The 109,938-nt window shown below is 60.7% G+C and carries 104 protein-coding genes and 6 pseudogenes; 55 read left to right on the forward strand and 55 right to left on the reverse strand.

The genetic code is table 11. The annotated features are described in order from the left end of the window. Together P0D73_RS29485 and P0D73_RS29490 are read right to left on the reverse strand one after the other, a co-directional pair. A pseudogene (locus P0D73_RS29485) lies at nucleotides 1-201 on the reverse strand (gluconate 2-dehydrogenase subunit 3 family protein); the annotation flags it as partial. Nucleotides 202-627: 426 nt separating this feature from the next. Next, nucleotides 628-1,890 (reverse strand): threonine/serine exporter family protein, encoded by a 1,263-nt coding sequence (locus P0D73_RS29490; RefSeq protein ID WP_408182012.1) that lies wholly within the window; start codon nucleotides 1,888-1,890, stop codon nucleotides 628-630. A gap of 519 nt (nucleotides 1,891-2,409) precedes the next feature. Here P0D73_RS29490 and P0D73_RS29495 point away from each other — a divergent pair. Beyond that, the gene (locus tag P0D73_RS29495) at nucleotides 2,410-2,598 is read left to right on the forward strand and encodes a hypothetical protein (protein WP_132381510.1); all 189 of its coding nucleotides are present in this window, start codon (nucleotides 2,410-2,412) and stop codon (nucleotides 2,596-2,598) included. On the opposite strand, the gene P0D73_RS29500 is transcribed toward P0D73_RS29495, so the two are convergent. Further along, nucleotides 2,580-2,834 (reverse strand): H-NS family nucleoid-associated regulatory protein, encoded by a 255-nt coding sequence (locus tag P0D73_RS29500; protein WP_408182014.1) that lies wholly within the window; start codon nucleotides 2,832-2,834, stop codon nucleotides 2,580-2,582. The genes P0D73_RS29495 and P0D73_RS29500 overlap by 19 nt on opposite strands. Nucleotides 2,835-3,162: 328 nt before the next feature. On the opposite strand from P0D73_RS29500, the gene P0D73_RS29505 reads away from it, so the two are divergent. From P0D73_RS29505 to P0D73_RS29535, 7 genes and pseudogenes are all read left to right on the forward strand, one after another. Beyond that, nucleotides 3,163-3,546, forward strand: a complete 384-nt coding sequence (locus tag P0D73_RS29505; protein WP_408182016.1) for a response regulator transcription factor — start codon at nucleotides 3,163-3,165, stop codon at nucleotides 3,544-3,546. A 221-nt stretch (nucleotides 3,547-3,767) separates the two neighbouring features. After that, nucleotides 3,768-5,969 carry a PAS domain-containing sensor histidine kinase gene (locus P0D73_RS29510; RefSeq protein ID WP_408182018.1) on the forward strand — a complete coding sequence of 734 codons (2,202 nt, stop codon included), beginning with the start codon at nucleotides 3,768-3,770 and terminating at the stop codon, nucleotides 5,967-5,969. Next, entirely contained in the window at nucleotides 5,959-6,633 is a 675-nt protein-coding gene (locus P0D73_RS29515; protein WP_408182019.1) for a response regulator transcription factor, read from the forward strand. The genes P0D73_RS29510 and P0D73_RS29515 overlap by 11 nt, the downstream gene beginning before the upstream one ends. A 289-nt stretch (nucleotides 6,634-6,922) precedes the next feature. Further along, nucleotides 6,923-7,882, forward strand: coding sequence for a helix-turn-helix domain-containing protein (locus P0D73_RS29520; RefSeq protein ID WP_408182021.1), 960 nt, complete (start codon nucleotides 6,923-6,925; stop codon nucleotides 7,880-7,882). Beyond that, entirely contained in the window at nucleotides 7,869-8,036 is a 168-nt protein-coding gene (locus P0D73_RS29525; protein WP_408182023.1) for a hypothetical protein, read from the forward strand. The genes P0D73_RS29520 and P0D73_RS29525 overlap by 14 nt, the downstream gene beginning before the upstream one ends. Nucleotides 8,037-8,087: 51 nt before the next feature. Continuing rightward, nucleotides 8,088-8,483, forward strand: a complete 396-nt coding sequence (locus P0D73_RS29530) for a DUF3331 domain-containing protein (RefSeq protein WP_408182024.1) — start codon at nucleotides 8,088-8,090, stop codon at nucleotides 8,481-8,483. Nucleotides 8,484-8,575: 92 nt separating this feature from the next. Beyond that, a pseudogene (locus tag P0D73_RS29535) lies at nucleotides 8,576-8,781 on the forward strand (alpha/beta fold hydrolase); the annotation flags it as partial. Between the two features lie 125 nt (nucleotides 8,782-8,906). Here the strand turns inward: P0D73_RS29535 and P0D73_RS29540 are convergent. After that, nucleotides 8,907-9,200 carry a hypothetical protein gene (locus P0D73_RS29540; RefSeq protein ID WP_408182025.1) on the reverse strand — a complete coding sequence of 98 codons (294 nt, stop codon included), beginning with the start codon at nucleotides 9,198-9,200 and terminating at the stop codon, nucleotides 8,907-8,909. Between the two features lie 676 nt (nucleotides 9,201-9,876). After that, a complete protein-coding gene (locus tag P0D73_RS29545) occupies nucleotides 9,877-10,110 on the reverse strand; it encodes a flagellar transcriptional regulator FlhD (protein WP_132381526.1) in 234 nt (77 codons plus the stop codon). A gap of 433 nt (nucleotides 10,111-10,543) precedes the next feature. On the opposite strand from P0D73_RS29545, the gene galU reads away from it, so the two are divergent. Beyond that, nucleotides 10,544-11,425, forward strand: a complete 882-nt coding sequence (galU, locus tag P0D73_RS29550) for a UTP--glucose-1-phosphate uridylyltransferase GalU (protein ID WP_408182026.1) — start codon at nucleotides 10,544-10,546, stop codon at nucleotides 11,423-11,425. Nucleotides 11,426-11,513: 88 nt separating this feature from the next. Here galU and P0D73_RS29555 read toward each other — a convergent pair whose 3' ends face one another. The 11 genes from P0D73_RS29555 to P0D73_RS29605 form a co-directional block, all read right to left on the reverse strand. Next, nucleotides 11,514-12,701, reverse strand: coding sequence for a polysaccharide pyruvyl transferase family protein (locus P0D73_RS29555; RefSeq protein ID WP_408182028.1), 1,188 nt, complete (start codon nucleotides 12,699-12,701; stop codon nucleotides 11,514-11,516). Further along, complete coding sequence (locus tag P0D73_RS29560) at nucleotides 12,698-13,861, reverse strand: glycosyltransferase (RefSeq protein WP_408182029.1); 1,164 nt, start codon at nucleotides 13,859-13,861, stop codon at nucleotides 12,698-12,700. The genes P0D73_RS29555 and P0D73_RS29560 overlap by 4 nt, the downstream gene beginning before the upstream one ends. 6 nt (nucleotides 13,862-13,867) lie before the next feature. After that, entirely contained in the window at nucleotides 13,868-14,908 is a 1,041-nt protein-coding gene (locus P0D73_RS29565) for an EpsG family protein (RefSeq protein ID WP_132381533.1), read from the reverse strand. A 49-nt stretch (nucleotides 14,909-14,957) separates the two neighbouring features. Continuing rightward, nucleotides 14,958-17,111, reverse strand: a complete 2,154-nt coding sequence (locus tag P0D73_RS29570) for a glycosyltransferase (RefSeq protein ID WP_408182031.1) — start codon at nucleotides 17,109-17,111, stop codon at nucleotides 14,958-14,960. Continuing rightward, on the reverse strand, nucleotides 17,108-19,372 hold the full coding sequence (locus P0D73_RS29575; protein ID WP_408292220.1) for a polysaccharide biosynthesis tyrosine autokinase: 2,265 nt from the start codon (nucleotides 19,370-19,372) through the stop codon (nucleotides 17,108-17,110). The genes P0D73_RS29570 and P0D73_RS29575 overlap by 4 nt, the downstream gene beginning before the upstream one ends. Further along, nucleotides 19,369-19,941: an arsenate reductase/protein-tyrosine-phosphatase family protein gene (locus P0D73_RS29580; protein WP_408182033.1), complete on the reverse strand. Its 573-nt coding sequence runs from the start codon at nucleotides 19,939-19,941 to the stop codon at nucleotides 19,369-19,371. Before P0D73_RS29580 ends, P0D73_RS29575 begins: the two co-directional genes overlap by 4 nt. After that, entirely contained in the window at nucleotides 19,926-21,584 is a 1,659-nt protein-coding gene (locus P0D73_RS29585) for a glycoside hydrolase family protein (protein WP_408434071.1), read from the reverse strand. Before P0D73_RS29585 ends, P0D73_RS29580 begins: the two co-directional genes overlap by 16 nt. A 46-nt stretch (nucleotides 21,585-21,630) precedes the next feature. Next, nucleotides 21,631-22,755 (reverse strand): polysaccharide biosynthesis/export family protein, encoded by a 1,125-nt coding sequence (locus P0D73_RS29590; RefSeq protein ID WP_408182060.1) that lies wholly within the window; start codon nucleotides 22,753-22,755, stop codon nucleotides 21,631-21,633. Between the two features lie 113 nt (nucleotides 22,756-22,868). Then, nucleotides 22,869-24,251, reverse strand: coding sequence for an undecaprenyl-phosphate glucose phosphotransferase (locus P0D73_RS29595; RefSeq protein ID WP_408182036.1), 1,383 nt, complete (start codon nucleotides 24,249-24,251; stop codon nucleotides 22,869-22,871). A 49-nt stretch (nucleotides 24,252-24,300) separates the two neighbouring features. Next, nucleotides 24,301-25,266: a GlxA family transcriptional regulator gene (locus P0D73_RS29600; RefSeq protein ID WP_408434152.1), complete on the reverse strand. Its 966-nt coding sequence runs from the start codon at nucleotides 25,264-25,266 to the stop codon at nucleotides 24,301-24,303. An 890-nt stretch (nucleotides 25,267-26,156) separates the two neighbouring features. Beyond that, on the reverse strand, nucleotides 26,157-27,152 hold the full coding sequence (locus P0D73_RS29605; RefSeq protein WP_132381543.1) for a GlxA family transcriptional regulator: 996 nt from the start codon (nucleotides 27,150-27,152) through the stop codon (nucleotides 26,157-26,159). Nucleotides 27,153-28,080: 928 nt separating this feature from the next. Here P0D73_RS29605 and P0D73_RS29610 point away from each other — a divergent pair. Beyond that, nucleotides 28,081-28,266, forward strand: coding sequence for a hypothetical protein (locus P0D73_RS29610; protein WP_132381545.1), 186 nt, complete (start codon nucleotides 28,081-28,083; stop codon nucleotides 28,264-28,266). Nucleotides 28,267-28,498: 232 nt separating this feature from the next. Here the strand turns inward: P0D73_RS29610 and P0D73_RS29615 are convergent, their stop codons facing one another. Both P0D73_RS29615 and P0D73_RS29620 read right to left on the reverse strand, forming a co-directional pair. After that, the gene (locus P0D73_RS29615) at nucleotides 28,499-28,744 is read right to left on the reverse strand and encodes a hypothetical protein (protein WP_243658501.1); all 246 of its coding nucleotides are present in this window, start codon (nucleotides 28,742-28,744) and stop codon (nucleotides 28,499-28,501) included. A 62-nt stretch (nucleotides 28,745-28,806) separates the two neighbouring features. Next, nucleotides 28,807-29,061 (reverse strand): hypothetical protein, encoded by a 255-nt coding sequence (locus P0D73_RS29620; RefSeq protein ID WP_132381546.1) that lies wholly within the window; start codon nucleotides 29,059-29,061, stop codon nucleotides 28,807-28,809. 1,239 nt (nucleotides 29,062-30,300) lie between these two features. Here P0D73_RS29620 and P0D73_RS29625 point away from each other — a divergent pair. The 4 genes and pseudogenes from P0D73_RS29625 to P0D73_RS29640 all read left to right on the forward strand — a co-directional run. Next, complete coding sequence (locus tag P0D73_RS29625) at nucleotides 30,301-32,400, forward strand: putative bifunctional diguanylate cyclase/phosphodiesterase (protein WP_408182041.1); 2,100 nt, start codon at nucleotides 30,301-30,303, stop codon at nucleotides 32,398-32,400. 220 nt (nucleotides 32,401-32,620) lie between these two features. Then, nucleotides 32,621-33,763 carry a 3-oxoacyl-[acyl-carrier-protein] synthase III C-terminal domain-containing protein gene (locus P0D73_RS29630; RefSeq protein WP_243658503.1) on the forward strand — a complete coding sequence of 381 codons (1,143 nt, stop codon included), beginning with the start codon at nucleotides 32,621-32,623 and terminating at the stop codon, nucleotides 33,761-33,763. Nucleotides 33,764-33,791: 28 nt separating this feature from the next. Further along, a complete protein-coding gene (locus P0D73_RS29635) occupies nucleotides 33,792-36,365 on the forward strand; it encodes an ATP-binding response regulator (RefSeq protein ID WP_408434075.1) in 2,574 nt (857 codons plus the stop codon). A gap of 145 nt (nucleotides 36,366-36,510) precedes the next feature. Then, nucleotides 36,511-36,951: pseudogene (locus tag P0D73_RS29640) on the forward strand (SDR family oxidoreductase); the annotation flags it as partial. A gap of 26 nt (nucleotides 36,952-36,977) precedes the next feature. Here the strand turns inward: P0D73_RS29640 and P0D73_RS29645 are convergent. The 6 genes from P0D73_RS29645 to P0D73_RS29670 form a co-directional block, all read right to left on the reverse strand. Beyond that, the gene (locus P0D73_RS29645; protein ID WP_408182045.1) at nucleotides 36,978-38,054 is read right to left on the reverse strand and encodes a LacI family DNA-binding transcriptional regulator; all 1,077 of its coding nucleotides are present in this window, start codon (nucleotides 38,052-38,054) and stop codon (nucleotides 36,978-36,980) included. A gap of 130 nt (nucleotides 38,055-38,184) precedes the next feature. Then, the gene (locus tag P0D73_RS29650; protein ID WP_408182047.1) at nucleotides 38,185-39,153 is read right to left on the reverse strand and encodes a dihydrodipicolinate synthase family protein; all 969 of its coding nucleotides are present in this window, start codon (nucleotides 39,151-39,153) and stop codon (nucleotides 38,185-38,187) included. Nucleotides 39,154-39,202: 49 nt separating this feature from the next. Beyond that, nucleotides 39,203-40,522, reverse strand: coding sequence for an MFS transporter (locus tag P0D73_RS29655; RefSeq protein ID WP_132381549.1), 1,320 nt, complete (start codon nucleotides 40,520-40,522; stop codon nucleotides 39,203-39,205). A 198-nt stretch (nucleotides 40,523-40,720) separates the two neighbouring features. Then, nucleotides 40,721-40,936, reverse strand: a complete 216-nt coding sequence (locus P0D73_RS29660; RefSeq protein WP_408182049.1) for a hypothetical protein — start codon at nucleotides 40,934-40,936, stop codon at nucleotides 40,721-40,723. Nucleotides 40,937-40,981: 45 nt separating this feature from the next. Beyond that, nucleotides 40,982-41,479 carry a hypothetical protein gene (locus P0D73_RS29665; protein ID WP_408182051.1) on the reverse strand — a complete coding sequence of 166 codons (498 nt, stop codon included), beginning with the start codon at nucleotides 41,477-41,479 and terminating at the stop codon, nucleotides 40,982-40,984. A gap of 239 nt (nucleotides 41,480-41,718) precedes the next feature. Continuing rightward, on the reverse strand, nucleotides 41,719-42,432 hold the full coding sequence (locus P0D73_RS29670) for a transporter substrate-binding domain-containing protein (protein ID WP_408182053.1): 714 nt from the start codon (nucleotides 42,430-42,432) through the stop codon (nucleotides 41,719-41,721). 473 nt (nucleotides 42,433-42,905) lie between these two features. Here P0D73_RS29670 and P0D73_RS29675 point away from each other — a divergent pair, with 473 nt between their 5' ends. The 6 genes from P0D73_RS29675 (at nucleotide 42,906) to P0D73_RS29700 (ending at nucleotide 48,486) form a co-directional block, all read left to right on the forward strand. Further along, the gene (locus tag P0D73_RS29675) at nucleotides 42,906-43,247 is read left to right on the forward strand and encodes a hypothetical protein (RefSeq protein ID WP_132381553.1); all 342 of its coding nucleotides are present in this window, start codon (nucleotides 42,906-42,908) and stop codon (nucleotides 43,245-43,247) included. Between the two features lie 198 nt (nucleotides 43,248-43,445). Then, complete coding sequence (locus P0D73_RS29680) at nucleotides 43,446-45,611, forward strand: ATP-binding protein (protein ID WP_408182054.1); 2,166 nt, start codon at nucleotides 43,446-43,448, stop codon at nucleotides 45,609-45,611. Next, nucleotides 45,608-47,257, forward strand: coding sequence for a response regulator (locus P0D73_RS29685; RefSeq protein ID WP_408182056.1), 1,650 nt, complete (start codon nucleotides 45,608-45,610; stop codon nucleotides 47,255-47,257). Before P0D73_RS29680 ends, P0D73_RS29685 begins: the two co-directional genes overlap by 4 nt. Further along, nucleotides 47,235-47,867 carry a response regulator gene (locus P0D73_RS29690; protein WP_132381558.1) on the forward strand — a complete coding sequence of 211 codons (633 nt, stop codon included), beginning with the start codon at nucleotides 47,235-47,237 and terminating at the stop codon, nucleotides 47,865-47,867. Before P0D73_RS29685 ends, P0D73_RS29690 begins: the two co-directional genes overlap by 23 nt. Nucleotides 47,868-47,996: 129 nt before the next feature. Further along, a complete protein-coding gene (locus tag P0D73_RS29695) occupies nucleotides 47,997-48,245 on the forward strand; it encodes a hypothetical protein (RefSeq protein ID WP_132381559.1) in 249 nt (82 codons plus the stop codon). Between the two features lie 31 nt (nucleotides 48,246-48,276). Then, entirely contained in the window at nucleotides 48,277-48,486 is a 210-nt protein-coding gene (locus P0D73_RS29700) for a hypothetical protein (protein ID WP_132381561.1), read from the forward strand. A gap of 42 nt (nucleotides 48,487-48,528) precedes the next feature. Here the strand turns inward: P0D73_RS29700 and P0D73_RS29705 are convergent, their stop codons facing one another. The 4 genes and pseudogenes from P0D73_RS29705 to P0D73_RS29720 all read right to left on the reverse strand — a co-directional run bounded on the left by P0D73_RS29705 (nucleotide 48,529) and on the right by P0D73_RS29720 (nucleotide 50,317). Then, entirely contained in the window at nucleotides 48,529-49,137 is a 609-nt protein-coding gene (locus tag P0D73_RS29705; protein ID WP_408182062.1) for a DUF6566 family protein, read from the reverse strand. 9 nt (nucleotides 49,138-49,146) lie between these two features. Beyond that, nucleotides 49,147-49,434: pseudogene (locus P0D73_RS29710) on the reverse strand (transposase); the annotation flags it as partial. Nucleotides 49,435-49,444: 10 nt separating this feature from the next. Then, nucleotides 49,445-49,741: a hypothetical protein gene (locus P0D73_RS29715; RefSeq protein ID WP_132377403.1), complete on the reverse strand. Its 297-nt coding sequence runs from the start codon at nucleotides 49,739-49,741 to the stop codon at nucleotides 49,445-49,447. A gap of 282 nt (nucleotides 49,742-50,023) precedes the next feature. After that, nucleotides 50,024-50,317, reverse strand: coding sequence for a hypothetical protein (locus P0D73_RS29720; protein ID WP_408179994.1), 294 nt, complete (start codon nucleotides 50,315-50,317; stop codon nucleotides 50,024-50,026). Between the two features lie 367 nt (nucleotides 50,318-50,684). Here P0D73_RS29720 and P0D73_RS29725 point away from each other — a divergent pair, with 367 nt between their 5' ends. From P0D73_RS29725 to P0D73_RS29745, 5 genes are all read left to right on the forward strand, one after another. Further along, entirely contained in the window at nucleotides 50,685-51,212 is a 528-nt protein-coding gene (locus P0D73_RS29725; protein ID WP_408179993.1) for a PRC-barrel domain-containing protein, read from the forward strand. 150 nt (nucleotides 51,213-51,362) lie between these two features. Beyond that, on the forward strand, nucleotides 51,363-51,749 hold the full coding sequence (locus P0D73_RS29730; protein WP_132377406.1) for a DUF3175 domain-containing protein: 387 nt from the start codon (nucleotides 51,363-51,365) through the stop codon (nucleotides 51,747-51,749). Between the two features lie 91 nt (nucleotides 51,750-51,840). Further along, entirely contained in the window at nucleotides 51,841-53,160 is a 1,320-nt protein-coding gene (locus P0D73_RS29735) for a cation:proton antiporter (RefSeq protein ID WP_408179992.1), read from the forward strand. Nucleotides 53,161-53,182: 22 nt separating this feature from the next. After that, nucleotides 53,183-53,383 (forward strand): hypothetical protein, encoded by a 201-nt coding sequence (locus tag P0D73_RS29740; protein WP_408434082.1) that lies wholly within the window; start codon nucleotides 53,183-53,185, stop codon nucleotides 53,381-53,383. Between the two features lie 15 nt (nucleotides 53,384-53,398). Further along, entirely contained in the window at nucleotides 53,399-53,977 is a 579-nt protein-coding gene (locus P0D73_RS29745) for an FUSC family protein (protein WP_408434084.1), read from the forward strand. Here P0D73_RS29745 and P0D73_RS29750 read toward each other — a convergent pair whose 3' ends face one another. After that, nucleotides 53,978-54,937 (reverse strand): cupin domain-containing protein, encoded by a 960-nt coding sequence (locus tag P0D73_RS29750; RefSeq protein ID WP_408434087.1) that lies wholly within the window; start codon nucleotides 54,935-54,937, stop codon nucleotides 53,978-53,980. Between the two features lie 116 nt (nucleotides 54,938-55,053). Between P0D73_RS29750 and P0D73_RS29755 the strand changes: the two genes are divergently transcribed. Continuing rightward, the gene (locus P0D73_RS29755; protein ID WP_408434090.1) at nucleotides 55,054-55,425 is read left to right on the forward strand and encodes a carboxymuconolactone decarboxylase family protein; all 372 of its coding nucleotides are present in this window, start codon (nucleotides 55,054-55,056) and stop codon (nucleotides 55,423-55,425) included. Nucleotides 55,426-55,621: 196 nt separating this feature from the next. Here the strand turns inward: P0D73_RS29755 and P0D73_RS29760 are convergent, their stop codons facing one another. Next, a complete protein-coding gene (locus P0D73_RS29760) occupies nucleotides 55,622-56,674 on the reverse strand; it encodes an aldo/keto reductase (RefSeq protein ID WP_408434093.1) in 1,053 nt (350 codons plus the stop codon). 226 nt (nucleotides 56,675-56,900) lie between these two features. Here P0D73_RS29760 and P0D73_RS29765 point away from each other — a divergent pair, with 226 nt between their 5' ends. Both P0D73_RS29765 and pdeR read left to right on the forward strand, forming a co-directional pair. Further along, nucleotides 56,901-61,403, forward strand: a complete 4,503-nt coding sequence (locus tag P0D73_RS29765; RefSeq protein ID WP_408434096.1) for a DEAD/DEAH box helicase — start codon at nucleotides 56,901-56,903, stop codon at nucleotides 61,401-61,403. A 239-nt stretch (nucleotides 61,404-61,642) separates the two neighbouring features. Further along, nucleotides 61,643-63,646: a cyclic di-GMP phosphodiesterase gene (pdeR, locus tag P0D73_RS29770; protein WP_408179986.1), complete on the forward strand. Its 2,004-nt coding sequence runs from the start codon at nucleotides 61,643-61,645 to the stop codon at nucleotides 63,644-63,646. 50 nt (nucleotides 63,647-63,696) lie between these two features. Here pdeR and P0D73_RS29775 read toward each other — a convergent pair whose 3' ends face one another. The 3 genes from P0D73_RS29775 to P0D73_RS29785 all read right to left on the reverse strand — a co-directional run bounded on the left by P0D73_RS29775 (nucleotide 63,697) and on the right by P0D73_RS29785 (nucleotide 67,627). Continuing rightward, a complete protein-coding gene (locus P0D73_RS29775) occupies nucleotides 63,697-64,581 on the reverse strand; it encodes a crotonase/enoyl-CoA hydratase family protein (protein WP_132377413.1) in 885 nt (294 codons plus the stop codon). A gap of 426 nt (nucleotides 64,582-65,007) precedes the next feature. Next, complete coding sequence (locus P0D73_RS29780) at nucleotides 65,008-66,111, reverse strand: malate/lactate/ureidoglycolate dehydrogenase (protein ID WP_408434099.1); 1,104 nt, start codon at nucleotides 66,109-66,111, stop codon at nucleotides 65,008-65,010. A 55-nt stretch (nucleotides 66,112-66,166) separates the two neighbouring features. Then, on the reverse strand, nucleotides 66,167-67,627 hold the full coding sequence (locus P0D73_RS29785) for a M20 family metallopeptidase (RefSeq protein ID WP_132377416.1): 1,461 nt from the start codon (nucleotides 67,625-67,627) through the stop codon (nucleotides 66,167-66,169). A gap of 216 nt (nucleotides 67,628-67,843) precedes the next feature. Here P0D73_RS29785 and P0D73_RS29790 point away from each other — a divergent pair, with 216 nt between their 5' ends. After that, complete coding sequence (locus P0D73_RS29790; RefSeq protein WP_408179982.1) at nucleotides 67,844-68,155, forward strand: superinfection immunity protein; 312 nt, start codon at nucleotides 67,844-67,846, stop codon at nucleotides 68,153-68,155. Between the two features lie 70 nt (nucleotides 68,156-68,225). On the opposite strand, the gene P0D73_RS29795 is transcribed toward P0D73_RS29790, so the two are convergent. The 3 genes from P0D73_RS29795 to P0D73_RS29805 all read right to left on the reverse strand — a co-directional run bounded on the left by P0D73_RS29795 (nucleotide 68,226) and on the right by P0D73_RS29805 (nucleotide 71,223). After that, nucleotides 68,226-68,498, reverse strand: coding sequence for a YodC family protein (locus P0D73_RS29795; RefSeq protein WP_132377418.1), 273 nt, complete (start codon nucleotides 68,496-68,498; stop codon nucleotides 68,226-68,228). Nucleotides 68,499-68,984: 486 nt separating this feature from the next. Continuing rightward, nucleotides 68,985-70,553, reverse strand: a complete 1,569-nt coding sequence (locus tag P0D73_RS29800; RefSeq protein WP_408434102.1) for an MFS transporter — start codon at nucleotides 70,551-70,553, stop codon at nucleotides 68,985-68,987. A 31-nt stretch (nucleotides 70,554-70,584) separates the two neighbouring features. Next, a complete protein-coding gene (locus P0D73_RS29805; RefSeq protein ID WP_408434105.1) occupies nucleotides 70,585-71,223 on the reverse strand; it encodes a TetR/AcrR family transcriptional regulator in 639 nt (212 codons plus the stop codon). A gap of 198 nt (nucleotides 71,224-71,421) precedes the next feature. Here P0D73_RS29805 and P0D73_RS29810 point away from each other — a divergent pair, with 198 nt between their 5' ends. After that, the gene (locus P0D73_RS29810; RefSeq protein ID WP_408434108.1) at nucleotides 71,422-72,537 is read left to right on the forward strand and encodes a patatin-like phospholipase family protein; all 1,116 of its coding nucleotides are present in this window, start codon (nucleotides 71,422-71,424) and stop codon (nucleotides 72,535-72,537) included. Between the two features lie 186 nt (nucleotides 72,538-72,723). Here the strand turns inward: P0D73_RS29810 and P0D73_RS29815 are convergent, their stop codons facing one another. Next, on the reverse strand, nucleotides 72,724-73,149 hold the full coding sequence (locus P0D73_RS29815; RefSeq protein ID WP_011492126.1) for an OsmC family protein: 426 nt from the start codon (nucleotides 73,147-73,149) through the stop codon (nucleotides 72,724-72,726). 349 nt (nucleotides 73,150-73,498) lie between these two features. Here P0D73_RS29815 and P0D73_RS29820 point away from each other — a divergent pair, with 349 nt between their 5' ends. Continuing rightward, nucleotides 73,499-73,807: a DUF4148 domain-containing protein gene (locus P0D73_RS29820; RefSeq protein WP_132377423.1), complete on the forward strand. Its 309-nt coding sequence runs from the start codon at nucleotides 73,499-73,501 to the stop codon at nucleotides 73,805-73,807. A 302-nt stretch (nucleotides 73,808-74,109) separates the two neighbouring features. On the opposite strand, the gene P0D73_RS29825 is transcribed toward P0D73_RS29820, so the two are convergent. The 11 genes and pseudogenes from P0D73_RS29825 to P0D73_RS29875 form a co-directional block, all read right to left on the reverse strand. Beyond that, nucleotides 74,110-74,664: a carboxymuconolactone decarboxylase family protein gene (locus P0D73_RS29825; RefSeq protein ID WP_408179977.1), complete on the reverse strand. Its 555-nt coding sequence runs from the start codon at nucleotides 74,662-74,664 to the stop codon at nucleotides 74,110-74,112. A 34-nt stretch (nucleotides 74,665-74,698) separates the two neighbouring features. After that, the gene (locus tag P0D73_RS29830; protein ID WP_408179976.1) at nucleotides 74,699-76,030 is read right to left on the reverse strand and encodes an aspartate aminotransferase family protein; all 1,332 of its coding nucleotides are present in this window, start codon (nucleotides 76,028-76,030) and stop codon (nucleotides 74,699-74,701) included. 31 nt (nucleotides 76,031-76,061) lie between these two features. Beyond that, nucleotides 76,062-77,123: a C45 family autoproteolytic acyltransferase/hydrolase gene (locus P0D73_RS29835; RefSeq protein WP_408434112.1), complete on the reverse strand. Its 1,062-nt coding sequence runs from the start codon at nucleotides 77,121-77,123 to the stop codon at nucleotides 76,062-76,064. A gap of 129 nt (nucleotides 77,124-77,252) precedes the next feature. Continuing rightward, nucleotides 77,253-78,107 carry a MurR/RpiR family transcriptional regulator gene (locus P0D73_RS29840; protein ID WP_408179974.1) on the reverse strand — a complete coding sequence of 285 codons (855 nt, stop codon included), beginning with the start codon at nucleotides 78,105-78,107 and terminating at the stop codon, nucleotides 77,253-77,255. 424 nt (nucleotides 78,108-78,531) lie between these two features. Continuing rightward, complete coding sequence (locus tag P0D73_RS29845; protein ID WP_408179973.1) at nucleotides 78,532-79,038, reverse strand: gamma-glutamylcyclotransferase family protein; 507 nt, start codon at nucleotides 79,036-79,038, stop codon at nucleotides 78,532-78,534. Between the two features lie 368 nt (nucleotides 79,039-79,406). Next, nucleotides 79,407-79,640 carry a hypothetical protein gene (locus tag P0D73_RS29850; protein ID WP_408179972.1) on the reverse strand — a complete coding sequence of 78 codons (234 nt, stop codon included), beginning with the start codon at nucleotides 79,638-79,640 and terminating at the stop codon, nucleotides 79,407-79,409. Beyond that, nucleotides 79,633-80,211 (reverse strand): hypothetical protein, encoded by a 579-nt coding sequence (locus P0D73_RS29855; protein WP_408434115.1) that lies wholly within the window; start codon nucleotides 80,209-80,211, stop codon nucleotides 79,633-79,635. Before P0D73_RS29855 ends, P0D73_RS29850 begins: the two co-directional genes overlap by 8 nt. Before the next feature lie 48 nt (nucleotides 80,212-80,259). After that, nucleotides 80,260-81,477, reverse strand: a complete 1,218-nt coding sequence (locus P0D73_RS29860; protein ID WP_408179970.1) for a pyridoxal phosphate-dependent aminotransferase — start codon at nucleotides 81,475-81,477, stop codon at nucleotides 80,260-80,262. Then, nucleotides 81,477-81,968 (reverse strand): annotated as a pseudogene (locus tag P0D73_RS29865) (RraA family protein); the annotation flags it as partial. The pseudogene P0D73_RS29865 and the gene P0D73_RS29860, both read right to left, overlap by 1 nt. A 149-nt stretch (nucleotides 81,969-82,117) precedes the next feature. Then, nucleotides 82,118-82,801 (reverse strand): RraA family protein, encoded by a 684-nt coding sequence (locus tag P0D73_RS29870; RefSeq protein ID WP_408319508.1) that lies wholly within the window; start codon nucleotides 82,799-82,801, stop codon nucleotides 82,118-82,120. A 20-nt stretch (nucleotides 82,802-82,821) separates the two neighbouring features. Further along, nucleotides 82,822-83,481, reverse strand: a complete 660-nt coding sequence (locus P0D73_RS29875; protein ID WP_408179967.1) for an RraA family protein — start codon at nucleotides 83,479-83,481, stop codon at nucleotides 82,822-82,824. Nucleotides 83,482-83,655: 174 nt separating this feature from the next. Between P0D73_RS29875 and P0D73_RS29880 the strand changes: the two genes are divergently transcribed. After that, entirely contained in the window at nucleotides 83,656-84,576 is a 921-nt protein-coding gene (locus tag P0D73_RS29880) for a LysR substrate-binding domain-containing protein (RefSeq protein ID WP_408179966.1), read from the forward strand. Between the two features lie 65 nt (nucleotides 84,577-84,641). On the opposite strand, the gene P0D73_RS29885 is transcribed toward P0D73_RS29880, so the two are convergent. Next, a complete protein-coding gene (locus P0D73_RS29885) occupies nucleotides 84,642-85,451 on the reverse strand; it encodes an alpha/beta fold hydrolase (RefSeq protein WP_408319510.1) in 810 nt (269 codons plus the stop codon). Between the two features lie 427 nt (nucleotides 85,452-85,878). Between P0D73_RS29885 and P0D73_RS29890 the strand changes: the two genes are divergently transcribed. The 6 genes from P0D73_RS29890 (at nucleotide 85,879) to P0D73_RS29915 (ending at nucleotide 92,248) form a co-directional block, all read left to right on the forward strand. Further along, nucleotides 85,879-86,784, forward strand: a complete 906-nt coding sequence (locus P0D73_RS29890; protein WP_408179964.1) for a LysR substrate-binding domain-containing protein — start codon at nucleotides 85,879-85,881, stop codon at nucleotides 86,782-86,784. Between the two features lie 111 nt (nucleotides 86,785-86,895). Beyond that, a complete protein-coding gene (locus P0D73_RS29895; protein WP_408434119.1) occupies nucleotides 86,896-88,086 on the forward strand; it encodes a CaiB/BaiF CoA transferase family protein in 1,191 nt (396 codons plus the stop codon). 13 nt (nucleotides 88,087-88,099) lie between these two features. Continuing rightward, nucleotides 88,100-89,065: a hydroxymethylglutaryl-CoA lyase gene (locus tag P0D73_RS29900; RefSeq protein WP_408434156.1), complete on the forward strand. Its 966-nt coding sequence runs from the start codon at nucleotides 88,100-88,102 to the stop codon at nucleotides 89,063-89,065. Between the two features lies 1 nt (nucleotide 89,066). After that, nucleotides 89,067-89,453 carry a VOC family protein gene (locus tag P0D73_RS29905; protein WP_408179961.1) on the forward strand — a complete coding sequence of 129 codons (387 nt, stop codon included), beginning with the start codon at nucleotides 89,067-89,069 and terminating at the stop codon, nucleotides 89,451-89,453. A gap of 201 nt (nucleotides 89,454-89,654) precedes the next feature. Further along, complete coding sequence (locus P0D73_RS29910; protein ID WP_408179960.1) at nucleotides 89,655-90,968, forward strand: dicarboxylate/amino acid:cation symporter; 1,314 nt, start codon at nucleotides 89,655-89,657, stop codon at nucleotides 90,966-90,968. Between the two features lie 290 nt (nucleotides 90,969-91,258). Beyond that, nucleotides 91,259-92,248 (forward strand): D-2-hydroxyacid dehydrogenase, encoded by a 990-nt coding sequence (locus P0D73_RS29915; RefSeq protein ID WP_408179959.1) that lies wholly within the window; start codon nucleotides 91,259-91,261, stop codon nucleotides 92,246-92,248. 158 nt (nucleotides 92,249-92,406) lie between these two features. Here the strand turns inward: P0D73_RS29915 and P0D73_RS29920 are convergent, their stop codons facing one another. Next, nucleotides 92,407-92,679: a hypothetical protein gene (locus P0D73_RS29920; protein ID WP_408179958.1), complete on the reverse strand. Its 273-nt coding sequence runs from the start codon at nucleotides 92,677-92,679 to the stop codon at nucleotides 92,407-92,409. Between the two features lie 547 nt (nucleotides 92,680-93,226). Then, the gene (locus P0D73_RS29925) at nucleotides 93,227-93,754 is read right to left on the reverse strand and encodes a recombinase RecA (protein ID WP_408434123.1); all 528 of its coding nucleotides are present in this window, start codon (nucleotides 93,752-93,754) and stop codon (nucleotides 93,227-93,229) included. Nucleotides 93,755-93,900: 146 nt separating this feature from the next. On the opposite strand from P0D73_RS29925, the gene P0D73_RS29930 reads away from it, so the two are divergent. The 5 genes from P0D73_RS29930 to P0D73_RS29950 all read left to right on the forward strand — a co-directional run bounded on the left by P0D73_RS29930 (nucleotide 93,901) and on the right by P0D73_RS29950 (nucleotide 95,939). After that, a complete protein-coding gene (locus P0D73_RS29930; RefSeq protein ID WP_408291670.1) occupies nucleotides 93,901-94,110 on the forward strand; it encodes a hypothetical protein in 210 nt (69 codons plus the stop codon). A 73-nt stretch (nucleotides 94,111-94,183) separates the two neighbouring features. Beyond that, nucleotides 94,184-94,402 carry a hypothetical protein gene (locus P0D73_RS29935; RefSeq protein WP_408179955.1) on the forward strand — a complete coding sequence of 73 codons (219 nt, stop codon included), beginning with the start codon at nucleotides 94,184-94,186 and terminating at the stop codon, nucleotides 94,400-94,402. A 190-nt stretch (nucleotides 94,403-94,592) separates the two neighbouring features. Continuing rightward, a complete protein-coding gene (locus P0D73_RS29940) occupies nucleotides 94,593-94,865 on the forward strand; it encodes a hypothetical protein (RefSeq protein WP_408179954.1) in 273 nt (90 codons plus the stop codon). Between the two features lie 128 nt (nucleotides 94,866-94,993). Then, complete coding sequence (locus P0D73_RS29945; RefSeq protein WP_408434126.1) at nucleotides 94,994-95,488, forward strand: hypothetical protein; 495 nt, start codon at nucleotides 94,994-94,996, stop codon at nucleotides 95,486-95,488. Between the two features lie 241 nt (nucleotides 95,489-95,729). Then, on the forward strand, nucleotides 95,730-95,939 hold the full coding sequence (locus P0D73_RS29950) for a hypothetical protein (RefSeq protein ID WP_408179952.1): 210 nt from the start codon (nucleotides 95,730-95,732) through the stop codon (nucleotides 95,937-95,939). Nucleotides 95,940-96,046: 107 nt separating this feature from the next. On the opposite strand, the gene P0D73_RS29955 is transcribed toward P0D73_RS29950, so the two are convergent. Further along, nucleotides 96,047-96,331: an asparaginase domain-containing protein gene (locus P0D73_RS29955; protein WP_408179951.1), complete on the reverse strand. Its 285-nt coding sequence runs from the start codon at nucleotides 96,329-96,331 to the stop codon at nucleotides 96,047-96,049. Between the two features lie 301 nt (nucleotides 96,332-96,632). Between P0D73_RS29955 and P0D73_RS29960 the strand changes: the two genes are divergently transcribed. The 10 genes and pseudogenes from P0D73_RS29960 (at nucleotide 96,633) to P0D73_RS30005 (ending at nucleotide 105,862) form a co-directional block, all read left to right on the forward strand. Beyond that, nucleotides 96,633-98,534 (forward strand): sensor domain-containing diguanylate cyclase, encoded by a 1,902-nt coding sequence (locus P0D73_RS29960; protein WP_408434129.1) that lies wholly within the window; start codon nucleotides 96,633-96,635, stop codon nucleotides 98,532-98,534. Beyond that, a pseudogene (locus P0D73_RS29965) lies at nucleotides 98,494-98,640 on the forward strand (EamA family transporter); the annotation flags it as partial. The gene P0D73_RS29960 and the pseudogene P0D73_RS29965, both read left to right, overlap by 41 nt. A 213-nt stretch (nucleotides 98,641-98,853) precedes the next feature. Further along, on the forward strand, nucleotides 98,854-99,831 hold the full coding sequence (locus P0D73_RS29970; protein WP_408434132.1) for a chromate resistance protein ChrB domain-containing protein: 978 nt from the start codon (nucleotides 98,854-98,856) through the stop codon (nucleotides 99,829-99,831). Further along, the gene (locus P0D73_RS29975; protein WP_408179948.1) at nucleotides 99,828-101,012 is read left to right on the forward strand and encodes a chromate transporter; all 1,185 of its coding nucleotides are present in this window, start codon (nucleotides 99,828-99,830) and stop codon (nucleotides 101,010-101,012) included. The genes P0D73_RS29970 and P0D73_RS29975 overlap by 4 nt, the downstream gene beginning before the upstream one ends. Nucleotides 101,013-101,049: 37 nt before the next feature. Beyond that, nucleotides 101,050-101,784: a superoxide dismutase gene (locus tag P0D73_RS29980; RefSeq protein WP_408291678.1), complete on the forward strand. Its 735-nt coding sequence runs from the start codon at nucleotides 101,050-101,052 to the stop codon at nucleotides 101,782-101,784. Beyond that, nucleotides 101,781-102,233 carry a chromate resistance protein ChrB domain-containing protein gene (locus P0D73_RS29985; RefSeq protein WP_408434135.1) on the forward strand — a complete coding sequence of 151 codons (453 nt, stop codon included), beginning with the start codon at nucleotides 101,781-101,783 and terminating at the stop codon, nucleotides 102,231-102,233. Before P0D73_RS29980 ends, P0D73_RS29985 begins: the two co-directional genes overlap by 4 nt. Before the next feature lie 25 nt (nucleotides 102,234-102,258). Next, on the forward strand, nucleotides 102,259-103,311 hold the full coding sequence (locus P0D73_RS29990) for a hypothetical protein (protein WP_408434159.1): 1,053 nt from the start codon (nucleotides 102,259-102,261) through the stop codon (nucleotides 103,309-103,311). Nucleotides 103,312-103,763: 452 nt separating this feature from the next. After that, nucleotides 103,764-105,053, forward strand: coding sequence for a hybrid sensor histidine kinase/response regulator (locus P0D73_RS29995; protein ID WP_408434138.1), 1,290 nt, complete (start codon nucleotides 103,764-103,766; stop codon nucleotides 105,051-105,053). A 33-nt stretch (nucleotides 105,054-105,086) separates the two neighbouring features. Further along, a complete protein-coding gene (locus P0D73_RS30000; RefSeq protein WP_408434141.1) occupies nucleotides 105,087-105,260 on the forward strand; it encodes a response regulator in 174 nt (57 codons plus the stop codon). Nucleotides 105,261-105,436: 176 nt separating this feature from the next. Further along, nucleotides 105,437-105,862 (forward strand): VOC family protein, encoded by a 426-nt coding sequence (locus P0D73_RS30005; protein ID WP_408434144.1) that lies wholly within the window; start codon nucleotides 105,437-105,439, stop codon nucleotides 105,860-105,862. A 240-nt stretch (nucleotides 105,863-106,102) separates the two neighbouring features. Here P0D73_RS30005 and P0D73_RS30010 read toward each other — a convergent pair whose 3' ends face one another. Then, nucleotides 106,103-106,660 (reverse strand): Uma2 family endonuclease, encoded by a 558-nt coding sequence (locus P0D73_RS30010; RefSeq protein ID WP_408295481.1) that lies wholly within the window; start codon nucleotides 106,658-106,660, stop codon nucleotides 106,103-106,105. 545 nt (nucleotides 106,661-107,205) lie between these two features. Here P0D73_RS30010 and P0D73_RS30015 point away from each other — a divergent pair. After that, nucleotides 107,206-107,415, forward strand: coding sequence for a hypothetical protein (locus tag P0D73_RS30015; protein WP_408183478.1), 210 nt, complete (start codon nucleotides 107,206-107,208; stop codon nucleotides 107,413-107,415). Nucleotides 107,416-107,606: 191 nt separating this feature from the next. On the opposite strand, the gene P0D73_RS30020 is transcribed toward P0D73_RS30015, so the two are convergent. After that, on the reverse strand, nucleotides 107,607-107,966 hold the full coding sequence (locus tag P0D73_RS30020) for a DUF2442 domain-containing protein (protein ID WP_408183477.1): 360 nt from the start codon (nucleotides 107,964-107,966) through the stop codon (nucleotides 107,607-107,609). 288 nt (nucleotides 107,967-108,254) lie between these two features. Here P0D73_RS30020 and P0D73_RS30025 point away from each other — a divergent pair, with 288 nt between their 5' ends. Further along, nucleotides 108,255-108,599 (forward strand): hypothetical protein, encoded by a 345-nt coding sequence (locus P0D73_RS30025; RefSeq protein WP_408183476.1) that lies wholly within the window; start codon nucleotides 108,255-108,257, stop codon nucleotides 108,597-108,599. 85 nt (nucleotides 108,600-108,684) lie between these two features. On the opposite strand, the gene xylB is transcribed toward P0D73_RS30025, so the two are convergent. Beyond that, on the reverse strand, nucleotides 108,685-109,938 hold a 1,254-nt coding region (gene xylB / locus P0D73_RS30030; protein WP_408434148.1), incomplete at its 5' end, for a xylulokinase.

Here is a 109,938-nt window from a genome sequence, read left to right on the forward strand (position 1 = left end):
GATGAATGCCCATTCCTTCGCGTCGAAGAAATGCGACTTGTAGTCCGCGCCGGACGCTTGCGGTCCGGATGCTGCCGCGTTCGAATCTGGCGCGGACGTGCCGGACGACTTCAGATCGCACGCGGCGAGCGTTCCTGCCGGAACCAGCGCGACGGCCGAGCGAAAGAAACCTCGGCGCGACGTAAGGGGAAATGGAGGCATGTTGTTCGAGTCCGCAGGTCGGGCCGCAAATGCGCTCCCGGACAGTCATTGGATTGCGTTAGCAATGATGTTGGCACCGGCTCCAGAAGTACCTACTATCGCGCGCGGTACGAATCAGTCCCGCCGTGTGGGGAGGCACGCAATGCCCGGGCAATGACATACCACCGGCTGGAGCATTGAACGCTCACCGAGCTGGGGTTCACTTCGGGACCCTACTTTGTCTTCATGATAGTGAGCAGGATGAAGAACCGCTATTACATAAAGCTGGAGTTCGCGCCGTTCGCCGGTGGGGCGGGTGGCCCGCGCGTCTCGCGCGAGCGGGAAGACGTGGATGACGTCGAAGCCCCGGAGGGCGGCTCGGGGATTGGGGTGCGGCGGTTGGTCAGCGTTGTGGCAGGCGAACGGCGACCCCTGTCTGAAGATCAGTCAAGAGGCCGGGCGTGCTGTCGCGAACCGCTCAAACAGCATACGGGGCAGGACCAGTCCAACGGTCATGGCCAGGATGATCAGGAACGCCGTGGCGCCGTTCGCAACGAAGGCCGAGACAAGGTCGGCCGACGCGCGCGGTCCGATGGCGACCAATTCGACCAGCGTGCTCGCGGCATGGAAAAGGAAGAAGCCCGGCATCATCGAAACGACCGCGGAGAAGCCGACGGCTGCGAAGGGGAGGCGTAGGCGATCGACGATCGGCGCGACGATCAGGCCGGCCAGGAGACAGGCGAAGAACGCCGCTGTCGCGACGTTGGCGCTCAAGATCGAGACGAGCGCCCAGCGCGCCGCGTGCGCCAGCATGCCGACGGCGATTGGCAGCGGCAGCAGGCGCCACGGCATTGAAAAGAAAGTCCCGAAGCTCGCGACAGCGCATCCTGCGGCGATGACATCGGCGGCGAAGGGCGCGGCCGCGGACGGTGCGGCCTGAAGCGCGCCGCCGGCAGCGGCCGTCCCGATCAGCAGGCCCGTGCAGATCATCAGCACGATCAGAGCGGCATAGGTCAGGCGTGCGACGCCCAGCGTGATCCGTGTGCGCGCAAGGTCGCCCGCACCGTTGAGGATATGCGGGCCGGGAACCAGCACCATGCAGGGGCAGAACGCGACGAGCGATGGCGCGTCTGAAAGGTGGAGGCGACTTGCGATGGCGCCGATCACGCCGGCGAGCGTGGCCGCGGACAGCGGTTCGAGGAAAGGATTGCCGCCGAGCTTCACCTGCCAGCGGCGGACAAAGGCCCCGGCGGCGGCGCTTATGGCGATCAGCGCGAGGCTCGCCACATCGTACACGCCGTAGATCACGCCGAGAGACGCCGCACCGATGGCCGCGAAGGCAGCGAGGCGAAGTATCGCAATGGGTGGCATGCGCTCTGCCGCTATGAGCGCCGGGCGCGCGGCTGCGGTCGACATGGCGCCGTCGCACACTTGATGCATGATGGTCTCGACGGCCAGGACCTTGCCCATGTCTACGCCTAGCGGCGCGGCCGGGACAATCTCCGAGAAGGAGGTGTGGTCAAGCTCGACCACGAGTTCGCCCCAGTGCGGCAACACCCTGACCGGTACGCCGAGAGTGCGTCCTAGTTGCTGCGCCGCGACCACAGTCTTTTCCGTGGTCTGTCCGTGCGTGTACAGGAGCGAGGCTGCCAAGGCGACGGTGTCCACTTCGTCGATGTGGTCGCGGCGAGCGATGGCGTCTTTGTTCATGCCGCCTCAAAGGATGATGTCGGTCCGGATACCCAGGATTACGGCGCTGGATGTGCGCGTGCAGCCGCCTGGATCAACGATGTATTGCATGTTTGGTCTCTGGAAGAGGCCGGGCAGAGCCCTTGTTCATCTCCGGCGGCTCTTCGGTCGGCCGACTCGACCTCGGCGCGACGCCCGCTCCGAACCACTTGCCGACCGGCGTTCGCAAGCACTTCTCGCCGGAACCCATCCCGCTCTCCTCTGACCGTGGCGTCGCCACCAGCGTTACTCATGGTAGTGAGCGCGACACGGGGTGGCTATTACATAAAGCTGGAACCTTGGGGCGACGGCGCTGCGCATCGCATGTCTTCGATCGACCTATACAGATGGATGAGTGACCCATGCGAATGCACCATCCAGATGGCCGTTCGTAGAATGGTTTTGGAAGCGCGTCGCGCGTACCTTTAAATCGTGACAAACGATTCATCCGGGGCGCGAGGATATCGTCATGAACAGGACAGCGAAGATCGGGAGACTGCAATGGACATCGTCAAGCTCGCAACAGACTCAGGCCTGCTGGTCGTGCTGGACGGCATGATCGGCAAAACGGAATACCGCAGCGTGCAAGGCTCGCTCGCTGCGCTCGAGCGCTTCGCCGATGCAGTCGGCAAGCAGATGGCGACACACACGCATTGCGCAAAGCGGGACGCTCAGCCGCAGCGGAAGTGATCGATGCTCTGGCCCGCCGCCACTGCGCGGCGCAGCCACTCGGGCATCTCGCCGAGACCCGTCCACACGTTGCCGTACGCATCGCGATAGCGAATCATCCGCTCATCCTCGACATCGCGATTGAGCGCGTGTTCCAGCGCTTCGATCGTGATCTCGCTTTCCATCATGCGACGCCTGAGCCAACAGATCAGCCGCTCGCGCGCTTCTCCTTCAAGACGTTCAATGAGTGTCGACATAGGTCGCTCCCGGGCGTGAATTCTATTGTGCGGACCGAGAAGAGTGGGCCGCGAATGCATTATCGATTTCGCCAATGTAGCGGCTTTGCCCCAAGCATCGTTTAGTGAAGGCACGCCCGACTTCGAATACGCACGACGGGTAACGGCCGGCACTAAACGCATGCGCCGCGCGACGCCGACATGCGGCCTTGATTCCAACTTTCCCGGCCTTCCCTATACACACATATGATTTTCGCGGCGGGGTTTTGTCCATAAGATAGAAACACCTGAACGGCGGACAAGACAACAACGTGCCGTCGTAACCGCATGTATGGCAGAGGATAGTCGCTTGCATACCCATCGGATTGTTTCCATCATCGACGACGACGAATCCGTCCGCATCGCCACATCGAGCCTGGTTCGTTCACTGGGTTGGGACGTCCGGCTCTATGCGTCGGCCGAAGATTTCCTCGCCGCCGGCCAGATCGGAGATGTCGCCTGCGTCATCTCCGACGTGCAGATGCCGGGCATGACCGGGCTCGAGATGCAGCGGCGTCTGCTCGACGGCGGGATTGCGCTGCCGATTATCTTTATCTCCGCCTTCGCATCGGAAACAGTGCGCCGCCAGGCCCTGGAAGACGGAGCGATGTGCGTGCTGAGCAAGCCTGTCGATGGCGCTGCCGTGTCGCGTTGCCTCGAAACGCTCCAGGCCGAAGGCGGCGAGTTTCATTGAAGCCCGCTCGCAGCGGGCCTCAATAGTTGAATTTTAAAAAATTCGGATAAAATAAGTATCGGACTATGAGTCGGCGTCCTGCATGTCTGACTTTGATGTGCCGTTCTTGCGGCACAAGACAGGGTTCCGGTGCTCGTCAACGAACGTTTGCCTGGAATGCCTATGCCAACATCGCGCCGTTTCGTTCCCCGCCTTCCCGCGCGGCGCGTTCAATCGTCGTCATGATATTCCGCTCGCGTGCTGGCGAACCGCTGCGGCATGATGCGCGCGTGCTGTCCGTTCTCGCGGCCGTCATCGCGCTGGTCGTCTTCCTGATCGACGCGTTCACGCCACTCGATATCGCGATTGCCGTGCTGTATGTGGTCGTGGTGCTGCTCGTCGCATCAACAGGGTCGCGGCCTGCGGCGATCCTCACCGCGTGGAGCTGCGCGGCGCTCACGGTGATTGCGTTTGCGATGTCGCATGACGAGCACTACTCGGGCGGCGCGCTGGCGCGCTGTGCCGTCAGCCTGCTCGCCATCGCCACGACGTCGGTGCTGGCGTTGCGCAATCAGAAGAACACCGCAACGCTGCAAGAGCAACTGCAGTTGCTCGATCTGACGCATGACGCAATCGTCGTGTACGACATGAACGATCTGATCACGTTCTGGAATCACGGCGCGGAAGCGCTCTACGGATGGACCGCGCAACAGGCAATCGGCCAGCCGATTCATGAGTTGACGCAAACCCATTCCTCAGTTTCACTCGACGAGATTCGCAGTGAGATGTTGCGTTCGGGCCGCTGGCAAGGTGAATTGCAGCGCGTGCGCAATGACGGCACCACCGTTATCATTTCCAGCCGTTGGGCCCTGTGGCGCGATGCGAAGGGCAAGCCGCGCGCCGTGCTCGCCACCAACAACGACGTCACTGTCCGCAAGCAGATGGAAGGCGAGTTGCAGCGCCAGAAGGACGAATTGCGCGCGACGATCGATGCGATTCCTGGCATGGTCTGGAGTTCGTCGAGCGACGGGCGGCTAAGTTTCATCAACCGGCGCTGGAACGAACTGGGCGTGACGCTTGCCGACAATGATGGCGATATCTGGCGCTCGATCGTTCATCCCGACGACTACTCCGCGGCGCAGCACGCCTGGAACCAGGCCATTGCCACGGGCATGCCGTTCGAAAACGTCTCGCGCATCAGGCGCAGCGATGGAGTGTACCGATGGATGCATATCGGCGCGGAACCGCTGCGCGATCACGCCGGCAACATCTTGCGCTGGTACGGCGTGAACACCGATATCGAAGAACGCAAGCAGGCAGAGCAGGCGCTCGAGCGCAGCGAAGCGTTCCTCTCCGACGCCCAGCGCCTGAGCCGCACCGGAAGCATCGCGACGAAACTGCCCGACGGCGAAATGTGGTGGTCCGACGAAACGTATCAGATCTTCGACTATGCGAAGCACGTTACGCCCACTTTCCGGCTGATCCTCGAGCGCTCGCATCCCGAAGACATCGCGCTCGTCAGGCAAGCTTATCAGCAGAGCCTCGCGGGCGCGCCGTTCGTCGACATCGAACATCGCCTCGCGATGCCCGATGGAAGCGTCAAGTATGTCCACTACGTCGCGCATCTCGCAGCATCGCAGTCGGCGCATCCCGAGTACGTCGGCGCACTGATGGACGTGACGGAAGGGCGGGTGGCGCAGGAAGCGCTCGACCGTTCGACGGCCGAACTCGCGCACGTGACGCGCGTGACGATGCTCGGCGAACTGGCCGCGTCGATCGCGCACGAAGTCACGCAGCCGCTCGCGGCGATCGTCACGTGCGGCGACGCCGCTCTGCGCTGGATGAATCGTCCGCAGATCGATCTGAAGGAAGTCGGACAGTCCATTAACCAGATGATTCGCGACGCCAGGCGCGCGAGCGACGTGATCCGCCAGATCCGGGCGATGGCGCAAAAGCGCGACCCGAGTCAGGCGATACTCGATCTGAACGCTATAGTGAGAGAATCCATCGAACTGGTGCGACGCGAACTGGATGGGCACCGTGTCGAAGTGGATGCCGATTACGCATGTCCGCCGCCGCAGGTGTGCGCCGACCGTGTGCAATTGCAGCAGGTCATCATCAACCTCGTGATGAACGGTGTGCAGGCAATGTCGGGCATCACGGGACGGCCGCGGGAATTGCGCATCCGCACGCGCCGCTTCGATGCGCGGCACGCACAGGTGGTCATAGAAGATTCCGGCACGGGTATCAGCGAAGAGAACGCCGGGCGGCTTTTCAACGCATTCTTTACAACGAAGGCGGAAGGCATGGGAATGGGATTGTCGATCTGCCGTTCGATTGTCGAGGCGCACGGTGGCCGGATCTGGGCGGAGTCGCAAGAGGGAAAGGGTGCAGTGCTGCAGTTCATTCTGCCGCTCGATGAGGGAACCTGTCATGAGCAGTGAAACGGGCAACACCGCGACTAACTCGATTGTCTATGTCGTCGACGACGATAACTCGATGCGTGAAGCGGTCGGTATGTTGCTGCGCTCAGTGGGCTTGCAGGTTGAACTGTTCGCGTCCGCAGATGAATTTCTTGCGTTCCAGATGCCGGATGTGCCGAGCTGTCTGATTCTGGATGTGCGGCTCAAAGGGCAGAGTGGCCTCGCCGTGCAGGAACAGATTGCGGCGGGCGCAGTGCGTGTGCCGATTATCTTCATGACCGCGCATGGCGATATTGCCATGTCGGTCAAGGCGATGAAGGCCGGCGCGATGGACTTTCTCGCGAAGCCGTTTCGCGACCAGGACATGCTGGACGCCGTGGCGACCGCGCTCGGCAAGGACGAAGAACGGCGCGAAGCGGACCGCTCGGTCGCGGATCTGCGCCGCCGCTACGCGTCGCTCACGCCGCGCGAGCGCGAAGTGATGGCTTTTGTCGCGAGCGGCTTGATGAACAAGCAGATTGCCGCTGAAATGAAGCTGAGTGAAATCACGGTGAAGATTCACCGCGGTCAGGCCATGAAGAAGATGGAGTCGCGCTCGCTTGCCGATTTCGTGCTGAAGGCGGAAGCCCTCGGCGTCAAATCGCCACAAGGCTCCACTACACCGCCGCGCATCCAGCGCGGCTGAACCGCGCGGGCATCTTTGCCTCCCGAACGGCGAAAATCGCATCGTCGTTCGTTTCTCGCTCGAATCCCTTGCAATGCGACGCCTCCGCGCGCGGACGGACGCGTTGCGCGGCTATTTCATCTGCGCATGTCCCGCCCGCATCAAACCTTCATATAGGTTGACCCAACCATTTGGCGTCGTAGGCAACCGTATGTACGGCTAGGCGCGTGAGCTCCGTTTGATTAACTTTGAGTCATCGCGGTGCCAGTGTTTCGACCGCAGGCAGATCACTCTATCGGACGGACATATCATGACCAGCTCGCTGCTCTCGTATCCTGAACCCGGTGCCGACATTGCGCCGCAACGCATCGCCAGCTCAATCGACGCCGAGCACCAATGGCGCAGCCCGCGCGCGCATCAAGCGCAGCCACACCGGCAGCGCGGCGATGTGCAGGTGTCGCGCTGGACGCGCAATATCACCACGCCGCTCGAAGTCGTCAGTCACGGCAACGGGTCCGATCACTGCATAGGCCTGGCGCTGAAATGCGTGTCGCTGACCTTCAATCACGCGGGCCGCAGGCTCATGCAAGGGCGGGTGACGGCGGGTGTGGTTCAGGTGACGGCGCCCGCGGTGTCCGTCAGCGCTGTGTTCGAGTCGTCCGTCGACGTGCTGCATCTGTTCGCGTCGCAACAAGTTCTCGCCGAGTGCTACGAAGATCTGTTCCAGCAGCCGCATGCGGGCGACATCGTGCTTGGCGACCCGAAGCTGGTCCGCGATGCCGCACTCGATCGGCTTGGTCAGGCGCTGGTCGTTTCACAGACCAGCGACGCCGCGTTGGGCAAGGTCTTTACGGAGAGTGTCAGCCTCGCCATCGTGTCGCGCATTGTCGCGCGTCAATTCACTGCATCGAACGCGCAGAACCGTGAGGCGGCCGCGCTGCCGCAGTGGCGCATGAACCGCGTGATCGAGTACATCGACGCGCATCTGGCCGAGTCGATTGGTCTCGCCGACATCGCCGCGAGCGCCGGCCTCACCCGCATGCATTTCGCCGCGCAATTCCGGCGCGCGACGGGCCTGCGTCCGCATGAATACCTGCTGCGTCGCCGGATCGAACACGCACAACAACTGTTGCTGAGCTCGAAGCACAACGTCTTCGATGTCGCGCTGAGCTGCGGCTTTCGCTCGCAAGCGCATTTCACCACTGTGTTCAAACGCTTTGTCGGTGAGACGCCTTGCTGTTGGAGGACGAAAGCGAATGGTGCTCGATAAGCAGGTTCAGTCATTTCTCAGGATCAGCGAGGCGTTTCTAAAGCACACCGGCGATTCATTGTCCGTCAACGACGGCCCTAAAGCCGACGACACCCCTGTGACGGTCTACGCGCACGGTGAAGCGCTTTGTGAATGCGTCGACGCGCTGCGATAGATCCCCATACAAAGCCATTCAACCAGTTAACTCTTCAACCGGAGTCGCGACATGCTGGCAAACGCAAATTTGATTGATCCGTGGATGCAAACCATTGGCCTGTTGTCCGTGCCTGCGGGCGGGTCGAAAGACCGCGGCAGTGGGTTGAATGAAGGCACCCCGGCGCGTCACGTGGACGACACGGCGCTTCACTGCGTCACGGTGAGCTTGCTGGACCGGCCGACGTCTTCGACCGCGACGATCTCCTGGCGCGACTCGACGTGCTGCTGCTATGGCGACCAGGTCTGGTGCGCGTCGCGGGCTCGCACCGAGGGCGTCTGCGCGATGAGCGGGCGCCCGATTCGTCGCGGCGACGCCGTGTACAAGCCGCGTCCCTGCCGGGCTGCGCCGCGCAATGCCGACGCAATGATCCTGACGTCCGCTCTCGACGACGCAACGCAAACCTGACCTCCCTTCTTTTTCGCGCGGCTTGCGCTGGTTGGACGTCGTCGTGCTCGCTGGCGTTGCCACCGGGCTCACCTCGCGTGCGTGCGATATCTCTGGCGCTGCCATTCTTCGGCTTCAACCGGCCGGATGCGAAGGTGTCGCAAGGCACGATCGACTGGTTCTGGTTGGCCGGTATGCAAGTGTCGATCAAGCGCGCTTACGATTGCATCCGATAACCTATGCTGGCGCGCCGCACGGCATGTGCACGACGCATGCGGATCGGGTGAATGCGGACTCGCTGGAATTCCTGCAGTCGTAAAGCACAGATGAAGGCTGGCGATTCTCTGCGCGAGTATCGCCAGCTTTAATATCGAGCGATTGTGTTCTTACCGTGTGGCGGATGATGGGCCTCAATCCGCCCATCGACGCCCACTCGCGGCACCATTACGTCCAGTACTTGAAATCCGTGATCGTCCGCAGATAGCCGGGCGTAGGACGGGGCGCGCGCGTATTGGCGTCCGTGCGGTGGCTGCTCTGCTTCCACGAATGAACCGGCGATTGCGTGTGCGCCCGGTTATCGGTGGCGATGCGCTCGAGCGGCAATTGCACGTCCGTCCCGACAGTCATGACCGCGCGCATCAGGCCGGGTCCTTGCAGCGCGCACGATGCGCCGATCGTCAGGCAAGCGGCTGCGGTGAGGTAGCCGGTTCGGAACCACCGAAATCTGATCGCGTTCATCGTGTGTTCTCCGCGGTGCGCTCTGGAGTACATGCAGGGCGCGCAAGGATGGGATTGGACATGCGATCGAGTATCGTCGTGTGGACCGGTAGTTTCTTTCGCGCTTGCACGCTGCTTTGTCTAATCGCATCCGCAGGCGCCGACCGGTCAGCCGCGCACCTCTTTTGGTAGGGATGTTCGCACTCGTGTGTGCGGATAGAGACCGTGTGATTACGATAGGGCCACGGTTAAAGGCACGCTCGGCGAGCCGCCTTCAGGAGACCGGCATGTGTTTCGATATCCGGCGACGACGGCTTCAAGATGATGATGGGTTGGGTCGTCGATACGGCCTCTGACCTGACGGATCCGAACTTCGCCGCGATGGGGAATGTGATGGGTATCAAAGGCGTGCTCGTCGAGCATCGGGTGGAACTGAAAGTCGCTGCTCGACGCATTCACGCATCCCGAGCCGGCGCTCGCCAATGTCGTGGGCGCATGTCAAGAACTCGTGATGCCGCCTGTGACGACTATCGACGAGGCCTGCCGCTTCGGGCTATTCATGTTGCGCGCAGTAATCGACGGGCGAGGCCAGCGGATTGCCAACCGCGCGAAGGTCAATCTGTTGCGGTAGTGATTTCGTCGGCACGCGTCCTGCGGCCGTGTCGTGATGCATTGGCGTTTGGATAGCCGGCAGGTGTCACGCCCGGCCCGGCGCCGCGTCCGCTCGGAATTGGCAGATCAGGTCCGAGCTATCGGCGAGTATTTCGATCTCGGCCTGCGTCAATGAGCAGATCCGTGTAGCCATAGAATCGGACAGACCGAGTGCGCGCTTTGCCTGCGCCCGGTCTTCCTTGAGCATTCGCTGCGCGAGCAGGAGGTACGATTGGTTAAATGCGGCGATCGCCTGCAGGCTATCTGATTTCTTGGTCAATGGTCTATCTTGCATGCGAAGGTTGACGTTTCATCACCGATCGTTTCCCGGCGATATGCTTTTTCTAAAGCTTACTCGCGCGGATATTCCCGTTTGTGACAAAACCTTGATTCATTCCGCCAATACGCCATATCAACAGTGACTGTTTCACCGGTCCATTTACAGCCAAAACGTTTTTGGCTGTAAATGCCGCCGCTGGTAAATGACATTACTGTAGCGTTCGGTCAATTGATCAGCGTGATCCGACAAGACCACACCCGACTCGACTAATGGAAGACGATACTTGTCGGGGTTGCCATTCTCGGCAAACCCGAAAGGCCTCGGTTAAACCTGCCCGGCTTCTGGATTCTTGCGGGCAGGTTCTTTTTTACGGACCGAGCACCGACATTTCCGGATTAAAGCCTGATCATTCCACACGCGAGATTCAAGTCCCATGCTTAAAGTAACGAAAGCCGTTTTTCCCGTGGCGGGGCTAGGTACCCGCTTTCTTCCGGCAACTAAAGCCAGCCCGAAAGAGATGTTGCCCATTGTCGATAAACCGCTGATTCAATACGCCGTCGAAGAAGCCATCGCAGCAGGTATCACCGAAATGATCTTCGTGACGGGCCGCAGCAAGCGCGCTATCGAGGACCATTTCGACAAGTCGTACGAGATCGAGGCGGAACTCGAGGCGCGTGGAAAGGAGAAGTTGCTTTCGCTCGTACGCAGTATCAAGCCGAGTCATGTCGATTGCTTCTATGTTCGCCAGGCCGAAGCGCTGGGTTTGGGGCATGCCGTGCTATGCGCGGAAAAGCTCGTTGGCGACAGCCCGTTTGCCGTGGTGCTGGCCGACGATCTGCTGGACGGCAGGCCACCTGTGTTGCGGCAGATGATCGATGTGTTCGACCATTATCATACGTCGGTATTAGGTGTCGAAGAGATTGCGCAGGACGAGTCGAAGTCTTATGGCGTCATCGACGGTAAGCAATGGGAAGAGAATATTTTCAAGCTGTCGGGTATCGTCGAGAAGCCGGCACCCGCGGACGCACCCTCGCGCTACGGAGTGGTCGGTCGCTATGTGCTCAAGCCACGGATTTTTGAGCATCTGCGCGCATTGCGGCCGGGCAGCGGAGGCGAGTTGCAACTGACGGATGCAATCCAGTCGTTGCTAAACGATGAGCAGGTTTTAGCCTATCGGTATGACGGCGCGCGTTTCGATTGCGGTAGCAAGCTTGGCTACCTGAAGGCGACGGTGGAGTTCGCGCTGCGCCATCCCGAGGTGTCGGCTGACTTCAGCGACTATCTCGCCGCCCGCATGACGGAGCTGCAAACATAAACGATACCGAGCGGCGGGGCTGCGCCTCGCCGCAAGGAACAAAACTGGTGCGGCGTCAGATAGTGTCGTCGCACCGTCCCACAGGGCCTCAAACAGCGCCGGCGCGTGTCTGGACGTTGCCGATAGCGGTGATGAACTGCGTGAACTGGTCGAGATGCCACCCGGCGCGCGAATACCGCTGCTCACGGCTGCCGCGTGAAAGAAGCTCAGTGACATGTCTAACGCACACGTCGTCCGGCGGCTGTGGTTCTTGTGGTCCCGGCAATGCGTTGTCCAGCAGAAATTCAGCGCACTTGCGCTGATAGCAGAACAGCATGATAGGGACGTCATACACAAAACTCACGATCGCGCCGTGCAGTTTCGAGGTGACGACACACGTTGCCGAAGTAAGCAGATCAACCACCTCGGTAATCGAATCGCCGTATTGAAAGCGCCCCACGGAAACGTTCGATGGCGAAAACAGGCGAGCAATGTCTCCTGTTACGGCGACGCTTTCGTCGTCGAGCGAGACGAACAGCACCTCGTCGACGAGGCGTTGGCTGTCGACTTTGGTGAGTATGGCGAGTACGGCATCCATGTATTGCCGCAGATGAATGGACACGACCAGAGTACGTCGATCACCGCTCCTGCGCTTTGGCGTATAGAGAGCAGGCAACGCGAAAGCGAGGTCCTTGAGATTGACAGGTGCCAATCCTGTTGCGTCTGCGACCGCGCGGACCGACGCTTCGTCGCGGACCGCGATGCACGGGATCGCTCTAAGAACGCTCGCAAACGCGTGGCGCCGCTCCGCCGTTGCGAATGGCCCGACTGATACGCCAAGCGCGGCGACGGGCCTGTTGAACCGTCGCCCCACGTTGACGATCAGCTTTGCAAAGGGTAGTGATGCGTGGGCGCCGAATAGCGAGCCTCCGCCGAAGATCGCTGCCCGCGCACGCATGACAGCAGCCACATAGGTCACTGATCGCGCCGCCGCGCCCATTGCGCCAGGACGCCCCCACAATGCCCGGGCAAGCGGCAAGTGGAACCGATGCGTCAATTCTTGCGCGGGCGATGCACCTACTATCAGCGGACGAATCCCCGGTGCTCTGACCGATATCGATTGCAGCAAGTATCCGAACAAATCGTCGCCAAAGTTGTGCCGCCCATAGAATCCAAAGAAAGCGATGCGTGTCTCGCGGCGGATAGACGCTGGACGGACGTCGCCGTGTTGCGACTCGCGAGCGGAGCGAGGGCTTGATGCGACTGCGGACGGCGCTTCGGTTTCGGGCGCGCTCATTTCAGGGCCTCATGTGAAAGTGTGTGCGTCACGGCCGGCAAGCGGCGGCCTGGTACCGGCGTCAGTAATCGCCGGTAGGCTCCCACGTAAGAACGGAAAAACTGCGTGTCGCCGAAGCGGGCGCGCGCGTGCGCAGTCGCAGCGGCACCCATCCGCTGACGGAGTTCAGCGTCGTCGATCAACTGGCGGGTGTAATGTTCCAACTGTTCATCATCGTTCGCGAGGAAGCCCGTGACGCCGTGGACGATGACATCGCGGTTGCCGACAATGCGGCTGGCTACCGCCGGAAGCCCGGCGGCTTGTGCTTCGATTAGTGCGATCGGCATGCCTTCCCATAGCGAAGGCAGAACGAAGATGTCGGATTGCAGAAGTCGTCGCCGAAGGTCCCCCGCGGGAATCCAGCCAGTCAACTGAATCGCGTCGCGATCGATCCAACGGTCGATTGCGTCGGCTTCGCCATCACCGATCCACACGAAGTGCGCGTTCGAGGTTCCCGCAATGTTTTGCGCAAGACGCGTGAATCGCCATGGAGCCTTTTGATAGGTGACCCGCGCCGACGTGCATACGACCACGGCTTCGCCTGCCTGTCTGTGGCCGCCCGGATCGAACCCATCGAGTTTCACCGCATTCTCGACCAGACTTGTGCGCTCCGCACCCAAAAGCAGCATTCGTGCATAACGCAATTCGCTCTTCGAACAGGCAACGATGTGTCCACCCGTTGCATGCAGCATCCGCTCGATCAGCAAAAACAGCTTTGCCTTGAGCGGCGAAATGTCCTCCTTGAGAAAGGCGAACCCGTGCGGCGAATAAATGGTATGCGCCGTGATGCCGAGGAAGCGTGCCGCGATCCGCCCCAACGCCGCGGCTTTCGACGAATGAAGATGAACGATGTCCGGCCGCTCCCGAAACAGAGCGATGAGGAGCCGGAACACGCTGACGATATCGTGGGCTCCGATGCTGGTGTGCATGTCGACGACCTGACGATGCACCCTCGGATCGAACAACTGATCCAGCTTCGCAGTCGGCGGCGTGTCTTGCCGCATGGAATGCAGCACGACGACCTGGTCACCTGCGGCTGCCTGACGATTGGCCAGTAGGGCAACGCAATGCAGCACGCCGCCGCCCAGAGCTTCCGTTACGTGTACGATTTTTTGTCGCATGATCGCTTACCCTAGTTCCTGGATTGCTGGAGCCATCTGATAAGGCAAGAACGGAGATTCCCCGTGTCCTTCTTCATCAGTCATGTTGTGGATGCGTCCCGCGAGCGCGATCAGTCCAATGAGGAATAGCCACGTCGCCAGATTTGTCTGCATGCGTCCAGTCGGCGGAGCGAACTGACGCCAGAGGACGACCAACATCAGGTTCACGAGGATCAACTGAAAGCGGATGCCCGCATAAGTCACCTGAGTCATGCCGTAAAGCACTGCCGCCAGCAACGCGCAGATCAGCCAGCCGATAGGTGGAATGGCGAACTGCCGCCGGTACACGATCATCACGCCCAGCATCAGCATCTGGATCATCAGAAAGAGCAGTCCGGACGACGCATTCGGGGCCGCTATGCCGGTGTAGAGACTGGTCTTGTCGGCGAAGTAGTCCGGCATCAAAAGTGAACCGCCGATGACGGCAACCGCAACGCCGACAAACATCAGCGTGTGTCCGCGCCGGGTCGTCGCAATGAAAAGCAGGAATAGGAGCGCTGAAGAGAAATGCACGCAGGTGCCGATCAAAGCGTAAATGAAGTATCGAAGCGGCTTCTGGTGTGGCGAAACGCGGGTCGCGAGCAGGAAAATCGCCGATGCGAGACCGAATCGCATCACATTCATGGTCAGCTCGTAGAACATGCCGGGCACGAGCACCAGTCCACCGAACCAGATGCCGAAGCGGCTACGGGAAATGGACCACAGCAACAGCAGCGCAGTTGTCATCGAAATGCTATTGACGACGAACCGCGGGTCGGGATCAATGGCCCAGAGAAACTGCGCATACGCATTGAATAGCGGCTCGGCGCCATAGCCGTTGCCTTGGCCGAGGTCCGTGAACGCCTGGTAATACGCAGCCGTGTCAGTACCGCTATGGCCACGCAAAACGGCTAGAGCGACCATCGGCAACGCACACGTGAGAACGACGGCAGGATTGGTGCCGCCATAGGCAATGCACAGCGCCACGCCGAAGTAAAAGATTAGTAGGGGAACGAGGTAGTAAGTCATTTTGAACGCCTCGCCGGTTGGTGCTGTGCGCTGGATGAGGGTACTTTTCTCACGTAAATCTCCGCGACAGCACGCAGCGCCGAAAATACTTGGCTGCGCTCAACAGGGAAAAACATAGCCATTCGACGTTGCTAATGACTCTGCGTCTGCGGAAGTGGAGGTAGTTATCCTGTTCACCTTTCTGGATTTTCCAGAGTTGAGCGCTCAAGCCGGTTTGCGCACCGAACTGCGCCTTGTAGACGTATGAAAGGGCGACCGGAAACAGGTAGGCCTCGCCTTGCTCCACCAGAACAGCTTCAAGCAGCATGAAATAGTCTTCAGCGTGCCGCTTCTTCTCGTCGAACCGGGCGCCGACATCTGCGCGCATCAGAATGCTGGACGGCGTGAAGCGGTTCGAGAACAGGATGCGCTGTCGCGACATGCGGCGCGGCGCGATGGCAGAAGGCCATGGTTGCGATTCGGGATGCTCGCCAGGCTCGAGTTGCGCCACAGGATGGCCAGTGATCGCCGCCTCCGGACGAGCACGCATCCATCCGTACTGGATCTCCATCTTGGCGGCATGCCAACTGTCATCCGAGTCGAGAAACGCGATGTAGGGCTGTGTTGCAACCGCCCATGCGGCATTACGCGCTGCACCCGGTCCAGCGTTGCGAGGCTGCGGCAGTACGCGGATCCAGTTGGCTGGATACCTCAGCGCCAGTTGGCCGAGAAGGTCGAGTGTGCCGTCGGTGCTGCAATCGTCGACGAGGATCAACTCACGTGGGCGGCACGTCTGCAGGAATACCGACTGGACGGCTCGCCCGATCGTAGCGCGGCAGTTGAAACATGGAATGATCACGCTTACCGGAATCTGTTCGGATAGCAAGGAGGGCGCAATCTGGGCATCCTGCTGAACGTCGGCGACCGGTGCCGGCTTGCGCCGTGCACCGGCCAGGAAACGACGGGCGCACAGCACGGACAGCGCAGCCCAGACGACCTCGCCTGCGACCGACGCAACCGCGGCGCCGACGATGCCTGCGAGCAACACGCCGATCACGCCAGCAATGACGCTGAATAACAACGCAGCGAAGGCGCAGCGGTTACGCACATGAATCAGATTGCGGGTCGTCATCACGGAAGAGGCGCTGACGGTCAGGAATCTGAATGGCGTGCTCAGCGTCATGAGCATCACCACATTCACTGATTGCTCGTATTGCCTGCCAAACACCAGTGGGATTGCGAACGGCGCGAGCAATGCTGCGATGCCGGCCAGTGCGACACCGGAGGCGAACATCCATTTGTTGCCGTCCCGGTACACTCGTTCGAGACGCTCGTCGCCCGACGCAGCCCAACGATGAAGGCGCGGCATCAGGAGCTTCTGGAACAAAACGGTTGGCAATAGATAGAGCGCGGTCAGGATCGTCACGGCGACGCTATAGACGCCGACGTCCTGCGACGTGCCCAGGTGCGAGACGATCACCAGCCCGCTTTGTCCGTACGCATAGAAAAGGAGACTGGAGACGCCGAAGGGCATGGCGTTGAGCCGGAGTTCATGGATCGACGGCGTTGGCAAACTCCCGCTCATCCGTCGCGCTGTGGATTTCGCCCCATGTCCAATCAGTTCCACCGCACCACGCCGCAGCGCGGAGACCGACCGCCAGGCGCACAGCGTTACGATTGCGCCCATGCAGCCAAAGCCGAGCGCAATCGCCTCGCTGCTTGCCCCCAGCTGCCAGCAAGCCAGCACCAGTCCGAGACGTCCGGCATGCTGCAATGCCTGCCACATCGCAACCCGCCCGAACTTCTCTTCGAGCTGCAGTTTCGCCGAGGCCATTTCGATTACGCCCTGCGTCAATACCACGGGGAGCATCGACAGCAGCAGTTGGCTGGTGCGCGCGTCGGCCGTGCCGACCCATGCCCAGAGCGCGGCGGCGACGAGGCACACGAGCGCGCTGCGAGTGATGAAACGAACCGAAGCCTCCATCCAGCGCTTTGCCGCCCAGCCTTCGGTGCCGTAGGCCTTTAGCCAGAAGGACGGCACGCCGAAGCCGACCGCCGGGGCAATGATGGTCACGACGGCGAGCGCGGCGGCGAACTGTCCGTACTCCGAAGGTGACAGCGACCGCGCCAGCATCGCCTGTACGGCGAACGCCAGCCCGGCCGATCCCAGCGCGCTAACGGAGAGCAAAGATGCCGCCCAGGCATCGCGGCCTCGCTGCGTCATTGCGCGACCTCGTCCAGCACGGGGCGAGCATCTTTGCTTCGCGAGCTCGCGTAGCGATAGCTTCCGTAGGTCGTGCCATACCGGAATCGTCCTGCGTGCCGATCGATCCCGTTGAGTACCACGCCTTTCACGTCGACGCCGACTTGCCGCAGGCGGCGCGCACACTCTTCGAGTTCCGCCGGCTTCGTGATGGAGGCGCGCGCCACCAGGAACACATTGCCATTGGAATAGGGCGCAAGAATGGCGGCGTCGGGTACAGGGAGGAGCGGTGCGGTGTCGACGATCACCACGTCGTACCGCGCGGAGAGGGTCTGGAAAAGATCGGACACGCTCGGGCTGCTCAGATGGTCGGCAGCATTGGGCGGCATCGACCCGCTTGGGAGAAAGTCGAGCGTCGAGCGCTCGACGTTGCGGATCGACGCGTCGAGCCCACTGGCACCGGCGATCACGTCAGATAGCCCAACGGCCGAGTGGCAGCCATAGGCACGGCTCAGTCCGCTGCGTCTAAGGTCACCGTCGATCAACAGGACACGTTTGCCGGTCCGTGCGAGAACCGCGGCCACGTTCGACGCGATAAACGATTTACCGATGTTGGGTGACGGCCCGGTGAACATCACGACTTTGTTGCCCGAGTCGGACAGCGAAAACTGCAATGCCGTACGAAGACTGCGCAAACTCTCGATCGCGGGGTCGGCCGGATCGACGAATGCCAGCGGTCGCCGCGGGGGTGTTTTTCGACGCAAGTACCCGGACAACCGGAAGCCACTGCGGTTCGCCATCGGCACCACGGAGAACACGCTGAGATCGGTCTGTTCTTCGATCTCGTGTGAATCGGAAATCCCACGGAACAGCAGATCGCGGATGAACGCGGTAGCGGCCGCTGCAAACACGGCGAGCACGACCACGACGAGACACAACACGGGGCGCCACAACCGGATCGGCTGGTCGGGCAACAACGCGTTATCGAGAACGCGGACGTTCCCGATCCGTCCCACCTCCAGAATCTGCAACTGTTCGATGTTGTTCAGCAAGCCGACGTAGAGGTCATTGCTGATCTTGACGTCACGTTGTGCCGTCACCACCCGACGTTGGGTCTCCGGCAGACGATCGATGCGTTGACTGAACCCGGCCGATTGCGCCTGCAGCACCTTGATCTGGCGATCGAGCGCGACCACCGTTGGATTCGTCGGTTCAAAGCGGGTCAGCGCCTCCGCGCGCTTTTGCAGGAGCGTGCTGACCTGGGTCTCATTGTCGGCGGATTGCTGCAGGATGGCGCGCGCCTCACCGTCGAGATCCACCGATCCCAGCTTGCTTCGAACCGCGGCATAGGCACTTTCGGCGGCATCGAGTTTCGCACGCAAGTCGGGTACCTGGCCGCGCAGGAAGGTCAGCGATCGCGCGGCCTGCTCCGCTTTGCGGTCCTCGTTCTGGCCGACATAGTGGCGGGCGATATCGTTCAGGATTGCCGTGATCAGCACCGGGTCGCTGCCGCGCAGCTTGACCTGAAGAACATTGGAATCCTTGCCCAGCTCACTGATGGAAAGACTGCGTTGAAGCTTGTCGATCGTCTCCAGACGCGATTGCCGCGTGAGCTTGAAGCGCGCGCCAGGTGCCGCGCGGATCGCGCTCACGTGCAAGGTGATCGGACCGTCGTCGCTGACAAAAGTCTCGGTCTTGCCGATCCGGCCGACAACGTCCTGTTCGAGGCCGGCGCCCGAAAGCCGGTAGCTCCCGGCGCCCAGAACCGTCAAGCGGTACTGTTCTCCCTCGAATCCGGTGGGAACGTCGAAGCGCTGGACGCTTGCGCTCTCGTCACCCCACGTGTATCCGCCCATGCCGAGGAAGCCAGGGTGGGACAGCCCCTTGCTGGATCGCGCGATGGCGCGACCGATGAACGGAAAACGCGCGGGCTCCGCCTCGATATCCAGACGCAGGTTATCGACGGCCGAAGCCACGACAAGCCGCGACTGGAGCACCTGCATTTCCGTGTCGGCGGACGACTTGACGTCGAGCATCGACGAAAGATCCTGGCCCAGCAGCGACGACGCGGTGGTTGCGGCAGAACCCTCGTCGACCTGAGTGATGATGTTGACCTGATATTGCGGATCCGATAGCAGTACCGCCGCGATGCCGAGAATCGAGACGGTTCCGAAAATCCACAGCATCATGCGGCGATAGAGCATGAAGACATCGAGCATCGCCGCCAGGTTGAACTCTTTCTCAGTGGCGGCTGCTTCGTGCGGAGCATACGGCGGGTTCACTGTGCACCTCCGCCAACGCAGACCGCTTCCGGATAGACGCGGTCGCCTGTTGGTTCATTCAGGCTTTTCAGTCGCCGTACCCAGTAGTCGATACCGCCTGCCAATGCCTCGCGACACGCGCGGAATGCGGAGATGGGCATGCCCATCGGATCATCGATATCCGCATCGTCGAAGCCGCGTATCGAGAAGATGCGGCCGCGCATCAGCGGATAAAGCGACTGCAGACTTCGCGTCTGTGCTGCGGTCATCGTCAGTATCAGCTCCGCGTCGTTCGCGATCTGTCGGGTCAACTGCGTGGCGCGGTGCGCTTGGATGTCGATGCCCATTTCGGAAAGTACCGCGACGGCCTCGGTCGCCGCCGGTTGTCCCACCTCGGCCGCCAGACCGGCAGAACCGACGCGCAGACCTTCGACGCGTTGCTGAAGAAGGGCAGCAGCCATCGGGCTGCGGCAAAGGTTTCCGTGGCAAACCATTAGAACGTTGGAAATCATCTGGTTGTTCTTTCTTTGTGTTGAGACGTTGCTGACTCGAATGGGCGTTCGCGCATCCAACGTCATGACGAGCGCCATACCGCGAGTTCGTTGATCTCGAGCTTTCCCGTCCAGCCGGTGAAGGTCGTCTTGAGGACAGCCTGAACGGCGCCGGCTGGAACGGCTGCTTGTGCAGACGGAAGTTCATTCGCCGCGCTTTGCGATTCACTCACGCTCAGCGGAACACCCCCTGCCGCAAAAAACTGGAACGAAAATGCCGTGCGACCCGTTGTGCCCGTCGCTGTTGCAGTGCACGCGGCCAGAACGGTTTCGCCGGGACTGACCGGGAAAGGTGTACGTGTGATCACCGAGAATGGCGCGTTATCCAGGTCGTTCGATGCCAGCCGCAAGGCTTGCCTCGAGCTGGCCACCGCGCTGTTTCCGGCAACCGTGTCCGAAGCGACGATTTGGCCTGCAGTCTGACCGGGCGTGGCGACTGACATGCTCCAGTGCGTGAGCGCGTCCACGCGCGTGCCTGGGCGATCCAGCGTGAAGAGACTGTCGGCGTTGATCACGCTTCCCCGCCACGGCAGCGCCTGAACCTTCTGGAAGCTCATCGCGGTCACCGACTCGACGGGCACCTCGTCACCGATCAACGCCGTCAACGCCCCCTGCGGTGGAGACTCGAAACGCCACTCGACGCCGGAGGCGGAGAACTTCGCGGTGCCCGCGACCAATTGACGAGGCGCATTGTTCAGGTCCTTGCGCTTCCAGCGTCTCGGCAGCACGATCGAGTCGCGGAACACGGTGCGAAGATGCTTACCCGAAGCCGTAGCGTTGACCAGCAGTCCGTCGATACCCTCGATGTGACAGTGGTTGAGCGCCACCGTGCCGAAACGAGCCTGACGGCCGAAATACACCACGTCGCCGTTGAAATCGAACGAGCAGGCATCGAAGACAAAATCCATGCTGTCCGAGTTGATGTCGACGGCACGCGCGGACCCGGCAAACGTGCAATCGACGAAGGTCATCCGTTCGCCGCTATTCACGCTTCTGCCCACCCCCGCAGCCACGTAAATGCCGTTCTCGCGGTTCTGTTCGAACCGCGACGAGAACCACGCGGTGAGGTACGTATTGAGCGGATCGATCCGGAGCGCGCCACGCCAGCCCGTGACCACGACATTGCGGCCACCCGCGTCTCTCACGGCGCCCGAAAATCCGGCTTGCCGGTTGCCCATCACGATGCCCCATCCTTCGGCCCGCGCCTTCCCGGGACCAAGTATCGAGATCGTGCCGCCTGTGCCGTCGAGGAACGGCGAGCGGTCACCCGGAAAACGCAACTCTGTCGCGGGAAGCGTGGTTTCGTTTCTGCAGGTCAAGCCGTCCCAACCCACGGGCAACTGGGAGAAGTCGAGCAGGACGCCGCCCACCGAGCACAGCTTGATCCAGGGCGCGGTGTCGATCGTCTCCGTGAGTACGTATCGACCGGCCGGAATCATCAAGGCCGGTAAGCACGACGTGTCGCGCGTGTGCAGTGCGATATTGCGCACGTAGTCGATCGCGCGCTGGAACGTGCCGGTGTCGTCCGTCGCACCCTTGCCCTTGGCGGCGAAGTCACTGATCCAGCGAAATCCGCTCGGTGATCGATTCTCAATGGATTCGCCCCACCCACGCGAGACAGCCGTGGCGCCCAGTATTGCGGCGCCGGCTGAGAGACCCATTGCGGAACGGCGATTCACCATGACCGCACCGTCATGCGCTGGCTTCGGAGAAATCGCAATGTCATGGTCATTTCGTCACCAACCCCGCCGTAAGTCCGGCGTTGATACCAGGAAGCAGAAGGCTCAACACACGGCTGAAGCGAACCAGCCCGTTTCCGTCGACGTAGACGATGTCCTTCGGTTGTAGTTCGAACCGATTGGCGAGAATCATCGAGACGGGCGACGCGGCGTCGAGGTGGAAGACACGTGCGTCCTTGCCGAGCCCGCGGATCACATACAGTTGCGCGGCGTCCGCGGTCGTCGAACTGATGCTGCCCGCCTGTGAAAGCGCGTCGCTCAGCGTCAACTGACCGCTGCGTAGCGGCAGCGCGGTAATGGGTTTTGTCACTTCGCCCAGGACGAACACGCCGTTTTCTTCTCTGGCGGAGACGCGAATCAGATCGCCGGGTCGCAGCATGATCTTCGAAGGATTCAAACCGCGCTGCAGCATCCCCGTGAAATTGATGTCGTACGACTGACCGTTGCGAGTCAACGTAATGCGGCTCTGATCCGCAGCCGCGCTGAACCCGCCGGCATGACTGATGGCGTCGTACAGTGTCGTCGGGATATCGTTGATGGATTGCGCTCCCGGCGTACGTACTTCGCCGTCGACGTACACCTGCTTCGCGCGAAACGACGCAATACGCACCGTCACCTGAGGATCGTGGAACGACTTGCTCAGTTCCGCCGCAAGCTTGCGTTGGACTTCGTCGACTTTCATGCCTTCGACGTGAATATTTCCGACGAAGGGAAACCGCAGATAGCCTGTGTCGTCGACGACGAATCCCGGCGGCGGGTCGTAGGTGCGCGCGTTCGCAGGTGGCTGCGCGCCCAAAGCCGCGGCCAGTTCCGGGTGGTCCCAGACCGTGATCTGGAGCACATCGCCAGCACCGATCGTATAAGCCTGGCCGCGGCCGAGCAGGGCGCTGGCGCTGGCATCGTTACGGCGTTCAGCTTCACCGCGGATCTCGTCGATTGACGACAGGGTCACTTCGGTCATCGGTACGGGCAATTGCTCGGCCGGCGCTTGCTCACTCGCACTGGTTATCGGCAACGTAGACGCTTTTTGCATTTTCATGCCGGGCGCAACCGAACAGGCGGACAAGGCGAACTGGAGCGCCGCAATCCATGCAACCCGATTCATCGAAAACATGTTGACACCGCCGCGACGCAGCGCGTTGGACCTGACTTTCAATTGCTTCACTCCGATTCCTTTTTATTGGGCTCGCCGACCTCCTTCTCGCGGTCCGCGGCTCCGCACGATGACTAGTACGCCTGCTTGCTTAAGAACCCACGGACCACCGTGCGTAGCACGATCTTGATATCCATCCAGAACGATCGATGACGCAGGTAGTACAGGTCATACTCGACGCGGCCAGCCATCTTCTCCAGCGCGTCCGTTTCGCCTCGATAGCCGTTGATCTGCGCCCAGCCGGTAATGCCCGGCTTGATGCGATAGCGGTCGAGATAGCCCGAGATCAGCGGTCCGTACAGGTCGTCGTGTTCAAGCGCATGGGGACGAGGACCGACGATCGACATTTCGCCGCGCAGGACATTGATGAACTGCGGAATCTCGTCGAGACTCGTACGGCGCAGGAAGCGCCCTACGGGCGTGATACGGTTATCGTTGCGTGTCGCCTGACGCACTACGCCACGCTCTTGCGCATGAACTCGCATCGAACGAAACTTGTAGATTGAAAACGGCCGTCCCTTCAGGCCCTTGCGGCGTTGCCGGAAGAAAACCGGGCCCGGCGACGAGAGCTTGATGGCGATCGCGATCGCCACGAATAACGGTGCAAGCCCGATCAGCGCAACCAGTGCAAAGGCCCTGTCGAAGATCTCCTTGCCGGTCATCGCCTCATCAGAAATGGCCGACGGAGAAAGACTGAGCGAGGGGATGTCGAGCGTGTCGAGCGACGCGACGCCGGCGTACAGTCCGAGCGGCATGAAGTCCGGCATCAGCCGAATTTCCACCAGCGTGTTCTTGAGCGCTTCGATGCAATGGGCCGCCGCGGCGTGGGCCGACAGCGGTAACGCGAGCCATACCTCGTGAATGCCGCCGGACTCCGCTAGCCCTGCGAGACGGGCCAGTTTGGTCTGGCCGTGCTCGCCCATGGCGGAGCCGGGTCGGTCGCCGGCGTCGTGCAACTCGACAACTTCCGCGACACGGAAATCCGGGTGATTGCTGGAGTCGACCTTCGCAACGATCAGCTTGAGGTATTCGCCGTTGCCCACGACGACAATGTTACGGGCGCGCAACCCGACAACACGCGGGGAGGAACGCATCGTGGAGGCGATCACTCGCCATGCCGCGAGCAGTACGACGCCTATGCAGGTCCACCATGCGATCCAGGACACCAGCGTCTCATCCTGGTGCTGAATGGACAGCAGGAGCAGCAAGCCGGCGAACTGCAGGGCCAGCCATGCCGGCAGAACTCGGGTCCCGAGGCGATACAACGAGCGCATGGGCGATACGGCGTAAACGCGAACAATCGGCAAAAGAGCCGCTGACGACATCAGGATAACGATTGCGAACAGCAACTGAAGTGGGCCGCTTTCGTGGCCCTGCGCAGGAGCGATATGGGCTGCGATGACAGCCGCGAGCGCAATGCACCCGCTATCGATCAGGCGTGCGACAGCTTGTTTCATGAGAATCTCCGTGGAGCCGGTTGAGGAAGCAGCCAGCTATCGCTCGCTTCTACGAAACGGGGCGGCGTACCCGCTTGACGGTGGGCGGTTCGGACGACCCGTTATCAGCCAACCGGTTGCGCTCATTGGTCCGATACTCTGTCGGTGACATCTGCAGGTGCTGGCGGAACAGTTTGGCAAGTCGGTCGCCACTACCCAGACCCGTACGACGGGCGATCTTGTCGGCGGGCAGGTCGGTATCGACCAGCATGTGGCAGGCTTTTTCGAGGCGGACCCGCAGGACGAACTCTGTCGGCGTCACGCCGATCTCCTGTTTGAAGCGGCGCAGGAAATTGCGTTCGCTCATTGCCACAGCCTGAGCGGCATCCGCAATCGATATACGGCTCTCGCTGCTGACGCGCAACTGATACGCTGACGTGCGAATCAGGTCACTGGCGCGCGCCTCGCGGGAATTGAATACCGAGTGGGTGAACTGTTTCGGCGTGACGGGCAGCAGGTCGTGCGCGACCTGGCTGGCCGTCTCGTAGCCACAATCACGTTTGACGACGGACAACGCGCTGGTTAGCGCGACACTAGCGTCGGCGTCGATGCCGGCGGTTCTGGTTGCGGACAGCGCGCTTGCGGTCATCGCACCACCTGCCATCTCAGTCACTGCAACATCCTTGGGTTCGAGTCGAGCCATTTCGAGAACGCCATTACCTCCGCCGATCCCCTGCACCACCTCCGCATGCGGATAGGCGTGACGTAACCACGAGATCAGCCGTTCGTCGCTTTCGACGGGTGCGCTCACGGCTCCGAGCGCAAACAGCGCATGAACATCTTTCGCGTAGTGGGAGTCGACCGCGTCGGTCCAGATCAGCACGCCCGAGGACGAGCGTATGGCTCCGCCGCTGGCGGACACGAGACGCAGGTCGTAGTAGTTGTGTAGCGCGTTGTCTGGATGACGCAAACGGTTGGCGAGACTGAATGTCTCCGCCAGGCGCCCCATATGAATGAGCGAAAAACCTTCGAACAGGAGAATCACAACCTGTCTGCGGCGGCGCGCCAACCCCACGCTCCCGCCCATCATGAGATGAATTGTTTTCCTCGTTATATCAGTCGCACATTCCATACCGCTGGCCCCCGGCACTATTAGCGAAAATGAGTTTTCTGCAGCGCATCATATTCGCGGGGGTGCTCCGATCAGACAGGGGCGTCCGATTCAACCATGCTCTTGGCGGATTTGATCAAGAACATCCAGGCTGGTAATTTTTTGACACGAAATGCATCGATTTGCCGCTGACGAACGCCAAGAAATTCATATTGGCTTCATATCCGGCAATTGAATATTTGGCGCGTGGTATCGGTGCGAAAGAGGGCGCCGTGTCGCGATAGTCCGCGTCTGGAGCCTCATTGCCAGCTGACTCAAATACGGTCAAATCATGGCGAAATGACGATATATCACGGTCGTGTCGCGAGTGTGGGTGCTTAACCGAGTTATACGCATTGCATCATTTCGGTCGCTATAGCAGGTTCAGGCAGCTCTTTTTTCTATGTGAAAAGTTCGCGATGTGAAAAGCAGTGGTGAATTAATGCTCGCTATTGCGCTAATTGCAGTTCGCCACTGAGACCCGAAAGGAAAAAATAGACCCGAAAACATTGGCATCAATTGCTGACTATTTTGGGTGTAATTTGTCGGGTGCGCTCCCATGACGGGTGTCGATCCGTATCGCTTGTGCCGGCCGTATCGATGCATCGGATTGCCTGGTGGCTGGCTGAGGGCACTGCACGTCGCAGGGCTATCGGCAATCGAAACAGAAGCGGCGGGCGTCGGTGGAAGCAGCCGGGAATGAGCTCGGCCGCTTCTCCGCAAGGCGGACCACCGTGCGCAGGTATTCGCTTTCAGGGGAGCGCCACGCTGCGGGCTCAGCTCAGGCTACTCGGAGAGGCTTCTTTGCTCAGCCGGTAATCGGTGGGTGTGGTCGCCAGATACTTTCTGAAAAGCTTAGCCAACTGACCGCCGCTGCCAATTCCGCAGCGCCGTGCGATTTTGTCGATGGGCAAACGCGATTCAATGAGCATCTGACAACTCAGGTTCAGACGCGCGCGAAGCAGATAGTCGGAGGGCGTCATACCGATCTCGTTCTTGAAGCGCCGCAAGAAGTTGCGCTCGCTCATGGCTGCGAGACGCGCCGCGTCGTCGATTGAGATGGGACGATCGACGTTTGCCTCCAGCCACCGGGCCGATGCCATGATCTTCTCGCTAACCTGCGGCGCCCCGCTGCGGGCGACGGAAGAGCTGAAAGGAGTCTTATGCGGCGGCGCGACGGACTCGGCAACCTGACGCGCCAGTTCAGGCCCGAGGTCTTCTTCAACGATGTGCAGTGCCGTGCGCACGGCCGCGGGCGTGTCGCCTTGCGACCGTGCCGGACCTCGGTCGCACGCTTCGGAGCCGCTGCGCAGCAGCGGGCAATAGCGGCTTGGAAGCCCAGCCGCTTCCAGAAGCAGCCGGCCCTCAGCGATTGGGTGAACGATTTCGCTGAACGGATGCCTGTGGCGTAGCCAATTGCGCAGGCGCTCATCGCAGCGTGCCTCTTGCGCGCCCGCGCCGCCTGCGATGAACATCAGATGCGTGTCGCTCGTGCCTTTGTGTGAATCGACGCTGTCTGTCCAGACGAACACCGACGACGAGCTCGCAATGCGGCCACCCGCAGCCGAAAGCAGCGAGACGTCGTAGCGCGCGCGGCCCGATCGTTGCGACGCGGCGAGCGCGTTCGCCTTATGGAATATTTCGATGAGCGCTGCGACCTTAGGCAGCGCAAAGCCATTGAACAGCACTATGTCGACGTGAGTCGTCGCGTTCACTTGCGCCGGCACCGCACTTTGCCGCGAGCTGAGCGGCGGAATATGTACCAGCCCCATTGGTTCTTTACCCCGGAATGTTGTGGCCTGTAAAGCCTCTCTCAAGACCCTGTAATTCTTTTGTCGAGGCCTGTTATGCAAATGATACAGGCGCCATTATTATAGGCTGAATTAGTCAAGACATTGGCAGTGGAGACATTGAGTGGGTATGGGAGCACCGAGTTGGGGCACGCGTTTAAACGGAAAAAAATTCGAATACGTCGAGACGATATCCTGGATAGACTGAGACGGAATGTATAGGGAATCTTCAAAAATGATTTATACCAGACACGAGACAAAGCCCTATTCGAGATGTTGGTACCCGTGCAGCGCGCGCGCTTGGGTAATGCCCGGTAAGTATTCTATCTCGCTGTAATTCCGAATCCCGCCTCACGCAATAACAGAATGAGGAATCTGTCTTTGTCTGCGGCTTCGACGCGCGTCACCAGGCCTGCGGAAAAAGCGTTGTCATGGCGTAACGATTCTGAATTGGACGAGGTTTGCATTCTTCATCCTCGGTTGAGACCGGTGCGCAGAACGCCATTGACGCGAGGAAACCTCTGGCCGGTAGCAATTCGTCAAGCGCGGTCGAAACGGTGGTGCCTCTTCGGACAGAATGTTTCCGATAGCCGCCGCTCGGAGGAAGGTCGAGCCGGGATTGATAGAATCGCACCGGCCGTCGGCACACGGCCTCATCCTGATTTCGATTTGGTGTTGCGCAGCGATTGTCTGACTCCAATTGATCCGGAAATATTCGGGGTAGGGCTTTCCAGAGTCATTTTTGAAGGATGACACCCGTATCATGTAGACGCGCCACGCGGTGCGTTCGCCGCACGGGGCTGGTTGCGGCCGTCAGATTCAAGCGGGATTGTGTCAAGCTCAGTCATACATTAAGCAAACGATTGCGCGAGGGCCTAAATAAGTCGGCCGCGCAGCCGATAACCCGTTCATGCACAAACAACACATTAAGACAATCGTTGATGCCGCCAGCGAAACCGCCGATAGCATCGTCGGCGCGCGGCAGTGGAGAACGGCCGAAGATGCGAGCGCGATGCACGATGTGATCTTCTGGGACATGATCGCCAAGCAATTACCCAATGTGAGCATTGCCGATCTGCTTTCAATCCTGAATTAGACGCAAAGCGCGGGTTGTGGCTGGACATTCCGCGGTGGACTGAGCAGTGACATAAGACGGTTCGATAAAGGAGACGAAAATGTTCGTTCCGGTTCACCGTTTTCCGATTGGCGGATCACTTGCACAGTGAGCCGCTATTTTCGCTTCAAATTAGAACGCACAAGATACCGACGAGACGTTTTGCCATTCGGACACGCGGTTGGCCCCATAGCGGGGCGGCGAAATCGCGCGACTACCCATCGTTGAGTCCCATCACTGAAAAAATTTTGACGACCGCTCCTTGCCTGGGTGGGCGTCCTCCTTGTTGTTGATTAAAGACTTGCACGGCGCGCATCATCTCGTCCCAGGAAAGTTTTCGATAGGCGCAAATGTTGTACGTGATGCCGTGTTGCTGGTCTTTGACAAAATTATCAACGCTCGGTAGCTGCATGGTTTCCTCGAATGCGGCGCGCGATTTTTTGTCCGCCGGAGCGGACATCTCTCAACCACGGCGATGGTCAGCAGACTCTCTGCAAGACCTCGGCCCGCGGACGCCGCTCACTAAGACACAGCCGGTGGTTCTCTAAGGTCCTGAATGACCAGCGACGCAGACAGAAATACGTCTTCAATCGCTGCAGCGTACTCGCCCGCCGAATCGCGACTCTGTTCGTCCATCGGATGGAACGTGGCGCTGCGTCGGATTGCACGTCGCATACGCTCCAGTTCGTTGATTGTGGGAGATGTCTTGGCGAGCAGCGCTGCGATTAGCGTCTGGTACGCGAGAAGTTGCATCCGCAGCTGTTGAATGTCTTCCATCAGTGACTCTTTCATAAAAGTGAAGCGTTCTGGAACAAGGCGGTCATGTCCCGGGATTGCGGACACTCCTCTTTTAGTGCCTGCTGTGTGGTGAGCCGGTACACATGTATTGGATTCAGGCTGCGTGCATCAATAAGTTGACTCTTCCCGCTGCGAACTCACGAGCGATCCTAAGCAACCGTGTGAGACAGACCCAGAATGACGGTTAGTGAGCCTGTTTTATCGTAATCGAAGAGCCGTGACTTCACTCGCAGAACGCCATCGAATCCCAGTTCGTCGACCTTCATTGTTACGTTGTCGCCGACAAGGGGAAGTTGGTGTGCTGCCCGTGTACCGGTAGTACGGTATGTACCAAAGCCACCGGTGTACTCATACACGTAAGTTACTTTCTCATCCATGTGCGCCCCGCTCGTGTGGATCAGCAGTTCTATTCGCTAGAAGTCTCGCACAACTGCGGGCGATTTCGCTTGATGCCATCGGGTAGCCTCGAAGGGGGTTGCGATCACATCGATGCGATTCGAGGGGCGCTGCGAAAAGATGGGAAGCCTTGTCTATAAAGACGAAGGCGGGAATGACCGTTTCATATGGCATGGTCATTTGACTTGATGGGTAATTGGCTCAGGTCCAAAACACCTCATGGCGTGGCGGATGCGGCCATGCTTTTGGCAGTTCTTCCCAACAAATACCGCGGTCTGGTCAATTGCCGGTTAGCTACGACGAGGGAATATTGGTATCGAAAGTGGCAATCAAAGACTCTGATACATACGGGCTGATGTGCGGTTGCCCTGCAACTGGCGAGAGAATGGGAGTATCGACGAAAAAGAACCTGCCGCCCGAGGGAGCGGCAGGTTGTAAGATCGAGGGGTGGGGTTTGCTTGAGAGAAGCCCCCTCGAAAGACCGGCTTTGAGTTTAATCGCCCGAGGGCGGCAGCGGACTCAGGCGGCGGATTGGATCAAGTTGTTGACTGAACAGGACGTGAAAATAGCGGGCCGGTGCAAATTACGGGCGCGAAGGAGAATATGACCGGCCGTTCGAACCCGTGGTCCAGTCGCAGTTGACGTAGACGGGGCCCGCCCGACGCAACATCCCCCCACAAAAGCATAAAGTTATCCCCCACTCTGCCGTTAGAGCAGAGGGGACTACGCGCCGCCGCACTAACGCGGCGCGGCTCGCGGAAGCCAAGCCCCGGATGCAAAAAAACAGTCGCATAAGACTGATACGAAAAAGAGAGAGGGCCGATGACTGGTGTCTACAATCCCTTACTGGTCTGCCTGTCGCTGGTGGTCGCATTCCTCGCGTCCTACACGGCGGTGGAGCTGTCCGGTGGCCTGAACGCGCTCGCGAGCGCGAAACGGCGGCCGCTATGGCTCGTCGGCGGCGCGGTGTCGATGGGCGTCGGCATCTGGTCGATGCATTTCATCGGCATGCTCGCGTTCTCGCTGCCGATTCCGATTGGCTACGATTTTTTCATTACCGCGGCGTCGCTGTTCCTCGCGATCAGCGTGTCGTTGATCGCGCTCGCCACCGCGAGCCGTGGCACGCTGTCGCACAGGGGCCTCTGCATCGCGGGGACGATCATGGGCTTCGGCGTGGCGGGGATGCACTTTACCGGCATGTACGCAATGCAGATGTCGCCGGGAATCGAATACACGATCTGGAAAGTCGCGCTTTCCGTGGGCGTGGCGATCGCCGCGTCGATAGCGGCGCTCTGGCTCGCCTTCACGCTGCGTGCATCGGACGCCGGGAACCTCGTCGTCAAGCGGCTAGGCGCGGCCTTCATCATGGCCATCGCGATTACCGGCATGCACTATTTCGGCATGAGCGCGGCCAATTTCGCCGCCGGCAGCCTGTGTCTCTCCGGTGAGAAGTTCGACGCGAACTGGCTGGCGCTCGTCGTCACGGCGACGTCGTTCACCGTGCTGGTCGGCACGCTCGCATTGTTCGGTTTCCATACGAGCAGCCTCTCACTTTCTCTGAAGCGCGCGAACCGGCAACTGCACTATCTCGGCACGCACGATGCGCTGACGAACCTCCCCAACCGTCAGCAACTCGCCTTGCGCATTGCGCAGGCGGTCGCCGAATGCGCGCGCAGAGAATCAAGGTTCGCCGTGCTCTTCATCGACCTCGACGGCTTCAAGTCGATCAACGATTCACTCGGCCACGGCGTCGGCGACGACTTGCTCCAGGTGTGCGCCGAGCGTCTGCGTCAGGACTTGCGCCATACCGACATGGTCGCGCGGCTCGGCGGAGATGAATTCGTGATCGTGGTGGAGAACGTGGCCGATGCGTCGTCCGCGGCGGCAGTCGCCAATGGCGTGCTGCGGCGGCTCGCCCAGGAGATCGTCGTCGACGGACTGCCGCTGCGCGTGAGCGCGAGCATCGGCATCGCGTTCTATCCTTGCGACGGCGGCAATGCCGACGAGCTGCTCCATAGCGCGGACGCCGCGATGTACGCTGCCAAGCAAAGCGGACGCAACACGTTCCGCGTGTTCGAGCCGCAGATGAACCACACCGCGCTCAAGTCGCTGATCCTGCAACGCGATCTGAATCGCGCGTTGAGCGACGGCGAGCTCAGCGTGTCGTTCCAGCCGAAGTTCAGCGTTGCCTCCCAATCGGTGACGGGCGTCGAGGCGCTGATCCGCTGGCGTCATCCGGAGCTCGGCGAAATTGCTCCGCTCGAATTCATCCCGCTCGCGGAACGCTCGGGTCTCATCGTCGAGATCGGCGACTGGGTGCTGCGTGAGGTCTGCCGCAACATCGCGCTGTGGGATGCGCAAGGGCTGCCTGCGATTGCCGTGGCGGTAAATCTTTCGCCGATCCAGTTCAACGTGCCGGACCTGGTGGCGCGTATCGACGCGCTACTCGACGTTGCCGGCGTCGATCCTTGTCGCGTGATGTTCGAGATCACGGAAACCACGGCGATGCAGAGCATCGAGAAAACGAGCCGGACGATCGAAGCGCTGCAAGCGCGCGGCTATACCGTGGCCATCGACGACTTCGGCACGGGATATTCGAGCCTCGGCTATCTACAGCGGTTCAGGTTCGACCAGATCAAGATCGACGGCTCGTTCATGCGCGACCTCGACTCCGCCGGTCACCGCGGCAGCGCTTTGCTGTCCGCCGTCGTGACGCTCGCGCGCGCCTTGCAGATCGAGGTCGTGGCGGAAGGCGTCGAGACGGAGTCGCAGTTCCGCACGCTCAGCGAACTTGCCTGCGATCAGATGCAGGGTTTCCTGTTGAGCCGGCCGTTGCCCGCCGCTGAGTTTCTCGCGTTCCTGCGCGGCGCCGCAGACCGGGTTGTCGCTCCCGGAAGCGCCTGCGCCGCGTCCGCGGGATGAAGGCGGATGCCGGTCCATTGTCGGAGACCGGGCCGGACGACCGATTCGCGGGGCCGCCAATCGCTGCGTTCCGCGAATACCGGTACACCCTGATTCCCGCCGGAACTACCCTCCAACGCCACCACCGGCGCGCCGGCCCTTCCCGCCACCCCAACATCCCCAACCCCATTGGCAACATGCCAAAGCGGGACTTTTTTCATGAATTGCGGTGGACGCGTTAATGTACCAGCGCCGCGAGGCCGGGTATCTGGCGTCCCAGATACTCGCCGCCATAGGCGCAAAACGTACTTCTACCCACCGCGTTAATTTTTTTCATGGATTCTTTATGCTTATTAAAAACGTAGCAGTCAGCTTGCCCTCCAGGATCGTTACGAACGAGGAAGTGATCGATATGATTCGATTCCATTCCAAAGAGTACGAGGGCGACATTGACAGGGGGATGCGCACCATCAAGACGTTGCTCGACAGAAGCGGACTGGTCAACCGGCGCTGGTGTGAAAGCCATGAGTCGCCTATCGATCATGTCGCGATGGCGACGCGCAAAGCGCTATCGGAAACGTATCTGAAGCCGGAACATATCGAGCTGTTTATTTATGTCGGCATTGGAAGAGGGTTCCTCGAACCCGGCAACAGCCACATGATGGCCAGCACGCTTGGCTTCGTCAATGCGGAATGTTTCGATGTGGTCGACGCCTGCATGAGCTGGACCCGAGCCATGGCGATTATCGACAGCCTTTTCAAGTCGGGCCAGTACAGAAACGCTATGATTGTGAATGCCGAGTTCAATATGCTTGCAGGCGGTCCACTCTATCCGGGGAATTTTGCGTTGAAGAACCAGGCTCAGATTGAATACACCTTGCCGTCGTTCACGATAGGCGAGGCGGCGACCGCTACCTTGCTCGTCGCAAAAGAGCCGGATAACTTCAGCTTCGCTTTCCGCGCGAAGCCGGAAGTGTCGGACCTGTGCACCATCCCGATTCCCGGCTACGAAGGGTATTGCCACCCGACCGAGCGGATCGGGAAAAACGGCGACATGCGTTTCACATCATTCGGCCATGAGCTTCACAAGAATTCGGACGAACTGTCCGCGGTATTGACTAAACTGCCTGTTCCGAAGAAAGACATCGACATCGTCTTCACCCACGCATCCTCCAAGGCGGCATGGCAGGGTTATGGCGCCAAGGTCGGAATCGACGACAAGATGTATCACATCTATCCGGAAACCGGAAACCTCGTGTCGGCTTCGATCCCGGCTGCGATTTCACTGGCAAAGGACGACGGGCAGTTGAAGAGAGGCGACCGGGTGCTGTGCTGGGTCGGCAGTGCCGGCATGTCATTCAACGTCAGCAGCTTCAAATTCTGAGGCTGGATAGATAAACATAAAGCACGACATGAGAGCCATTTCAGGGAGCATCCGTTACCTCAACCGAGTGGTTTACGACTCGGCCAAGGTGTCGGACTATAGCGTGTTGGCTGTTGGCGTAATCGGTACGATCGGACATCCGCTGTACTGGCTGTGGTGGACGTACATCGATCCTCAACCCAACGAAAGCCTGCAAATGCGCGCTTTCGGCACAGCCGCCTGTGCGCTGCTGCTTTTGCGCCGTTTCTGGCCCGCTTCGGCCGTGCGCTTCCTGCCGTGGTATTACTTCGTAACGGTAGCCTATACGCTACCGTTCTTTTTCACTTATTACCTGATTGCCGGTCACTATTCGATGCTCTGGTCAATGGCCGAGCTGGGCATGGTGTTTTTCCTGATCGCCATATTTCCGTCTTTCGTTGCATTAGCACTCAATCTGATTCTGGGTATTGGCCTTGCCGTCCTGTGTGCCAGGATCGTGATTCCGCAATCCCTCCACGTGGATGGGCAGCTATTTCTCTACACGTATCTGCCAGTTTTTACATTCGGCATTTTCGCCGGCCTTACGTTCAGTTACAGCAACCTGAAGGGCATCGTCGCGCAGGCAAAAAATGTCGCGTTTCGCGCGCTCGCCGGCTCAATCGCTCATGAAATGCGCAATCCTCTCAGCCAACTGAGGCACGTACTGGATCGCATGGAAGAGGCGCTGCCCGCGGTGACGGAGGCCAACCCGTCGCCGGCTTTGTCGCATGACAGGGCGGCGTTGCTCTATCGACATCTCGCCCACGGCCAATTGTCGATTGATCGGGGCCTGCGCATTATTGCCATGACGCTGGACGAAGTCAGTGCGAAACCCATCCGCTCGGATCACTTCACCTATCTGAGCGCGGCGGCCACCACGCGTAAAGCGCTGGACGAATACGGCTTCGGCGATCAGAAGGAGCGCGCCAAAGTCCGACTCGCGGTGCTGGAAGATTTCATCTTCAAGGTCGACGAAACCGTCTATCTGTTCACGCTATTCAATCTGATCAAGAACGCACTCCATCACATTGCCACGCATCCTTTGGCGACGCTTACGCTTACAGTCGACCGCCAAACGGTGCTGGTTCATGACACCGGCCCCGGCATTGCGCCCGACCTCCTGCCGCATCTGTTCGAGCCTTTCCGTACCGCGGGCAATTCGGCGGGTACGGGGCTCGGCCTTGCCTATTGCCAGCGCGCGATGCGCGCCTTCGGCGGCACGATTGCCTGCCGCTCGGAAGTCGGGAAATTTACTCAGTTCACGCTGCAATTCCCCGTCGTCTCCAGCAGAGAAGTTGGAGAGCATGAGCAGAAGATTTTCGAGCGTGCCACGCCGTTTTTCACCGGCAAACGCGTTCTCGTCGTGGACGACGATGCCACCCAGCGGGCGCGAAGCCGCCGTGCGTTGTCGAAGGTGGGTGCGGACGTGAGCGAAGCGGAAAACGGCGAGGTGGCGTTGAGCGCGCTTCGGCTGTCGGCGCCGTACGACCTCGTGCTGATGGACATCAATATGCCGGTCATGGACGGCTACACCACCGCCGAGAAGATCCGCGCCGATCATCAAGACCCGAACTGGAACGTGCTGATCGCCGCCTATACGGCGGAGCCGGCCAATGTGACGCGTGTGCTCGCCCGCCGCGCCGGCATGGACGACATGATCAGCAAATCCGCCAGCGCGGTGGAACTGATCACCGCGCTTCAGACGCTCTTCGAAAGCGGCAATCGGCATGTTCACAGCCATCCATTCGACGGGTTTGCCGGCAAAACGATTCTGGTGGCGGACGACGACACCTACAGCAGGCGGATTGCCAAGGGTTATCTGGAGCGATGCGGTGCACGCGTCGTCGAGGCCGAGCATGGGCCGGACGTGCTGGCGAGGTTGGAGGAGAAGGGCCCCATCGATGCCATCGTGATGGACATGAACATGCCGGGAATGGGCGGCGTGGAAACGACTGCTTCGATTCGCGCTCGTGCTGATTCATATGCCCAGGTCCCCGTCATTGCATTGACCGGGCAATCCGATATGAAAGCCGTGCAGGCCTGTCTCGCTGCGGGCATGAACGAGGTCATGATCAAGCCGGTGCAGATCGGCGCTCTCTATGCTTCCCTCGCAAGACAGTTTGCCCAGCAACGTGCGTCGCATGCGCCGATCAAAGCCGAGCCGGTACAAAGGCCCGCCGTGCAAGCGGGCAGGCCTGCGCCGATCAAGGAAGGCCCCCTGCTCGACGAGAAACACCTAGAAGAACTGGTGGCGCTCGATTTGCTGGACCAGACGTTTCTCAACGGCATCGAGCAGATTCGCTCGACCGTGGCGCAACTCGCCGCCAGCGTGGCGGCCCGCGATCTCGAATCGACGCACGGAGCCTTACACGTCCTTCTTGGCATCAGCGGCAATATCGGCGCGAAGGCGCTGCATCAGTTCGTGCGGCAGATCTATCCGCGCGTGGTGGAAGGCGAATGGCCCGCCGAGGCCGATTGGCTGGCGCGAATCTGCTCGTTGAGCGACGACTCGGCGCCTGCCTTACAGACCTATTTCGCTTTGGCCAAAGCGCGTGGCGATCATGGGGACGCGCTGAGCGATTGACGGGCGTCGGAGTGCCCTCGTGTTGCCCATTGAAGCGGCATTACCGCGAACACTTTCCGCGTCGCAAGACAGCGCTCGCAACCTGCGAGAGGTCATGCAATGGTTGAGCGCAGCCGCCGGCGCGCTCGAATAGTTCTCCCATGACCAAAGGCAGGAACTGATGAAGACCAACGTCGACAGCGTGTTCCTCGTCGGACAAGCGGTGGCGCGGCATATGATCGAGCGGCAACGCGGCAAGATCATCAACATCTGTTCGGTGCAAAGCGAGTTGGGCCGTCCCAACATTGCCGCTTACACCGCGAGCAAGGGTGCCGTGAAGATGCTGACGAAGGGCATGGCGATCGACTGGGGCCAGCACGGCATCCAGGTCAATGGTCTCGGGCCGGGCTACTTCAAGACCGAATTGACCGAGACGCTCGTCAAGGACGAGACCTTCAGCAAGTGGCTGATTGGACACACGCCGTCGCGGCGTTGGGGCGATGTGGAAGATCTCGTCGGTGCCGCGGTCTTCCTAACGAGCAACGCTTCGAACTTCGTCAATGGCAACATTCTCTACATGCATGGCGGCGTGACCACCACGCTGTAATCCGTCGATAAAGCGCCGCCGCGGGACTATCTCGCGGCCGGTCCCGTCGAGTGCCTGAGTTGGAAGAGGGCATGCACCTCGTGTCCGTGCTGCGGACGTTTGCCGTCGAGTGTGTCGAGCAGATATTGCGCGGCGAGCCGCCCGATTTCGTAGGTGTCGACGCGCATCGTGGTCAGCGCGGGGCGAATCTCCTGCGCCATCTCCAGATCGTCGAAGCCGGTGACGGACAATTCGCCGGGAATCGCGATGCCCAGTTCTTCCGCTTCGCGCAGCACGCCCAGCGCGATATGGTCGTTGCCGCAGATGATCGCGGTGGGACGCTCGCCCGGCGCCTGCCAGATCGTGCGCAGGCTGCGCCGCCCGAATCCCATGGTCGATTCGCCTTCGAACATATGCTCAGGCCGCACGGCGAGGCCGTGCCGTTCGAGCGTCGCGCGGATGCCCGCGACGCGTGCCTGCACGCGGTCGTTATCGCGCGTCGGCTGGATGCAGACCGCGAACGAGCGATGCCCGAGGCCGATCAGATGTTCGGTGATCTCCGCATAGGCCGCGTGATTGTCGAAGCCGATGCAGGTGTGCGGACTGTCCTTGCGATACGCATACGTGACGGCATACGGTACGCGGTAGAGCCGCAACGCATCGAACAGTTCGGGCGGATGAGCTTCGCCCACCACTGCCATCGCTTCCACGCCGCGCGCCAGCATCGCGCGCACCTGCGTGAGCGCCTGCGCGGGATCGTAGTTCGAACAGCCGAGCACCAGTGTGATGCCGCGTGCCGCGAACGCCGCCTGCATCCCGCTCACCTGTGAAGCGAACACGCGATCATCCAGTGTCGGAATGATGATGCCGGCAATGTGGCTGCGCGTGGAGGCGAGGGCGCGGCCCGCCGCATTCGGAAACCAGTTGAGTGTGAGCGCGGCATGCTCGACGCGCTCACGCACGTTCGCGGAGACCTTGTCCGGCTCGTTGTAGACCCGTGATACGGTCGCCGTCGAGACACCCGCGAGCTTGGCGACATCGGAAAGCACGCTGCGGCCCGTGCTGCGGCGAGCGCGGTTCGTCTGGGTGCGGGCGGCGGCCGGCGGGTCGAGGGAGTCAGGCATCAGGTTGGAAAGCGCAGAATGAATCGGGCAACGCCCGCCATCTTACCGCCGCCTGCGCGCGCGGGAAGCGTGAGCGCGCGTGACAGTTTCAGCGGACGTTCCTGTGATCCGGAAATCCTCCCGGCAAACGCTAGCGAACGGAGCGGCTTGCGCCGAGTGCCGCGATACGGCCACGAAAATGCTCAGTGCCGGCGACGATCTTGTCGAGCACCGCGTCGAGCGCCCAGAAGCGTTCACGCACGTCGTAGTCGATCACGCGGCAGCGAATCGAACTGAATGTGCCGATCCGTTGATGGTAAATCTTCGCGAGCGCCGGATAGCCGAGCGATTCGGAGACGGCGGCGAGCACGAGGAACGTGGCGAGTTCCTCTGCGAGAGCCGGGTCTTGCGCCGCATCGTTGCGCAGCCAGTTGTACAGATCCGGGTGGAAGTTCGTGAACACGCCGTTGAAGCCGGCGGAACCCGCCTTCATCGCGTCCCACGCAATGGCCGCGTTGGCGTTGAGGATTTTCAGCGGCGAACCGTCGGCGAGCGCGACGCGCCGTTTGACCGTGGCGAGATCGCAGCTTACGTCCTTCAGCATGATGAAGCGGCCGGTGTCGATACACAGCTTCAATTCGTCGTCGGAGAGAAGGCGGCGGTAGGGCGCGGGGCATTCGTACAAACCGAGCGGAATGTCGGACGGCAGGCGCGCGAGGAGTCGTTTGAGATTCGCCGCGAACGTCTCCGTGCCCTGCTGCTTCGGGTCGAGCCGGTTCGTCACCAGCACGATGCCTTGCGCGCCCGTGGCCGCGGCCACGTTGAGTTCTTCGGCCTGCGCCTCGGGGTCGTCGCTGATATGGCCGGAGACGACGACCGGAATGCGGCCCGCCACCTTGTCGACGACGAAGCGTCCCAGCGCGCCACGCTCGGCGAGCGTCAGGAACTGCATTTCACTCGACTGCGCGACGGCAAAGAGCGCGTCCGATCCATGCGCGATATACCACTCGATCAGGCGTTCGAGTCCGGCGTAGTCGATTGCGCCGGCCTCGTCGAACGGCGTCAGCATTACGGGGACGATGCCTTCGATCGACGTGGCGGCTTGTTTGGAAGTGGTCATGCTCGTGATCTCCCGGAGAGGGTTCGTTGAGTCGGGGCGGCGCGCGCGTTCACGCTGGCGCTCGCACGGGTTCGGTTGGCGCGGACGGGTCTTCGATCGGCTTGCGCACCAGCAGGAGGTAGCTCATCGCGCCAATGAACGCGATGCCGGCGGCCGTCAGCAGCGCCGGGACGAACGACCAGCTCTGCGCGATGTAGCCCGTCAGGATCGGGGCGAGGGCGCCGCCCAGAAAACCGCCGAAGTTCTGGATAGCGCCGAGCGAGCCCACGCGGTTCGGCGGCGCGGCGGCGGTAGCGAGCGCCCATGAACTGGCGGAAGCGGCATTCGCCAGAAAGATCACCACCGAGATGCACACGATCGCGATCGTGTTGCTCTCGACGAGCGCCGCGGGAATCGTGAAGGCGACCATGCCGAGCATCGCGATCACCACCGCATTGCGGCGGCTCGCGACCGGGCTCGTGCTGCGGCTCGTGATGAGATCGGAAAACCAGCCGGCCGTCAGCGAGCCCAGGAAACCGCAGAAGAACGGAATCGATGCCGCGACGCCCGTATGCATCAGGCTCATGTGGCGTTCCATCGTCAGATAGCCGGGCAGCCACGTGAGGTACACCCAGTTCAAATAGACCGAGCCGAAGAAGCCGATCAGCATGCCCCACGTCGTGCCGTGCGAAAACAGCGAGCGCCATTCGGCGAAGGTGACCGTGGGCGCCGGCTTGCGGTCGGCTTCGTCGCCTTCGAGATAGTGCCGCTCGGCTTCGGTCATGGTGGCCTTGACGGGGTCGCGGTACACCGCGAGCCACACCAGCGCCACGACGAGGCCGACCACGCCCGTCACGATGAATGCCCAGCGCCAGTGAAACTGCACGACGAGAACCGACAGGCAGAGTGGCGCGAGCGCCGTGCCGAGTGGCGACGCCGAGTTGAAAATGCCGGTCGGCTTGCCGCGCGCGCGCAGCGGAAACCAGTTGCTGACCACACGGGCCGCCGACGGAAACTGCGGCGCCTCGCCGATGCCCAGCACGATCCGCGCGAGGATGAACCAGCCGAAGGTCGAGACGAATCCGCCCGCCGCCTGCGCGAGCGACCAGACGATCAGGCCGATGCCCAGCAACTTGCGCGGTCCGATCCGGTCGACGAGGCCGCCTACCGGCAACTGGAAGAGCGCGTAGCTCCACGAGAACGCGGACAGCAGCAGCCCCATCTGTCCGAGCGACAGCCCGAGGTCATGACGGATCAGCGGATTGGCGACGGCGAGCGTGCCGCGGTCCAGATAGTTGACGATGCCGCTCACCATCAGCAGCGTGAGCGCCACGATCTGGGCGCGGCGGATTCTCGGTGGCGCCTGCTCGAGGCCCGGTGTTGCACTCATGATCGTTGTCTCCGTTTCATGTCTTCGGTTGCTGTGAGCAAGCCGCGCCGATGCGATGCCGGGCGGCTGGAAATTGCGTATCCACCTCGGCAAAGGCGTCGTTCAGTGGTACATGTTAGCGCTTACATTTTGAGATGCTTTTGAGCTGTTCATCGGATTTTCTTGGCAATCTCGCTTCAGTAATCTTAATGATAGCGCTTACATTTTGAGCTTCATTTCGAGGAGATTGCAAGCGCTAACGCTGTTTTGGAGGGTAAACCCCAGCCACTTGCGGACGAATGCCATGTCGTCGAAGGCGCAAACGCGGCTAGCCGCCACTTCGCCTGGAGCCAGGCCGAATATGTCGCGGAAGCTGGGCGGCGAGATCTCGGTGGTCAGCGCGACGGGCAGCGGCACATCGATCGCCGTGCGCATTCCGATCGACCACGCTTCGTAGCAGCCGAGAACCCGGTTGAATCGTCAAGACGATTTTCGCAAGCGGGCGACAATCGCGTTGATCTGCATGTCGAAGTGTTCGAACCATGAGCGCGCCACTTCCAACTGCGCGGCGACTTCCTGAAAGTGGGCCTCGTGCACTTCGACAGCGCGCCCGGCAGCGGCAATCGCCTCAGGGGTGGTCTGCGAGCGAAACGCGTGCGCCGCAAGCGACTCGATCTCGCCACGGTTACTCTGACTCTGATCCATGAGTTCAGTGAGCAGCGCCTTCAACATCTGCAATTGACTCTGCCAGTCACTCTCCGCCCGATATAGCGCCTCGATCAGAGGTCCGGCATCATCCGCCAAAGAGACGTTTGCCGCGGCGGACGTGCCCTGCCGCAGGTGACCCAGCACCGCGAGACAACCCTCCGCGCGGCGGGCCAATTCCTTCGCTTTGTCATGCGCTTCGGCCATGCGCGTCGTGAGCGCCGTGGCGCGATCGCAAAGCCGCGCCTGTAGGACGAACGTTTGCGGCTTCATCGGTTAGTGTCCATGTGCAGGCGTTCGTGGGTCGCGATGAATGATCTCGAGCCTGACGATGTGGACGAATTTGCTCACTTCTTTTCCTTAGGGCCGCTTGCGTTTGAAATGGAGTTGCGTCGCGGGACTGGCGCCGCCTTTCCATGTATACGGCGACGCCGCAGACGGCTTGATGTCAGGATTTCCTGATTTTGGCCCAGGCATTTCCCTTTCAACCGCGTGGCGCGCCGAGGACTGCGTCAGCTTATCCAGTACTCGTCTGGAATCCTGCGGTCCGGTTCGGAGAGGAAGGGATTGTCGAGCGTGAAGGTCAGCCGCGACGCGATCTTGGCGCGCGACAGCGCGTCCTGAACGTAGTGATGGGAGTTGAACAATCTCATGTAGCTGCCATTGCGATACGCAGTGATGAACCCGTCTTCGATCGTCTCCGCCAGTGCTTCGTGGCCCGAGGCGACATAGAAAATGAAATCCGATCGATACTTCAGCAGGAGCCTGTTCTCGACTACGAGATCCGGCTCCTGATGCTGGCGTCCATCGATCTCAGTAAATGCTTCAACTAAGCCGCGTGGAAAATAGTCGATCCGGCCGCCTTGGGTCATCTCGAACAGCGTGTCATAGGTCGAGGTCTGGATGTTCAGGCCGGCTGCTCTCAGGACCTCCGTGTCGATCCACCCAATTCCTTGCCCACCAATGAATGCCTTCAGATCGGAGAAGCGTTCGACCTTGTCGAAATCGGCTTGGCGATCCTTTCGGATGACGAACACCCGGTGCCCGATCAGTCCACGATGTATCGGAATCCGCACTACATTCCTGCCGCGTTCCGCTCGCGCCTCCATGCTCGTCCAGTGCAGATTGATCATATTGTTGGTGCCGGCCAGTTCCGCCAGCGCGCGACCCCGCTCCATTTCGATGTCGGCTGAGCGCAATGTATACGATGCGTTGGCCGTTTTCATGGCCAGATCGAGAACCGCGAGTGCAAACGCGGCGTGCACGTCGCGGGCAGGCCGAATGCGGGGATAGACGATGTCGAAGTGAACGGGAGGGTCGGCAGGTGCGGCACGCGCGCGAAGCGTGACGCTCGCCGCGCTCAGCGCTGCCAGTACAAAGCGCCTGCGATGCATGAATGGATATTTTCTCGAAACAGGAGTGGCGCGCTCGACCGGGCGCTTGTCCGCGCAGATTGTCGCCTGATCGGTTTTTCATCGTGCCACGTCCGGACCGTGCTGACAAATCGTGTAATCCCTTTGTCAGGAAGTCAGCCATGCTGTGTTCACACCGGCTGAAATGCGCGATGCGCAGGCGTTAAGGATTTCCTGACGGCATATTCAGCAAATCGGAAGTGCATTTTTCCGGGCTTCCTGACTGTGTGACTCCGTAGGCCTCCCTAGGATGTTTTATCGAAATCGTCTATATCAGCGGACCCGTTATGAACGGTCATTCAGAAAGCCGCGAAGTCGCGGTTGAATTCCTCAACACCACATGCGAGCGCCTGTTCGACATCTGGTGTGAAAGCAGAAGCGTCATACCGCTCAGCTATCTGTTGCACTGCTGGCCGTTACCGGATTGGGGATACGCGTCCGTGAAGCGACTATCGGACGGAATGCGCGAACTGCGGATGTCGAACCCCGACGCCCTCGGCGGCCGCGTCCGGCCGATCCTCGGCGAGCTGACGTCATGCATCGATGAGATTCTGTTGTATCCGCGGATCTGCCTGCCGCGGGCGATCACCGATTCGCCGTCCGTCGAACCGATCATGTACGTCATGTAGATTCTCGTCAGATTAATCAGGGCGCGTTTCACCCGGAATGAGCGCCGGCGCAGGCCAGGAAATGAGAGTGACTGGCTGGCCGGTGCAGGCAAACATTAAATCGCCACCCTGCCGACGCGGCGGCCGATTGGTCTGGGCCGCGCAGCGGCAACGAGTGCAGAATAGACGAAACAAGAACCGTAGCACTCGCGGGGATGTATGAAGCACAACCTGTTCGATGCATGGTGGAGTTTGATCGGCGGCTTCAAGAGTAGCCTTGTGTCGCGGCTTCTCGTGACGGTGCTGCTCGTCAGCTGCGTAGTCACTGTGTTGTTGACCGGGTTACAGCTTTACCGCGACTACTACCGCGGCGTAGAGCAGATTGAAAATCGCCTTGTGGACATTGATCGCAGCAGTCGCGACAGTCTCGCGGAAGCGCTCTGGCGCCTCGACGGCGCCCAACTGCAACTGGAGTTGAACGGCATTCTGCGTCTCGCGGACATTCGCGCCGTGGAAATCCGCGAGGCGGGGAAAGACGGTCAATCGGCCTACCTGAGCGCGGGTCAGCGCTCAGCCGGTCCCGTGATTGCCCGCGAGTTTCCGCTCCTCTATAACGTGCAGGGCAAGGACCGCGAGATCGGCAAGCTGTACGTCGAGGCGACGCTGCTCGACCTTTACCATGAGCTGATGCGAACCGCTGCGATGATTCTCGTCACTCAGGCCGCCAACACTTTTCTCGTTTCGCTGTTCATCGTCTACATCTTGTCCCGTCTTGTGATGCGGCACGTCGCGGCCATCGCGCGCACGGTGGAGGATTACGATTTTCGTGAACCGCCCCAGCCGTTCAGTCTTCAGCGACGCAAACGGCGCGATCCGGATGAACTGGACCGCGTGGCGGCCGCATTCAATGCAATGGGCGCGCGGCTGTACTGCGCGTATCGCGACGAGCAGGACACGGCGGCTGAACGCGAAGCACGCAATCTGGCGGAAGCGGCTAACCGGGCCAAAGGCGAATTCCTGGCGAATATGAGTCATGAACTGCGGACGCCGCTGAACGGCATTCTCGGCTACGCCCAGATCCTCGAACGCGATGCCACGCTGAGTGAGCGGCAGCGCGAACGCGTGGCGGCCATGCGCAACAGTGGCGAACATCTGCTGACGTTGATCGAAGACACGCTCGATTTCGCGAGGATCGAAGCGGGCAAGCTGCGCGTCGAAATCGGTGACGTGCCGCTGGCAGGGTTTGTCGATGTCATTCGCGACATCATCGATGTGAAAGCGGAGCAGAAGCGCCTCGACTTCATCTGCGAAATCGCGGGGGATGCGCCCGTCGGCGTGCGTGCCGATGAGCGACGGTTACGGCAGGTCATGCTCAACCTGCTTGCCAACGCCGTGAAGTTTACCGATTCGGGTTGCGTCAGCTTGCATATCTCGAGGTCCGAGTCGAACCGCGTCCGTTTCGAAGTGCGCGACACGGGCATCGGCATTGGTCACGATCAGTTGAATACGATCTTCGAGCCGTTCGAGCAACTGGGCGCGGCCGAGCGGCGAGCAGGCGGCGCCGGCCTTGGTCTGGCCATCAGCCGCGAGTTCGTGCGCGCGATGGGTGGCGAGATCGAGGTGGAAAGCGAAATCGGACGAGGGAGTACTTTCCGGTTTGAACTGCCGGCGGCGAGCGTGACGCCGGTGTTGCGCAAGGCGACGGGACCTGCGCTGCTCCCGTTCACGGTGACGGGTTATGAGGGGCCGCGCAGGAAGGTGTTGGTCGTCGATGACGTCGAGGTCAATCGCGCGATCGTTGTGGATCTGCTAGGCCGTCTTGGCTTCGATACCGTCGAGGCGGAAAACGGTCGCGACGGGCTCGAGAAGGCGCAACGCGAGCGACCTGCGCTGATTCTCACGGACATCGTGATGCCCGAAATGGACGGCTTCGAACTGACACGCAACCTGCGCCAATTGCACGCGTTCGCCGATGTTCCGATCGTTGCCATGTCCGCCAGCCCATCCGGAGTCAACAAGGCGATGAGCATTGAAGCGGGGGTGAACGCATTCCTGTCCAAACCGGTCGACCTCGAAGCGCTGCTTGCACAGATCGTGACTCTGCTCGGGCTGAAATGGACCCATGCATCGCCGGCGCCGTCGGTTCGCACCGCTACACCCGAAATCAGTCTCGCGGCCGTGCCTCGTCAACAGATGGAAGAACTGCATCATCTTGCCCGCCTCGGCGATATGCATGAAATCATCGCGTGGGCCGAGAGCGTGGCGGCGCGCGATTCGCGTTATCGCTCGTTCACGGCGCAACTCTGCGCGCTCGCTCGCGACTATCAGTCGAAAGCCATACTCCATCTCGTCGAGCGGCATCTGAATGTCGAGCCCAAGTCATGAACGAGCCCAACGTGGAGGCCGGCGAACGGCCGACGATCCTCATTGCGGACGACACGCCGGCGAATTTCGGCGTGGTCGTGGAGAGTTTGACGGACCGCGGCTTTCGGGTACTCGTTGCGCTCGACGGCGAAGAGGCACTCGAACGTGCGCTGTTTTCCCAGCCCGATCTGATCCTGCTCGATGTGAAGATGCCAGGCATCGACGGCTTCGAGACCTGCCGGCGACTCAAGGCGGACGCGCGCACGCGCGACATCGCGGTGATTTTCATGACGTCGTTGACGGGCGCGGAAGACATGGTCGAGGGTTTCTCGGCTGGCGGCGTCGACTACGTGGCGAAGCCCGTCCGCGTCAATGAAATGATGGCACGCATCGAGACCCATCTCGCCTTGCGCGTGATGCACCGGCAGCTTGTCGTACAGAACCGCCAGCTCCTGAACGAGGTGGCGGTGCGCCATCAGGCCGAGGCCGAATTGTCGCGCGCACGCGATGCACTGGAGCAGCAGGTCGAGCAGCGTACGCGACAACTCGCGGAGTCGAATGCGAGGCTTTCCGCTCAGGTCGACGAGCGCCGCCGGGCGGAAGCGAAATTGCAGGCGAGCGAAGCGCGTTTTCGCACGATTGTCGAAACCAGCCCGATTCCGCTGTGCATCACGTCGATGCCCGAAGGCATGATCCTGTACGCGAATGAACCGCTGCGAGAACTGTTCGGTATCGATACGGGCATCGGCACGCTGACCAACATCGTCGATTTCTATGTGGATCCCGGCGACCGTGACCGGCTCGTGTCGCATCTGCGCACGGAGGGCAGTTTCAACAATAGCGAAGTCCAGATGCGGCGCATGAACGGCTCGGCGTTCTGGGCCATGGCGACCGCGCGCGTGGCGACGTTCGGCGACGCGCCGGCGATCTACGTGGGTCTGAGCGATATTACGTCGCGCAAGCGTATCGAGCAGGAGTTGTTCGAATCGCGCAATCAATTGCGCGAGTTGTCCGCCTATATGGAAGCGATTCGCGAGGAAGAGCGCAAGCGCATCGCCATGGAGATTCACGATGAACTCGGCCAATTGCTGACTGCCCTGAAGATGGACGTCTCGCTGCTGAAAATGCGCCTCGGCAAGGATCCGGACGCCATGCGCAAAGCCGAGGACATGCGGGAACTCGTCGAAAAGACGATCTGGATGGTCCGCAATGTGGCGAACCATTTGCGGCCGGTGGCGCTGAACTTCGGGGTCGTGTCGGCGCTGGAGTGGCTCGTGGAGGACTTCATGCGACGCCACGGCATTCCTTGCCAATTGCATATCAACGGCGGCGAACCGGTGCTGCCGGAGGCTTGTGCCACAGCCGTATTTCGTATCGTTCAGGCTTCGCTGACCAATGTCGGGCGCCACGCGCACGCGACGCGGGCCGACGTGACGCTGACCAGCACGGCGGCGGCGCTCGAACTCCACGTGAGTGACGACGGCTGCGGTTTTGATCCCAACATGGCGCGCACGGGTTACTCCTACGGACTGCTCGGCATGCAGGAGCGCGCCCGCCTGATCGGCGGCGCGATGACTATCGACAGTGCGCAGAGCATGGGCACCGCCATCTCCATTCACATTCCGCTTACAGGCGGGGCAGAAAATGATCGACGTCCTGATTGCTGATGACCACGCCGTGGTGCGTGGCGGTCTGAAACAGATTATCGCGACGACCACGGATATCGTCGTCGCCGCCGAGGCCGCGCAGGGTTCGGAAGTGCTCGATCGGCTGCGCGCGAGGCGGTTCGATCTCGTGCTGCTGGACATGACGATGCCCGGCATCAGCGGAGTCGATCTGATCCGGCGCGTACGTGCCGAGCAGCCGCCTTTGCCGATTCTCGTGCTCAGCATCCACAACGAGGCGCAGGTCGTGTCGCGCGCGTTGCGCGCCGGCGCGACGGGTTATGTGACGAAAGACAGCGATCCCGACGTGCTGCTCGCGGCGATCCGTAAACTGGCGGCAGGCGGGCGGTTCATCGACCCGAAACTGGTCGACGCGATGGTCTTCGAAACGCATTCCGGCGACGCGCCACCGCACGAGGTGTTGTCCGACCGTGAATTTCAGGTATTGCGGATGCTGGCCGCCGGTCAAAGCATCAACGAGATTGCCGAGTCGTGTTCGCTCAGTGCCAAGACCATCAGCACCCATAAGATGCGTCTCATGCAAAAACTCGGCCTGAACAACAACGCCGAGTTGATCCGGTATGCGATCAGACACGGTCTGGTAACCGAGTGACGGAGCCGTTAGGGAAATCCTGAGGCTCGAAGCAGCGTTTCCCGAATCAACAATCCGGCGCTGCTGACTGAAGAATCCCCGCCGTTGTCCCACGATTGTCAAATGGGAACCTGAGGTGCGGGGGCAGATGTGGATGCGACGAAAGGCTCACTACGCGGACTGCGCGAGAAATTATTGGCAACGGCAGGCACGCTGCCGGTCCGTGTGCTCACGCTGCATGGTTCGCAGGACGGTCTGACTTGCCGGGTTTGCGTCGAAATCAGGCGTCCCGATGGTCCGATCCTGCTGTTCTTCTTCCGGCACGACGACGGTACCTGGCACGTCTTCCCGCCGGCAAAGAACCTGTGCAGAATGAGCTTCGAGCCGCTCGTCGGGTGACCTGAACGAGGCCGGACAAAGGAGATCATCGATGAATGCAGACAACCTGAGGACACTGTCGGGGCACGAAACGAAATTGCGCGCGTGGTTGAGCGAATGGTACGACCATGCGTTTGCGACTGGCTTCATCAGGCCGCCTTTCATACTCGACGATGCGACCGCTTTGAGGCTGGAAGGCTATTTCGATGTGGGTCTGACGCCGGCGGAGGGCGTCAACGCGATCTTCGGCGTGGTGCATTGACTCGTCAGACGCGCCGGGGCATCCGCCGCGTCGACGCGTTGCTCACCGGGACCGGGCTTTTTGTTGCGGGACGCCGCAGTCCAGTCCGGCGGCGTCGCTGTCCTCACTGCTTTCCTCGTCGATCCAGCGCCGCGCCCATTCGAGCGCGTATTGCTGTGCCGTCTCGCAGTTCTTGAAGCTCGGACCGATCAGCCCGGAACGCGCGATTCGCCTTTCGTCACGCACGATCTCGGCCCATCCTCGGAAGCGGGTGTTTGCCAGCCGGTCGGCGGCAATGTAGATGACGTAGCCGCGCGGGTCCGATTCGGTTTGGCCTTTCGACGCGAGGCCCATCCACGGTGAGGCAGTTCGATGAATCGAATGTAAGGGTGTCACCGGCGCGCGGGATTCGACGCGCTCGGGTACGGCATGCGCGGAATTGTCGGGATTGGGGAGTTGCCGCGCGATATCCCTGAATGTGTCCGACGTTTCGGATGACTGCCATGTCTCGCGCGATGTCTGCCACGACGCCTGATCTCGCCAGAACACCCGGCGAAAACCTGCGTCCCGAGTCTGACGGTCGATGCCGCGCGTCAGGGCGTCGCGGCGTTCCAGTGTCAGTTGCGGACCGCACCGAAACTTGCGTCCGGTGCTTGAAAGAATCCGGTACATCTCCGCGAGAGCGCCGCTCGAACGCCACGCTTCGAAGCGGTGCCGGCACGTCGGCGCCGAAGGATAGTGGCTCGGCAACATCGACCAGGAATCGCCGGTTGTCAGTACCCACAGCACGGCATTCGCCACGACACGAACCGCCGCGGGGGGGGGGCGCCCCCGGCGGGGGGCCCAACGGCCGATCCACGGGCGGGGCCCCACCCCCCCCGCCCCGCCCCGGCCGCGGGGGGCCCCGGCGCCCCCGCGACGGGTGCATCGCGCGCAGCAAAACACGCGGCGCCTTAAAAGAGCCGCCACTCAAGGTTCGTCACACCTCTTCCGCGAATGCGGCCATCACGAGCCACATGTCGCGCTCGCCGTCGTGTACCTCGGCAGCGAGCGCATACGGATCGCCGGGCGAACAGACGCGCTCGAGCGCTTCATGCGCGACCTCGCCGTTGTCGAACACATGGGCCGACAACGGCCGCACTTCCTGTTTTCCTTCGAACATCTGCTGATTCCTTCGATACACGAGGGTCTGCGACTTCCAGTTGCGAAAGCATTCCCTGACGTGCGCGAAATCGCCGCCGCAAATGTTCATTTGATAGTGGATCGTTTGCGTCATGATCGTATCTCCCGCGATGCACTGGGCATGCGCCTCTGCTTCCTGGTGTTCTTGAACAAGAGAGTCGAACCGCACGCTTCTGTCGCATCGATACAGGCGGAGCAGTGTCTCCGTAGTTGCCGATATTGCCCTCTGCTCCGATACTACCCGTTCTTAGGCGTTGACTTTTCCCCGCCCATTGGGATTCCGAAAGAACCGGCGCTGGGCTCGCGCCGATTGCACCTCACTGGTCAGAAAGCTGCCCGACCTTTCGTCTTGGCCCCGCCGCTCAATAGAGCGCTCTCACTGGCCTTTCGTATCGCTGCTCGCATCCGCACCCGGCATATTGGTGGAATCGGTCTTCGCCTTCTTGGCTTTCGTCTTCGACATGTGATGGGATTTCGAGCCGGTGGAACTCATCGCGCCCGATGCGGCTTGTCCATCCGTGGTCGGCGCTGCGGTCGCCGCGCCGTGCGCGTTGCCCGAGCCGCCGGAGCCACCATTGCCGCCGTTACCGTTGCCACCGCCCGCTTGCGCGAACGCCGCCCCCGACATGGCGAAAAGTGCCGATACCAGCAGTGCTTTTGAATATTTCATTGAAGTCTCCGAGGATAGATGGACCAGATAGACAGCGTTCGTACGTGATTGATCGCGCTGCTGCCTAAACAGTCAGCAAGGGCTATGCCTCATAGCGGCGCCGTACCGGTATCCTGGTGGCAGGCCATGTTGCCGCCAACCCGTGAACGCACTTTCTCAGTTCTCCTCGTCTTTCTATCCCGACGAAATATTTTCAAACGCGTCAGCACGCTTTACGCGTTCAGCGTGACGCTCCACACGCGCTCTTTGCAAACGCAGACGAGCTCCAGCAAGGATCACCACCACTGCGCCGCTGCACCCCCTCCGGAATTGGAAGGAACGCCGGTTGCTCAGCCTTGCACACACTTACCTGTAGAGGAGGCTCATCATGCTGAACCAGACACAGACACAAGCCGGCATGCGGCAAGACCAAGGCGCCCGAATCGTCGGCAAGGGAAGCGCGACCGCGGACGGCCCCGGCCCGGACGTGATGGCCGCGGCCACGCTCGACGGCAACAAGGTGCTCAGCAGCGACGGCGAGGACATCGGCAAGATCAAGGACATCATGCTCGACGTCGGCTCGGGCCGCGTTGCGTATGCCGTGCTCTCGAGCGGCGGCTTTCTCGGCATCGGCGACAAGCTGCTCGCCATCCCCTGGCATGCATTGACGCTCGATACCGGGCGCAAGTGTTTCGTGCTGAACATGACCGCTGAGCGCGTGAAGAACGCACCGGGCTTCGACAAGGACCACTGGCCATCCATGGCGGACCAGACGTGGGCCACGTCCGTGCATCAGTACTACGGCAGCGAACCCTATTGGGGTCGCGACTCGTATGCGCGTCGCGACGACCACGGTGTCGGCGACGTTCCGCCCGCGTCGTCGGACGCGCCGGAGGCTGGCGGGCTGAAGTTGTAACGCAGGCTCGCGGTGGACGCGCGCGAGCGCAACCGGTCACCCGCGTCCGCGCCGATGCGCCGGCATGCCGCCTCGCGGCAGCCGGCGCGTTTCAGTTTGAGCGCACAATAAGCTCGATCAGCGCGCACGACCCGTTGAGGAGGCGCCATCATGGCCACGCGGAAATCCACCAGCAAGTCCAAACGCCCAGTCGCGCGCGGCAAGTCGGGCCGGCCGCCACGCCAGCGGCACGCCCAGGCACACGCGGCGCATCGCGCAAAAAGCCCGAAGAAATGGTCGCATCACGTGATGGAAACCAGTGACGCGATGGATATCCAGCACGATATTTTCAAAACCGGCAGCGCGGAGTCGATTGCGCAATCGCTCAAGCAGTCGTCCACCAAAAGCCGCCGCCGCAAAGGCACACCGTTCCAGTCGGCGATGTCGATGCTGAACTTCTATATCAATCGCGCCGGCAGGAACCTGCCGAAAACGCGCCGCGACACCTTGCAGCAAGCCAAGCGCAAACTGCGCGAAGCATTCGGACGCGCGCCTTGAAATGACGCGTCAGCGACTGACGCGTCCCGGCGCACCTTTCTTCAACCGGCCACGCATACGGTACGCGCATGCGGGCCCTCACCGGATGCTCATGCACGAAACTTTGTGGTTTCTCATCGTTGGCGCCGTGCTCGTTTTTATGGGCCTGGCGGCAACGGCGCTGCGGCGGCTACCCATCAGCGCCGCCATGTTTTATCTCGCGATCGGCTACTTCCTGGGGCCGCCCGGTATCGGCCTGTTGCGCCTCGATATGATCGCCGACGCGCATCTGCTGCGTACCATCACCGAAGTCGCGCTGCTCGTCTCGCTGTTTGCCATCGGCCTGCGGCTGCGGCTCGGCATGCTCGAAAAACTCTGGACCGTGCCGCTGCGTCTCGGCTTCCTTGCGATGCTCGCGACCATTCCGCTGCTGATGCTGTTCGGCGTGTACGTCCTGCATCTCGGCTGGGGGCCGGCCTTGCTGCTGGCGGCGATTCTCGCGCCGACCGATCCGGTGCTTGCGCACGACGTGCAAGTGCACAACCCCGGCGACCACGACCTGCTGCGCTTCGCGCTGTCCGGCGAAGGCGGACTGAACGACGGCATCGCGCTGCCCTTCGCGATGCTCGGCCTGGCGTTATGCGCGGCGCCCGCCGCCGAAGCGGGCGACCTGTTGAACCTGGAACTCGCGGGCAGCATCGTGTGGGGCGTGGCGGGCGCGATCGCGATAGGCGGCGTGCTCGGCTGGGCCACGACGCACGCGGTGGCGTGGCTGCGCACGCGCCACGCGCAGGCGCTCGGGCTCGAGGGTTTCTTCGCGCTCGGTTTGATCGAACTGTCGTTCGGCACCGCGCAACTCGCGCATACCTACGGTTTTCTGGCCGTGTTCGCGGCCGGTGTCGCGATGCGCCGTGTCGAACATCGCGCGAGCGGCGGCCAGTCGCCTCGCGAAACCATCGGCACCGTCGATTCCGAAGACGTCGAAGCGACCGCGGCGAATCCTAGCAAAGCGCACGCGTATATGACGGAGTCGGTGCTCGGCTTCACGATCGAACTCGAACGCATCGCGGAGGTCGCCGTCATGGCGATGGTCGGCAACGTGCTCGCCACGATGCACACGCCGCTCTTCACCTGGCAGACCATCGCGCTGACCGCCGCGCTGTTCGTGCTCGTGCGGCCGATATCGGTGGAGTTGTCGCTGGTGGGATCGAGCGCGACGCCGACGCAACGGCGTTTGATGAGCTGGTTCGGGATACGCGGCATCGGTTCGTTTTACTACCTGGCGTACGCGCTCGAGAACGGCGCCGCTGCCGACGTGGCTCCGCTCGTGCCGCTCACGCTGGCTGTGATCGCGGCGTCGGTGGTGATTCACGGCGTCTCGGCTACACCGTTGATGAACTGGTATCGCCGGCTGCGCAGTCATGAAGGTTAGTCACGATCGCTCAAACACGTGAATGCCGAAGCATGTAGTCGCAGGCCTGATGGCGGCCTTCGTTCGACTCAACGTGTTCTTCACGGCGATCACGTTGCCGCTCGATCCCGCGTTCTATCGCCACGGCTTGGCCCGTTCGCTGCCGCCGACCGTGCCGGCGCGCCGGTCTCTGCTCGACCGTCAATTGGAGTCGCTAGAATACGGGACCTTCATGCTGCAATAAACCTTCTCACCTTCGATGACCCCACCCGACGATTCCCGACGCACGGCACGGGCGAGCGCCACCAACTCGCTGTTTGCCTTTCTCAAGTCGTTGCCGCTCGGCGAACGCCTGATCGAAGGTGGCTTCATGGCCGTGCAGGCGGTCGCCGGCGCGAGTCTCGCCGTCGCCATCGGCCGCTTGCTGCATACCGAGCAGACCTTCTGGGCCGCCATCACGGCCATCGCGGTCAGCCAGCATAGCTATGTCGACACCCGCAACCTGTCGCGCGATCAATTCATCGGCGCGATGGTCGGCGGCTTGTGCGGACTCGTGGGCGCCACGTTCGGCGAGGGCTATTTCGCGGCCTATGCCGCCACGGTGGGTGTCGCGATCGCCCTGTGCTGGGTCCTGAACGTCGGCAGCGCGGCGCGTCTGGGCGGCATTACGGCGACGATCATGCTGTTGGTGCCGGGCATGGGTCCCGCGTGGGACAAAGCCCTCATGCGTCTCGGCGAAGTGACGCTCGGCACGATCTGCGCATTGCTGGTGGCCTTCCTGATGTCGTGGATCGAACGGCGCTGGTTCGGCAAACCGGGCAAGCCGGGCAAACCGTAGCTAGTTCTCCGCCCCATCGTTCTCTTGCGGCCGACGCCGGTAGCGTCCCGGCGGCATGCCGATGCTTTGCTGAAACGCCTTGCCGAAGGCGGCCTCCGATTGATAGCCGACCGCCTCGCCGATCTCGGCCGCGCTGCGCTGCGTGCGGCGCAGCAGATCGCACGCGATGGTCATACGGATCTGCGTGAGAAAGTCCATCACCGTCATGCCCGCGCGCTCGTTGAAATGGCGTGCGTAAGTCGCGCGCGACATGGCGGCGAGTTCGCCGAGTTCGGCGATGGTCCACGCCCGTTCGGGAGCGCTCAGCATGCCTTGCACGGAAGCGCCGAGGCGCGCGTCGGCCAGCAGCGCGAGCACGCCCGAAGCCGATGCGTTCTGCTCGCCGTGCACGCGTAGCGCCATGGCGAGCAGCGCGTTGCTCAACGCGGTGACGATCGCGAGGGCGCCCGCCTGCCGTCCTTCGGCCTCGCTGCGCATCAGCGCAATCACCGTTTGCAACGAGTCCAGCGTTTCCGTCCCGCCGAGCGAGACATGGAACGGATCGGGCAACGCGTTCAGCAGCAAGGCCGACGAACCGGGCGAGTAGACAAAGCGGCCACACAGAAGATCAAGGTCGGCGGGGACGTGGGCGCCGTCGTGGTCATCGTGGCCGTCGTTGCGCCGCAAAGGCAGCATGCCGTCATGGCCTTGCGTCACCGGCGCAGTGGCGGCCGAGCGTTGCACATCGCGCACACGATGCGCCGCGCCGCGTGGAAATAGCATGAAGTCGCCCGCGTGCAATGCACGCTGCGCGCCGTCAGCGGTTTCGACGACGCATGCGCCGTCCAGCACCAGGTGGAACGGCGCAATGCCCGCTTCCTCCCGGCCATGATCGATATCGAAAGCGCCCGAGAGCAGGCAACGCAGATCGAGGCTGGCTTGGGGGCGGGCGAGGTCGATCAGTCGGCTGAGCGTATCCATGAGACGATCGCGCTAAAAGTTGAGCGAATCGAGTATTCAGGATATCGCGGCGCAGCGCAATACTTGTCTCACGACGCCGGCACTCGCCGACGCGCAACAGACCAAGGAGCACTGCCATGTTGAACTGGATCGATTACCGTCAAGAACTGTTCGGCCGGTTCGGCGAGATCGCCAAACTGTCGCCGGATACCGTCAGGGGCTATCAGGCGTTGTCGAGCGCCGGCCAGAAGAAGGACCTGCTCGGCGCCAAGACGCGCGAACTGATTGCGCTTGCGGCGGCGGTCAGCCTGCGTTGTGACGGCTGTATTACCGTGCACACCGCCGAAGCGCTCAAGCATGGCGCGACGCGCGAGGAAATCGCCGAAGCGCTGGGCGTGGCGGTCGCGATCAATGCGGGCGCCGCGATGGTGTACTCGGCTCGCACGATGGATGCTGCCGCGGCTTATACGGCGCAGGCAGCTGAAGCAGCCCAAGGCGCGGCGGAATAAGCGGCCGCACTGCGAGCCGCTTAAGTAGCCGACGCAGCGGATGCGGCCGCAGCCGCATAGGCGCCCGCTCCGCCAATCGCGCCCGGGGGATGCCACGACCAGGCACCGCGTTCACAGTCCGTGCTGTTCTCACGTGGTGTCCAGCCGGCGTCGGCTTGCTGCGGTTGGCTGCGGCTGGCTTCGCTGACGGCTGCCGCTACGCCGCCGGATGCCGCGCCTCTTCAAGCTGCTTGCGGCGTGGCTCACCTTGCCGCTCCAGCATCCAGCCCGGATATTCCGCGGGCAGCGTGCTGACCTGATCGAGCTTCGCAAGCTCATCCGCGGTGAGCGAAACGCCCGTCGCGGCGATATTGTCGTCGAGCTGCTCGACCTTCTTCGCGCCGACGATCACCGTGGTCACCACCCGTTGATGCAGCAGCCACGCTAGCGCGATCTGCGCGACCGACACTCGCTTTGCCTCGGCGATGTCGCGCATCACGTCGATACAGTCATAAGCGCGCTCGCGATCGACCGGCGGAAAATCGAACGTCGTGCGGCGGCTGCCCGTTTCGCCCTGCTGCTCACGTCCATACTTGCCGCTCAGTAAGCCGCCCGCAAGCGGACTCCACACCATCAGGCCGAGGCCTTCGCTGTGCAGCATCGGCGCGAGTTCCCGTTCGAGGTCGCGGCCCGCCAGCGTGTAATACGCCTGCAGCGTTTCGAAACGCGCGAGCCCAAGGCGCTCGGAAATGCCGAGCGCTTTCACGATCTGCCACGCGGCCCAGTTCGACACGCCCACATAGCGCACATGGCCGTGCTGCACCAGCGTGTCGAGTGCGCGCATGGTTTCCTCGATCGGCGTGGCCGGATCGAAACCGTGGATCTGATACAGGTCGACGTGATCGAGTTGCAGACGCTTCAAGCTCGCCTTCACACCGTCGATGATGTGATAACGCGAGGCGCCGCGCGCATTGGGAAACTCGCCCGTCTGGCCGAAGACCTTGGTGGCCACCACCACTTTGTCGCGCGGCACCTTGAGATTCTTCAGTGCCTGGCCCGTGATCTGTTCGGACAGGCCCTCCGAGTAGACGTCGGCTGTGTCGATGAAATTGATGCCCGCGTCGAGCGCCCGGCCGACCAACCGCTCCGCGTCCCCCTGCTGCAGATCGCCGATCTGCTTCCAGATGCCCCCGCCGCCGCCGAAGGTCATCGTGCCCAAACATAATTCTGAAACAAACACACCGGTACGGCCCAACTGGTTGTATCGCATCGTCGAGACTCCAACGTGGTTCGTGGATGGGTGAGGCGTAGAGAGTACTGCAATTGGCAAAATCCGGCAGAGCGAGCGGCAAGCTGTGCCCCGCGGCAAAAATTGCCGTAGCGCAGGCTCTCCATTGCGACATAAATGCCGATCTGTAGCGCTCGGCAAAACGCGTGGAAACCTGCCAGACTGGTTCCTGATCCTTGCAACCGGTTGCCTTCGGCGCCCTCTGGATATGGCACGCCCCGCCCCCATCTACGCGAGCATGACTTCGGCTTCCACTACCGCCGCCTTGGGCGCGGCGTCCGCCAACGCATCCGTCGCGACACCCGCCATCGGGCTCTCGACGGCCGGCGCGCTCGCCGATTTCCATCCGGCTGTCGCGAGCTGGTTCCTCAAGACCTTCCCCGCGCCGACCGACGCGCAAGCCGCCGCGTGGCCGCAGATTCGCCGTGGCCGCTCCACGCTGGTGGCCGCGCCGACGGGTTCGGGCAAGACGCTCACCGCCTTCCTGTCCGCGCTCGACGATCTGGTCCAGCAAGGCCTCGCCAACGGCGGCGCATTGCCGGACGAAACGCTGGTGGTCTACGTGTCGCCGCTGAAGGCGCTCTCCAACGACATCCGCCTCAATCTGCAACTGCCGCTGCAAGGCATCGCCGCGGAACTCGACGCGAGCGGCTTGCCGCCGCTGGATATCCGCACCGCCGTGCGCACCGGCGACACCACGCAGCAGGAACGCAACGCGTTGAAGAAGCGCGCGCCGCATATTCTCGTGACGACACCGGAATCGCTTTACGTGCTGCTCGGTTCGGACTCCGGCCGCCGCATGCTTTCGACCGTGCGCACGGTGATCGTCGACGAAATTCACGCGCTCGCCGGCAGCAAGCGCGGCAGCCATCTCGCACTCAGCCTCGAGCGGCTCGACGCGCTATGCCAGCGGCGCTTGCCGCGTATTGGCCTGTCGGCGACACAAAAGCCGGTAAGCGCGGTCGCGCGCTTTCTGGTGGGCGGCGGCAGCATCGACAGCGGCATTCCCGCCGATTGCGCAATCATCGACGTGGGTCATATCCGCGAACGGGACCTCGCGCTCGAAATCCCGCCCGTGCCGCTCGAAGCGGTGATGCCCAACGAGGTATGGGAGCGCGTCTACGACCGTCTCGCCGAACTGGTGGCGATGCACCGGACCACGCTGATTTTCGTCAACACGCGCCGCATGGCCGAGCGCGCCGCGCGTCATCTGACCGAGCGGCTGGGCAAGGATATGGTCGCCGCGCATCACGGCAGCCTCGCCAAGGAACATCGTTTCGACGCCGAGCAGCGCCTGAAACGCGGCGATTTGCGGGTGCTGATCGCCACCGCTTCGCTGGAACTCGGCATCGATATCGGCGACGTCGACCTGGTCTGCCAGATGGGTTCGCCGCGCGCGATCGCACCGTTCCTGCAACGCGTCGGACGCTCGGGCCATCACGTGGGCGGCATGCCGAAAGGCAGGCTGTTTCCGAATTCGCGCGACGATCTGATCGAATGCGCCGCGCTGCTCGATTGCGTGCGACGCGGCGAACTCGACGCGCTGCGGATTCCGCGCGCGCCGCTCGATGTGCTCGCCCAGCAGATCGTCGCGGAAGTGTCGAGCGCTGAATGGAGCGAGGACGCGCTGTTCGAGCTGATGCGGCGCGCCGCGCCGTACGCGGACCTCGAACGCGAACAATACGACGCCGTGCTGCGCATGCTCGCCGAAGGCTACACGAGCCGCAACGGTCCGCGCGGCGCCTATGTTCATCGCGACGTCGTGAGCGGCACGCTGCGCGGCCGGCGCGGCGGCAAGCTGGTCGCCGTCACGTCGGGCGGCACGATTCCCGAGAACGCCGACTATGCCGTCGTGCTCGAACCGCAGGCGATCAATATCGGCACCGTCAACGAGGATTTCGCCGTCGAAAGTCTGGCTGGCGACGTGTTTCAACTCGGCAACGCGTCGTACCGGATTCTGCGGATCGAAAGCGGGCGCGTGCGTGTCGAAGACGCGCAAGGCCAGCCGCCGAATATTCCTTTCTGGCTTGGCGAGGCGCCGGGGCGCAGCGACGAACTGTCGTTCGGCGTCGCGCGATTGCGCGAACAGATTGGGCGTCTTCTAGATGGCGTGGGAACGGCGGCCGGTTTGACGGACACGACCGGCACCGAGGTCGAAACGCTCCCCGCCCGCATCGACCACGCGATCGACTGGCTCGTCGACAACCTCCATCTCGACGAAGCCGCCGCCCGCCAGATCGTCGACTATCTTGCCCGCGCGCGCGCCGCGCTCAGCGTGCTGCCCACACAAAACACGCTGGTCATGGAGCGTTTCTTCGACAAATCCGGCGGCACCCAGCTCGTCATTCATGCGCCGTTCGGCAGCCGGGTCAACCGCGCGTGGGGCCTCGCGCTGCGCAAGCGCTTTTGCCGGACCTTCAACTTCGAGCTGCAAGCGGCGGCCACCGAGGACGCGATCGTGCTGTCGCTGACCGGCAGCCATTCCTTCGTGCTCGACGACGTGTGGCGCTATCTGCATTCGAACAGCGCCGAGCATCTGCTGATTCAGGCGCTGCTCGATGCGCCGCTGTTCGGCGTGCGCTGGCGCTGGAACGCGACTACCGCGCTCGGTCTGCCACGTTACACCGGCGGGCGCAAAACCGCACCGCAATTGCAGCGCATGCGCAGCGAAGATTTGCTGGCGAACGTGTTTCCCGAGCAGGCTGCGTGTCTGGAGAACGTCGTCGGCGAACGCGAGCTGCCGCATCATCCGTTAGTGGACCAAACCGTCGACGACTGTTTGCACGACGCGATGGACAGCGAACGCTGGCTTGCGCTGCTGCGCCGTATCGAACAGGGCGACGTGCAACTGGTCGCACGCGATTTGCCGGCGCCCTCGCCGCTCGCCGCCGAAATCCTCAACGCCAAACCGTACGCCTATCTCGACGACGCGCCAATCGAGGAGCGCCGCACGCAAGCCGTGCTGAACCGCCGCTGGACCGACCCGTCGAGCGCCGACGATCTCGGCGCGCTCGATGCCGAAGCCATCGACAGCGTGCGCGACGAAGCATGGCCGCAGGCGCGCAACGCCGACGAGATGCACGAAGCGTTGACCGGCCTCGCCTGCATCACCGAGACCGAAGCGCGGCGCAACGAAGGCTGGCCGGCATGGCTCGCGTCGCTGGCCGAATCCGGCCGCGCCACTCGCCTGCAACTGGCCGGCGACTCGGCCGTGTGGCTGCCTGCCGAACGCCTGACCTGTTTTCAATCGCTCTATCCCGACGCCCGCTTGGCGCCGCCCGTTGCCGCGCCGAAAGGCTACACGGAGACCTGGAACGCCGACGATGCCCTGATCGACGTGCTCCGTGCGCGCCTGACCGGTTTTGGGCCGTTGCCGGTCGGCGCGATCGCTGAAGCGCTGAAGTTGCCGGCGGCATCGGTCGAACAGAGCCTCACGCGCCTCGAAGCCGAAGGCTACGTGATGCGCGGCCGCTTCACGCCGCAAGCCGCCGAGGAAGAATGGTGCGAACGGCACCTGCTCGCGCGGATACACCGCTACACGGTGAAACGCCTGAGGCGCGAAATCGAGCCGGTGGAACGGCACGATTTCATGCGCTTTCTGTTCGAGTGGCAGCATCTGACGCCGGACACGCGCAGCGAGGGGCGCGACGCGCTGGCCGCGGTCCTCGAACAGCTCGAAGGCTACCAGGCCGCGGCGGGCGCATGGGAGGAAGACATTCTGCCCACGCGCGTGAAGGCCTACGCGAATACTTCGCTCGACGAACTATGCCGCGCCGGCAAAATAGTCTGGACCCGCCTGACGGAACGCGCGCGCGGCGCCACCGGGCCGGTCCGCAGTACGCCGATCGTGCTGTTGCCACGCGCGCAGGTCCGCGTGTGGAGCGCGTTGCTCGATCCGTCGAAGCAACCGGAGTTGTCGGCGCGCGCGCAAAGCGTGTATGACACGCTCGTGCAACACGGCGCAATGTTCTTCGATGAATTGCTCGCCGAAGTTCGCGTATTGCGTATGGAATTGGAGAGCGCGCTGGGCGAGTTGGTGGCCGCGGGGCTCGTGAATTCGGACAGTTTTGCCGGCTTGCGCGCCTTGCTGAAGCCCGTGGCCAAACGCAACGCGTTTTCCAGCAACCGGCGCGCGCGCTCGAGTGCGCTGATCGGCGGCATGGACGACGCCGGACGCTGGGCGCTGGTCAGCCGGCCCAGCGCCGTTGCGGCGTCAGAGACCGTGCCGGAGCGCCGCCGGCAGTTCCCACCCGAAGTGCTGGAACATGTCGCGCTGACGCTGTTGCGCCGTTATGGCGTGGTGTTCTGGCGTCTGCTCGAACGCGAGGCCGAATGGCTGCCGCCGTGGCGAGACCTGCTGCGCGTTTTTCAGCGGCTCGAAGCGCGCGGCGTGATTCGCGGCGGGCGCTTCGTGAATGGTCTCGCCGGCGAACAATTTGCTCTGCCCGAAGCGATTCCCGTGCTGCGAGAAGTGCGGCGGCATGCGAACGACGGTGCTTTTGTGTGTGTCGCCGGGACCGATCCGTTGAATCTCGCGGGCACTTTGCTGGTCGGCGAACGTGTGCCCGCTGTGACGGGAAACCGGATTCTGTATCGCGACGGCGTTGTAGTGGCCACGCTCGTGTCAGGGGCTTTCTGGTTCGAACCGTCGCTGGAAGCGGTTCCCGTCGAAAGGGAAAAGGCTCGCGCGTGGCTGGCGCGACGGTTTTAGTTGTTTAGAATGTGCGCGGGTTGCCGTAAATCACCTGTGCCTGACGGGAAGAGCGCGGGAAAGAGCACGTAAAAAAGCACCTGAAAAAGCCCTAAAGATGGAAGTCTTACTGACCGTTAATCTTTATAAGCCCTAATTCCAATCGCTTCGCTACAATGGGGACAGTCTTAAGTATGATGAAGACTGTTTGCCGACTCCGCCTTCACGGCGGCCACCGGCACACACCGCCCGGGGATCTCATGAACGACGACCAACACGAGCAGGTGCTTTATGCCCAGTTCGGCACAAGCAGCCCATGCTGGCGTCTGTCGAACGACAGCAACGCGCTAGAACTCACGCCCGTCACCGGCGACATGCCGGCCAATGTCGCCATTCCGCTGAATCCTCAGCAGGCCTCGCAAATCCGCTGCCTCACCGGCGTGACCTCGCATCTCGTCCTCGACGTGCGGCTGTTCGGCGAACCGCTGCGTTTGCATCTGGTCGGCAAAAAGCTCAGCAGCAACAGCTGGGCCGGCACCGCCTCGGCTTATGACGACACCGAATCCGTCGCCCGCGATCTGGTCCACGGCCTCTCGTTCGCCGAGCAGGTCGTGTCCGAAGTGAATTCGGTCGTCGTGATCGTCGACCGGCATGGCCGAATACAACGCTTCAACCGTCTTGCCGAAGAACTCACGGGCGTCAAGGAAGAGAACATCATCGGCCGCAATGTATGGGCGTTGTTCATGTCCACCGAAGACGGCGCGGCCTCCAGCCAGAACATTGCAGGCTTCTTCAATCGCGGCGTGTCGTACGAAGTCGAGCGGCGCGTCAAGACGGTGCATGGCGAACGGCTCTTTCTGTTCCGCAACAAGTTCGTCCACAGCGGCAGCGGCGTCGAGGAGCAATTCCTGATCTGCTCAGGCACCGACATCACCGAGGAACGGCTCGCGCAGGAACGCCTCACCGAACTGGCGAACACCGACTCGCTCACCGGGCTCGCGAACCGCAACGCGATCCAGGACAAAATCCGCACCGCCATCGAAGACGCCGCGCCGGGCGAAGCGGTCGGCGTGCTGTTCCTCGACCTGGACAACTTCAAGAAGGTCAACGACCACTACGGCCACGTATTCGGCGACCGCCTGATCCGCGACGTGTCGTCGGCCATCAGCGAGTGTCTGAATGAAGGCGATACGCTCGCGCGCCTGGGCGGTGATGAATTTATCGTGCTCGCGACCAAGGGTACGGCGCACCAACTCGAAACCACCGCGCAGCGCATTCTCGAGCGCATGCGCACGCCGTTCGCCCTCGGGCTCGTGGAGGTCTACACGGGCTGCTCGATCGGCATCGCGCTGTATCCGGAACACGGCGACAGCCTCGAGTCACTGATCCGTTCGGCCGACACGGCCATGTACGTCGCCAAGGACGAAGGCAAGCGCACGCACCGCGTGTTCTCGCCGGAAATGAACCGCCGGGTCGCCGAGTACATGTGGCTCGACACCAACCTGCGGCGCGGCCTCGAAGAGGGCCAGCTGACGCTGCACTACCAGCCGAAACTGTCGCTCGCCACCGGCGTGGTGCAAGGCGTCGAAGCGCTGGTGCGCTGGAATTCGCCGGAGCGCGGGCAGATCATGCCCGCCGAGTTCATCCGTTACGCGGAAGAGTCCGGGCTGATCGGCGTACTCGGTCGCTGGGTCATGGTAACGGCCGCGAAACAGGCCGCCAAATGGAAGGCGGACGGCTACAACCTGCGCATCGCGATCAACGTGTCGGCGCGGCAACTGGTCGATACGGCCGTGGTCCGCCATTTCAGCGAGGCGCTGCAGGCCGCCAATCTCGATCCCTGCCTGATCGATCTCGAACTGACCGAGAGCTGCCTGATCGAAGACGAAACAGCCGCGATCGATCTGATCAAGCAGTTCCGCCAGCTCGGCGCGCAGGTTCATCTGGACGATTTCGGCACGGGTTATTCGTCGCTGTCGCAGCTCGGCCGGATTCCGCTCGACGTCATCAAGCTCGACCGCAGCTTCGTGCGCTCGATCAACGCCGACACCAAAGCGCAGGCACTGGTGCGCTCCATGGTGGCCGTCGCGCAGGAATTGAATTTCAAGGTGGTCGCCGAAGGGATCGAGACCGAATCGGAAGAAGTGTTCATGAAGGGCTTGGGCGTGGATTACGTGCAGGGCTTCCTGTACGGCCAGGCCATGCCGACGGCTGAATTCGAACGCTGGTTGCAGGATAGACAGAAGCTCAGGCTGATCGCCTGAGCTTCCGGACCGTCCCCCTTACGGCTTATTGTGTTCGAACCCAGGTCAATTCAGCCGAAATTGGCCGCGCTGGCCGTCTGGCGCAGGTTCGAGGTGCGGCGGTTCTGCAGCATCACCAGCCGCTCCATGAAGGCGAGATCCTTCTCCTCGATCGTGAAGGCGGCGTCGACCCAATCCTCGGTGATTTCCATCAGCTCGGCGCGCGAGAGTTGCAGCACGCGCTGGCGCGCCCGCAGCATCGCCCGGATGCCGTTCATTTTCGGCTTGAGCGTGTCGATGAAAGTACGGGTCGCCATATAGGCTTCGCCCGGTTCGAACAGCTGATCGACCAGACCTTTGCCGTAGTGCCATTCGGCCGTGTGCGATTCGCCGACGCCGATCAGCTCCTCCGCGAGCCGCATGCCGGCCTTGCGCGCCACCAGAGAATAACCGCCCATGCCCGGGAACAGATTGAACGCGATCTCCGGGAAGCCCATGCGTGCGTCGTTCTGCGCGAGCAGGAAATGATGCGCGAGCGCGGCCTCGAAGCCCCCACCGAGTGCCGTGCCTTCCACCATCGCGATCGAAATCGCCCCCGTGTCGAATCCCCGTGACGCCGCATGCACGCAATCCACACAGGCCCGTGCATAAGCCATGAGCGCCTGACGCTTGCCGGCGCGGATCGCATCCGCGAAGAAATCCAGATCGCCGCCGACGTTGTACATGGTCGGAATCAACGAACCGGTGACCCAGAAATCGATCGGCAATCCCGACTCTCGTGCTGCCTGCGCGAGTTCCAGGATGTCATGGACCAGATCGAGATTGAAACAGGGACGCGGCTGCGCCCGCAACATCATCCACATGACGTTGCGGCCTTCTTCGTAGTAAGCCGAAATTTGCGAAAGATTGCCGGCTTCGAGGAACGGGCGGCAGGCGTGGTGGTTATGCAGATTCATTTTGAACGGTCCTTTTAAGGTTAAACACTGGTATTGCAATGCGAGCCTAAAGCAGACCGGAATCGGATGGGAGCGGGGTAACCAACAGATGAATGCAAGCCGCGTTCAAAAGCCCGCCAGCAGGCGTTCTGCGGGAAAGAGGAAGGTCGATGGCATGTGGCGCGCACGCAAACGCTTGCGCACCGAAGATGGGCGAAATTGAACCCACAAAAAGGCACGCGGCGGCAATCAATATGCGCCCGCGCCAGGATTGAATTTCTTGCCGGATCGAAAAAAGAAAGAAATAGTCGCCGATTAGAAAATGCAATCGAAAATGATCAGCGACGAATGGTTTTTTCTCTGATTGGTGGGCTAACAGACGGTGTATCCACTTCGCATGATCAAACGTGGGCGGCCCACCGCGCGCCGCGCCTTTGCATCAGCGTCTTATTGCAAACGCGCGGACCAGTGGCCGGCTGCTTCCGCGCTCATCCCGACGGCGAGCGCCGCGGCGAGAATCTGCGCCCACGTGGCCGCGTCCACGGGAATACCCTCGACCTCGCGTTGCGCGCGCGTCACGCGCTCGGGTTCGCCGGGCTCATAGATACGGTCGACGCCCGATGCGAGCGGCGAGGCCTTCACCCAGTCGATGAACGCGTCGGCTTCGGCTTGCGCATCGGGCGCGTCGAACGCAGCCGGATCGATGATCACCGACAGCATGCAGTTGATGATCGCGTTGGTCGTGCCGAGCGTGGTCGAGTGCGTTGTAAAGCCGCCCGACAGCGCGCCGCCGAAAATCTCGCACAGGGCCGCGAGCCCGAAGCCCTTGTGCCCGCCGAACGGCGTCAGCGAACCGAACGGCGCTTCGTGCATGACTTTGGGTTCGAGCGTGGCGCGGCCCTCGTGATCGATCAGCGCGCCGGGTTGCACCTGCTTGCCCTGGTTATAGGCGACGCGCGTCTTGCCATACGCGACCGTGCTGGTCGCGAAGTCGAGCACGAGCGGCGGCTTGCCGGGCCGCGGATAAGCGGCGCAAAACGGGTTCGTGCCAATGCGCCGGTCCGCGCCGCCGAACGGCGCAACGAGCGGATCGCCCGCCACGTTGACGAAATGGAACGACACGAGACCGGCACGCGCGCACTGTTCGGCCCAATGACCGATGCGCCCGATGTGATGCGCGCCGCGCAAGCCGACCGCGCAGATGCCGATGCGTTTGGCGCGTTCGATGCCCTGCTCCATGGCCTCGAACGCCACCACCTGGCCGAAGCCTCGGCCGCCTTCGACCGTCAGCACGGCGCCCGCGTCTTTCACCACGTCGGCATGCAGGTTCAACTGAAGCTCGCCGTCGGCGAGCGACGCCACATAGCGCGGAATCATCCCCACGCCATGCGAGTCGTGACCGGTCAGATTCGCCGCCACCAGATGATCGGCGACCAGCTCCGCTTCGCGTGGCGTGCTGCCCGCCTTTTCCCAGATCGCCCTCACATAGGCATGCAATTGATCGGCCGGAATCCGGGGCGTGGCGGGTTGAGCGGTCGAGTTATCGGTCATTCACAGTGTCGGCGGACGTGACGGGTTCAGGGCAAACGACGGTCGAAGAGATGGCTCAAGGCGCGGCGGCGATCACCTCGGCGACCGCGGCCGTGAGCTTCTTGCCGTACGGTACGTGCAGGAACTCGTTCGGCCCGTGCGCGTTCGACTTCGGTCCGAGCACGCCGCACACCATGAACTGCGATTTCGGGAAGCCCGCCTTCAGCACGTTCATGAGCGGGATGGTGCCGCCCTGCCCCATGTAGGCGACGTCGGCGCCGTAGTGCTGGCGCGACGCGTCGTTGAGCGCCGTGGCAAGCCACGGGGCGAGGTCGGGCGCGCTCCAGCCGCTTGCCGCGCCGGCGTCAGGCTTGAACGTCACCTTGGCGTTGTACGGCGGATCCAGTTCGAGCAGCGCCTTCAGTTCGGCGACGGCCTTCTCCGCCTCGATCATCGGCGGCAGACGCAGCGACAGCTTGAACGCCGTGCGCGGACGCAGCACGTTGCCGGCATCGGCCAACGCGGGCAAGCCGGCCGCGCCGGTTACCGACAGCGACGGACGCCACGTCGAATTGAGCAAGGCCTCCTTCGGATCGGTGGTGGTGGGCAGCACCTGACGGCCGTCCTGGCCGCAGGCCCACGGCAGCTTCTTCCAGACGTCGTCGCCGAGAATCTGGGCGGTGGCTTCCGCTTCGCGCAGACGGTCCGCCGGGATATCGACGTGAAAACCCTTCGGCAATAGCGTGCCGTTGGCGGAGTCTTCGAGACGGTCGAACAGTTGCCGCATGATGCGGAAGCTCGACGGCGCGATGCCACCATAGCCGCCCGAGTGAATACCTTCGTCGAGCACCTGCACTTCGAGGTCGCCGGCGACCAGTCCACGCAGCGAGGTGGTGAGCCACAGTTGATCGTAGTTGCCCGCGCCCGAATCCAGGCACACGACCAGACCCACTTTGCCGAGCCGCTCGCGCAGCGCGTCGACGTACGGCAGCAGATCGTAGCTGCCCGACTCCTCGCAGGTTTCGATCAGACCGACGCAACGCGGACGCTCGACGCCTTGCGCGTCCAGCGCGGCAAGTGCGGTGATGCTCGCGTAGATCGCGTAGCCGTCGTCGGCGCCGCCGCGGCCGTAGAGCTTGTCGTTCTCGAGCTTGGGCGTCCACGGCCCGAGGTCGTTGCGCCAGCCGTCGAACTCGGGCTGCTTGTCGAGGTGGCCGTACAGCACGATGGTTTCCTCGCTGCCCGAACGGGTCGCCGCCGACTCGAAGAAGATCACCGGCGTGCGGCCCGGCAAGCGAATGATTTCGAGTTTCAGGCCGCGCACCGGCTGCTGTTCGGCCCATTGCGCCGCGTCGGTGATCACGCGCTCCAGATAGCCGTGCTTGACCCACTCGGGATCGAACGCCGGACTCTTGGCCGGCACGGCGATGTAGTCCGTCAGCGCGGGCACGATCTCGTCGTTCCACTTGCGGTCCACGAATTCGCGTAGCGTCTCGGGGTTGATGCGTTGAGCCTGCTGGGTATCGTCGGAGATCATGATGGCGGTCCGTGGGGATCTGTTCTGTCGAAACGATCATGATAGACCCGATGCGGGATTGGCTGAACCCCTCGCCGCGCATCGGCTTGGTGAACGACCAGGGCGACTGGCCGTCGCAGCCGTCTCACGAACGGCATGCAACCTTTGCGGCGAGCTTACGCAAACAAAACAATCGCGCGACAATTGCGGCATAGGTCGCGTATCGGGAGCCACTTAATGGAGGGCAACGTCGTCGTGCAGGCCATCGCCGCGGTGCTGGCACTGGCGCTGTATTTTCTGCCGGCCCTGGTGGCGGACCGGCGCAAGCGTCATGACGTGCTGACGCTCGCGCTCTTCAATGCATGCCTCGGCTGGACCGTGTTCGGCTGGCTGCTTGCGCTCTATTGGGCGTTGCAACCAAACCCGCCGAAGAACATCGCGGGCGAGATCGTGGAGACGCGCAAGCTCGTGAGGATGCGAGCGTTTTCGTCCGCGCTGCTGGTGCGCGTGCAACGACGCGCAAGCACGCGGGATCGCTCGGAGAAGTGAATCTGGCGTGGCGTGGATGAAGCAGAAAACGGACTGGTCGGCCGAAGCACCGGCCGACCATGCGGGCTGTTCAGGCCGCGCGGCTCATGCGGTTCCACAGAACGGAACCGGCGGGAATCGAGCGCGGCTCGGTGCGCACGCTCGCGGGTGAAAACATCTCGCGGCGCAATTCGCCGTGTTCGTCGAACCATTCGCAAATCAGCCAGTCGCCGGGGTTGAGCGCCACTGGGCCTGCATACGTTACCGTCATGCGCGAGCCCCCTTCCTTCAATGTGACGACGTCGCCGACATTGAACTGGGCGGCTGGTGGTGTCTGGAATGCGTCAATGGTAGCGGTCAGCATATTCATCCCCCTACGGAACCGTTGTGCGGTATTTAAGTCATTGCGCCGGGTTTTTCGACTTTAGACCTGCTGAAGGAAAACGCTAAAAAGTTTGCCAAGATTAACAATCGAAATTAATCGCCGCAAGTGCTTTTTATTGATACCGTTTTCATCGACAGTGGAATTGCTTCCACCCTCGAGCTATCGATGGGCAAAACCGGGAAAACCCTTCAATGCCCCGCCAGGCCGCCCCTTCATGCGGCAGTGCACGATCGCAAAACTTACAGCGGCGAACTGCCGGCGGACAGCAGAAAATACGAACGTCTTTCGTCATATCTAATGCCCCGACCAGAACCATTCAGGGTTTATTCTGAGCCGCCACAAGCGAAATTACCTGTGAATGACTAACTCACCGGTAAATGCGCCATGCTTAAAATCGGCCTCGTTTAAAAAAACGCCTAATAATTTCCGATAGCTTTGTTGAAAACGATTCCCGCTTCCGGATTTTCAAACCGGTTGCGCCGAGCGGCGCAGCGCGATTTGCTGATGCCGCACGAGCAGCACGCTCAGGCCAATGCACACGAACATCAGCAGTGCATTGATTGCGAGGCTGACCTGGAACGCGTGCGCGTAATCGCCCGGTGCCGCGCGGCCGCCGATCGCGCCGAAGAACGCGCCGCTGATGGCCGCCGTGCCGAATGCGGAGCCGATCTGCAGCGTCGACGACACCACGCCTGAAGCAAGCCCGGCCTTCTCCGGCACGACCTCCAGCAACACGATGCGCATGATCGACGGCAGCAGCAAACCATGTCCGACGCCCGCGCACACCAGGCCGCAATAGAACAGCAGATCCGGCGTGGCCGACTGGCTGGCGGACCAGCCCGTAACCGTGAAGCCGACCGTCATCATCGAAAAACCGAGCGTGAGCACATGGCCGCCGATGCGCTTGACCACCGCCGGCGAGGTCAGCGGCCCGACCACGAAACCGATCGCGAACGGCATGATCGCCATGCCGGATGCGAGCGGCGTCCAGTGCAAGCCGGTTTGCAGGAAGATCCCGTAGGTCAGGAAAAACGCGCTATTGCAGTAGAACAGGAACGCGAGCACAAGCCCTAACGCGAAGGCCCGGTTGCGGAACAATTGCAGGTCCACCAGCGGATGGCCGCCGCGGCGCTCTACGCGCTGCTCGGTCATCACGAAGAGCGCGAATGCCGGGACGGCAAGCGCGAACATCACGAAGGTCCACGCCGGCCAGCCGGCTTCGCGGCCGTGCGTCATCGGGTAGATGACCAGCAGCAGTACGGCGGACAGCAGCGCCACGCCCTTCACGTCGATGCCGGTGCGCGTGGCCGGCTGATTCTCCGGCACGAACTTCCACGTGCCGACAAACGCGGCAATGCCGATCGGAATGTTGATCAGAAAGATGATGCGCCAGTCGAGCCCGAACGGGTGATACGTAATCAGCGCACCGCCACCCAATTGGCCGACGATCGACGACAAGCCGAACACGAAGCCATACAGGCTCATCACCTTGGTCTGCTGATGCAGCGGCACGACCGCGCGAATCGTCGCGAGCACCTGCGGCGCCATCACGGCGGCGGCGATACCCTGCACGATCCGCGAGATCACCAGCATGTGTCCGCTGGTCGCGAAGCCGCATAGCGCCGAGGCGACCACGAACGCCGCCATGCCCGTCATGAACATGCGGCGGCGGCCGAACAGGTCGCCGAGCCGCCCGCCCGTGATCAGCAGCACCGCGTACGCCGACGCATAGGCGGAAACGACGAGTTGCAATTGCGCGTCGCTGGCGTTCAGGCCGGTGTGAATCGAGGGCAGCGCGAGATTGACGATGAAGTAATCGAGCGGTGCGAGGAAGGCGCCGACGAACAGCACCGCCAGCGCAAGGCCCTGCCGTTCGAAACGCGGCTGAGCCTTGTCGACCGCTGCTACCACGCCCGTTGCCACGCCCGTTGCCATGCTCGCGGCCGGGGCGCCAGGACAGGTCACCGCTGAAGCTGCGGCGCCTTGGGGTCCAACGAATGCCGCCGGAGCGGACTTGATCGCTTCGCTGTTCATGACTGATCGTTCAAAAATTCGGCAAAAAAATTTAGACGAGCGCGCGCATGGCGACGTCCACGATTCCTATCAGCGCATCTTCCTTATGAGCGACCCGCCCCAGCACGCGCAGACCTTGCATCACGCAGAGGAGGAAATCGCCGACGGCTTTTTCGTCGAGTGTGGAGTTGAACGCGCCGCTCGCCTGGCCGCGAATCACCGACGCCGCCAGCAGCGTGGCCATGCGGCGCTGAATCGCGGCGACGCGCGTGCGCAGTTCTTCGTCGCCGGGCTGCATTTCCAGCGTGGTGTTGGTGATGAGGCAGCTGCGTTCGCCGGTCAGCGCGCACGCGACCCGCGCGTAATGCAGCAAAGCGTTGCGCAGCGCCTCTTCCGGCAGCACCGGCGCATTCAGCCGCTCGGCGAGCCGCGCGACCGAACCTTCCGCGTAGTGATCCAGCGCGGCCAGCATGATGCCGTGCTTGTCGCCGAATACGCCGTAAAGACTGCCGCGCAACAGGCCGGTGGCTTTGCACAGGTCGTCGATCGAGGTGGCGTGGTAGCCGTGGTTCCAGAACACCTGGCTCGCGCTCGCCAATACCGTGTCCGTGTCGAACTCGCGCGGCCGGCCCCGAGAGCAGACCTCGCCGGCTTTCTTCGCGGACTGTTTCGAATCGCCTGATTGCTTCATGCAGCGGATATTATGACTAACCGTTCAAGAAAGCAAGACGAGTTTCCGTAGGGCGCGGCACGAAAGCACGAAGGCGCGGAGCGCCGGCGGCATGGCGGAAAATCGTGCAGTGCAGTACAACGGTTAAAACCGCGTCGGCACTTTCGTTTTCCCCTATGAGTTCGACGACTGCTGGGCGACCGCACAACGGAGGTCAGAATGGCAACGACAAAAGACATTCCCACGATCGGTCTTGCCCTCCAGGGCGGCGGCGCGCACGCGGCGTTCACGTGGGGTGTACTCGACCGGCTGCTGGACGAAGTCGAGCGCGGGACACTCTCGATTCTCGCGATCAGCGGCGCGAGCGGCGGAGCGCTCAACGCGGCGGCCTGCACATACGGCCTAAGCAGAAGTCCGACCAATGCCAAACGGTCGCTCGAACAACTCTGGACGCTGGTCGGCGCCAGTTCGAAGTGGCAGCCGTTCTATAACTTCCCCAAGGATCTGCTGAAGTCTCCCGAGCGCTGGAATGTCGATCTCAATCCCGCGATACTCGCGCAAAGCATGCTCCAGCCGTTTGCCTCTCCGTATGCGATGCCATGGCTGACCAATTCCCTTGGCTCGATCATGGAAACCGTGATTCCGGACTTCGGGGTCGTCAATGACCCGAAGGGCGCCGTGCCCAGGCTCTACGTGGCGGCGACCAACGTCAACCTGACCGCATTGCGCATCTTCGAACCCGGCGAAATTTCGGCGAAGGCGCTGATGGCCTCCGCATGCTTTCCCACGCTCTTCGAGGCGGTGGAAATAGGCGGCGAATTCTATTGGGACGGCGGGTACATGGCCAATCCAGCGCTCGCGCCGCTCGTCGAGTGGGTCGACGACATTCTGAGCGTTCTCATCGATCCGCTCTGTACGAAACATGGCCCGCCTGAGCGCCCCAGCGAGATCAACAACCGGATCAACGAAGTCAGCTTCGGCGCGTCGTGGGTCACGGAAGTCCGTCAGATCCAGTTGATCAACGAACTCGCCGCTGAAAACCCCGGCCTCGTTCATCGCGGAAAGGCCTACACGCCCAAGCGCTTTCACGTGATTCGCGCCGACCGCTTCATGGACGAGATCGGCGCGGCATCGAAGAACACGCCCTCCATCGAATTCTTCCGAGCCTTGCGACACGCGGGCCATGCCACGGCGGACACATGGGTGCGCGATTGTCTGCCGAGCGTCGGCAAGACTTCCACTTTCGACCTCGACAAGCTCGTGAGAAGCCGGGTCAAAGGGACGCCTGCCGCAATTCATACCGTTCAGCAGGCCGAGGGGAAAACGCTTAGATGAGCCTTGTCTAAGACCGGGCCGAATGGAGTGGCCTCGTCTTCGCGCCAAGCCGGTTTCGTCGCGCTGCAAGAAGGCGCAGTTGTAGCGGCATCGGCATCTCTAACTAAGGCGAGTAAACAAAAACCGGCGCCGGGCTTGACCCGTGCGCCGGTTTAATCGCTTCTAGATCACCAGCAAAAACGCGACTCAGGTTTCGAGCTTCGCGTCCATCGTGATCGTGGCGTTCAGCACTTTCGACACCGGACAACCGGCCTTGGCGTCGGCGGTCGCCTTCTCGAAGGCGGCTTTGTCGCCGCCGGGGATTTTCACGGCCACATCGAGATGCACCGCGGTGATCGCGAAACCGCCGCCGTCCTTATCGAGCGTGACGGTGGCCGTCGTGCCGATGCGCTCGGGCGTGATGCCGGCCTTGCCCAGTTCCGCCGACAGCGCCATCGAGAAACACCCCGCATGCGCAGCCGCAATCAGCTCTTCCGGGTTCGTGCCGATGCCGTCCGCGAAGCGTGTCGAAAACGAGTATTGGGTCTCCTTGAGGACGCCGCTGTCGGTGGAAATCGAGCCCTTGCCGTCTTGCAGGCCGCCTTGCCAGACTGCTGATGCCTTGCGCTTCATCGCTCTCTCCTGTTTGTGCCTGCTTCGCGCGCGGCACGACCGAATCTGATGCCCACCGCAACGGTCCAGCCCAGGATTTGCGGTTTCGGCATCGGTCGCGAGTGTCGCGCACCACTGCGGGCGCGGGCGTGGACCGAACTTCATCATAGGCGCTTCCGTGTGCCAGCGTCGTGACGACGCCGGCAATCGATCAAAAGAGAAGCCATCCCAGCAATTATCTCGATAACAGTAATAATCTTTCCTCCGAAAGCCGCTTTTTCACTGACCTCGTAGGAAATAGACTGGTTTCAACGGATCGGCACCGCAGCATTGAACCGATCACATCAACAATCGAATCCAGGAGGTCATCATGAAATCGCTTATTTCCGCAGTCGTTATTGCATCCGCGCTTATCGTCCCGGCTGTTTCGTTCGCCCAGCAGGCCAATGGTCCGGTGACCCGCGCACAAGTGCGCGCTGAGCTCGTTGCCGCGCAAAAAGCGGGCCTTCTGAATCAGAACGACACCGACTATCCGAAGGCCGTGCCGCAAAACGCTACGACAGTGGCCGCCGAGGCGCAGGGTTCGCAGGACGTCGGCGGCGTGAAGGCAGCTTCGTCGGATGCCGGCGCGCGGGACTCCGTGCAGCAACGCCTGTTCTCGACGTATCGCGGTCAGTAAGCCGGTAAGCCGCGCGGTTGGCGGCGCGGTTCTCGCCGGTATAGTCAGTGCATGGAAGGTGAAGGTGAAGGTGAAGGCGTAGTCGCAGTAAAAAAGCGCCCCGGTTGCGAAGTTCGCAATCGGGGCGCTTTGCTTTGTGTTGCGTGGCGGAAAAGTTGGGCGAATGCGCTGTATAAGAGGCGGCGTTCGATGCCAAAGCTGGCCGCGCCTCGATACTAACCACGCCTTAGCCTGCTGTGTCGAAGTTCGCTCCTGCTACGCCGCCCGCGCAATTGCATAACGGCGCCGCCATGCCGCCCGCACTACTCAGCGAACGGCAAGCTCTCCTGCCCCACCGCGCGCATGCCGAACACGTTCAGCGTCATTGCCACCAACGCGTAATAGCCGAGCAGGCCCACCAGGTTGATCACCACCTGATGCCCGAAGCGTTCGACCGCCTTCGCATAGATCGCGTCCGAAACGCGCTTCGTGTCATAAAGCTCGCTCGCGAAGTCGTGAATCAACGCGTCGTCGGCGTCCGCGAATTCCGGGCGCTCTCCCTGGCGAATCGTCTCGGCCTCCGCTTCGGACACGCCGGCTTGCAGCGCGATCGGATAGTGGATGTACCACTCGGCCTGCGCCTGCCAGCGCGCCGCGGTCACCAGAATCGCCACCTCCGACAGGCGCAGCGGCAAACCCGTCCGATAGCGGCAGAACGCGCCCAGGCGCTGCGCCTGCTGAGCCAGTTCCGGGCTATGAATCCAGCCAAGGAACGGCCCGTTCAGATTGCCGCGCGGGCCGGACAGAATTTCCTCGAGCACCGTTTTCTGTTCGGGCGTGGCGTCGGACAGGTCGAAGTGAGGCAAACGCTCGGTCATCATCGTTCTCGCAAGTCGTGGTGGTGCGTAGGTCTCAGATGGCGGACAACAGCGCGCCGCTGACCGAATCCGTGAACCGGCTGACGATTTCGTCGATGTCGCGCTCGGTGCAGATGAACGGCGGCGCCAGCAGCACATGATCGCCGATCTGGCCGTCGACCGTGCCGCCCATCGGATACACCATCAAACCACGCGCGAACGCCTCGCGCCGGATTGCCGCGTGCAGCTTGAGGCCGGCGTCGAACGGCGTTTTGCTGGCGCGGTCCTTGACCAGTTCGACGCCGACGAACAGTCCCCGCCCGCGCACGTCGCCGATATGCGGATGTTGCGCGTAGTGCTCGCGCAGCCGGCCACGCAACTGTTCGCCGCGCGCCAGCACGTTGGGCAGCAGCTTGTCTTCCTCGATCACGCGTTGCACTTCGAGCGCCGCGGCGCAGGCGGTGGCGTGGCCGATGTAGGTATGACCATGCTGAAAGAACCCCGAGCCGCCGACGATCGCCTGATAAATCCGCTCGCCCACGAGCGTCGCGCCGATCGGCTGATAGCCGGCGCCGAGCCCTTTGGCGATGGTCAGGATATCCGGCGCGACGCCGTCTTCCTCACAGGCATACAGGTAGCCGGTGCGGCCCATGCCCGACATGATCTCGTCGAGAATCAGCAGGACGCCGTAGCGATCGCACACCGCGCGAATCTTGCGGAAGTACTCGCGCACCGGCGGCACGGCGCCGGCCGTCGCGCCGACCACCGTTTCGGCGACGAAGGCGGCGACCGTGTCCGCGCCGAGTTCGAGAATCTTCTGCTCCAGTTCGTCGGCGAGACGCTGCGCGAAGGCCTCTTCCGTTTCGTCGGCACGTTGCTCGCGGTACGCGTAACACGGACTCACGTGATGCGCTTCGATCAGGATCGGCAGGAACGGCTCGCGGCGCCACGCATTGCCGCCGATCGCCAGCGCGCCCAGCGTATTGCCGTGATAGCTCTGGCGACGCGCGATGAAATGGCGGCGCTGCGGCTCGCCCTTCTCAACGAAATACTGGCGCGCGAGTTTCAGCGCCGCCTCGATCGCCTCCGATCCGCCGGACACGAAGTACACATGTTCGAGCCCTTGCGGCGCGCTCGCCACCAGGCGGTCGGCGAGTTCTTCGGCGGGCGCGGTGGTGAAGAACGACGTGTGCGCGTACGGCAACTGCTGCGACTGCCGTTTGATCGCGTCGATCACGCGCTGGTTGCTATGGCCGAGACACGAGACGGCGGCGCCGCCGGACGCGTCGATATAGCGCTTGCCGGTGGAATCGATGATCTCGATGCCGTCGCCCGCGACGGCGACCGGCAGCGACTGTTTCGGCGAGCGATGAAAAACGGTGGTCATGGTGTTCGGTTCCTGTGGTTTCGGCAAGCGCTTAGGCGCCGGCTTGTTCAGATGCCGTGCGGGCGATGAAGGTGTCGAATGCGCACTGCCCTTGCCGGTAAACTTTCATCGACACACCGGCAATGCCGATGTCGAAGAGCGCGGTGGCGAGCGTGTTTTCGTCGTCCGGATCGAGTGGATCGTCGCGGTAGATCGGCAAGCCCGAGGGCGCGCGATCGTGTAAGACGTCGAGCAAGGCGGCGGGTTGCAACGGGTGAGCGATCGCGGGCAACAAGGCCTCCACACGCAATTGACGGTCTCGCGAGGAATCCGTGACGATTTGCGCTTCGGCTTCGCAGCCGCGATGAATCATCTGGTTCGCGTGGCCGTAGCGGTGCGGCACGGTTTGCACGGAACATCGCTGCGCGCTTGCTTCGACGCTGAAGATGCGCGCGTCGCCCGCACAGCCGAGCGTGTGATGAAAGCCGCTCGCGGCCGGCGTGTCGCGCAGAATGTGCAACGCTTCGTCGAGCGAAGCCGCATCGAGTACGGCACGCGCGAGGATCATGCGCGGCACGCCGGCAACGGGCGTGCGAATGCGCAAATTGTTGATCGCCTGGACGACGCCGGCGCGGCTCACGGCAAAGGTGTGTCCCGGCAGCGATCCGGGGTAATAGAAACTCACGAAGCCAGGCTTGCCGGCCGGCCGAACCTCGACCAGCGCGCAACGCTCGCGCAGAAACGGATCGCCGTCTTCGTTATGCGCGATGAAGCGCGTGTCGCCAACGACCGCCGCCAACGTGGTGCAACCGTCCGGCGCGTTGTGAATCAGTTCGCCGCGGCAGTTCCAGAGAAACACGTCTTCCGCCGGCCAGCCGAGGCCCGCCGCCATGCCGTCGAGTTCAGCGAACAGCGCCGGGAAATGCGCCTGCGCCGCGTCGCGCAGTTCCCGCACGAACGGAGTGCCGCGCCAGCGCCGAACCGCCTGCCATGCGCCGCTCTGTTTCATGTAGTCGCCGAAAACCGGACGCGCGAACTCACCTAACTGGTAGCCGATGTCATACGGCTCGCCGCTCACCTGCAAAAGACTCAAACCCTGCTTCGACGCCACCATTCGCACCCATTCAACAATCGGTACGTATTTATACGTTAAAACAACATTTGTTGTCAAACGGCGCGATGCCGAACCAGATGGAGCGGAGCTGTGTCGCACACGGACTCCGCTCGATTCAGACGGGAATGTTCAAGGCACGTACGCGCCCTTCGCGTGCAGCGACTGCTCGGCGATGGCGAGTTGTTCGACCGCATCCGCGCCTTCCAGCGCAAGCAGATGCGCGACCAGCGACTCGGCCAACGCCGTAGCCGCCACCAGCGATGGAAAGAACGAAGGACTCTCGTGCGAAAAGATCAGCACCTTGTCGGCGTTCAAGGCGATCGGCGATACGGCGCTGTCGGTGATGGCAATCAGCTTGCTGCCCTTTTCCAGCGCGGCTTCAGCTACGCGCGCGGCTTCTACCGAATACGGCGCGAAGCTGATCACGATGGTCGCGCTGTCGCGCTCGATCGTGCGCAACTGCATTTCCAGCGTGCCGGCCTCGCCGTTGAGCAGGGACACCGAGGAACGGAACAGCCGGTAACCGTACACGAGGCCGAATGCGACCGCGTAACAGGAGCGGAAGCCGGCCACGTGCACATGCGGCGCGCGCCGCAACAGACGCGCGCCTTCCACGATTACACGGCCGTTATGCGCGGCGGTGACCTCGAGATTGTGTTGTTGAGCGACCAGCAGATCGTTCGCCAGTGCGTCTTTCGATTTGACGAGCGAACGCGCGCGGCTCGTAAGCGGCTCGGGCCGCGTGCGCACGCGCGCGACGAACAGGTTGCGCAATTCGTTCCAACCGGGGAAACCGAGTTGCTGCGACAGGCGCACCAGCGAAGCCGGTTGCACCTGCGCCCGTTCCGCCACTTTGCGCATGGACGAGACCGCAACCTCGTCGGGATGGTCGAGCAGGAAACCCGCTCCCATCTGGAACTGCGGACTCAGTTCGGAAAAGCGCGCCCGGATCAGGGCGGCGAGCTGGTCGAAACTGTCTGGCATGCGGATGTACCGGGCGAACGGTCGATAAGGATGACAACAAATGTTACCACCCGGCACCTCGCATCCAACAGCAGTTCCAGCGTGCTGGTGGCACGCAAACAATACCTGTCCTATCGCAATCAAACCTGTCCCAGCTAGCTTTTCACAAAACAAACTGGCCCAACTTGGAGGGGCTTCTCGTCCCAATCTCGCTAACCGGCTGATTTGATTGCGCAATGGCCACGCAAGCGCAACAACAAACATCCGGGCGAATGGCGTCTTCTAGGGCGTTGCAACAATTACAATGGCAATTGGATACAAGAGAGTTGTATCTGCGTCAAATCTACCCGTTGCAAAATCAAAGACTTAGCTGCCGGCATCGCAAACAAAGCTGGCCTAAAAAAAGCCAGTTGCAAACAACATCTGGCCTAGCGCCCTTGCCCAATCAGTCGTACAGACGAGCCTCCTTCTCGGCCCTTGAGTGCTGGGGGTCGTCAACGGATGCGACGGCTTCGACGGCACGAATATAGCTGGCTGGAAGGCCAGCCTCACGGGCGCCAATGAATACATGCTGTTTGTACCAGTGATACGGCGTTAGGCCCAACCGTTTGCTCGTCGCGATGTATGTGAGCGCGGCCAAGCCGCCAGCAGCGGTTTCAATCTGTACTGTCTTAGATTCATAACCCGCGCCTGCCCCCTCGAATCTGTCGAGCACCGGATGGTCTCGCAAGGCCACTCCGAAAATGACACCGTACACTCTGTCGCCAGCAACCCCACTGTTCTCGCAATCGCATTTGCCCGACCCGCCCATACTAACCTTGTCGAACGCGAGTCTGCATCCGCTTACGAACCCTGACGCGACGACCCTCGCAGACGGCACCCTTGCGACCAATCGGCGTGCCGACATGTTCGAGCCATACGCGAAATACGCGAATTCGTCGGTTGTGAGCATGTTCGCCCCCTCAATTGAACGGCCGGTGTCAAACCAATTCTGAGCGCAAATTCGCTAGTCAGCTTAACCGGCCGTCGTCGCTGCAAACAATTCCGCGTAGAGGGTGCGCTCCTCGGGGACAATCGCCATCCGAGCGACTTCGCGGGCTGCCGTGATGGCGGCTCGTAGCTCCTGCGTACTCCAATTTGCTCGTGTGGCCGCTGCAAGGAATAATGAAAGCGAACTACCGCGCGCTGACTCCGTGAACCGGTTCGAGAGAATTCGCCTTGGCTTTTTGTCGTCAAGCACTACGCTCCCGAAACCGTCGACAGCTAACGCTTGATGAATCAGTCCGAGCGTAAGCCATGTTGGCAATGCGTATGTTTTGTTTAGCTCACTGCTTCCGCCACTTCCACTTCACGATAGTGATGCGTTGGCGGAATATCGTGTTCGCCATGGTCCTGCTCCTTGCCGGCAAGCAACGCTGCTTCGTGCTTCACCGCACATGGCAGGTAAAACGGAACATAGACGATATGTCGGACATATCCGCCTTTCAGAATATGTATTGCCAGGCCCGTACCAACCGCTCCTTCCAGGTTCTGTGAAATCCAATCCTCACTCATCTGGGCAACCTTTTACCTGCAGGCCTACTTGCTGTGCCCGCCGGCGCGTTGCCCGGCGAAGGGGCTCCAGTCTTGACTGGTCCGTTGCCGCCCCTCTTTTCCCCCTGAAACAAGGGGGCGGCGCAACACCAGCAGCATCCACCGGAGGCTCAAGCAACTCGTCTGCTCTAGGGCGCACCGCGTCCTTGATGCGTGATGCCACGCCAAGCTTCGGCGACATATTCCGCTTTCCTTCCGGGTCCTTCATCGGCTTGTCGACCTTCGACGACTTCGCCTCCACGATAGCAAACGGCTTCCCTTCGTTCGTTCCCGGGTTCGCGCGCCAGACGCCATCAATGCCGTGACCTCGCGGCCGCAAATCGAAGAGCTTGTTCAGCTTACCGTGGTCATTCAGCTTCCCTGGCATCTCAGCGCCCGGCTCATGCGACCATTTGCCGAGCAGCCCCTGGTCGTGCGCTTCCCATCCTTTTCCCCAACCGAGCGTCTCATAGCAATAATAGTCGGCGATGTGCTCGCCGAGGATGCCGGTGATTCCGGTTGTGATGTCGGCCACCGCGAGCTTCGCGTTCACGACACCCGGACTCGACGATGCAGACGGGCGGTTAGCCTTCTGCGCAGCTCAGTTCGAAAGGGTTTCGCAGAATCGCTTGATTGATTCGCACGCCCGGTGCAAAGCCGCGTCATCAAGCGCGTAGGCGATACGAATGTATGGCCCAAGGCCGAAGGCACTCCCGTGAACGGTCGCGACGCCCGCATGGTCCAGCAGCCCATTGACCACGTCTTCGTCTGACGTCAGCCGTAGGCCTGCCGGAGTGACCTTGCCAATAAGTCCTTCGCACGAGGCAAACGCGTAGAACGCACCCTGGGGTATCTCGCATCGCAGGCCTTCCGCTGCATTGAGCTGTGCCACCAAATAGTCGCGCCGGTGTTGGAAGGCTAAGCGCGATTCACGAACGAAGTCCTGTGGGCCGCTGAGCGCGGCCATGGCGGCATATTGCGAGATGGAGGAGGCACCTGACGTTTGCTGCCCCTGGAGCTTCTCCATGGCATCAATAAGCCATGTCGGACCGGTCCCGAAACCAATTCGCCATCCGGTCATTGCATACGCCTTCGATACTCCATTCATCGTGAGAACGCGGTCGCGTAACCGTGGCTCTACCTGAGCGATAGTAGAGAACCCCAAGTCATCGAACACGAGATGCTCGTAAATGTCGTCCGAAAGAACCATGACCAGCGGGTGAGCAAGCAGCACCTGCGCTAATGCCAGCAACTCCGACCGGCTATACACAGCCCCGGTCGGGTTAGAGGGCGAATTGAGAATGAGCCATCGGGTGCGAGAAGTGATTGCTCCCTCAAGCAGTTCCGACGTGAGCTTAAAACCGCTTTGTACTCCGCACTCGACGAGTATCGACGTTGCGCCACATAGCTGAACTATTTCCGGATAGCTCACCCAGTACGGTGCAGGAATGATGACTTCGTCGCCTTCATTGAGCGTGGCGGCGAGCGCGTTGAAGATGACCTGCTTCCCGCCCGTGCAAACGATGGTTTGCCGCCAGTCGACATCAAGGTCGTTTTCGCGACGAAATTTTTCGGCCACCGTCTCGCGCAGCGCTCGTAAGCCTGCGACCTGCGTATATCGGGTGTGGCCGCGTCGAATTGCATCGATGCCCGCCTCTCTTACGTGTTCAGGCGTATCGAAGTCCGGCTCGCCGGCGCTCAAGGATATGATATCGACTCCTTGTGCGCGCCTGGCCGCAACCCGGTCGATTACACCATAGGTGGCCGAGGGCTTCGCTGCTGCAAGGAAACGGTTCAGTTCGTGAGCGGACGCTGCCATCAGGCTTGCCTCCAATTTGACAGGCCGAGCAGGTCGAGAGTGGAGCGACCGCTAGCTAGTGCGTCCATCATTTTCACCTCCTTATCGGCTCGTGCCTGCCCGTCTGACAGAGTCGACTGGACGCGTTCCGCCGGGATAACAATAACGCCGTCGTCATCGGCCACCACCAGGTCTCCAAGAGCTACTGGCGTACCGGCAAAGTTTAATCTGCGCCCAACCGACGGCACGCTGTCTTTTAGCGTTCCGCGCTCAGAGACGCCACGCGCGAACACCGGGAATTTGCGCGCCGTAAGCGCCGCAATGTCTCGTACACCACCATCGATGACCAAACCCACCACGCCCGCTGCTTCAGCAGCGACAGTGAGCACCTCCCCCCAGTAGCCGGCTATGAAACCGGACGCCGATACGACGAGAACGCTGCCAAGTGGCACACGTTCCATAGCGATGTGAATCGCAAGGTTGTCACCCGGCGCGCACTCGACAGGATAGGCCGCGCCAGCAACCGATGCGCCGGGCTAAACTGTTCGAATCGCGGGGTCCACCGAGGCCGTCGAAATTCCGGACGCCTCATATAGGGTGGACGTGCCAAGGCGCCGGGCTTGCGCAAGGGACGCCTCATCGTAAGCAATAGTCGTGTTCGTCATGATGCTTTCCGTTGCAGTGTGTGATAGCCGAGTGCGGTCCGCGCCTCGCGAATCGTCGCGCCGTTTGCGATACGTTCGCGGATGGAGCTTTCGACAGATTCAATTTGTCGTGCCTCCTCGGCGACTTCTCGAGCGCGGGCGCGCGGCACAATGACTACCCCGTTGGCGTCAGCGACCACGATGTCCCGAGTAGCGACTCGTACCGTTCCGACCGCGATTGTCGTGTTGACAGATTCGACCTGCACGCGGTCTTTGCCTGTACGCATAAATCTACCGGCCGTGAAGAGCGGATAGCCGTCGCCCAACGCCTTACTAACATCACGGCAGACTCCGTCAATGACGGTGCCAGCAACTCCTCGCAACCCAGCGTACTGGGTCATGATGTCACCCCATACCGTGCAGTCGGTCCGGCCATCGTTATCAATTACGACCACATCACCTTCTGCAACGTCGTCGATGAAGTCTCCGACGGTGCCCGGCGGAACAGATGCGGGTATGTACTTGACCGTGAACGCCGGTCCAACGATGGGGTACGCATAGTCGGCTAGTGGCGCGATGTTGAATGCCTGGCCATGTAGACCAAGCTTGTCCAATGCGTCCGACACGCCTGGGGTGTCGAGGCCATCGAAGAGCGCAACCAACTCTTTGTCTTCTGCGCTCGCCTTCTGAGGGTTCGTCATGTGCATCACTCCGAGGAAGATTATTGTGTGCGAATTGCTTCGAATTCTTTGTCGTGCATCACTTCGGCGACGGAGCGTCCCGCACGAACCGCGGCCACCATGCCATCCTGCCGACGTGTGATTCGCTTGCCCAAGTCGAGTATTTCTTCGATTCGAGAAGCAGGCACAAATACCGTGCCGCAACGGTCGGCGACCACATAGTCGTCCTCGTGCACGGTTACCCCGTCAATCTGGACGGGCTTCCCGGAGTCAATCTGAACGACGCGATTTCTGGCGCTTATCATCGTGACGCCGCGGCCGAAGACCGGATAGCCGATGGACTCGCTACCCTCGATGTCCCTGCTTACGCCATCGATGATTGAGCCGCGAATTTTCTTCGCAACTGCGGCATTAGCAAGGATATCTCCCCAGCAGGAGATTCCCTCCAGGCCACCGCCGATAACCAGAACGCGGTCATCCGTTGTTACAGCGTCGATAACAGGCGAGATGAGGTGAACTGTCGGAGTCGCATCGGTCTTGGGGCCAAGGAGGATGGTGCTCGCCCGGCCGACAACCTTCGGGCAATCCCAGAGTGGACGCAAGCCATAGGTCGCACCTGGAAGACCAAGGAAGTCGAGTGCATCAGAAACTGTGTTGGTGTCGAGTGACGCCAGCCGGTCAAGCGTTGAAGTATGGGTCATTTGGCGATGGTCCGAGTGAACGATACCCAATCGTCGGCTCATTGCCCTGATATGTAAATTCGCAATCAGGTATCTGTCTGATACGATTCACGGATGACTCAGCACGTCCGCACGGAGCCAATATTCCCCGGCCGTCCGAGACCCGGTATTGGTTTGACAATAAGGTCCATTGAAATGGCAACCATTGATTTCCGTCTAATCCGCCAACTTTGGATGTTTCTTGCAGTCGCCGAGGAGAAACACTTCGGGCGGGCCGCGCAGCGCTTAAACATGTCACAGCCGCCGCTGACGGAGCAGATAAAAGTGCTCGAACAGTCGCTGAAATTAAACCTGTTCGAGCGCTCCCGCCGCGGCACGCAACTGAGCGCAGCCGGCGCCGCGATTCTGCCGGCCGTTCGCCAGTTCGCCGACCAGGTGGAGCGCCTTGAGCGAGTAGTGCGAGAGGTCGCTGCTGGGCAGACCGGTGTGCTGCAGGTCGGCGCAATCACTTCGGCCATGCTCGAAACGGTGCCTGAGGTTTTGAATGCGTTGAAGCACGAATACCCAGACCTGACGGTCTTCATTCGGGAGATTGACAGCGTCGAGGCAGTACCGGCCCTGGAGGCAGGCGAACTCGATGTGGCGTTTGTGAGGCTGGATGGGAATGTCGGCCATGGAATCGCAACGATGCCACTGGCCGAGGACAGACTTGCAGTCGCGGTGCCGCGGGACCATCCCTTTGCAAAGCTCTCCCGGGTCCGGTTGCGGTCACTGGCCGACGAATCACTTGTCATGTCCTCGCGACAGGTGAGCCCGGCTTACTTTGATTTTCTGACGGCGGTCTGCCAGTCCCATGGCTTCGCACCCAGGGTCTTGCACGAGGTTCGCTCAGTGACGTCACAAATCGCTTACGTCGGCTGCGGGCAAGGAGTCGCGCTCGTGCCGGCGTCAACGCGCAAGCTTGCTTCCGAGAATGTTGTCTTCCGCCCGCTGAAGGAGCGCGTCATGGTCGTGACCGCTGCGCTTGCATGGAATCCGAACCGCCACCATCCGATGGTCGATGCAGTAGTTTCGCACGCAAAACGCGCACGTACCAGACCCGCCTCGAGTGTTTAGGCGCCTATGACTGCCTTACGGCGACGCAGCGGGAAAGTTTGGCGTGTCGAGTCTCGGCCTGATGGTTACTGGGGAACGACATACCCAAGGAAGAACGCGATTCTTTTCCACATCTCGACGGGGTTGGAGTACATCGGAAAATGGCCGGAGTCCGAAATGCATGCTAGCGTCACACCCGATTCTTCCAAGCACGAAAGGTAGGACAGGCCGGCATTCTGCTCGCCATACATAAACATCTTTCGACACGGCAGTTCGACGAACTTCGTAAGGAGGTCGCCATGGTCGGAAAGCTCAACCATCGACGTAAAGATTCCGTGAACGGCTTCTGCACGGACCTTGTGTCGGAGGCTTGCCGCGTACAAAGAGCTCGAGAAGTCGTTGGCTTTCCAGTTCCGGTCGATGAAGTCGGCAAAGAACTGGTAAGGGTTGTCGGACGGATGGCTCGTGATTTGCCTGCTCAAGAAGCAGTCTTCAGGTGCGACGTTGCCCTCGATGTCGATGAAGCTTAGGACGCGTTCGCCTTCCTCGTGAGCGAGCATTAGCGACGTAAGGCCGCCCATCGAGTGCCCAACCAGATGAAATTGCTCTACCTCCAGACGCGTCAGCACTCCTCGTGCGGTATCGACGAGAAATGGCATAGATACTGCCGAAAGATTGCTACATTCGCTCTCGCCGCAGCCTGGCGCGTCGTAGGCAATGAACGGGCGTCCGGAAAACGCTGGCAGTCTCGCCATGTCGGCGTAGTCTTCCTTGGTAGAACCGAACCCATGGAGAAAAATTACAGGCTCGCCTACACCGGGCCTATGTATCGCCGCGATACTCAAAGACACACCGTGAACGAGCAGTTCGAGCTTTTCCCGCTTGACGTCGACCATGGATGCTCCCAATACAGTCAGTTGATGGTGCGGTCATCTGATGGTCCCGCTTACCCTACCCGGCATATCCTCAGGTTTCGAATCTGATATGTACAGTCCGGATTCGGTATCTCTGTGATACGAATTCGCTATTTCCACCAGCTGTTACGCGGTGCTGCCAACGGGAGGCGAACTGCGCGCAAAGAAAGCGCGGGCTTTCAAGGCCTGAGAATACGAGAGCCGGTGGCAACCGTCCAAGGCGCACTGCCAAGGAAATGTAGCGCAAGCTGTCCAGTCGCGAATGTGTGGCTTATGTTGCTATCGAATAGCAACGCTGCAGCGCTTTTCTGCTGCCCATATCTTCTGCTTTCGAGTCGTCGAACTTGAGGCTCCGGTTTCAAAACTAGCGGCTGAGCTAGTATGTATGTAACTTCCCATTGGTCACCCTATGTCGAGCTTTTTTCACTACGACCTGCAGTCGCTCAGACTCTTTATCGTCGTTGCCGAACTCGGTAGCCTGACTAGAGCTGCTGAGCGCACGAACATGACCCTGTCTGCAGCCAGCAAGCGAATCGCTGAGCTCGAACGAAGCACCGAGTGCACGCTCCTCCTCCGGCAACCGCGCGGCGTCGAACTGACCGCTGCAGGCAAAGGGTTGCTCGCCCACGCACGGCAGGTGGTTGAGCGCGTAAACCGCATGGCCAACGAAATGAGTGACTATTCAACGGGGGTTCGTGGGCACGTGCGGATGTGGGCAAACACCTCCGCCATCGTCCAATTTTTGCCGCGCGATGTACGTATCTTCCTTTCCGACAACCCCACCGTCAAAATCTCGCTGGAGGAACGGCTCAGTGGAGAAATAGTGGCCGCAGTGACAAGCGGTGATGCCGACATTGGCATCTTCGCGGACAATGTTCCAGCCCCAAATATTGAGAAGGCCGTCTATAGGCAGGACAAGCTTGTCTTGCTCGTGCCGAATGGCCACCCGCTCGCGACCCTTCAACAGGTCGCATTTGTCGACACACTCGACTTCGAGTACGTCGGCTTGAACGAGGGAAGCTCACTACTCGCCCGTTTACTCGCCGCGGCAATCACCGCTGAGCAGACGCTCAAGGTTCGCATCCAAGTAAGCAGTTTCGATGGTATCTGCCGAATGATTGAGCAAGGCTTGGGTATCGGCGTCTTGCCTGAAGCCGCGGTTCGAAACGAGATTCTCGCCGCGGGCCTGCGGCCCGTTCAGCTTGTCGACGACTGGGCAATCAGGACACTCTGGATTGGCACCCGGTCTCTCGAAGCGCTGTCGCCTGAGGCAGTCCGCCTGTTCAACTTCATGTCGGGTCGGAAAGAAGCGTAATTCCAACCCTTTCCAAAATGGAAAGGGTGCTGGAAAATTCTTCGATTTTCACGGGCGTCGGCTTGTCGCACAGTGAAGCATCGGTAAAACGAAGCTTCACAGGAGACAGCCGTGACAAAACCGCTCGCAGGTATACGCGTGCTCGAGATGGGGCAGCTCATTGCCGGCCCCTTCGCCGGGAAAATGCTCGCTGAATTCGGAGCGCACGTAACCAAAATCGAACCTCCCGGCGCCGGCGACCCGCTGCGCAAATGGCGTCTATTGCATGGCGGCACCTCGGTGTGGTGGGCCACGCAATCGCGCAACAAGGAATCGGTCACGCTCGACCTCCGTTCGCCTGAAGGTCAAGACGTAGCTCGCAAGCTCATCGCGGAAAGCGACGTTCTGATTGAGAACTTTCGTCCCGGCACGCTCGAAGCCTGGGGACTCTGCTGGGACGAACTGCATGCGCTCAATCCACGTCTTGTCATGCTGCGCGTATCGGGCTACGGGCAGACGGGGCCATACCGCGACCGCCCCGGGTTTGGAGTCGTAGCCGAGGCGATGGGCGGCCTTCGACACCTCAGCGGTGAACCTGGGCGCACGCCAGTACGCGTCGGCGTTTCCATCGGCGATTCGCTCTCCGCACTGCACGGCGTAATCGGCATTCTCCTGGCGCTGCGTCATCGCGACCAGAATGGCGGCCAGGGGCAACTTATAGACGTTGCGCTCTACGAGTCGGTCTTCAATATGATGGAGAGCCTGCTGCCCGAATATTCTGTCTTCGGCGCCGTGCGCCAGCCTGCGGGCAGCAGCTTGCCCGGCATCGCACCTTCGAACGCTTATCGTTGCATCGACGGAAAGTACGCTCTGATTGCGGGCAACGGCGATAGCATCTTCCGCCGCCTGATGGACCTTATCGGTCGTCGTGACCTCGCGGAAGACCCAGCGCTCGCACAAAACGACGGCCGGGTAAAGAATGTCGAGCGCATCGATGCAGCCATCGCTGAATGGACGGCGAGTCAGTCGCTCGACGACGTTCTGGCCGCGCTCAATGAAGCTCGAATCCCCGCTGGGAAAATCTACGACGTAGAAGACATCGCAAGCGACCCGCACTACCTTGCCCGAGACATGATTCTCGACACACAACTGCCCGACGGAACTCCAGTAAAAGTACCGGGGATTGTGCCAAAACTCAGCGCAACCCCAGGCACTGTTAATTCATCTGCGCCGACACTCGGTCAGCATACGGACGCTGTACTTGAAAGGCTCGGCATAGACGCCGCGACGCGCGAATCATGGCGTTCTCACGGCATTATCTGAAAGGAGCGTGATGATGAAAGGTCAACCCATTTTTATCCACGAAGTCGCCACTCGCGATGGTTTCCAGAATGAAGCCCAATTCGTCGATACCGACGATAAGATTGCCCTGGTCGACCGGCTAAGCAAGTGCGGATACGCGAAAATCGAAGTAACGTCGTTTACATCTCCGAAGGCGATACCAGCCCTACGTGATGCTGAAGCGGTTATGCACCAAATCAAGCGGCACGAAGGCGTAATTTACACGGTCCTTGTTCCCAACATTCGCGGTGCCGAGCGCGCATTGTCCTGCGGCGTGGATGAAGTGAATCTTGTGATGTCGGTCAGCGAAAGCCACAACCGCACCAACTTGCGCATGAGCCGCGAACAATCCTTCGCGCAACTTCGTGACGTTATTAGCGTCGTGAACCAAACCGAGGTCGCGATAAACGTCTCCCTCTCCACTGCAATGGGATGCCCGATGGAGGGCGACATTGCTAAACAGGAAGTCCTCGCCTGGATGCAGCGTTTCGCGGACCTCGGTGTGCACGGGGTCACGCTCTGCGACACTACCGGTATGGCGTTTCCCTCACAAGTTCGCGCCTTGTGCCAAGCCGCGTGCGAGCGATTCCCTGCGCTCGAGTTGACCCTGCACTTCCACAACACGCGCGGTATGGCTCTCGCCAACACACTCGCCGCGCTCAAAGCAGGCATCGACCGTTTCGACGCTTCGCTTGGCGGCCTCGGCGGCTGCCCGTATGCGCCAGGGGCAACTGGCAACGTTTGCACGGAAGAGCTTGTGCATATGCTGGAACTCGACGGCTACAACACCAGCGTGAACCTTCCGGACCTGCTTGCTGCCTCGGCTCTGCTTCCAAGACTTATTGGGCACGATGTGCCAAGTCAATTGCTTAAGGCGGGTCGGCGCATGGACCTGCACCCTATGCCATCTCTCGCCAGTGATGGTCGTCCTGAGCAACGCGCATTTGAAACGGGGGTCTGACGTGGGGTTCATTGACCATCTGGACCATCTGGTCTTAACGTGCGTTGATTTCGAAGTCACGAAGCGCTTTTACACGGAAGTCATGCAGATGCAACTCGAAACATTCGGTGAAGGACGCATTGCTTTCCGGTTTGGCAATCAGAAAATAAACGTACACGTGAGAGGTTCTGAGTTTGAGCCAAATGCGCATCTACCTGTTCCCGGTGCGCTCGACCTGTGCTTTATCGCAGGTGTTCGGTTAGACGACGTTGTCACACACCTTGAGCGATGCAACTGCCCAATCATCGAAGGACCAGTTGAACGCACCGGTGCCACCCAGAAAATCCGCTCTGTCTATATCCGCGACCCCGACTTCAACTTGATTGAAATCGCAGACCTCCAGGAATAACGCAGTAAAGGGAGGCGTCGCTTGGTACACGTAATCTCGACTGACAGGCTCCTCGTCTTGCGAACTTTATGCCGGTTCGCGTCGTACGGTTCGAACAAACAAGACGCTAACCAGAGTCAGGAAGCATTTTCAGTATTGGTTCAAACCCGGTGAACGGCGCATAAGCCGACCCGAATCCAGTAACGATGTAGGAGACACATCATGAGCATTGCAACGGAGGCATCAGTCCACCCGCAGCCCGCCCCTCGCACCCGAAAGCGGTGGTTCCACCACCTGTACATTCAAGTCTTGATAGCGGTGGTCCTGGGCATTATTCTCGGACACTTCTATCCGTCCGTCGGCGAAGCAATGAAGCCTTTAGGAGACAACTTCCTGAAGCTCATCAAGCTCATGATTGCTCCATTGATTTTCTGTACCGTGGTCCACGGCATCGCGAGCATGAACGACATAAAGTCGGTTGGTCGCGTCGGCGTCAAATCACTCATCTATTTTGAGGTAATGACGACGCTGGCCCTTGCCATCGGCCTGATAGCAGTCAACATATTGAAGCCTGGCAGCGGAATGCATGTGGACCCGCGCACACTCGATGTTTCAGCTATTGCCGCCTACACAAAGGCTGCTCACGACCAAAGCGTTGTCGGCTTTATATCCCACATTATCCCAACAACGGTGTTTGGGGCATTTGCAGAGGGCGACATTTTGCAGGTGCTGTTCGTGTCTATTATCTTCGCCTTCGCACTCCAGATGCTCGGTGAACGCGGCAAGCCTTTGCTTTCAGTAATTGACGCCGGCGCGAACACCTTCTTCAACATGGTCCGCATCGTGATGTATGTCTCGCCGATCGGTGCGTTTGGTGCAATTGCCTTCACCATCGGCAAATACGGTGTTGTGTCGCTGGGTTCCTATGGTCAGTTGCTACTCACCTACTACCTCACCGGCCTTGTCTTTGTGTTTGTTGTTCTGGGGGCAGTCTGCCGCCTCGCTGGATTTAGTCTGATAGCGTTTCTGCGCTATATCCGGGACGAGCTGCTTCTTGTCCTTGGCACGTCCTCGTCGGAGTCCGCTCTGCCTCGGCTCATGGCAAAGCTCGAAAAACTGGGCTGTGACAAGTCTGTCGTCGGACTGGTAGTTCCTGCTGGATACTCGTTCAACCTCGACGGAAGTTGTATCAACATGACGGTTCTGGCAATCTTTATCGCGCAAGCTACCGACAGTACACTTAGCCTCGGACATCAACTTACTCTTATGCTAGTTCTGTTGCTCACGTCGAAGGGCGCCGCGAGCGTCAGCGGAGGTGCATTCATTGTTCTGGCAGCTACACTGAGTTCGGTACCCGGCATCCCGGTAGCGGGCTTGGTGTTGGTACTGGGGGTGTACCGGTTCATTTCGGAGGGGGGAGCCATCATTAACGTCATCGGCAACGGCATTGCGACGATAGTCGTTGCAAAATGGGAAAAGGCCCTCAACCGCGAAACTTTCAAAACTCAACTCTCGCAAGGACCACAAGACGATTGAAACGGTTTTCATTGACACCGTAAAGCGCCCTCAAAGTCGCGTTGAGGTCACCGAGAAGTAAGCAAGGGTCCGGAGCGGTCGTTGCGTCCCGAACCCTTTGCTTTTCCCTATCGACACCCCTCTTCGGACGATTCTCCGGTCAACACTCGAGGTTGAGGCACTCTAGGGTCAAGTCTTACCTTCAGCATCGCTGGGTCCGCCACGAACTCCCGAAGCTGCCGCCTTACCGCCTCCGTAGCGCGCGATTGGCGGGAGCCGCCCCTTTTTGTTAGCTAACAGGCCCAATACAAATGAATCCATCATCCTCTCCTTTGCGAGTCGTCTTCCTCGACCGCTCGACCATTCCGCCGACCACAAAACTTAAAGAACTTCCTTTCAATCACGAGCTCGAGCTCCACGAAACTACGACGTCTGACCAGGTTCTTGACCGAGTTCGCGACGCTGACATCGTAATTACCAACAAGGTAAAGCTCGGTGCTGATGTGATTACCCAAGCGAAAAAGCTTAAGCTCATCGCTATTGCCGCAACCGGCGCCGATAACGTCGACACGGGTGTATGCAATCAGATGGGTGTTTCAGTCTGCAACGTGAGGAACTATGCGGTGCACACGGTACCCGAGCACACGTTCGCACTGATTTTTGCCCTGCGGCGAAGCCTGACTGCATACTGCTCGGCGGTACAAGCCGGCCGCTGGCAAGAGTCCGGCCAATTCTGTTTCTTCGACTATCCCATCAAAGACTTGGCGGGTTCCACGCTTGGCATCATCGGCGACGGTGCGTTAGGGAAAGCGACGGCAGAAATCGGCAGAGCGTTGGGGCTAAAAGTCCTATTCTCAGCTTTCAAAGGGCGCGACGACATGGGGATGCTATACACCCCGTTTGAAAAAGTCCTTGAAGAGTCTGACATCATTACTCTTCATTGCCCGCTGAACGAACAGACTCGAGACCTCATCGACGACGCCGAGTTTGCTACGATGAAGCGACGGCCACTGCTCATCAACACAGCACGTGGTGGGCTAGTGAACGAGGCAGCGCTAGTTAGGGCCATGAACCGCAACCTGATTTCTGGCGCCGGATTTGACGTTGTTACGCGGGAGCCCTTGTCGGAAGACAATCCACTGAATGAAATTCTGAATCATCCAGCGTTCATCCTGACGCCTCATGTGGCTTGGGCGAGCGAAGAGGCGATTCAAGCGCTTGCCGACCAGCTCCTGGACAACATTTCAGCCTACGTGGCAGGCGAACCGCGAAACATCGTGAATACGCCTATCCAGCGATGATAGCGCACCGGTGCATGCGCAAGAAAAAGGAAACCAGCACTCGCAGTTGGCGCAACCACTGGGCAGTGCCGCTGTCACTTATTGCGGCAAGCTCGCTGTCAAGCAGCTCTATCACAAGAAGCCGGCTACTATTCTTCCTACTCCGATATCTTCTGCGGCTAGTCCCCAAACGGGTTGCCGGTGTCTTTCACTTCGGTACTAAGGTTGTATTCCGCACGCACGGCCTTGAGCACGCCCTCGATGTCGCGCTCGAAGCCGACTGCGTTGCCGAAGTGGGTCATGTTCCAGTTGCAGCCTGTCTTGTCAGCTTCTTGCAACTGTGGCCGCGGCACACGAATCTTCACGCCATCCTCGACTATTTCCCGCAGTCGATGGATTCGCCGGTTGACCTCCTGCTGAAGCTGCGAGGCATTGAGCGTCTTGCGTATCATCTAGGTCTCCCTCCGGTTGCTCAAAGCCAGTCTAGCGCAAATGAGGCGTTCCGCGGCCGGGCGCTGAACAGCAAAGTGCCTGAGAGAGAGCAGGCGCCTTGGTTCGTCGGGGTGCGTCTGTAAGTCAGTACGCGACAATCACTACGCCGCTGCCGCAAATGCCACGACCACCGATGCGCGCATCGATTGCTCTTTTTATGGCTAGTCTGGCGAACAGCTTTATACCAGCGACTATTCCTGCAGGCGTCGACGCACCATTGCCAGCAGGACCACCATCAATCGCGTCTGCAATCGGAAACTTTCAGCGGTTCCTTCATATTTCCAATCCACCGCGGCGGCTTTGCGTGACGGGTTACATAAAGATGTAATTGCGCGAGTGCTTCACGCTATCGTAGTTTGTCGGCTTTGGCCTGACCGAAGGGACTCGTACACGCGTATGAAAGTGAGGGGTCGTAGAGTCACCGACTATCCAGTAATGAGGACAATTCATCGGTACCGTAGTCGCAGAGAGCGTTTCAACTACGTGACGCATAGCAGCCTTGCTGATTCAATCCAGCAACCAGTAGGTCAACGGTGCTCTGTCGAAAGAAGGCAATGACGGTTGCCTGTTCCCAGCCCTCAATGATTCGACTCGAAAGAACAACCCGTGCGAGGCAGCCGCGATAAACGCTTCGTTGTGGAGTTGCTGGCAAATACTGCGGCGTATGTCTCCGAGTTCCTTTTGGGCTGACCAGAGCGCATCCGCGGTTTTCTGCGCCTTGACCCGCAGGACCTGCTCAATGGAAAGTCCGATGTAGCTAAGTCCAAGTCCGTCCGGGGTATGCGGCGGCTGAACGAATGCAACGGGTCGATTGCCTGCGGCACTCAGCGCGGGGCGCAACAGCCGCAATTCGCCCACACCCGCTTGCTGCACCATCAGGTCGACGAGCGCTCCGAGCGGCCAGCCCCCGCCTGGAAGTTCGGCAGACAGCGCGGGATAGCCGGTCTCAATGACCCGCCCACGGCCGCGCGCGAACTGCGACGCACGCCACAAGGACGGATGTATCTCTTCGGCGGTAGCTAAAGCGCTGGGCATGTTGCATCAAAAACCTGTATATTTATACAGTATCGTACACGCAATTTCATTGCGGTGAACTGTCACTTTTATTTGGGGAACTGGCTTCGCGACATCGCGCGCTCGGCTCAACATCCAGCTTCCTTTTGTTCAGAGGAGATTCCATCATGAGAGCGGACGAGTGGGTTCGGGAAGCCGAACGAGAATCGAAGCTTGTCGATGCCTTGTTCAAGGCGCGTTATCTGATTTCGATGCACAACGGCATGACCGTGCGCTGCGACGGCGAAGAATGGGCACTCGATTTCGTCCAGGAACTGAAGATGATTGACGCTACGTTGAAGATGGCCGGAATCGACACCCAACGGCTCAAGCAGTAGATACTTGTCGAGCCGCTAGAGTTGAGGCAATCACTGATAAGAAGCGGTACGGACGACCTTTAGAGGTCAACAGATGCAAACTGAGAAATATCGTGGGTACACGCTGTGGGGCCATGCCATCCTGCAGCAGGAAGATATCATGCGACCGGAACGATTCGCCGGAAGCGGCACAATCATGCGCGACTCGAAGGTTGTAGAGGCGTCTGGAGTGCTTGGCGCCTTCGATACTAATGCAGAGGCAGAATCAGCAGGCCTTTCATGGTGTCGTGCGTGGGTCGATAGCCACGGCTAGCGCGGAGGAGACTGATGTGAAACCACTCAGTCACAGGCGACATCCGATGTGATGCTGCTCTGCGCGACAGCTCTATCACATCTCGCGTCGAAACCCGTCGCTCTAGAGCGCCATCGCTTCGCTTCAGCTATCACCCTGACCAGCGCGGCCGAACGTATACTGGGCGAGACGCTGTGGCACGCCGGCGGGCGTGGACTGGCAGTTCGATGCGGCCGACCTGGCGCACACGAAGCTGCACGGCCGGCCGGTGGGCCGCCTGGCCTTCAATGCCGCGGAGAGCTGTGTGGCCACAGCGCTGCGGCACTTTGACAAAACCAATGCGCCGGACTTCGAAGCCGACCTCGAGGAAGCCGCGTGCTGGATGCTGGTGCGGGCCTGCGAGAATGCGCACCGGCTCGGGCTGACCATGCAGGGCTTTGACACATTCAACGAGTGGTTCTGCGACCACGTCGTCGTGACGTGATTCCAGTCGCCGCGCACAACGCACCTCACCCTGCGTTAGGCCGGGCGAGAGCGGCCCGAAGAACAACAACTTCGGAACGTTCACTTCGCGACTACGCGGCAGACGTTTCCTGACGGAGCGCATGAATCATGAGGAAGCAGTTGACCACCGCCGCAATCGCGACCTGCCTCGTGCTGGTAGCCGTCCGGGCCCAGGCTGGAACTGTCGATGTCGACTACGAGAATGCGACCTTCCGCATCAACAACGAAGACGTGAAGTTGTCGAATGGCAAGCGAGCGATGCCGGCCGCGCCTGGCTCGGCGACGCAACACGTGACGCGTGTGTTCGGCAAGCCCGTCGGTGGCCGGCTTGACTCGAAGCCTGCTGCCGCGTTATTCCTGGCGGACGAACCAGGCGGTAGCGGCATTTTCAGGTACGTAGCGGTGGCATTCAGTGACTGCAGTAAGACCAACGCTATCTTCCTTGGCGACCGCATCATGCCGCGGTCGATTGTGTTCCATGGCAGCTCCATCGTCGTCACCTATCTAGACCGAAAACCGGACGAACCCATGGCTGTCATACCCAAGGTGACGAAGAGCATGACGCTTGGCTTTGATTCCAAGACCTGCCAGCTCGCCAAATAACAACACGGGACCGGGCGGACCCAACGGGGCACCGCCCTGACAGAGCACGCATCCGACCCGGGCGTGCCGACCGCGGTTGGCCGTGCAAAATCTGGCGCAGAGCCTTGATGCATCCCTTCCAAGCAGAGACTTAAAAAAGCCGGTGGGCCGCCGGCTCCCTCCGGTGATAGGGGGCTTAAGAATAGGTGTGAGCCAGTTTCGTACCGCCTGTGCGATATCGGCCGAAGATAGGAAACCCAACATGAAACTTGACGACGCCACTTTCCGGCAACTGCGCCGTCTTGCTCCTGTACTCGACGACTTGCTGAACGCGGGTGAGGTAGAGCATCCCGACCAGGCGGTACATCTTGCTGCATTGGCGCAACTTTGCTCACATGTGTTCGAGGCGTATCAGCGTCAGCATCCTGATGAGACGGCGCAGGCGCGGCTCGACGCAATCGAGTCCCAATAGCACACGCCGTCCTGGTTGCAAGACCCGTAAATCGACACCGGAATCAGCAGGCGTGAGCTCCTTTGCACCTGAGCACGAGGCAGCGTGCGCGGCACGAATAACGACGGTCAAGCGAACTTGCTTTGCCAGTCAGCTCGACAACCGTTCAACCTGAGTTGGCGGTCGGGCGAGGATTCGGGCCGGCGCACGGGCTTGTCGCTTTTCACCACGAGGTTGAGGAAGTAGGCCGTTTCTTCGAGCGTCTCTGTTCCATGCGTGATGACCACACCAGCGATGTCAGGTTGAGCCAGAAGTGTATTTACCCGCCTGGCCAGCTTCAGCAAAATTTCATTAGTGATGTTCTCGCTTCCGAGGTTCAGCGCCTGCTCGCCAGACACCTGCGCCTTTTCCAAGCGACGAAACCGACTTCAATAGAACGTCCGCAGTGAGGACTTCGGACTTGTAGCCGGTGGTTTTCCGTTTCGCTCGCGCCAGTTCCAGCGATAGTGCCACCCGTCGCCAGTACGGTAACGTGAGGCACCGCACATTTAGCGCACTCGTCGCGAACGGGGCGTCAATAACTTGTCGAGAGGATTTACGACTCTTCCTAAAGTTTGAGACGTAAGCGCCGATAAACGATTTGCACAGAACTGTTGAACGAGGGTCGCGGGGACCGTGTCGCCTGACAACCTTGAAACACAAGATAGGTGGAAGATGGGTGAAGGACGATTTTCGGCTTCAACACGTTTGCCAGCAGCGGACCAAGAAACAACTACGCGCTCAAGAGAAGCAGACCGTCGCCTCTATCACGTGGTCGTGGCGACGATTGCATCTTTTTGCCTCGTTGTTGTCAGTGGTCAGCTTAAAACCATGGCCGGCGAAATCGTCGCTGTCTGGATAGCCGACGGCTACCTGCTCGGACACCTGATGGCGGTTCCACGCCGCAGCAAGCCGTCTATCCTTATAGGCGGGGTAATCGGGAACCTTGTAGCAAACCTGATGGGCGGCGAAAGCCTCTACGTATCTCTTTCCTTCACCGCGGGCGGTATGGTCGAAGTGTGTACGGCTGCTTTGCTTCTGCCGTGGGTTAGTTCTTCAAAGGAACTGATAAACCCGAGAACGTTTCTTCGATTTGTGCTCGTAGCAGGTGCTCTCGCTCCGCTAGTTTCTGGTTTGGCTGCGGTTTTACTATTGCAGGGTGTCTTCACCACCCATCCTTTTTCTTCCTTTTCTAACTGGGTGATATCCGCGTCGCTCGGTTTTGTGATATTCACGCCCGTGACTTTGAATATCGTCTCAGGTGAATGGCGGAGCCTGTTGGAACCCGGGAATCGGATGAAGTCGCTGGCGTTACTGGCGCTTGTCGGATGCGTCACAACCTTGATATTCGTCCAGACGATCCAGTCGGTGCTTTACTGGGCTCTGCCTCCGCTCGCCCTCCTTGCGTTCCACGCCGAGCTTTCAACCGTTCTTCTCGGCATCCTACTTTTCATCAGCATTGCTGTGCCACTGACGGTGCGCGGAATGGGGCCGCTCTGGTTGACCACTTTCAGCAACATGCAGGAACGCATCCTTGCGCTTCAGGTCTTCACGGTAGCCGCCCTGTCTATCGCGCTCCCCATCACTGTGTTGCAAGTTCAACGCAATCGTCTCGTTTCTCTGGTCATCGACGGTCATCGCAGATTTCGCCAGTTAGCTGAACACTCCGACGAGGTCATTATTCAACTCGCTTCGAACGGCGAGTTCCAGTATGTATCTCCCCGCGTAAGACATACCCTTGGATACGAGCCCCACGACCTGGTTGGATGCAAAATAGAACGGATGGTCCATCAGGATGACTGGCACCGCCTCAAGCAGGCGATGACAGCTACGAGCACAGAGCACATGGAGGCGTCTGTCGAATACCGGTTACGGCGCAGAGACCAGTCTTTCATATGGGTCCGGAGCTTCATTGCCGCGATGCCCGCCGAACCGACTGACGGACACGCAGCGATGGCGTTTACCGTCAGGGACATTAATACCCGCGTATTGTCCGAACAACGTCGAAATGCGGAAGAAGAGAAGTTGAAGCAGTTGGCCTACGTCGATAGTCTCACCGGGCTTGGGAACAGACGCTTCTTTGATGCCGAGTTCAATTCATATTTTGCACCGGGAACTGCGGCCGTTCCGGAGACGGCGGTACTATTTATCGACGTAGATTTCTTTAAGAAGTACAACGACAGGTATGGACATTCGGCTGGCGACGAGTGTCTAAAGACTGTTGGCAAATGCATCAAGGCAGCGATACGAGACGGCGACCTGCTTGCTCGATATGGCGGCGAAGAGTTCGTTGTCGCGCTTAGTGGCTGTTCGTATGCCGAAGCAGTCGAAGCAGCCGAACGGATTCGAGCCAATATCGAGGGCCTTGCTGTCGCACACGAAGGAAGTCCTCTTGGCGCACTTACGTTAAGCATAGGCGTCGCACACATGAGCGAAGCCGACGCTATCAACCCAGGCGAATTGCTGGAGCTAGCTGACTCAGCGCTGTATGAAGCAAAACGTCTTGGACGAAACCGGGTTTTCCATCGGCGCACTCCATCGGCACCGGCACGACGAACACCATCAGCACACGTATGATTTTGAGTGGGAGGGCGAGGAACCCCATACGCACCTCCATCAACACGCGCCTATCACCCACACGCACGCACATTTACCCGATATTCACCACCGCCGCATCCACTGACACCGGAAGCGAATCTTCGCTTTGAAAGGTCGACGACCGGTGCATTCTGCGCCGGCCGTCGGACATCGGTTCGTCATCGGGGCCGTTGGCCCCCAATTCTCTTCCAGCCAGTTTCAAAGGCTCCAGGTCGGCACCGCTCCAGTCCCGCCAGTCTCAACCCTTGCTCGAAATTCGTTCTTGTAGAGTAATCTACCGTGTTGTAACGTATACAACATGAATTCACTAAACGATTGGCTCCTCCTCGTCCTGACGCTGCCGACTGATAACGCCACTGCCCGGATGCGCTTCTGGCGTGCCCTCAAGGCCAAAGGCTGTGCTGTCTTACGGGACGGCGTCTACCTGCTTCCCGCGACCGATGCCGCAGAAGCCGAACTGTTGGAGCTCGGAACAAGCATCGGCGACGTAGGCGGAGCGGCCCATGTCGTGCGTACTTCTAGCCGGGGAGCGGACCAGGAGGCCGAATTTCGGTGCCTGTTCGATAGAACCGACGAGTACGCAGCCTTCGCGCGGTTGCTGGCGGATGCAAGAAAAACCCTGTCGGACCTCTCCCCGGCCGAAATCACCCGCTTATTGCGCCGTGTTGGCAAGGACTTCGAGGCCATTTCAGGCATCGACTTTTTTCGGAACGAGGCATCTACGCGGGCCGAGGCCGCCTGGCAGGACTTCGTTGCGTTGGCGAACACCGTCCTGTCGCCGGGGGAACCTCATCAGGCCGAGGGTGCGATTGTCGTACTGCGTCGCGAAGACCATCAGGGCCGGACCTGGGCAACCCGTCAACGCCTGTGGGTCGACCGCGTTGCCAGCGCGTGGCTCATCCGGCGCTTTATCGATTCGCGGGCACGCTTTCTGTGGCTCGCGTCGCCGGGCGAGTGCCCGGAAGATGCGCTGGGATTTGACTTCGACGGCGCTGCATTTACGCACGTGGGCGACCGCGTGACCTTTGAGGTGCTGGTGGCCAGCTTCGGACTTGAAGACGAGCCGGGGCTGCTCAAGCTGGGCGCGTTGGTGCACGCGCTCGATATCGGTGGCCCGGTTGTACCGGAAGCCGTCGGCTTCGAAGCGGTAATGGCCGGGGCAAAAGCACGCGCGTTGAGCGACGACGAAATGCTCGCTGAGATGAGCAACGTCCTCGATTCGCTGCTCGCGCACTTTGCCGCATCTGGGAATACTGACGCCGGGAAACGTCCATGAGCACAGTCACGCACGCCGCGCCCACTTATACACTGGGCCAGCTCGTCCGCTACATGCTGCGGCTCGGCACCATTGGCTTCGGTGGCCCGGTCGCCCTGGCCGGCTATATGCGCCGCGACCTCGTTGAACGGCTGGGCTGGATTAGCGAAGAAGACTACAAGGAAGGGATAGCACTGGCGCAACTGGCGCCGGGACCGATGGCCGCGCAACTGGCCATCTATCTTGGGTATGTGCACTTTCGGGTGCTGGGTGCCACCCTCGTCGGAATTGCCTTCGTCATCCCTTCGTTTCTGATGGTGGTGGCGCTCGGCTGGGCGTATGCACGCTTTGGTGGCCTGTCGTGGATGCAGGCGGTGTTCTACGGCGTGGGAGCGGCTGTTGTCGGCATCATCGCGATGAGCGCCTACAAGCTGACAACAAAGACAGTCGGCGCGGACAAGCTCCTGTGGGCGATTTTCCTGACGCTGGCCGCCGTGACGTTCATCACGGAGTCCGAGATTGCGTGGCTCTTCATTGCAGCAGGGGTTATCGGGTGGCTAAGACGTGCTCCGCCAAAGTGGCTCACCAAAGGTTCCGTGCATGGACTTGCTGTGGGGTACCTGCCGACGATGAGCGGCGTGCTCAGCGGGCTGGACCTCCCGCTGCTTGGCCAGATAGGACTGTTCTTCGCCAAGGCCGGCGCGTTCGTGTTCGGCTCCGGTCTCGCCATCGTGCCGTTCCTGTACGGAGGCGTGGTCACAGAACATCACTGGCTGAATGACCGTCAGTTTGTCGATGCTGTTGCGGTCGCGATGATTACGCCTGGCCCAGTCGTCATCACGGTCGGCTTCATTGGATTTCTGGTGGCGGGTTTTTCGGGCGCTTGTGTCGCTGCGCTAGGGACTTTCCTGCCCTGCTATCTGTTCACGGTTCTGCCGGCGCCGTACTTCAAAAAATACGGAAAGTTGCCGGCCGTAAAGGCATTCGTTGACGGCATCACGGCCGCCGCCGTCGGCGCCATCACGGGTTCCGTACTGGTTATCGCAAAGCGTTCGCTCATTGACATTCCCACTGTGGCGCTGGCCGTTGCGACCGTGCTGCTTTTGTGGCGCTTCAAGAAATTGCAGGAGCCGTTCATCGTAGTCGCGGCGGCCCTGTTTGGTCTTGTCGTTTATCCGCTCATTCATTCTCACGGTATCTAACAACGCGCGTTTTGCGCAGTCTGCAAGGAAAGCAATCATGGCAACACGTCGTACCTTCCTGCATAACTCGGCTGCTGTTGGTGCAGGAATCATGCTGGCCCAGGCACAAACTGTACGTGCCGCAGAAGAGCCCGGTTACACAGACAAGCTCACGGACGCGGACGGCAAATACGTCGCAGCGCCATTGCCATTCGCCTACGATGCGCTTGAGCCAGTCATCGACGCGCGCACCGTTGAACTGCACTACAACTTTCACCATAAGCCGGCGGCAGTCGCAGCGAACAAAGCTGAAGATGGATTGGCAAAAGCTCGCGAGTCGAATGACTTCTCGCTGGTGAAATTCTACGAGAAAGAACTCGCGTTTCAGTTGTCCAGTCACATCCTGCATACCATTTATTGGACCAGTGTCTCGGGCAAAGGTGGCGAGCCGAAGGGTGACTTGGCAAAGGCAATAGACAAAAATTTCGGCTCCTACGCGAAGTTCAAGGCGCAACTAGTTGCGGCAACCGTTGCTGTGGAAGCGTCTGGCTGGGGCATCGTTGGCTACCATGCAGCGACCTCAAAGCTCATGGTCCTGCAGTGTGAGAACCATCAAAAGCTCACAGCCTGGGGCATTCAGCCCGTCCTCGTGCTAGACGTGTTTGAGCACGCGTACTACCTGAAGTATCAGAACAAGCGCGGCGACTACGTCAATCAGCTGTTTAGCCTCATCAACTGGGATAATGCGGCCCAGAGAATGCAAGCCGCACTACCTGCGCGGAGGATGACATGAAATGGATTACTCGCGAGCGCCCGAAAATTGACCGCATTGCCTGCCCCTGGCTGGTCCAACGGTTCATCGATAAGTCGCCGGAATTTCTCTTTGTACCGGCGGACCAGGTGCTGGCCGTCGCCGAGCTCGAAGGTGCGATACCGTTTGATATCCCTGGCGTGAAGCTGACTCACGTTGGCGAGCTCTGCAGTTTCGACACTTTCCTGGCGGAATATCAATTGTCGGACCCAGCGTTGGCCGCGCTTGCAGTAATCGTACGCGGCGCGGATACGGCGCGCCTCGACCTGGCCCCTCAGGCTGCGGGACTGCTTGCCTTGTCTTTGGGCCTCTCCCGGATATTTGAGAACGACCATGAGATGCTTTCGCATGGCATGGTGATGTATGACGCGCTCTATGCGTGGTGTCGCGATTGCCAAAGTGAAAAACACGATTGGCCGCCCGCAGCGTAGAAAGCGAGAGCATTGGTACAAAGACATGGTCCCGTCTGGCCGGTCATCGACGCTTCGAACCTTCGCTGTTGCAGCTCTGGCGATTGCCACACTTGCCTCTGCTTCAAGTGGTCCGACGAACACTGAGGAGGCGTTCGAAGCCTCCAATCTACCTCTGCGGAAAGTCGCCGACGTTCCGCTTGGCGGTAAGACCACACGCTTCGATTACGAAAGCTTCGACCCAACCCGACACCTGCTATTTATCGCACACCTGGGCGATAGTGAAATCGTCGTCTTTAATACTAATATGTCTCGCGTGGTCGGACGCATCGCCGGCGTCAGTTCGGTTCATGGAGTGCTGGCAATTCCTGAGCTGGGGCGCGTATATGCGTCGGCTACCGGAGAAGACGAGGCGGTCGCCATCGACATGACGACTCTTGGAATATCCGCTCGCATCCCGACCGGCGCCTACCCGGACGGGATGGCCTATGCCCCAGAGGCGCACAAGCTCTATGTTTCGGATGAAACCGGTGGCTCGGAGACGGTCATTGACGTGACATCAAACCGGCGAGTCGCAACCATCTCGCTTGGCGGTGAGGCGGGCAACACCCAGTATGACCCAAGCTCAAAGCACATTTTTGTCAACGTACAAACGCGCAATCAGCTGATTGAAATCGACCCGGCCAGTGACCAGATTGTTGCGCGGATTGACGTGCCCGGCGCGAAGGGAAACCACGGGCTGCTAATAGATGCTAACCAGCGGCTCGCAATCATCGCGTGCGAGGGGAACGACCGACTCATCGTTCTCGACATGCGCACCATGCGCGCGACATCATCGTTCGAAGTCGGAAAGGACCCGGATGTCCTCGCGTATGACCCTCCACTGCATTTGTTGTACGTCGCCGGCGAAGCAGGAGTTGTCTCAATGTTTCGTGTGGAAACAGGTGCGCTCTCAAAACTGGGTGACGGTCATATCGGCCCAAACGCGCACGTTGTAGCGGTAGACCTCGAGACACACCGCTCCTACTTCCCGCTCAAGAACTTGGGTGGACGGCCGATGCTTCGCATTCTGGAGCCTAAGAGCCAAGGGGTGCGCTGAGACATATGTAGCGAATGGCTTTGTGCGTTATATGCCTTCTGAATTCAGCTACCGCTTGCAGTTCGAGGACGATGCGCCACAAGCAATTTCGAGATGCTACCGTTTGTGGAGCGAGGCCGCCCTTGCAAGCAAGCAGGTACGAACCCTCGTTGACTTTGTGCCGCCCCTCCCGTCATGTGAAATTCGCCGCTGTGAACAAGGTCGCTCTGGCGCCCGTCGGTCGAGCTTGCAGCATCCTGGCATCCCGACCTCCGAGCCCCCTCTATTTTTCCAGTCGCTCTGTCAGCCATGCAAAGCAGTCGCGCGCCCAGTCAAACGGATGAGCTTGCCCGCAGGCCGGTCCGCACCGCAGATTACGCGGCCGAGAACCGAGCGCTTGTGGCGCTCGCCCGGACTCAGGCCGGCCCGCGCTCCGCATTTCTGCAAGCCATCGCGGACACGGCTCTGACACTGTGCCGTGCGGGAGCGCAGGCATCAGTCTTGCCGAAGGACCGGATGACAATCGGGTCTTCAGGTGGCTCGCGGTCGCCGGGCTCTGCGCTGGCCTGCGTGGCCATACGACAGCATGGGACGAGTGCCCGTGCGCTGTGACCCTGGAGGCGGGGACACCACAACTATTCGTCAATCCGCAGGCTCAGTTCCATTGCCTCGCGTTTCCGGGAGTCGAAGTACCGGAAGGCATAGTCGTTCCAATCAAGGCTGAGAATGCGGAGCTGGGGGCGATATGGGTGATGTCACACACACAGGAATGCAGATTTGACCTCGAAGACGTCAGACTCCTCTCAAACCTCGCCGTTTTCGCCGGCTCGGCGTTGACCATCGTCAATGCCCGCGACAGCGGTGAAGAGAGCGACCGACGACACAACGAGTTTATCGCCATGCTCAGCCACGAGTTGCGAAATCCAATGGCGCCAATCGATGGCGCCATAAGTGCAGCAAAACGACTTTGCGCCGAAAACGAAAGGGCCGTCGAAGTCCTGACTATTGCGCAACGCCAGATGAGGCATCTGCGGACTCTGGTCGATGACCTGCTCGACGCCGCCCGTCTGAAACATGGCAAGCTCGCTATCAAGCACAGCGACACATCACTCAGCGACATTGTGTCTGATGCTGTGACAGCCATCAGACATCACATCGCATCCCGCAGGCACACACTCAAAATCACGGGGCTGGACGAGCCCGTCCCCGTGCGTGCTGACCACGTCCGCCTGAGCCAGGTGCTGGGCAATCTCCTTTCGAACGCAGCGAAATACACACCTGTCGGAGGCACCATCGAGCTCGATGTTCGTGTCGAGCCAAACAACTCGAGCGAGGAGACACCCGGGCTGATTGTTATTGACGTCACTGACAACGGAATTGGCATCGATAGCGCCGTCCTGCCGCACGTCTTCGAGTTATTCGCGCAGTCTGCCCGTGGCCAGGCGCGTTCCGAAGGAGGCTTGGGAATCGGGCTCGCGATGGCAAAGCGGATGGTCGAACTTCACCATGGAACAATCTCAATTAGGAGCGAAGGCGTGGGCAAAGGCACGGTTGTGACACTCCGTTTGCCGATAGCCAGGACCATAGCAAATACAGACGCAGGCGCCCCCGGAGCGACCGCTGCGGCTCCCGAACCGGCGCGTCTCCTGCTTGTTGACGACAATCAGGATGCGCTCAGGGCGCTGAGCGTTTTGCTCGAGCTTGAAGGTCACGAAGTAACAACGTCGGACAACGGGCGCGGCGCCATACGCGCTGATGTCTGAAATGCCCCCCAGGTTGCAATCATCGATGTGGGCATGCCGGAAATGGACGGCTTCGAAGTTGCACGAACCGTTCGCCTGAATCGCGCATTCGACGGCGTCGTGCTCGTAGCGCTCACGGGCTATGCTTCCGAATCCGACAAGTCGAGGGCACTGGCGGCCGGTTTCGATTTCCATCTGACCAAGCCACTTTCTCTCGACAAGCTGTAGTACATCCTGGTGAATCGTGCCGATGGCAAGTTGCGGGGCATTGTCTAAGGTCGGTGAGCCCTTGGTCATGAGTTCAGGGCGACAAAAAAATCAGCTGAACCAAGGGGGACGTCGACCTGAACGGGCAGAAACACACCCCACTACCTGCCGCATCTGCAGCGAAAGGAGGAGTTCACATGCAAGAGTTTGAGCGTATCAAAATCCTGCTCGTTGCCGGGTTTGGACCAATCGTCCGCGATAAAATCGCGGGCCGGAACTTGTACGGGGAGACGTTCAATATCTCATTCAAGGAGGAGTCGGGCGGTTATCTGCATACTGAGACTCTGAAAGGAGTTCAGAGTTTTGCCTTATGGCCGCTTGAGCAGGCGGCACAGTCCTGCTTTGGCAAAGATTCCTGGCCGGACGACACGCCCGTTCCCCAGGCATGGCTCGAATTCGATGTCGAAGATGTCGAAGGAGCAACTGCGGAACTGGAATCGCGAGGCTATCGAATTCTCATCAAGAACAAGATGGAACCGTGGGGTCAGACGGTCACACGATTTCTTTCTCCGGAAGGATTGCTGGTTGGCCTAACAATTACTCCGTCGATGCGGCACCCGTGAGCGTAATGGGACCGGTGGTTTGCTAGCCGCAGACCGCGTTGGCAGCTTGGGGAGCCAGAGCAGGAACATCCGGGGATGTCTCCATTTCTAAGCCCCTGCGCAGTGCGCTACATGAATGACGACCGCCTGCTCGACGGCTTTGGCGAACGAGCGTTGCGCGAAGTATTCAAGCGAACGAGTCGCCATGATGAACCGCTGGTGACGCTCGCCCTGCGTGGACCTCATTTGAATGCTAGGCTCTCAACAACGAACGCTCAGAATAGTCGACACGTCACTTTCTTCGAAATACATGCGGTCAAGCGGGAGTGTTATCCCGAAAATTGAAGTTGGTCGCCGGCCTCTTGCGCCCCAGAATTCAACCCGTCCAAAGTGGTTCACAACGATTACCTCACTCGCGCCGCCCTGCAGATAGCTTGCTATCCGGCGGTCGATCTCCCGCACCCTGTCGCTATCGAGAAGCACTTCAACGCAGAGGTCGGGCACAAACGGCACTGGGTCGTCGCGGTCGAAGCCTTCCCACTTGTCACACGGCATCCACACGACGTCCGGGACCCTGATGCCAAATGACCGGGTCGAAATGGCCACCGACATTGCTGCGCCATGACCCATGTGTTCGGTGAGGTGACAGTAGACATCTGTTAGCACTATCTGGCGCCTGGCCGACGGGGAAGGATTCAGAACAGCCTCGCCGAGTTCGTCCAGTTCATACCGGTAACGCTCGACAAATTCTGTATTCGGAGTGACGCGACACCAGGCGGCGAGCAGTTCGTCACGGTCCAGAAAAGCAGGCGTGGCCATAGTCCAGAGTCATCTCGCGGGGAAGTGGCTTAAGCGTAAACCCTCCCCGGACGATTTGACAATTAGTTTGTTATTGTGCGTCGCAGAAATCCAACCGTAGTAACGAGGCTCTCGGCATGCGATTTTCCGCACTGGCAGTGTTGTTCGGTACGCTTCATGCCGTATATTGCGGGCAATCGAGGCCCGATATTCACCTAGATTCTGAGATTTATTGTGCAGTGCAGCGACGGGAGCGTAGACTGTAATTCGCGCGTCTCGTTTTGATGCTTTACGATTGCAAACAAAGCATCGAGCGCCACGGTGCAGCTCGAACACTCCGCGCCCGCTGGCAAATGGTTGCGGTGGGGCGTACCAGAACTGGTGGACGTGCCTGGATGCACGCGCCGCCGCTATCTGGCCTGCGCGGGATGTGATGCATGCCCTCCAGGCATAGACTTCAAAAAGTCGGTGGGCCACCGTCTTCCTCCAGTGACAGGGGCTTAAGGAAAGCTGCGAGCCAGCTTTGTACCGCATGTGCCGTATCGGCCGAAGATAGGAAACCCAACATGAAACTTGACGACGCCACTTTCCGGCAACTGCGCCGTCTCGCTCCTGTACTCGACGACTTGCTGAACGCGGGTGAGGTAGAGCATGCCGACCAGGCGGTACATCTTGCTGCATTGGCGCAACTTTGCTCACATGTGTTCGAGGCGTATCAGCGTCAGCATCCTGATGAGACGGCCCAGGCGCGTCTCGACGCAATCGAGTCGCCATAGCACGCGCCGTCCTGGTCGTAGGACTCGTTCCTAGGTCGACACTGGAACCAGCAGGCGTTGAGTGTTGTGGAAGCTGAACTGGAACGCCGACATCGCACCGCCGAAAAAACAAACCGGCAAGTCGAAAGCGCAAAAATCGTAACGCCATGTTCGACGAAAAACGTCGAACGCCCGAGAGGAACCAGGCAGGCCTAGTGCCGTGTACGGTCTGGCAAGGACTGCAGCAATGCGGTGACGTCCATCTCTTCATGCAGTTCCGGCCAGTACAACTGCTGGCGGTCCAAAGAGATGGCAAAACACCCTCGCTCCGCTGTTGTGGCTGCCTGCAGCGCAGGAAACCAGCCCAACGGAAATTCAACGGCCTGGCCGTCGGACAGGTCGAGAAACAGGTGTCCGCTGTCGAAATGCACGCTTACCGCCCCGCTGTCCATGGCCGTCTCCTTGATGAGAAGCAACTTAAAGATAGGTCGCCGCGAGACGCCAAACAAGGAAGAATGCCGGAACGCGGCGCCGCGACCAAAGTGATTCAGCTCTTCATTTTTCAAGACCATGTCGCGGCCCAGTACCCATTGCGCTAACTTCCGCGCGAACTGGTATCCATGTCCAACCGTTGCTGAAAGGTCGACGGGACGAGGAACTCGTCAACGCACCTTGCGCCCGTTGCTGAAAGTGCGAAGGCAGTTGCCGCGCGGCAATAGCCCCCTTTATCGCTGTTCCGACCAGGTCCTTGCAATCATGCCGGCGCCCTTAAAAAAGGGTCGAATGATGACCCTGTTGATTCGCGTGTCTTCGCCCACATGTGCTGGGCTTGCTTAACTGCTGCGAGCAAGCCGATAGACATGACCAAACCTGAATTTGACGAGCGCGCAAGCGCGCGGCCCGACTTGCTATGTTTACTGGTGGCGATTGCAGCTGCTTCCTACGCGCTGACCAACGAATGGCGAGTGGACCATATTGTTGAGTGCTGCCGTCGATGGCTCAAGAAAAATAGGCTGAAGATGGACTGGCTGGACAGGGTCCGCATCGGTCAACTCGCTCTGAAGATTGCCAGCAAGGACTTGCTGGAGGCAGGCGTCGCAGTCCGGCTGTCCAGCGTGAACGCCCTCTTCACCAGCGAGATGGAACTCAACGAATCAAGCACAATGGTCCAGAGGATGATGGCGCTTTGCCAGGACGCGCTCTGAACAGGTTCGAGCTCACGCCCGTAGCAACTGCTTTCATGTCGCGGGCAACAGCGACTGCGCTGCTCCGCTCCGAAATCTCTACATATCAAGTTGGGAAAAGCGGCCGCAGTTGCCTGTACAGATTTCGGAACGACGCTAGCCGTTCCACAAGTATCGAATGCCGCTCATCGTCAGGAAAGAATTCCTGCGAGAGCGACGGGGTACAGACGACTGCCGCGAAGTCGCCGCCAACCGCTAACCAGCCGAGACGTGCGGCTCCGAGCGCAGCGATGCACTGTGTATCGGGCGGCCGGCGTACCGGTACCCCAAACGCGTCAGCAATCAACTGCGTCCAGAACGTACTGCGTGCACCGCCACCGATAAGACTCAGCGAGGTTTCGCGGGTGCCATCCGCACGCAGGGCATCGAGGCCATCCGACAAAGCAAACGTGACGCCCTCAAGAACCGAATAGGCAAGCGTGGCGCGGTCGGTCGAATCAGCAAGTCCACAAAACACGCCTTGGGCGTAAGGGTCATTGTGGGGTGTTCGTTCACCGGAAAGATATGGCAAGAACAATGGAGCTTTGGCGCGGCGGTTCGCACTGACACTCTCGACCTCACCTAGCAAACATGCTTCGTCGGCAGAAGTGAGGTTGCACAGCCAACGAACGCAGCTAGCCGCTGACAGCACGACGCTCGTTCGGTGCCACCGGTTCGGAATCGAGTGGCAGAGCGCGTGTACACCTAGGTGCGGGCTCGGCCGAAACTGCCCGGTGACAACGGACAGCACTCCCGAGGTCCCGAGAGACAGAAATCCATCCCCGGATTCTGCAGCGCCGACTCCCAGCGCGCTTGTCGCCGTGTCGCCCCCACCAGCCGCAACAATCACATTTGCGGGCAGGCCAAGCTCACTAGCAATACTGCGACGCACGACGCCGGCCGCCCGGCTCCCTTCTTCAATCAGTGGCACCTGCTTTCGCGACATGTCACAGGCTTGCAAAAGAACGTCGGACCACTCGCGACGCCCGACGTCGAGCCAAAGGGTTCCTGACGCATCGGATGGGTCCGTGAGCTTTAAGCCGGTCAAACGCAAACGTAGATAGTCCTTCGGCAGCAGGACGCACGCCAGTTTCCGGAAGTGCTCCGGCTCGTGTCGTGCAACCCATAATAACTTTGGTGCCGTGAGCCCTGGCATGGCGCAATTGCCTGCGATTTCATGCAGCCCTGGTGCGCGGGCCGTGAGTTCAGTGCATTCGCTGACGCTGCGCATATCGTTCCACAATATCGCTGGGCGCAGCGGCCGGTCATTGGCATCAAGGAGAACGGCACCGTGCATTTGACCAGAGAGACCAATGGCCTG

Source organism: Paraburkholderia sp. RL18-101-BIB-B, from assembly GCF_046026985.1.
GTDB lineage: Bacteria > Pseudomonadota > Gammaproteobacteria > Burkholderiales > Burkholderiaceae > Paraburkholderia.

Bases quoted from the DNA above. Each gene is read 5' to 3' on its own strand.
- P0D73_RS29890 (WP_408179964.1), top strand. From the start codon at position 85,879: ATGTCGAGCTTTTTTCACTACGACCTGCAGTCGCTCAGACTCTTTATC.
- P0D73_RS29540 (WP_408182025.1), bottom strand. From the start codon at position 9,200: ATGAACGCGATCAGATTTCGGTGGTTCCGAACCGGCTACCTCACCGCA.
- P0D73_RS29705 (WP_408182062.1), bottom strand. From the start codon at position 49,137: ATGTACCGGATTCTTTCAAGCACCGGACGCAAGTTTCGGTGCGGTCCG.
- P0D73_RS29725 (WP_408179993.1), top strand. From the start codon at position 50,685: ATGCTGAACCAGACACAGACACAAGCCGGCATGCGGCAAGACCAAGGC.
- P0D73_RS29510 (WP_408182018.1), top strand. From the start codon at position 3,768: ATGATATTCCGCTCGCGTGCTGGCGAACCGCTGCGGCATGATGCGCGC.
- P0D73_RS29795 (WP_132377418.1), bottom strand. From the start codon at position 68,498: ATGCTGACCGCTACCATTGACGCATTCCAGACACCACCAGCCGCCCAG.
- P0D73_RS29835 (WP_408434112.1), bottom strand. From the start codon at position 77,123: ATGGTGGCGTCGAAGCAGGGTTTGAGTCTTTTGCAGGTGAGCGGCGAG.
- P0D73_RS29655 (WP_132381549.1), bottom strand. From the start codon at position 40,522: ATGAGTGCAACACCGGGCCTCGAGCAGGCGCCACCGAGAATCCGCCGC.
- P0D73_RS30015 (WP_408183478.1), top strand. From the start codon at position 107,206: ATGAAACTTGACGACGCCACTTTCCGGCAACTGCGCCGTCTCGCTCCT.
- P0D73_RS29820 (WP_132377423.1), top strand. From the start codon at position 73,499: ATGAAATCGCTTATTTCCGCAGTCGTTATTGCATCCGCGCTTATCGTC.
- P0D73_RS29605 (WP_132381543.1), bottom strand. From the start codon at position 27,152: ATGGGGCTGGTACATATTCCGCCGCTCAGCTCGCGGCAAAGTGCGGTG.
- P0D73_RS29730 (WP_132377406.1), top strand. From the start codon at position 51,363: ATGGCCACGCGGAAATCCACCAGCAAGTCCAAACGCCCAGTCGCGCGC.
- P0D73_RS29810 (WP_408434108.1), top strand. From the start codon at position 71,422: ATGGCAACGACAAAAGACATTCCCACGATCGGTCTTGCCCTCCAGGGC.
- P0D73_RS29925 (WP_408434123.1), bottom strand. From the start codon at position 93,754: ATGCCCAGCGCTTTAGCTACCGCCGAAGAGATACATCCGTCCTTGTGG.
- P0D73_RS30005 (WP_408434144.1), top strand. From the start codon at position 105,437: ATGCAAGAGTTTGAGCGTATCAAAATCCTGCTCGTTGCCGGGTTTGGA.
- P0D73_RS29685 (WP_408182056.1), top strand. From the start codon at position 45,608: ATGAACGAGCCCAACGTGGAGGCCGGCGAACGGCCGACGATCCTCATT.
- P0D73_RS29830 (WP_408179976.1), bottom strand. From the start codon at position 76,030: ATGACCACCGTTTTTCATCGCTCGCCGAAACAGTCGCTGCCGGTCGCC.
- P0D73_RS29790 (WP_408179982.1), top strand. From the start codon at position 67,844: ATGGAGGGCAACGTCGTCGTGCAGGCCATCGCCGCGGTGCTGGCACTG.
- P0D73_RS29900 (WP_408434156.1), top strand. From the start codon at position 88,100: ATGAAAGGTCAACCCATTTTTATCCACGAAGTCGCCACTCGCGATGGT.
- P0D73_RS29975 (WP_408179948.1), top strand. From the start codon at position 99,828: ATGAGCACAGTCACGCACGCCGCGCCCACTTATACACTGGGCCAGCTC.
- P0D73_RS29775 (WP_132377413.1), bottom strand. From the start codon at position 64,581: ATGAATCTGCATAACCACCACGCCTGCCGCCCGTTCCTCGAAGCCGGC.
- P0D73_RS29985 (WP_408434135.1), top strand. From the start codon at position 101,781: ATGAAATGGATTACTCGCGAGCGCCCGAAAATTGACCGCATTGCCTGC.
- P0D73_RS29805 (WP_408434105.1), bottom strand. From the start codon at position 71,223: ATGAAGCAATCAGGCGATTCGAAACAGTCCGCGAAGAAAGCCGGCGAG.
- P0D73_RS29785 (WP_132377416.1), bottom strand. From the start codon at position 67,627: ATGATCTCCGACGATACCCAGCAGGCTCAACGCATCAACCCCGAGACG.
- P0D73_RS29555 (WP_408182028.1), bottom strand. From the start codon at position 12,701: ATGAGCGCGCCCGAAACCGAAGCGCCGTCCGCAGTCGCATCAAGCCCT.
- P0D73_RS29930 (WP_408291670.1), top strand. From the start codon at position 93,901: ATGAGAGCGGACGAGTGGGTTCGGGAAGCCGAACGAGAATCGAAGCTT.
- P0D73_RS29585 (WP_408434071.1), bottom strand. From the start codon at position 21,584: ATGGTGAATCGCCGTTCCGCAATGGGTCTCTCAGCCGGCGCCGCAATA.
- P0D73_RS29560 (WP_408182029.1), bottom strand. From the start codon at position 13,861: ATGCGACAAAAAATCGTACACGTAACGGAAGCTCTGGGCGGCGGCGTG.
- P0D73_RS29500 (WP_408182014.1), bottom strand. From the start codon at position 2,834: ATGTCGACACTCATTGAACGTCTTGAAGGAGAAGCGCGCGAGCGGCTG.
- P0D73_RS29840 (WP_408179974.1), bottom strand. From the start codon at position 78,107: ATGCCAGACAGTTTCGACCAGCTCGCCGCCCTGATCCGGGCGCGCTTT.
- P0D73_RS29780 (WP_408434099.1), bottom strand. From the start codon at position 66,111: ATGACCGATAACTCGACCGCTCAACCCGCCACGCCCCGGATTCCGGCC.
- P0D73_RS29645 (WP_408182045.1), bottom strand. From the start codon at position 38,054: ATGCCTGACTCCCTCGACCCGCCGGCCGCCGCCCGCACCCAGACGAAC.
- P0D73_RS29740 (WP_408434082.1), top strand. From the start codon at position 53,183: ATGCCGAAGCATGTAGTCGCAGGCCTGATGGCGGCCTTCGTTCGACTC.
- P0D73_RS29735 (WP_408179992.1), top strand. From the start codon at position 51,841: ATGCACGAAACTTTGTGGTTTCTCATCGTTGGCGCCGTGCTCGTTTTT.
- P0D73_RS29920 (WP_408179958.1), bottom strand. From the start codon at position 92,679: ATGATACGCAAGACGCTCAATGCCTCGCAGCTTCAGCAGGAGGTCAAC.
- P0D73_RS29630 (WP_243658503.1), top strand. From the start codon at position 32,621: ATGTACCAGCGCCGCGAGGCCGGGTATCTGGCGTCCCAGATACTCGCC.
- P0D73_RS29490 (WP_408182012.1), bottom strand. From the start codon at position 1,890: ATGAACAAAGACGCCATCGCTCGCCGCGACCACATCGACGAAGTGGAC.
- P0D73_RS29495 (WP_132381510.1), top strand. From the start codon at position 2,410: ATGGACATCGTCAAGCTCGCAACAGACTCAGGCCTGCTGGTCGTGCTG.
- P0D73_RS29815 (WP_011492126.1), bottom strand. From the start codon at position 73,149: ATGAAGCGCAAGGCATCAGCAGTCTGGCAAGGCGGCCTGCAAGACGGC.
- P0D73_RS29980 (WP_408291678.1), top strand. From the start codon at position 101,050: ATGGCAACACGTCGTACCTTCCTGCATAACTCGGCTGCTGTTGGTGCA.
- P0D73_RS29720 (WP_408179994.1), bottom strand. From the start codon at position 50,317: ATGAAATATTCAAAAGCACTGCTGGTATCGGCACTTTTCGCCATGTCG.
- P0D73_RS29590 (WP_408182060.1), bottom strand. From the start codon at position 22,755: ATGTTTTCGATGAATCGGGTTGCATGGATTGCGGCGCTCCAGTTCGCC.
- P0D73_RS30025 (WP_408183476.1), top strand. From the start codon at position 108,255: ATGACCAAACCTGAATTTGACGAGCGCGCAAGCGCGCGGCCCGACTTG.
- P0D73_RS29625 (WP_408182041.1), top strand. From the start codon at position 30,301: ATGACTGGTGTCTACAATCCCTTACTGGTCTGCCTGTCGCTGGTGGTC.
- P0D73_RS29990 (WP_408434159.1), top strand. From the start codon at position 102,259: ATGGTCCCGTCTGGCCGGTCATCGACGCTTCGAACCTTCGCTGTTGCA.
- P0D73_RS29660 (WP_408182049.1), bottom strand. From the start codon at position 40,936: ATGCGCACGGCGATCGATGTGCCGCTGCCCGTCGCGCTGACCACCGAG.
- P0D73_RS29755 (WP_408434090.1), top strand. From the start codon at position 55,054: ATGTTGAACTGGATCGATTACCGTCAAGAACTGTTCGGCCGGTTCGGC.
- P0D73_RS29745 (WP_408434084.1), top strand. From the start codon at position 53,399: ATGACCCCACCCGACGATTCCCGACGCACGGCACGGGCGAGCGCCACC.
- P0D73_RS29860 (WP_408179970.1), bottom strand. From the start codon at position 81,477: ATGGCAGCGTCCGCTCACGAACTGAACCGTTTCCTTGCAGCAGCGAAG.
- P0D73_RS29885 (WP_408319510.1), bottom strand. From the start codon at position 85,451: ATGGTCGACGTCAAGCGGGAAAAGCTCGAACTGCTCGTTCACGGTGTG.
- P0D73_RS29565 (WP_132381533.1), bottom strand. From the start codon at position 14,908: ATGACTTACTACCTCGTTCCCCTACTAATCTTTTACTTCGGCGTGGCG.
- P0D73_RS29750 (WP_408434087.1), bottom strand. From the start codon at position 54,937: ATGGATACGCTCAGCCGACTGATCGACCTCGCCCGCCCCCAAGCCAGC.
- P0D73_RS29580 (WP_408182033.1), bottom strand. From the start codon at position 19,941: ATGGCGCTCGTCATGACGTTGGATGCGCGAACGCCCATTCGAGTCAGC.
- P0D73_RS29520 (WP_408182021.1), top strand. From the start codon at position 6,923: ATGACCAGCTCGCTGCTCTCGTATCCTGAACCCGGTGCCGACATTGCG.
- pdeR (WP_408179986.1), top strand. From the start codon at position 61,643: ATGAACGACGACCAACACGAGCAGGTGCTTTATGCCCAGTTCGGCACA.
- galU (WP_408182026.1), top strand. From the start codon at position 10,544: ATGCTTAAAGTAACGAAAGCCGTTTTTCCCGTGGCGGGGCTAGGTACC.
- P0D73_RS29610 (WP_132381545.1), top strand. From the start codon at position 28,081: ATGCACAAACAACACATTAAGACAATCGTTGATGCCGCCAGCGAAACC.
- P0D73_RS29850 (WP_408179972.1), bottom strand. From the start codon at position 79,640: ATGAGTGAGGATTGGATTTCACAGAACCTGGAAGGAGCGGTTGGTACG.
- P0D73_RS29635 (WP_408434075.1), top strand. From the start codon at position 33,792: ATGAGAGCCATTTCAGGGAGCATCCGTTACCTCAACCGAGTGGTTTAC.
- P0D73_RS29595 (WP_408182036.1), bottom strand. From the start codon at position 24,251: ATGAAACAAGCTGTCGCACGCCTGATCGATAGCGGGTGCATTGCGCTC.
- P0D73_RS29530 (WP_408182024.1), top strand. From the start codon at position 8,088: ATGCTGGCAAACGCAAATTTGATTGATCCGTGGATGCAAACCATTGGC.
- P0D73_RS29715 (WP_132377403.1), bottom strand. From the start codon at position 49,741: ATGACGCAAACGATCCACTATCAAATGAACATTTGCGGCGGCGATTTC.
- P0D73_RS29670 (WP_408182053.1), bottom strand. From the start codon at position 42,432: ATGAAAACGGCCAACGCATCGTATACATTGCGCTCAGCCGACATCGAA.
- P0D73_RS29825 (WP_408179977.1), bottom strand. From the start codon at position 74,664: ATGACCGAGCGTTTGCCTCACTTCGACCTGTCCGACGCCACGCCCGAA.
- P0D73_RS30020 (WP_408183477.1), bottom strand. From the start codon at position 107,966: ATGGTCTTGAAAAATGAAGAGCTGAATCACTTTGGTCGCGGCGCCGCG.
- P0D73_RS29680 (WP_408182054.1), top strand. From the start codon at position 43,446: ATGAAGCACAACCTGTTCGATGCATGGTGGAGTTTGATCGGCGGCTTC.
- P0D73_RS29690 (WP_132381558.1), top strand. From the start codon at position 47,235: ATGATCGACGTCCTGATTGCTGATGACCACGCCGTGGTGCGTGGCGGT.
- P0D73_RS29570 (WP_408182031.1), bottom strand. From the start codon at position 17,111: ATGACGCAGCGAGGCCGCGATGCCTGGGCGGCATCTTTGCTCTCCGTT.
- P0D73_RS29960 (WP_408434129.1), top strand. From the start codon at position 96,633: ATGGGTGAAGGACGATTTTCGGCTTCAACACGTTTGCCAGCAGCGGAC.
- P0D73_RS29675 (WP_132381553.1), top strand. From the start codon at position 42,906: ATGAACGGTCATTCAGAAAGCCGCGAAGTCGCGGTTGAATTCCTCAAC.
- P0D73_RS29515 (WP_408182019.1), top strand. From the start codon at position 5,959: ATGAGCAGTGAAACGGGCAACACCGCGACTAACTCGATTGTCTATGTC.
- P0D73_RS29970 (WP_408434132.1), top strand. From the start codon at position 98,854: ATGAATTCACTAAACGATTGGCTCCTCCTCGTCCTGACGCTGCCGACT.
- P0D73_RS29760 (WP_408434093.1), bottom strand. From the start codon at position 56,674: ATGCGATACAACCAGTTGGGCCGTACCGGTGTGTTTGTTTCAGAATTA.
- P0D73_RS29700 (WP_132381561.1), top strand. From the start codon at position 48,277: ATGAATGCAGACAACCTGAGGACACTGTCGGGGCACGAAACGAAATTG.
- P0D73_RS29950 (WP_408179952.1), top strand. From the start codon at position 95,730: ATGAAACTTGACGACGCCACTTTCCGGCAACTGCGCCGTCTTGCTCCT.
- P0D73_RS29615 (WP_243658501.1), bottom strand. From the start codon at position 28,744: ATGTCCGCTCCGGCGGACAAAAAATCGCGCGCCGCATTCGAGGAAACC.
- P0D73_RS29845 (WP_408179973.1), bottom strand. From the start codon at position 79,038: ATGCTCACAACCGACGAATTCGCGTATTTCGCGTATGGCTCGAACATG.
- P0D73_RS29910 (WP_408179960.1), top strand. From the start codon at position 89,655: ATGAGCATTGCAACGGAGGCATCAGTCCACCCGCAGCCCGCCCCTCGC.
- P0D73_RS30010 (WP_408295481.1), bottom strand. From the start codon at position 106,660: ATGGCCACGCCTGCTTTTCTGGACCGTGACGAACTGCTCGCCGCCTGG.
- P0D73_RS29880 (WP_408179966.1), top strand. From the start codon at position 83,656: ATGGCAACCATTGATTTCCGTCTAATCCGCCAACTTTGGATGTTTCTT.
- P0D73_RS29915 (WP_408179959.1), top strand. From the start codon at position 91,259: ATGAATCCATCATCCTCTCCTTTGCGAGTCGTCTTCCTCGACCGCTCG.
- P0D73_RS29800 (WP_408434102.1), bottom strand. From the start codon at position 70,553: ATGAACAGCGAAGCGATCAAGTCCGCTCCGGCGGCATTCGTTGGACCC.
- P0D73_RS29935 (WP_408179955.1), top strand. From the start codon at position 94,184: ATGCAAACTGAGAAATATCGTGGGTACACGCTGTGGGGCCATGCCATC.
- P0D73_RS30000 (WP_408434141.1), top strand. From the start codon at position 105,087: ATGCCGGAAATGGACGGCTTCGAAGTTGCACGAACCGTTCGCCTGAAT.
- P0D73_RS29870 (WP_408319508.1), bottom strand. From the start codon at position 82,801: ATGACGAACCCTCAGAAGGCGAGCGCAGAAGACAAAGAGTTGGTTGCG.
- P0D73_RS29875 (WP_408179967.1), bottom strand. From the start codon at position 83,481: ATGACCCATACTTCAACGCTTGACCGGCTGGCGTCACTCGACACCAAC.
- P0D73_RS29525 (WP_408182023.1), top strand. From the start codon at position 7,869: ATGGTGCTCGATAAGCAGGTTCAGTCATTTCTCAGGATCAGCGAGGCG.
- P0D73_RS29765 (WP_408434096.1), top strand. From the start codon at position 56,901: ATGGCACGCCCCGCCCCCATCTACGCGAGCATGACTTCGGCTTCCACT.
- P0D73_RS29945 (WP_408434126.1), top strand. From the start codon at position 94,994: ATGAGGAAGCAGTTGACCACCGCCGCAATCGCGACCTGCCTCGTGCTG.
- P0D73_RS29665 (WP_408182051.1), bottom strand. From the start codon at position 41,479: ATGAAGCCGCAAACGTTCGTCCTACAGGCGCGGCTTTGCGATCGCGCC.
- P0D73_RS29650 (WP_408182047.1), bottom strand. From the start codon at position 39,153: ATGACCACTTCCAAACAAGCCGCCACGTCGATCGAAGGCATCGTCCCC.
- P0D73_RS29620 (WP_132381546.1), bottom strand. From the start codon at position 29,061: ATGGAAGACATTCAACAGCTGCGGATGCAACTTCTCGCGTACCAGACG.